General features: G+C 68.0%; 84 protein-coding genes and 2 tRNA genes. 42 read left to right on the top strand and 44 right to left on the bottom strand.

Going from position 1 to position 97597, the window contains the following annotated elements; genetic code table 11:
• The 12 genes from ACJH6I_RS25365 to ACJH6I_RS25310 form a co-directional block, all read left to right on the top strand.
• The coding region (locus ACJH6I_RS25365; protein ID WP_406784733.1) for an ATP-binding protein at positions 1-1366 on the top strand (1366 nt) is incomplete at its 5' end.
• Positions 1363-1542, top strand: a complete 180-nt coding sequence (locus ACJH6I_RS25360) for a hypothetical protein (protein ID WP_346414325.1) — start codon at positions 1363-1365, stop codon at positions 1540-1542. The genes ACJH6I_RS25365 and ACJH6I_RS25360, both read left to right, overlap by 4 nt.
• 8 nt (positions 1543-1550) lie before the next feature.
• Entirely contained in the window at positions 1551-2174 is a 624-nt protein-coding gene (locus tag ACJH6I_RS25355; protein ID WP_406784732.1) for a hypothetical protein, read from the top strand.
• Positions 2171-2437 carry a hypothetical protein gene (locus ACJH6I_RS25350; RefSeq protein WP_346414323.1) on the top strand — a complete coding sequence of 89 codons (267 nt, stop codon included), beginning with the start codon at positions 2171-2173 and terminating at the stop codon, positions 2435-2437. The genes ACJH6I_RS25355 and ACJH6I_RS25350 overlap by 4 nt, the downstream gene beginning before the upstream one ends.
• Positions 2430-3527 (top strand): hypothetical protein, encoded by a 1098-nt coding sequence (locus ACJH6I_RS25345; RefSeq protein ID WP_346414322.1) that lies wholly within the window; start codon positions 2430-2432, stop codon positions 3525-3527. The genes ACJH6I_RS25350 and ACJH6I_RS25345 overlap by 8 nt, the downstream gene beginning before the upstream one ends.
• Before the next feature lie 27 nt (positions 3528-3554).
• Positions 3555-4040 (top strand): phage baseplate assembly protein V, encoded by a 486-nt coding sequence (locus ACJH6I_RS25340; protein WP_346414321.1) that lies wholly within the window; start codon positions 3555-3557, stop codon positions 4038-4040.
• A 19-nt stretch (positions 4041-4059) separates the two neighbouring features.
• Positions 4060-4389, top strand: a complete 330-nt coding sequence (locus ACJH6I_RS25335; protein ID WP_346414320.1) for a hypothetical protein — start codon at positions 4060-4062, stop codon at positions 4387-4389.
• Entirely contained in the window at positions 4386-4754 is a 369-nt protein-coding gene (locus tag ACJH6I_RS25330) for a hypothetical protein (RefSeq protein ID WP_346414319.1), read from the top strand. The genes ACJH6I_RS25335 and ACJH6I_RS25330 overlap by 4 nt, the downstream gene beginning before the upstream one ends.
• Positions 4751-7282 carry a hypothetical protein gene (locus ACJH6I_RS25325; RefSeq protein WP_346414318.1) on the top strand — a complete coding sequence of 844 codons (2532 nt, stop codon included), beginning with the start codon at positions 4751-4753 and terminating at the stop codon, positions 7280-7282. Before ACJH6I_RS25330 ends, ACJH6I_RS25325 begins: the two co-directional genes overlap by 4 nt.
• A 1-nt stretch (position 7283) precedes the next feature.
• Positions 7284-9776 (top strand): hypothetical protein, encoded by a 2493-nt coding sequence (locus tag ACJH6I_RS25320; protein WP_406775563.1) that lies wholly within the window; start codon positions 7284-7286, stop codon positions 9774-9776.
• Positions 9773-11881 (top strand): hypothetical protein, encoded by a 2109-nt coding sequence (locus ACJH6I_RS25315; RefSeq protein WP_406775564.1) that lies wholly within the window; start codon positions 9773-9775, stop codon positions 11879-11881. The genes ACJH6I_RS25320 and ACJH6I_RS25315 overlap by 4 nt, the downstream gene beginning before the upstream one ends.
• A 1-nt stretch (position 11882) precedes the next feature.
• Entirely contained in the window at positions 11883-14531 is a 2649-nt protein-coding gene (locus ACJH6I_RS25310; RefSeq protein WP_406775565.1) for a hypothetical protein, read from the top strand.
• On the opposite strand, the gene ACJH6I_RS25305 is transcribed toward ACJH6I_RS25310, so the two are convergent.
• The 3 genes from ACJH6I_RS25305 to ACJH6I_RS25295 form a co-directional block, all read right to left on the bottom strand.
• On the bottom strand, positions 14528-14974 hold the full coding sequence (locus ACJH6I_RS25305; RefSeq protein WP_406775566.1) for a hypothetical protein: 447 nt from the start codon (positions 14972-14974) through the stop codon (positions 14528-14530). The genes ACJH6I_RS25310 and ACJH6I_RS25305 overlap by 4 nt on opposite strands.
• A gap of 28 nt (positions 14975-15002) precedes the next feature.
• Positions 15003-19436: a DUF4157 domain-containing protein gene (locus tag ACJH6I_RS25300; protein ID WP_346414313.1), complete on the bottom strand. Its 4434-nt coding sequence runs from the start codon at positions 19434-19436 to the stop codon at positions 15003-15005.
• A 190-nt stretch (positions 19437-19626) separates the two neighbouring features.
• Positions 19627-20292 carry an MspA family porin gene (locus ACJH6I_RS25295; RefSeq protein WP_212812362.1) on the bottom strand — a complete coding sequence of 222 codons (666 nt, stop codon included), beginning with the start codon at positions 20290-20292 and terminating at the stop codon, positions 19627-19629.
• 119 nt (positions 20293-20411) lie between these two features.
• Here ACJH6I_RS25295 and ACJH6I_RS25290 point away from each other — a divergent pair, with 119 nt between their 5' ends.
• Complete coding sequence (locus tag ACJH6I_RS25290; protein ID WP_212812363.1) at positions 20412-21164, top strand: enoyl-CoA hydratase; 753 nt, start codon at positions 20412-20414, stop codon at positions 21162-21164.
• Positions 21165-21170: 6 nt separating this feature from the next.
• On the opposite strand, the gene ACJH6I_RS25285 is transcribed toward ACJH6I_RS25290, so the two are convergent.
• From ACJH6I_RS25285 to pdhA, 3 genes are read right to left on the bottom strand one after another with little or no spacing between them, the layout of a single operon-like run.
• On the bottom strand, positions 21171-22388 hold the full coding sequence (locus ACJH6I_RS25285; protein WP_406784731.1) for a dihydrolipoamide acetyltransferase family protein: 1218 nt from the start codon (positions 22386-22388) through the stop codon (positions 21171-21173).
• Positions 22385-23440 carry an alpha-ketoacid dehydrogenase subunit beta gene (locus ACJH6I_RS25280; protein ID WP_406784730.1) on the bottom strand — a complete coding sequence of 352 codons (1056 nt, stop codon included), beginning with the start codon at positions 23438-23440 and terminating at the stop codon, positions 22385-22387. Before ACJH6I_RS25280 ends, ACJH6I_RS25285 begins: the two co-directional genes overlap by 4 nt.
• A gap of 1 nt (position 23441) precedes the next feature.
• Positions 23442-24539, bottom strand: coding sequence for a pyruvate dehydrogenase (acetyl-transferring) E1 component subunit alpha (gene pdhA / locus ACJH6I_RS25275; protein WP_406784729.1), 1098 nt, complete (start codon positions 24537-24539; stop codon positions 23442-23444).
• A 486-nt stretch (positions 24540-25025) separates the two neighbouring features.
• On the opposite strand from pdhA, the gene ACJH6I_RS25270 reads away from it, so the two are divergent.
• Positions 25026-27272: a sensor histidine kinase gene (locus ACJH6I_RS25270; RefSeq protein WP_406784728.1), complete on the top strand. Its 2247-nt coding sequence runs from the start codon at positions 25026-25028 to the stop codon at positions 27270-27272.
• On the top strand, positions 27247-27924 hold the full coding sequence (locus ACJH6I_RS25265; RefSeq protein ID WP_212812369.1) for a LuxR C-terminal-related transcriptional regulator: 678 nt from the start codon (positions 27247-27249) through the stop codon (positions 27922-27924). Before ACJH6I_RS25270 ends, ACJH6I_RS25265 begins: the two co-directional genes overlap by 26 nt.
• A 3-nt stretch (positions 27925-27927) precedes the next feature.
• Here the strand turns inward: ACJH6I_RS25265 and ACJH6I_RS25260 are convergent, their stop codons facing one another.
• The 5 genes from ACJH6I_RS25260 to ACJH6I_RS25240 are packed head-to-tail and all read right to left on the bottom strand — an operon-like array spanning position 27928 to position 33922.
• Complete coding sequence (locus ACJH6I_RS25260) at positions 27928-28734, bottom strand: CoA ester lyase (protein WP_073696759.1); 807 nt, start codon at positions 28732-28734, stop codon at positions 27928-27930.
• On the bottom strand, positions 28731-29222 hold the full coding sequence (locus ACJH6I_RS25255; RefSeq protein WP_073696760.1) for a MaoC family dehydratase: 492 nt from the start codon (positions 29220-29222) through the stop codon (positions 28731-28733). Before ACJH6I_RS25255 ends, ACJH6I_RS25260 begins: the two co-directional genes overlap by 4 nt.
• The gene (locus tag ACJH6I_RS25250) at positions 29219-30382 is read right to left on the bottom strand and encodes an acyl-CoA dehydrogenase family protein (protein ID WP_073696761.1); all 1164 of its coding nucleotides are present in this window, start codon (positions 30380-30382) and stop codon (positions 29219-29221) included. The genes ACJH6I_RS25255 and ACJH6I_RS25250 overlap by 4 nt, the downstream gene beginning before the upstream one ends.
• Positions 30379-32358: a biotin carboxylase N-terminal domain-containing protein gene (locus ACJH6I_RS25245; protein WP_406784727.1), complete on the bottom strand. Its 1980-nt coding sequence runs from the start codon at positions 32356-32358 to the stop codon at positions 30379-30381. Before ACJH6I_RS25245 ends, ACJH6I_RS25250 begins: the two co-directional genes overlap by 4 nt.
• Position 32359: 1 nt before the next feature.
• Entirely contained in the window at positions 32360-33922 is a 1563-nt protein-coding gene (locus ACJH6I_RS25240) for a carboxyl transferase domain-containing protein (RefSeq protein WP_346414306.1), read from the bottom strand.
• A 92-nt stretch (positions 33923-34014) separates the two neighbouring features.
• Between ACJH6I_RS25240 and ACJH6I_RS25235 the strand changes: the two genes are divergently transcribed.
• On the top strand, positions 34015-34629 hold the full coding sequence (locus ACJH6I_RS25235) for a TetR/AcrR family transcriptional regulator (RefSeq protein ID WP_346414305.1): 615 nt from the start codon (positions 34015-34017) through the stop codon (positions 34627-34629).
• 67 nt (positions 34630-34696) lie between these two features.
• Positions 34697-35359 (top strand): MmpS family transport accessory protein, encoded by a 663-nt coding sequence (locus tag ACJH6I_RS25230; protein ID WP_212812374.1) that lies wholly within the window; start codon positions 34697-34699, stop codon positions 35357-35359.
• Here ACJH6I_RS25230 and ACJH6I_RS25225 read toward each other — a convergent pair.
• The gene (locus ACJH6I_RS25225; RefSeq protein ID WP_346414304.1) at positions 35356-36681 is read right to left on the bottom strand and encodes an MFS transporter; all 1326 of its coding nucleotides are present in this window, start codon (positions 36679-36681) and stop codon (positions 35356-35358) included. The two genes, ACJH6I_RS25230 and ACJH6I_RS25225, sit on opposite strands and share 4 nt — an antisense overlap.
• Positions 36682-36714: 33 nt before the next feature.
• Between ACJH6I_RS25225 and cmrA the strand changes: the two genes are divergently transcribed.
• Positions 36715-37521, top strand: a complete 807-nt coding sequence (gene cmrA / locus ACJH6I_RS25220; protein ID WP_346414303.1) for a mycolate reductase — start codon at positions 36715-36717, stop codon at positions 37519-37521.
• An 84-nt stretch (positions 37522-37605) separates the two neighbouring features.
• Here cmrA and ACJH6I_RS25215 read toward each other — a convergent pair whose 3' ends face one another.
• A complete protein-coding gene (locus ACJH6I_RS25215; protein ID WP_346414302.1) occupies positions 37606-39189 on the bottom strand; it encodes a helicase HerA-like domain-containing protein in 1584 nt (527 codons plus the stop codon).
• Between the two features lie 80 nt (positions 39190-39269).
• On the opposite strand from ACJH6I_RS25215, the gene orn reads away from it, so the two are divergent.
• The 3 genes from orn (at position 39270) to ACJH6I_RS25200 (ending at position 40697) form a co-directional block, all read left to right on the top strand.
• On the top strand, positions 39270-39899 hold the full coding sequence (gene orn / locus ACJH6I_RS25210) for an oligoribonuclease (RefSeq protein WP_020102265.1): 630 nt from the start codon (positions 39270-39272) through the stop codon (positions 39897-39899).
• A 50-nt stretch (positions 39900-39949) separates the two neighbouring features.
• Positions 39950-40022, top strand: a tRNA-His gene (locus ACJH6I_RS25205).
• A 102-nt stretch (positions 40023-40124) separates the two neighbouring features.
• Positions 40125-40697, top strand: a complete 573-nt coding sequence (locus ACJH6I_RS25200; protein WP_318985674.1) for a GNAT family N-acetyltransferase — start codon at positions 40125-40127, stop codon at positions 40695-40697.
• Positions 40698-40699: 2 nt separating this feature from the next.
• On the opposite strand, the gene ACJH6I_RS25195 is transcribed toward ACJH6I_RS25200, so the two are convergent.
• Together ACJH6I_RS25195 and ACJH6I_RS25190 are read right to left on the bottom strand one after the other, a co-directional pair.
• Positions 40700-41053, bottom strand: a complete 354-nt coding sequence (locus ACJH6I_RS25195; protein WP_318985579.1) for a nuclear transport factor 2 family protein — start codon at positions 41051-41053, stop codon at positions 40700-40702.
• A gap of 217 nt (positions 41054-41270) precedes the next feature.
• Positions 41271-41343, bottom strand: a tRNA-Lys gene (locus ACJH6I_RS25190).
• Between the two features lie 408 nt (positions 41344-41751).
• On the opposite strand from ACJH6I_RS25190, the gene ACJH6I_RS25185 reads away from it, so the two are divergent.
• Positions 41752-41916, top strand: a complete 165-nt coding sequence (locus ACJH6I_RS25185; protein ID WP_406784726.1) for a hypothetical protein — start codon at positions 41752-41754, stop codon at positions 41914-41916.
• A gap of 9 nt (positions 41917-41925) precedes the next feature.
• Here the strand turns inward: ACJH6I_RS25185 and ACJH6I_RS25180 are convergent, their stop codons facing one another.
• Positions 41926-42150: a DUF3618 domain-containing protein gene (locus ACJH6I_RS25180; protein WP_020102269.1), complete on the bottom strand. Its 225-nt coding sequence runs from the start codon at positions 42148-42150 to the stop codon at positions 41926-41928.
• Positions 42151-42241: 91 nt separating this feature from the next.
• On the opposite strand from ACJH6I_RS25180, the gene bcp reads away from it, so the two are divergent.
• The 6 genes from bcp (at position 42242) to ACJH6I_RS25150 (ending at position 47697) form a co-directional block, all read left to right on the top strand.
• Complete coding sequence (bcp, locus tag ACJH6I_RS25175) at positions 42242-42715, top strand: thioredoxin-dependent thiol peroxidase (protein WP_029119327.1); 474 nt, start codon at positions 42242-42244, stop codon at positions 42713-42715.
• Positions 42716-42876: 161 nt separating this feature from the next.
• Entirely contained in the window at positions 42877-43116 is a 240-nt protein-coding gene (locus ACJH6I_RS25170) for a hypothetical protein (RefSeq protein WP_318985581.1), read from the top strand.
• 102 nt (positions 43117-43218) lie between these two features.
• On the top strand, positions 43219-43989 hold the full coding sequence (locus ACJH6I_RS25165; protein ID WP_318985582.1) for an FCD domain-containing protein: 771 nt from the start codon (positions 43219-43221) through the stop codon (positions 43987-43989).
• Between the two features lie 41 nt (positions 43990-44030).
• On the top strand, positions 44031-45650 hold the full coding sequence (locus ACJH6I_RS25160; RefSeq protein WP_318985583.1) for a class I adenylate-forming enzyme family protein: 1620 nt from the start codon (positions 44031-44033) through the stop codon (positions 45648-45650).
• Positions 45637-46413, top strand: a complete 777-nt coding sequence (locus ACJH6I_RS25155) for a class II aldolase/adducin family protein (RefSeq protein WP_318985584.1) — start codon at positions 45637-45639, stop codon at positions 46411-46413. Before ACJH6I_RS25160 ends, ACJH6I_RS25155 begins: the two co-directional genes overlap by 14 nt.
• Positions 46414-46428: 15 nt before the next feature.
• Positions 46429-47697 (top strand): amidohydrolase family protein, encoded by a 1269-nt coding sequence (locus tag ACJH6I_RS25150; protein ID WP_406775569.1) that lies wholly within the window; start codon positions 46429-46431, stop codon positions 47695-47697.
• A 72-nt stretch (positions 47698-47769) separates the two neighbouring features.
• On the opposite strand, the gene ACJH6I_RS25145 is transcribed toward ACJH6I_RS25150, so the two are convergent.
• Entirely contained in the window at positions 47770-49098 is a 1329-nt protein-coding gene (locus ACJH6I_RS25145) for a dipeptidase (protein ID WP_318985586.1), read from the bottom strand.
• A gap of 48 nt (positions 49099-49146) precedes the next feature.
• Here ACJH6I_RS25145 and ACJH6I_RS25140 point away from each other — a divergent pair, with 48 nt between their 5' ends.
• Positions 49147-49785 carry a LysE family translocator gene (locus ACJH6I_RS25140; protein WP_064986693.1) on the top strand — a complete coding sequence of 213 codons (639 nt, stop codon included), beginning with the start codon at positions 49147-49149 and terminating at the stop codon, positions 49783-49785.
• 54 nt (positions 49786-49839) lie between these two features.
• Here ACJH6I_RS25140 and ACJH6I_RS25135 read toward each other — a convergent pair whose 3' ends face one another.
• The 4 genes from ACJH6I_RS25135 to ACJH6I_RS25120 form a co-directional block, all read right to left on the bottom strand.
• Complete coding sequence (locus ACJH6I_RS25135) at positions 49840-50232, bottom strand: holo-ACP synthase (protein ID WP_020102278.1); 393 nt, start codon at positions 50230-50232, stop codon at positions 49840-49842.
• 43 nt (positions 50233-50275) lie between these two features.
• Positions 50276-59494, bottom strand: coding sequence for a fatty acid synthase subunit beta domain-containing protein (locus ACJH6I_RS25130; protein WP_406784725.1), 9219 nt, complete (start codon positions 59492-59494; stop codon positions 50276-50278).
• A 535-nt stretch (positions 59495-60029) separates the two neighbouring features.
• A complete protein-coding gene (locus ACJH6I_RS25125) occupies positions 60030-60755 on the bottom strand; it encodes a DUF1906 domain-containing protein (RefSeq protein WP_318985588.1) in 726 nt (241 codons plus the stop codon).
• Positions 60756-60881: 126 nt separating this feature from the next.
• A complete protein-coding gene (locus ACJH6I_RS25120; protein WP_318985675.1) occupies positions 60882-62084 on the bottom strand; it encodes a low temperature requirement protein A in 1203 nt (400 codons plus the stop codon).
• Positions 62085-62241: 157 nt separating this feature from the next.
• On the opposite strand from ACJH6I_RS25120, the gene ACJH6I_RS25115 reads away from it, so the two are divergent.
• Entirely contained in the window at positions 62242-62943 is a 702-nt protein-coding gene (locus ACJH6I_RS25115) for a 2-C-methyl-D-erythritol 4-phosphate cytidylyltransferase (protein WP_346415352.1), read from the top strand.
• Here the strand turns inward: ACJH6I_RS25115 and ACJH6I_RS25110 are convergent.
• From ACJH6I_RS25110 to ACJH6I_RS25085, 6 genes are read right to left on the bottom strand one after another with little or no spacing between them, the layout of a single operon-like run.
• Positions 62930-63523 (bottom strand): 2-C-methyl-D-erythritol 4-phosphate cytidylyltransferase, encoded by a 594-nt coding sequence (locus ACJH6I_RS25110; protein ID WP_346415353.1) that lies wholly within the window; start codon positions 63521-63523, stop codon positions 62930-62932. The genes ACJH6I_RS25115 and ACJH6I_RS25110 overlap by 14 nt on opposite strands.
• 18 nt (positions 63524-63541) lie before the next feature.
• Positions 63542-64342 carry an ABC transporter permease gene (locus ACJH6I_RS25105; protein ID WP_346415354.1) on the bottom strand — a complete coding sequence of 267 codons (801 nt, stop codon included), beginning with the start codon at positions 64340-64342 and terminating at the stop codon, positions 63542-63544.
• On the bottom strand, positions 64339-65493 hold the full coding sequence (locus tag ACJH6I_RS25100) for an ABC transporter substrate-binding protein (RefSeq protein ID WP_346415355.1): 1155 nt from the start codon (positions 65491-65493) through the stop codon (positions 64339-64341). The genes ACJH6I_RS25105 and ACJH6I_RS25100 overlap by 4 nt, the downstream gene beginning before the upstream one ends.
• The gene (locus tag ACJH6I_RS25095; protein ID WP_406775571.1) at positions 65490-66209 is read right to left on the bottom strand and encodes an ABC transporter ATP-binding protein; all 720 of its coding nucleotides are present in this window, start codon (positions 66207-66209) and stop codon (positions 65490-65492) included. Before ACJH6I_RS25095 ends, ACJH6I_RS25100 begins: the two co-directional genes overlap by 4 nt.
• Positions 66185-67207: an acyl-CoA dehydrogenase gene (locus ACJH6I_RS25090; RefSeq protein ID WP_406775572.1), complete on the bottom strand. Its 1023-nt coding sequence runs from the start codon at positions 67205-67207 to the stop codon at positions 66185-66187. Before ACJH6I_RS25090 ends, ACJH6I_RS25095 begins: the two co-directional genes overlap by 25 nt.
• The gene (locus ACJH6I_RS25085; RefSeq protein ID WP_318985676.1) at positions 67204-67728 is read right to left on the bottom strand and encodes a DUF4242 domain-containing protein; all 525 of its coding nucleotides are present in this window, start codon (positions 67726-67728) and stop codon (positions 67204-67206) included. The genes ACJH6I_RS25090 and ACJH6I_RS25085 overlap by 4 nt, the downstream gene beginning before the upstream one ends.
• A 93-nt stretch (positions 67729-67821) precedes the next feature.
• On the opposite strand from ACJH6I_RS25085, the gene ACJH6I_RS25080 reads away from it, so the two are divergent.
• Positions 67822-68433 carry a TetR family transcriptional regulator gene (locus tag ACJH6I_RS25080; RefSeq protein WP_318985594.1) on the top strand — a complete coding sequence of 204 codons (612 nt, stop codon included), beginning with the start codon at positions 67822-67824 and terminating at the stop codon, positions 68431-68433.
• Here the strand turns inward: ACJH6I_RS25080 and ACJH6I_RS25075 are convergent.
• Positions 68409-71261 (bottom strand): MMPL family transporter, encoded by a 2853-nt coding sequence (locus ACJH6I_RS25075; RefSeq protein WP_318985595.1) that lies wholly within the window; start codon positions 71259-71261, stop codon positions 68409-68411. The two genes, ACJH6I_RS25080 and ACJH6I_RS25075, sit on opposite strands and share 25 nt — an antisense overlap.
• A 195-nt stretch (positions 71262-71456) precedes the next feature.
• Here ACJH6I_RS25075 and ACJH6I_RS25070 point away from each other — a divergent pair, with 195 nt between their 5' ends.
• Together ACJH6I_RS25070 and ACJH6I_RS25065 are read left to right on the top strand one after the other, a co-directional pair.
• Entirely contained in the window at positions 71457-72074 is a 618-nt protein-coding gene (locus ACJH6I_RS25070; RefSeq protein WP_318985596.1) for a hypothetical protein, read from the top strand.
• Between the two features lie 86 nt (positions 72075-72160).
• Positions 72161-73462, top strand: a complete 1302-nt coding sequence (locus tag ACJH6I_RS25065; protein ID WP_318985597.1) for an acyl-CoA dehydrogenase family protein — start codon at positions 72161-72163, stop codon at positions 73460-73462.
• Positions 73463-73465: 3 nt separating this feature from the next.
• On the opposite strand, the gene ACJH6I_RS25060 is transcribed toward ACJH6I_RS25065, so the two are convergent.
• From ACJH6I_RS25060 to ACJH6I_RS25045, 4 genes are all read right to left on the bottom strand, one after another.
• Positions 73466-74494 carry an amidohydrolase family protein gene (locus tag ACJH6I_RS25060; RefSeq protein WP_318985598.1) on the bottom strand — a complete coding sequence of 343 codons (1029 nt, stop codon included), beginning with the start codon at positions 74492-74494 and terminating at the stop codon, positions 73466-73468.
• A gap of 73 nt (positions 74495-74567) precedes the next feature.
• Positions 74568-75551, bottom strand: a complete 984-nt coding sequence (locus ACJH6I_RS25055) for a VOC family protein (RefSeq protein WP_318985599.1) — start codon at positions 75549-75551, stop codon at positions 74568-74570.
• Positions 75548-76417 carry an alpha/beta fold hydrolase gene (locus ACJH6I_RS25050; RefSeq protein ID WP_138248325.1) on the bottom strand — a complete coding sequence of 290 codons (870 nt, stop codon included), beginning with the start codon at positions 76415-76417 and terminating at the stop codon, positions 75548-75550. The genes ACJH6I_RS25055 and ACJH6I_RS25050 overlap by 4 nt, the downstream gene beginning before the upstream one ends.
• Entirely contained in the window at positions 76414-77928 is a 1515-nt protein-coding gene (locus ACJH6I_RS25045; protein ID WP_318985600.1) for a bifunctional 3-(3-hydroxy-phenyl)propionate/3-hydroxycinnamic acid hydroxylase, read from the bottom strand. Before ACJH6I_RS25045 ends, ACJH6I_RS25050 begins: the two co-directional genes overlap by 4 nt.
• 77 nt (positions 77929-78005) lie before the next feature.
• On the opposite strand from ACJH6I_RS25045, the gene ACJH6I_RS25040 reads away from it, so the two are divergent.
• Genes ACJH6I_RS25040 through dmpG form a run of 3 tightly spaced genes read left to right on the top strand, consistent with a single transcriptional unit; the run spans position 78006 to position 80091 of the window.
• Complete coding sequence (locus tag ACJH6I_RS25040; protein WP_406775573.1) at positions 78006-78632, top strand: TetR/AcrR family transcriptional regulator; 627 nt, start codon at positions 78006-78008, stop codon at positions 78630-78632.
• Positions 78629-79084, top strand: coding sequence for a hypothetical protein (locus tag ACJH6I_RS25035; RefSeq protein ID WP_318985602.1), 456 nt, complete (start codon positions 78629-78631; stop codon positions 79082-79084). Before ACJH6I_RS25040 ends, ACJH6I_RS25035 begins: the two co-directional genes overlap by 4 nt.
• Positions 79081-80091, top strand: a complete 1011-nt coding sequence (gene dmpG, locus ACJH6I_RS25030) for a 4-hydroxy-2-oxovalerate aldolase (RefSeq protein ID WP_318985603.1) — start codon at positions 79081-79083, stop codon at positions 80089-80091. The genes ACJH6I_RS25035 and dmpG overlap by 4 nt, the downstream gene beginning before the upstream one ends.
• A gap of 134 nt (positions 80092-80225) precedes the next feature.
• Here the strand turns inward: dmpG and ACJH6I_RS25025 are convergent, their stop codons facing one another.
• From ACJH6I_RS25025 to ACJH6I_RS25015, 3 genes are read right to left on the bottom strand one after another with little or no spacing between them, the layout of a single operon-like run.
• The gene (locus tag ACJH6I_RS25025; RefSeq protein WP_318985604.1) at positions 80226-81374 is read right to left on the bottom strand and encodes a thiolase family protein; all 1149 of its coding nucleotides are present in this window, start codon (positions 81372-81374) and stop codon (positions 80226-80228) included.
• Positions 81367-82602, bottom strand: coding sequence for a CaiB/BaiF CoA-transferase family protein (locus ACJH6I_RS25020; RefSeq protein WP_318985605.1), 1236 nt, complete (start codon positions 82600-82602; stop codon positions 81367-81369). Before ACJH6I_RS25020 ends, ACJH6I_RS25025 begins: the two co-directional genes overlap by 8 nt.
• 48 nt (positions 82603-82650) lie before the next feature.
• Positions 82651-82950 carry a hypothetical protein gene (locus ACJH6I_RS25015; RefSeq protein WP_318985606.1) on the bottom strand — a complete coding sequence of 100 codons (300 nt, stop codon included), beginning with the start codon at positions 82948-82950 and terminating at the stop codon, positions 82651-82653.
• A gap of 137 nt (positions 82951-83087) precedes the next feature.
• Here ACJH6I_RS25015 and ACJH6I_RS25010 point away from each other — a divergent pair, with 137 nt between their 5' ends.
• Positions 83088-83822 carry a response regulator transcription factor gene (locus ACJH6I_RS25010; protein ID WP_061003466.1) on the top strand — a complete coding sequence of 245 codons (735 nt, stop codon included), beginning with the start codon at positions 83088-83090 and terminating at the stop codon, positions 83820-83822.
• Positions 83822-84961, top strand: a complete 1140-nt coding sequence (locus ACJH6I_RS25005) for an ATP-binding protein (RefSeq protein ID WP_318985607.1) — start codon at positions 83822-83824, stop codon at positions 84959-84961. Before ACJH6I_RS25010 ends, ACJH6I_RS25005 begins: the two co-directional genes overlap by 1 nt.
• A gap of 22 nt (positions 84962-84983) precedes the next feature.
• On the opposite strand, the gene ACJH6I_RS25000 is transcribed toward ACJH6I_RS25005, so the two are convergent.
• From ACJH6I_RS25000 to ACJH6I_RS24965, 8 genes are all read right to left on the bottom strand, one after another.
• Positions 84984-85613 (bottom strand): hypothetical protein, encoded by a 630-nt coding sequence (locus ACJH6I_RS25000; RefSeq protein ID WP_318985608.1) that lies wholly within the window; start codon positions 85611-85613, stop codon positions 84984-84986.
• A gap of 10 nt (positions 85614-85623) precedes the next feature.
• Positions 85624-86127 carry an SRPBCC family protein gene (locus tag ACJH6I_RS24995; protein ID WP_318985609.1) on the bottom strand — a complete coding sequence of 168 codons (504 nt, stop codon included), beginning with the start codon at positions 86125-86127 and terminating at the stop codon, positions 85624-85626.
• A 68-nt stretch (positions 86128-86195) separates the two neighbouring features.
• Positions 86196-86414, bottom strand: a complete 219-nt coding sequence (locus tag ACJH6I_RS24990) for a hypothetical protein (protein ID WP_318985610.1) — start codon at positions 86412-86414, stop codon at positions 86196-86198.
• Between the two features lie 112 nt (positions 86415-86526).
• Positions 86527-87195, bottom strand: coding sequence for an IF2 family translation initiation factor (locus ACJH6I_RS24985; protein ID WP_318985611.1), 669 nt, complete (start codon positions 87193-87195; stop codon positions 86527-86529).
• A gap of 26 nt (positions 87196-87221) precedes the next feature.
• Positions 87222-87791 carry a CsbD family protein gene (locus tag ACJH6I_RS24980; RefSeq protein WP_318985612.1) on the bottom strand — a complete coding sequence of 190 codons (570 nt, stop codon included), beginning with the start codon at positions 87789-87791 and terminating at the stop codon, positions 87222-87224.
• A 160-nt stretch (positions 87792-87951) separates the two neighbouring features.
• Positions 87952-90033, bottom strand: coding sequence for a catalase (locus tag ACJH6I_RS24975; RefSeq protein WP_406775574.1), 2082 nt, complete (start codon positions 90031-90033; stop codon positions 87952-87954).
• A gap of 115 nt (positions 90034-90148) precedes the next feature.
• Positions 90149-90421 (bottom strand): DUF4235 domain-containing protein, encoded by a 273-nt coding sequence (locus ACJH6I_RS24970; RefSeq protein ID WP_318985614.1) that lies wholly within the window; start codon positions 90419-90421, stop codon positions 90149-90151.
• 124 nt (positions 90422-90545) lie between these two features.
• The gene (locus ACJH6I_RS24965; RefSeq protein WP_406784724.1) at positions 90546-92150 is read right to left on the bottom strand and encodes an FMN-binding glutamate synthase family protein; all 1605 of its coding nucleotides are present in this window, start codon (positions 92148-92150) and stop codon (positions 90546-90548) included.
• Positions 92151-92538: 388 nt separating this feature from the next.
• Here ACJH6I_RS24965 and ACJH6I_RS24960 point away from each other — a divergent pair, with 388 nt between their 5' ends.
• Positions 92539-92841 carry a hypothetical protein gene (locus ACJH6I_RS24960; protein WP_346415380.1) on the top strand — a complete coding sequence of 101 codons (303 nt, stop codon included), beginning with the start codon at positions 92539-92541 and terminating at the stop codon, positions 92839-92841.
• A 210-nt stretch (positions 92842-93051) separates the two neighbouring features.
• Here ACJH6I_RS24960 and ACJH6I_RS24955 read toward each other — a convergent pair whose 3' ends face one another.
• Complete coding sequence (locus tag ACJH6I_RS24955; RefSeq protein WP_318985616.1) at positions 93052-93639, bottom strand: TetR/AcrR family transcriptional regulator; 588 nt, start codon at positions 93637-93639, stop codon at positions 93052-93054.
• A gap of 194 nt (positions 93640-93833) precedes the next feature.
• Between ACJH6I_RS24955 and ACJH6I_RS24950 the strand changes: the two genes are divergently transcribed.
• The 3 genes from ACJH6I_RS24950 (at position 93834) to ACJH6I_RS24940 (ending at position 97524) form a co-directional block, all read left to right on the top strand.
• Positions 93834-95429 carry an FAD-dependent oxidoreductase gene (locus tag ACJH6I_RS24950; protein WP_318985617.1) on the top strand — a complete coding sequence of 532 codons (1596 nt, stop codon included), beginning with the start codon at positions 93834-93836 and terminating at the stop codon, positions 95427-95429.
• A gap of 164 nt (positions 95430-95593) precedes the next feature.
• Entirely contained in the window at positions 95594-96814 is a 1221-nt protein-coding gene (locus tag ACJH6I_RS24945) for a glycosyltransferase family 4 protein (RefSeq protein WP_318985678.1), read from the top strand.
• A complete protein-coding gene (locus tag ACJH6I_RS24940) occupies positions 96808-97524 on the top strand; it encodes a class I SAM-dependent methyltransferase (RefSeq protein WP_318985618.1) in 717 nt (238 codons plus the stop codon). The genes ACJH6I_RS24945 and ACJH6I_RS24940 overlap by 7 nt, the downstream gene beginning before the upstream one ends.
• Positions 97525-97597 lie beyond the last annotated feature (73 nt).

Here is a 97597-nt window from a genome sequence, read left to right as displayed (position 1 = left end):
CCCCGGAACCATCGCCCGACACCCCAGTGTCCGAGGTCGCCTGACGACCCTCGATCCACAGGATTTGACTATTTCTCCGCGCGCCGCCGCGCTGCTACAAGCGGGACACCGGGTCTGCGTCCGCTGCGGTGACAGCGAAGACGGCGCCGTTGTGGCCACCGCTGTGGCCGCCGCCACCGGCCGGCACGTCGAGTTCGTCGACACCGCACCGGCAGCGGAGCGGCCGGTGGCCGAGACCGAACTCCTGGCGCGGCTCGGCCATGTGCTGGCGGTCGGCGCCGGCAGCCACCCCGCGACCGCGCTGCGGCTCGCGGACGCGGGCGCCGCCGTCTCCCCCGGCTGGCAGACCGTCGACGTAGCACCCATCGACAACGACGGTGTGCACCGCGCGTGGCGACGCGTACTCGGGCACTGCGGGCTGGACACGTCGGCGGCCGGCGAACTCGCGGCCCGTATGCGCCTGCCCGAAGCCACCATCGATTCCCTTCACCACAGCGCCCGCGCAGCGGCCGAGGTGGCCGGGCGACACGTCACCATCGCCGACCTGCACAACGCCGTACGGGCACACCCGCAACACCGCATCGAAGGGCTGGCACGCCTCCTGCCGCCGTCGGTACGGCTGCGCGATCTCGTGTTCACCGACGAGACCCGGACCGGCCTGCACGACATCCTGGCGCACGCCCGGCACAGCGCTGCCGTCACCAGCGCGTGGCCCGGCGGAGCCGTCCGCGGCCGCGCGGTCATCGGCCTGTTCCACGGGCCGTCCGGCACCGGGAAGACGGCCGCCGCCGAAGCCCTCGCCGCTGAACTCGATCGCGACCTGTGGATCGTCGACCTGGCTCGCGTGGTCAGCAAATGGCTCGGCGAGACCTCCCACAACATCGACCGGTTGCTCACCGAATCGGCGCGCGGTGGCGCCGTCCTGCTGTTCGACGAAGCCGAAGGGGTGTTCGGCCGCCGCGGTGAGATCACCGACGCCCGCGACCGCTACGCCAACCTCGAAATCGATCACCTCCTGCAGCGCGTCGAACTCCACGACGGCCTGGTGCTGCTCGCGACGAACCGACCCGCCGCGCTCGACGACGGATTTCAGCGCCGTATCCGCGTCTCCGTGCGCTTCGACCTACCCGACGTCCAGGCCCGCCTGGAGATCTGGAAGACGTTGTTGCCCGCGCCGACCTGTGCCGACGACGTCGACCTGAGCGCCGTCGCCGACGCCGAACTGTCCGGAGCCTGCATCCGCGCCGCCGCACTCGCAGCCCTGGTCTTCGCGGCCGACGACGCGACGCCCGTCACCAATGCGCATCTCCTGCACGCCATCCGACACGAGATGGCCAAGAACGGCCGCACCTGGAGGCAACGATGACCCATCTGGACCGCCTCGACGTCTCCGTGGACAGCACGCCCGATCCCGGGTTGCTCCGGCCCACGATGGAAGCCGCCCTGTCCGGCCGCGCGCTGCCGCACGGTCCTGAGGCGACCATCGCGTCCAGCGTCGCCGCCGCGGTGCGCGCCGCGACCAGAGCGGAGTCCCGCCCGTGATGCGGGGCATGCTCATCTCGTTCTCCGACCCTGACATCGGGCTGGTGCCCACCTTCGTGCCGTTCCAATACAACCCGGCAGAGGTGACGCGCGTGCTCACCGTAAGTGGCGGTGCTCAGGGCGGGCCGGCGCTGCGAGTCGCCCAGGCGCCGGTCGAGAAATACACCATGAAGATCGAACTCGACGGTATCGACGCGGTGGACAAGCCGATCACAGGGGCGATGGGACTACAGCCCCTGCTGGCGACGCTGGAAGCGATGATGGAGCCGGCCGGGGCCGCCGGCGTCCTCGGTGCGCTGGTCGGCGCGGTCAGCGGCGCGGTGAGCTCGCTGACCGGAGGAGGCGCGTCCGCGGCACCGATCCCGGCGCCGTCGCTACCGCTGGTGGTGCTCGCCTGGAGCCCGGCCCGCATCGTGCCGGTGCGCATCGACAGCTTCAGCGCACACGAAACGGGCTTCAACTCACTGCTGTTGCCGGTGCAGGCCAACGTGGACCTCAGTCTGACCGTGCTGCGCCCCGCCGATCTGCCGAGCGACGTCAAGATGGCCAACTTCCTGGCCAACGCCTATCAAGCCGCACGCAGCGCCCTGGCCATCGCCGGCGTTGCCCAAGGCGTGGAGCTGATGCTGTGACCACCTCGCGCTACGCCGGCCAGGCGACCATCTCCGCACCCCAGGACGACGGCAGCACCCGTGCGCTCGGAGTTCCGCGGATCGCGCCCGCCCTGCCCGAAGCCCTGCGCTACACCGCACGCGCCGGCGACCGGCTGGACCTGCTGGCCGCAACCGTCCTGGGCGACAGCACCGGCTGGTGGCGCATCGCCGACACCAACCCCTGGCAGGACGCGCTCACCGACACCGAACCCGGCACGTCGATCGGCATGCCCAATGGCTGACACCAGCGTGAGCGTCACCGTCAACGGAGCGCCCATTCCCGACGCCGACCTGGCCCGGGTGCTATCGGTCGACGTGTCCGAAGCCATCGGCAGCCAAACCCAAGTGACCATCGTGGTCAGTGCCCTGGCCGACAGCACCAGCCATTGGACCAGCCCCCTCGACTCCCTGGTGGCACCGTTCGCCCCGTTCCAGATTTCGCTGAGCCGTGGCCCTGACTCGCTGGTCGTGCCCGCCCGTGCCACCACCGCCTCGTGGAACCTCTCCGCGGGCGGCTCCTCCACCCTGACCATCGCCGGCCTGGATTCCAGTGCCGACCTGGACCGAGAAGACCACGACCACGACTGGGGCGGAGTCAGTGACGCCGACATCGCCCGCACCCTGCTCGGCCCCGTCGCGACCCCACAGGTCGGCACCACCCCCGCACCCGACGGCACCGACCGATTCACGCCACACCAGCGTGGGACCGATTGGTCCTACCTCAAGGCACTGGCCGCCCGGAACGACTTCGATGTCTACCTCGAACAGCGCGACGGTCAACTCGTCGGCGTCTTCGACCACATCGATCCGCTGGCGACGCCGGCCACCACTCTCAACCTCGGTTACGGCGAACACGGCGGCACCGCCAACGTGTCGGTACAACTCGTCGCCGGGCAGAAGGTCAAATTCACCCACGGCGTCGACGGCTCGGGCAGCCAGCAGATCGCCGACAACGACGGCACCGGCAACGCGATGGGCACCCAATCGCTGGGCGGGGCGGTGACGGTGCTGCGCGACCCGGCCGATCTGGCGGGCACCCAACCGCCCGACGTTGCCGCGCGCGTCCTGGCCGAGCACAGCGCGTTCGCCGCGTCCCTGTCGGTGTCCCTGTCGACGCCCAACATGCCGCTGGTGCGGGCTCGGCGCACCGTGCAGGTTCGGGGTCTCGGTGACCTCGTGTCGGGTCCGTGGCTGGTCAAGTCCGTGCGCCACACCGTCACACCCGGCGGGCACACCCAAAACGTGTCGCTGACGCGCAACGCGCTCGGCGACCCGACGGCGTCAACTGGCGGCGGCCTGGGTGCTGCCCTGTCCGCGGCGGTGTCATTGTGATCGCCTCGGCCGGGAAGACGGTTCGACATGAGTGACCGCTATCTCGGGAAGTTCGCCGGGGTCGTCCTGGACAACGACGACCCCGCGGGAATCGGCCGCCTCAATGTCCAGGTGCCCGATGTGCTTTCGGGCTCCACCGGCTGGTGCTTGCCCGCGCTGCCGTACGCCGGGGACGGTGTCGGCCTGGCGATGGTGCCGCCGGTCGGGGCCCCGGTATGGGTCGAATGGCCGGCCGGGGACCTGGGAAAGCCTCCCGTGTGGTCCGGTGCGTACTGGACCAACGGCAACGGCGTCGCGGGCGCGGGCCCGGGCACCATCGTGCTCGTCACGCCTGGTGGCCACCGGGTCGAAGTGTCCGACGACAGCACCTCGATCACCCTGTCCGCGTCCGGCGGAGCCAGTCTGACGCTCGACGACAACGGCATCACCCTCGACAACGGGCAGGGTGCCACCCTGACGCTGCAGGGCAGCATCATCAGCCTCAACGGCGAATCCTTCAAGGTGACACAGTGACGCGCCCGGGAGCCCGCCGATGAGCGCGCCGCTGCTGACCACCAACGCGACCATCACCTGCCCGCACGGCGGACAGGGCACCATCGTGCCCTCACAGATCGCCGTCACCGCCGGCGCCGAGGTGTGCACCGAAGCCGACACAGTGCTCATCACCGGCTGCCCCTTCACGGTCGGTTCCAACCCCAGTCCCTGTCTCTCGGTGAGCTGGAGCAGCACCTCGACCGCATGCACCGCCGGCGGCGCCGCCGTACTCACCACCGCCAGCGTCGGCATGTGCATGAACGGAGCCAATGCCCCGCAGGGGCCCGTCGTCCTCGCGCCCGCCCAGACCGCAGCGACAGGAACATGATGATCACGCGCGCGCCGTGGCGCATCGTCGGACGCCGGCTGGTCCCGGCCGACTATCTGCAGCACCTGGACGACCTCGTCCGCGCCGTCGTGCTGACCGGCCCGAACGAGCGTCTGCATCACCCCGGCTTCGGCGCGGGCCTGGGCGCCTCGGCCCTGTTCGAACCACTGTCGCTGAGCCTCGAACCCACCGTCATCGCCCGCGTTCGCGGCAGTCTGATGGACGCTCTCGGCGACCGCATCCAGGTCCAGGACGTACAGGTCGACATCAATGACAGCACCCTGGCCGCACACATCACCTACCGGCCGCTGCCCGCCGGTGAACCGCGGACGGTGACCGCCGAACTCCCCAAGGTCGGGCCATGACGACGCCCGCCCCCGACCAGTACACACTGCCCCAGCAGCCCACTGCCACGGCAGTGGAACGCCCCAAGGAACTGTTCGACAGCGTCGACAACGTCGTCGGGCTGCGCGCCGGTACCGCGCGGCTCACCGCCGCCGGCCGGGTGATCGACGTGTGGCTCTACGGTGACCCGCCGGCCGCGTTGATCGACCCGGCCCTGTGGTCGTTGCGCCCGGCGCCGGGAGCACCTCGACCCGGCATCACCGCGGTCGCGACGGTTCCCGCGACGACCGATGCCGACGGCACCCCGATCCCGGCGCACCTGACCCTGTCGCTCGACACCGTGCGGCCCGGGCGCGGGGTGTACCAGCTGCGATTGGACCCCGCGGCAACCACAGCGCTCGGCGTGCCGGTCGACCCGCTGCGCGTGTACCTGCCCCTGGGTCTGCGCCCCGAATGCGGTGACCGCGGTGACTGCACCGAGGTACCGCCGCCACCGGCCAGAAACATCGCTCCCGATTACGACACCCTGGCTCGCGACTACCCCGCGTTGCGCGCGATGCTGATGGAACGCCTGACATTCGAAGATCCCACGGCCGATACCTCGGTGGCCGACTTCACGGTGACCCTCGTCGAGCTGTTTGCGCACCTCGGGGACCTCTTGCACTACCGGCTGGACCGTGTCGCCACCGAGATGTGGCTGGCTACGGCGCGCCGGCGCGCCAACGTGACGCGCCTGGCCCGCACTGTCGATTACCCGGTGTACCCGGCGATCAGCGCTGCCACCACGGTCCAGGTGGTCGTTGCCGACTCGGCCGGCAGCGATCCGCACGTCGACGTGCTCGCCGGCGACGTGGCCACCGACGCCGCAGCCGACGAGCCGGTCACCGCGGCAGCGACGTGCTTCACGCTGGAAACCCCGGCCAGGGTCTACCACAGCCACGCCGAGGTCGCGCTGTACGACTGGGCCGAAGACGACGCCGTGCTCTCCGCAGGCGCGACCAGCGCGGTACTTGTCCGGCCGGCGCAGTCCGCCGGCATACCGCTCGCCGACTGGCTGCCGGCCGGCGCGCTGCTCGGCTTCGAGGTCGTCGCCATCGACAACCTCCAAGCGCAGCGCGACTGGGCCCGCGCTGCCACGCCGACAGCAGCGCCGCAGTGGCCACGCCCGCCGCTGGCCAGCCGGCCCGCACAGGTCGTGCGCGTCACGTCGGCCGTCGCGTTCACCGATCCCCTGCGGCCGGCACTGCCGCTGGTGCGCGTCTTCTGGGACGGCGCCGAGGCGCTGCGCACGGCGGTGCCGGCCAGCGTCGAGATGCGCGGCGGCATGCGGGTCGGAGTCGCGCGACTCGGCCTCTTCAGCGCTCACCACGGTCTGCCGGTCGACGGCCCGGCCACGCTGGTGCCGGTCGACCGCCTCACCGGCCGGATCGCCGACCCGGCGACCGAGCAGGTCAGCGACTACCTCATGGTCAGCGCCGGGCCCGAAGCCTCGCCCGGGCTGTCCCACAGACCGGGGGGCCGGCCGTGGCTGCTCGAGGTCAGCGTGACGCTGCCCAACAAGATGACGGTGCCGGCCACCCGGGTGACCAGCCTGCTGCGTGCCCCCGCGGGAGGATTCTCGGTCGTCGTCGACGCGGACGACGAGCTGCCCGCCCGGCTCCGCTTCCGCACCGGCGCACTCGGGCTGACCCCGCCTTCGGGCAGCGTGGTGACAGCCCGCTACCAGGTCGGCGCGGGTCCGGCCGGCAATGCCGCTGCCAACGCCACCCATCGGCTGATCCGCAGCACCACCCCGGTCGGCGCACCGTGCGTCTGGCTCGACGTCGAAGACTCCACCACTGCCGTCGTGACGGCCCGCAACATCACCCCCGGCCGCGGTGGAGTCGCGGCGACGTCGCTGGACGACGTCCGCCGCGATGCCCCGCAGGCGTACGCGGTGGTCCCCCGCCGCGCTGTGCTGGTCAGCGACCTGCCCACATTCGCCATCGAGATACCCGGCATCGAACGAGCCACCGCCACCCGGTCGTGGTCAGGCTCCTGGCCGGTCGGCTCCGTCGCGTACGAGTCCCACGAAACCGATCTCGGTGATACCGCCGACCCGGTGGCGGCCGCCGCACTGGCATCGACCGTGCAGTCGACTCTCGACGGTGTGCGGATGTGTGGAACGGAAGTCATCACCACACCCGCTACCCCGGTCGGCATCCTGATCGCGTTGACGGTCTGCCTCTATCCCGGCAGCGACCCCGACTCCGCGCGGGCCGCGATCCTCGCCAGCCTCCGCCCCGGAACTCCCTCGGCCCCAGGACTTTTCGCTCCCGGAGCGCACTTGATGGGCGCCAGCGTGTACCTGTCGACCGTCACTGCCACCGTCGCCGCCCTGCCCCAGGTCGACGCCGTATCGGTGAACGAGGCGCGGCGCCTGACCGACCCATCTGGGACGGTCAGCACCGTGCTGGTGATGAGCCGCACCGAGGTGGCCGTCTGCGACGACGACATGAATCGCCCCGACCGAGGCCGCATCGTGCTGAGCATCGAGGGAGGCCGCTGACATGACCATGCCCACCCCGGAGTCCGTGGTCACCCCCGAACTGCTGCCCACCCCGCCCGATCCGCTGCCCGGCTTGTCCCGGCTGCGCCGCCGCCTCGGCGACCGGCTGGCGTTGCGCGACGACCTGCTGGCCCGACTGGCCGATATGCCGGACCCGAGCCGCCCTGCGGGCACGTTCGGCGACATTCTCGACGTCGCCGGCGACCGTACCCTGCTGCAGGTCGCCGGCCTGTGGGCCCGGGTCGCGGACTCGGTGTGCGCGTACGCCGAAATGACCGCAGGCGAGGCGTATCTGGGGACCGCCCAGGACTGGACGGACCTTCGCCGCGTCGTCGAACTGGTCGGCTACCGACCAGGCCAGCGCACAGCCGCCCACGGCTGGATCCGCACCGAGACGGCGCCGGGCGCCGCCCCACTGATGCCGGCCGGTACCCCGGTGCAGGCGCCGGGCACGTCGACGCACGCCGCGCAGATGTACGAGGTCGCCGCCGATACGCAGCTGCGCGCCGAATGGGCGCAACTGACCATCACCGGCGTGCCGGTACCCAGCGCCCCAGCGGGAAAGCAACTGCGGTTCCTCGCCGATCCCGGCTTCATCGCGTCCGACCGGGTGGTGTTCGTCAGCGAAGGCGGCGCGCCGGTGTTCCCCACTATTTGGGATCTGTGGCTGGCGTGGTGGCTGATGCTGAACGGCAGCAGCTATGTCGGGCTCACCGGCCAGGCCGTCCGCGGTCTGGCGCGGGTGACCAAACGTGCCGACGACCTCGGCGCGGTGCTGCTCACCTTCGACCGGCGCCTGGACAAGCTGCTGCCCCTGACCAGCGGGATCAGCTACGCCGCCTACCGCGTGCGCACTGAGCTGCGGCTGCCCACCCGGCTCGACAAGATCAGCTACGTCGACAGCTCCGGCGCCCCCAAGACCGCCGACGCGCCCTATCCCAGCGGCGAACCCACCGCGCCCTACAACCAGAACTGGATATTCGTCGACGACGCCCGCGAGGCCAGCGTCGGGCAGTACATCCTGCTGTACGCCGGCTCGTCGGGCCAGTGCCACGTCACGACCATCAAATCCATCACCGCCACCGACTGGCATGTCGCGCCCGGCACCATCCGGAGGGTCGCCAAGATCGAACTCGCCGATCCGCTGCCGAATGCCCTCGTCAAGTCCGGGCTTTCGGTGCTACTGACCGATTCCCGCCAGGTCGCCCAACACTACGAGCTGCCGCCGCTCGCAGGTACGACGTCCACCGCACGAATTCACCCGCGCCTGGATCAGTTGCCGGCACGGCTGGCGATCCAAACCACCGCCGCCGACGGAAGTACCGGCTGGGAACTGTCGGGATGCACGGCCAGCGCGTCCGACACTCCGTCAGACCCCGGTGGCCAGCTGATCAGCCTCGCCAACGCCCGCCACGGCAAAGCTGACCGCGGTAAGGGCAGTGGTCGGGCCACCGGCAACCTCGCTCCCATCCAGCACGGTGCCACCCACACGAGCCAGCTGACGCCGGTGGGCGCCACCGCGGTGATCAGCGGTCCGGTCACCGGCGACGTGAGCATCGACGGCACGGTGACCGACAGCCTGGTCGTCAGCGTCTCCGGTGAGCGCTTCGACGAGGTGCCGAGTTTGTATCGTCGCGGCCCGGGCGAGCCCGTCTACACCACCCGCCTGGCGGCCGACGGTCGGCTCGCGGTCACATTCGGCGACGGCGTCAACGGCGCTCTGCCCCGCGGGACCATCACCGCCCGCTGGCGAGTCGGCGGCGGGTTGTCGGGTGAACTCGACGGCACCGACATCACGACGCTGTCCACCAGCATCAATGGCGTGCGCAAGATCGCCGGCGTCGGGCCGACCAGCGGCGCCGCCGACCAGGAGGATCCGTTGCGGATGCGCCGGGCCGCCGCCGCGCGTATCCGTGCTCTGGACCGAGTTGTCGCGCTGCAGGATCTGGCCGATCTGTCGCTCACTGTCCCCGGCACCAGCCACAGCACCGCCTGGCGTGGCGCAGGCCCACCCGGCTGCCCATGCGGGCGTTCCGGCCTCCACGTCGCCGTGCTCCGCAGCGCCGCCACCGGCGTCCGGGCCCCGGTTCCCGCTGAGCTGCACTCGCTGAGCAGCTACCTCGACGCACGCCGCGACACGCGAGTTCCGCTGTGCGTCTGCGCGGCCCGTCCCAGTCCGATCACCGTGACCGCCAGCGTCGCCGTCGACCCCCGAAGGGACCCGGCCGCGGTCTGCGCCGCGGTCGGCGCGGCACTGCTCGACCCGGTCGGGCCACTGGCCCCGATGCCGCGCGACCTTGCCGTCCCGCTTGACGGCAGCGACGTCATCGAGGTGGCACAGCCCGTCACCGGCGTCATCGGCATCGCCGCACTGGAAATGACCGGCAGCGCCACCGCGGCAAGCTCGGGCGACCTGTCGCTGGGACGCCTGCCGGCCTTGCCCTACGAATTGCTGTACGTGGCCACCGCGCAACTCTCGGGGAGCTCGGCGTGACCGCCGGCGGCGGTGTGCCGTCCCGCCGCTTCCTGGCCATGCTGCCGCCGGCGCTGCTGGAATCACCGGACGGCGATCAACCTCCTGTGTCGCTGGCCTTGCTGGCAGCTCTCGAAGAGCAGTGGCTCGAGCTGGCCGCGGACGTCGATCGCGTCCTCGATGACACGTTCCCCGACAGCGCCGCCGACTGGGCACTGCCGTACCTCGGCCAGTTGCTCGGTCTGCCGCCCGACGCGGGGCGCACCGAGATCGGCTCGGCAACGGCGCTGCGGCGCCGCCGCGGGACGCCCGGCGCGCTGGAGGACTTCGCCGAGGTGGTGACCGGCTGGCCGACCCGGGTGACCGAAGGCTGGCAAACCACGTTGTGGTGCCAGCAGCTCAGCCACCCGGTGCGGCACACCGCGTCGATTTCGCTGCGCGCCGGCGAACACCTCCTGGTCGGCAGCGAGCTCGATCAGGCACGGCGCAGCGTCACCCCGGGCGGCTCCTTCCATCCGGCCGCCGCGACGGCAACGGTGTTCCCGTGGCAGGTCAGGCGATACGACGGTGTTCAGGTGTGTCCGTTGTCGGCACCGCGACGGTTCGCCCTGCACCCCCTCGGCATCCCCGCGCCGCTCTACTTGCGGCCCCAGCCACTGCTGATCGCCAGTGACGCCGAGGACGAGAACCCACCCGGTATGCCTCCCACGGCACGGCCTCCGCGCGCACCCGGCGAGCTGCCGCTGCGCGCGACGTGGCGCCTGATCGCAGCGTTGGGCCCCGACGCCATCACCTACGGCGCGGTATGGCGCCTAGCCGCGAACCACCCGTTGGCCGCGAACACGCCGGACGATCCACCGCTGCTGACCCTTACCGTCGACGGAACCCCACTGCCCTGGTCTTCGATCGGGCTGACCGGCCTACCCGACGCGGGAGCACCCACACCCGACCCGATGCAGGTGCTGGTCGACCCGGCGCGCGGCACCCTGTCGGTGGGATCCGGGTTGACCGGCACCATCCGAGCGACGTTCTACCGACCGCTCCCCGGCTCGATCGGCGCACTGGCGAGCACTGCCGAACCCGACGAGGGCGCCGGTACCGTCATCGTCGTCGACCCGAGCGGGACGCCGGCTGCGGGCGGTGAGGTCGTCGTGCCCGATCTGACCGCGGCCATGACCGCCGCGCTGGCGCTGCCCCAGCCCGTCGCGCGCCCGCCCGACGCGGCTGAGGCGCCGGATGTGGAAATCCGATTGGCGACCAACGACCGCATTGTCTCGCCCGGGATGGTCACCGGAAGCCCAGCAGCCACCCGCTGGCGCATCGTGGCTCCGGCCGGCCTCACGCCGGTGATCGTCGGCGACCTCGGATTCGGCCTTGACGGCGCGCAGATCGAGCTCGCCGGGTGCTACCTCGAGGGCAATCTGAACGTCGACGCCAACCTCGCCGGGCTCACGCTGACGTCGGTGACCATGAATGTCGCGGCGCGGCGCGTGCTGTCCGTCAGCCCCGACGCGTGGACCGTGCGGCTGCACGCCGGCCGGTCCCACCTCGGCGCCATCCGCGCGGACCTGTCCGCCTTCCCCATCAACCTCACCGACTGCACCATCGACGGGGCGGGTGTTCCGCTCTCGCCCTGCGGCACACCGGGCGCAGGTCCGGCCCCCACGCCGGCACTGGCCGCCGCGAACCGGTTCCCACCGCAGCTGCGGACCCGTGGCTGTACTTTCGCCGGTGTCGTCGCCGTCGACGTGATCGATGCCACCGACTGTCTGTTCATCGACGGCCTGCGGGCCGTCGTGACGGCAGCAGGTTGCCTGCGCTACTGCCACCTCGGCCCTCACGACCAGCCTCAGGCTCACCCCACCGCCCATCAATGCCTGGCGGGACCGCTGCCTCCGCTGGGGTCGTTCGGTGCCGAAGCGGCCGGATATCTCGCGCCGCTGGTGACCTCGCCGTCTCGACACCGGGCCGATCCGGTGTTCCTCGGCGCCAGCGACGGCGGAGAGATCGGCGCGTATCACCATGCCCGGCGTGGGCCGCTGGCCCTGCGGCTGGCACAGCGCCTGCCCGAGATGACTGTTCTGACGGTGCATCCACACCTGACCATCGCGTCCCCGGAGGAATAACGTGAGCGGCGACTACACCTCGGTGCCCCTGCGTCCCAACGGACCACAGTGGCTTGCGACGAAAATGCAGCAGGGCCGGGTACTCCTGGACGGCGACTGGAATCTCAACATCGACGCCGCCGAACGGGAACGCGCCGACCTGGCCGCCGCCGTCATCGGTGAAGCCGGTGTCGCCGAGGGCAGCACCGCCTTCGAGATCACATTCGACGCGGGCGGCGGCCTGCAGATCGGCACCGGGTCGATGTGGATCGGCGGGCTGCGCGCCGTGAACCCGGCACCCATCGCCTACACCGCGCAGGAAGCGATCCCCGCCCTGCCTCAAGCCGGCGTCGCGGCGGTGTATCTGGATGCCGTCGTGCAGGAACTGCAGCCTGCCGAGGATCCGGGCGAACTCGTCGACCCGGCGATGGACGGGGTCGACACGACGACGCGCACCAGGGTCGCGTGGCGGGTGCGCGTCACACCCTCACCCGCGTCCACGTGTGCCGGCGCAACAGCGGTGCTCCCGGCGGCGCTCAGCACCGGCCGCCTCGATGTCGTGCGCACCGCGCCCGCAGTGCCGGCCGATCCGTGTGCACCGCCCGACGATCCGCGCGGCAAATTGCCCGACGGTCTGTTGCGCGTCGAAGTGCTCGACTCGGGCTCAGAGTCCACGGCGCGCTTCGCATGGTCCTACGAGAACGGTTCGGCCGCCGTCTCTGCCGTTGTCGCGGGCACAACGGCGACGCTGATGCCGTCGCCGTCGATCACCTTTGTGCCCAATGATCTGGTCGAGGTCAGCACGCTGGTCAGGCGTCTGGACCGCAAAGACAACGGGCCGCTGTTCACCGCCGTCGCGGTCAACCCGGGCACCGCAGGGGACGTGGTGACGCTGTCGGCCCCCACCACTGTCGTCGGCGCCCCCTCGGGGTTGTGCCTGCGCAGGTGGGACGGCCAGGTTGTCGGCGCAGCCGGCCAGGTATCGGCCACATGGCACGGTGGCGACGTGGGCGTCGCGTTCACCGCCCGGCGGGGCCAGTATCTGGCCGGCGACTGGTGGGCGGCGCGGATCCGGGGCAGCGCTGCTGACGCAGTGGAAACGCTGACTGACGCGGCGCCCGATGGCACCGTGCACCACATCACGCCACTGGCGGTCGTCGATCTGTCGACCAAAACGGTGATCTCCGACTGCCGGCCGACCTTCAACCCGCTCACCGTCACCCAGGCGTGCACCTGCACGGTGACCGCCTTTCCTGGCGACGACCTGCAAGCCGCTGCCGACACGCTGCCCGATGACGGCGGTGAATTGTGCCTGGCCGCCGGCCGCTACGTGCTGGACGAGCCGGTGACCATCAGCGACAAACATCGCATCGTGGTGACGGGCGTCGGCCCTGCCACCGTTATCTCCATCCGCGGACACGAATCGGTGCTCCAGTTCATGGACTGCACGGACGTCACCGTCGAGCGCATCCGCGCCGAGGCCGGCACCGGCGCCAATACCGCCGGGCGGATCGGCGGGCCGCGATTATTCGGCACGTTGGCCTTCCTCGGGTGCACCGATGTCACCGTGCGCGACTGCGAACTGGTCTGTCCGGACAACGTGCGTCGGACCCAGTCCGCGATCTATACCGCCCCTTCGGACAAGCGGGACAATCGCCGGAACCATTTCACCGACAACCGACTGCATGTGGGCGACCAGCAGATCGGCATTCTCGTCGTCTCCAGCGACGAGACCACCGTCGACGGCAATGAGCTTCGGATCGCGCCCGCCCCCGACCGCCGCACCGACGTACTGCTCCCGCTGTTGGCCCGCGAACTCGGCCGGTACATCAGCGCGAAGGTCCAAATGCCGGCCGCGGAAGCCGAGCGGCCGCCCGCGGCCGCGGGTCCCGCGGGTGCCGACGTCCGAGCCGCTCGGATCGTTCGGCTGCCCAACGGAGCGAGCTTCTCGATGTCCGGCCCGCCGCAGCTCCATCACATCGCCGAGCAGTTCAGTACCCTGATCGGCGCGAAAGCCCTGAACAGGCTCACCCCGAGTCAGGGCCTGAACAAATTCGTCCGCCGGGCGATCCAGGCTCCCGACTCGTTGGCACTGTCGGTGGCCAACAGCCGGTTCTTCGCCGGCATCTCCCGACAGTCTCGGGCCATGGCCCAGGGCATCGTCGTGGCGGGTGCCACCGCTGACCTGGTGCGCGTCCATGACAATCTGGTCGCAGGCGCGATCGAGGGCATCCACATCGGACTCGGCTCCGCCGACGGCGGCACCATCAACGCCGGTGAGGTGACCATCAGCCGCAATGTCGTCCGATGCGTCATTCCGTTCTACTGGAACCGGTCCCGGCACGCGATCTACGTCGGCAGCGTCAACCGGCTCACCCTCCACGACAACAGCGCGTCACTGGTGCGGATCGGTGGCAGCACCGACGTCGCGCAGTTCGCCGCCACCCCGGTCGACGCGGTACGCATCTTCGGCCAGGTCGGTCCGTGGCTCAGTGTGCGGGGGCTCAGTCTCACCGGTGGCTTTCGCTGCGGTGTCCGGGTCACCGAGACGGGAGCCTCGACCGGCGGGACGCGGCTGCGCTACGTCAGTGACGTCCTCAATTCCGGTGGGATCGGACCGGCACTGCAGCCGTACCCTTTCCCGTACCAGCATGAGCGGTGCGTGCCCTAGTCACCGTCGACGTTGTAGTCCTCCTGGTAGTTCTCGACCACGAGGCGCAGCTCTTCGCCGGTGCGCCGTTGCAGGCACGCCAACACCATGAGCAACGGGCATTCCTGTTCGCCGCCGCGGAAGACGATGATGGGCAGCCGGTAATAGACGTTGTCGGGATGGTCGAGATCGATGTCCCAGACCGCGTCGTCGACGTTAAGCAACAGCACCAGGCCGACGTGACGGGCCGCCGCGTCGGCGACAGGGCGCTGATCGAGCGTCATGATCGCGTCGGCTGACGGATAGCGCTGCAGCAGGAAGGCTTCCAGCCGGTCCAGCGACGGGACGTCCACGTCGAGTTCTTCGCCCACCATCGCGTAGAGCTCGTCGCGCACCTCCAGATCCATGGCCAGCCAGGTCTGGAATTCATCACGCGAATGCATGCGGAACGGCGCCAGGTTCACACCAACGATTGTCGCACCGCCCTGTCGGTCAGCGGGTGACCGGCGGCGGGATGCGATTCAGCAGTTTCGCCCCCGAAGAGTGCGGGCCGCGCAGTTCGATCGTGATCCCGGCGTCGCCGAGCATCTTCTTCAGCGGACCGCTCGGCTCGCAATCGATGAAAATCCACGTCATCGACCACCGCCGGCGTTTGACCAGGTGCCGGTCCGCGGCGACTTCGGCGATGATGTCCTCACTCGCGTAGACGGTTCCGCCTTCGTAGGCCTTGACCTCGGCGCCCTCCTTTGGCGGGTTGAACAGATCAACCCGCCGGGTACCCAGGTCATCCGGTAGGTCGTTGATCGTTTTCTCGCTTTCGGCCCACTTCCCCCGAACCCGCTCGGCTTCCACGATCTTGTTGGCTTTATTGGCCTTGTCGACGTTGCTGTAGTAGATGGCCTCCCACACTGCAAGTGGCTTGGTTCCGCCGGTGAGCTCGTACATCTCCCGACGGATTCGCTTGTGTTCGTCGCTGCCCGCCTCGTGTTTGCGCAGTTCCGTCAGCAGCTCGTTGTACTTCTTGCGGTTGCGCGGGGCCACATCGCGCTGCGCCACGCCGCTGCTTGGCGTCAGGTCGCCGATGTCCAGCGCGCCCTGGTGCTCGGCCAGCTGTTGCTCCAGGCTGTCGAGTTTGGCCTCCGCGTCGGTGCGCGCGTGGGGCTCCATCGCCTTCATCGCGTTCATGTGGTCGGCGATCAGCTTGTTCAGCTTCTGCACTTCCAGCTGGGCGTCGAACAGCGGCTTGTTGGTCGGGTCCAACGTCTTCTTACCGATCAGATCGGCAATCCACTTGAGCGCCAACCGAACCCGTCCGGAGAACCCCTGGTACTTCTGCATCGTGCGCAGGGTGTCGGCGTGCATCCGCACCGTCGACGGCAACGCATCCGGGCTCACCCGCAGCCGGATGTTGGTGACCAGCCCCGTGTCCGGATCGGGATCCCAGTCGGCCTGCACGAAATCGCCCTCGAGGGTCGGGTCGATGACCATCAGGTCGCGTAGGTCGTGCGGCAGCGCCTCCCGCAGCTCCTGGGTGGTAGCTCGCCGCTCGCCGATCGGCTTGGTGGTGGCGGCCGGGTCGGTGGGTTTGGTGTCGGATTTGTCCTTCTCGTCGGGACCGGCCCGCTTCTCGGGCTCCGACGGTTTGGGCGCTTCGTGGCCGGCGTTCGGGTCGGATTCCGGCACCGGCGGTTTGATGTCGAGGACGCCCGCGCCGCGGTCGGGGGTGCCGGTGGACCGGCTCTCGCCCGGCTTCGGGGCGCCACCCGATTCGGTTTCGGAGTGTGCGGGTGCGGGCGTGCCGCTTTTGGCCGCCGCCGCGTCGTTGGCCTTGGCTTTGGCCCGGGCCCCGATCGCCTCGCCGGCAATGAACATGCCGTTGTTCTGTACCGCCGACGAGATCGCGGACGCGCGCTGCCGCCGCGCTTCGGCGTGCGTCATCGCGCCGGATTCCTCCTGCGCGCTGATGGTCATCATCTGGTCGATGAAGGTCACGTCGCCCCAGATGACGCCCGCGCCGCCGATGACCTTGTTGGCCAACTCGGCGCCCTTGACCAGCGACTCGGCGCCCTCGACCGCCTTGGCAGCTTCTGCCAGCTTTGACTCGGTCGCGCCGGCTTCCTCCAAGATGGTGAAGGCACGACCGAACTTGGCCACCCGGAATCCAGCCACCAGCTGCCCCGCAGCACCCATACCGCCCAGCAGCCCGAGGACGTCGCTGACGGTCGAGGCGTCCAAATACAGCTTGCCGGCTTCCCATTTCTGAATGAGCCGTGCTGCCGCGGCGGCCGCGCCGATCAACGCTGCCGCGGTGCCGGCCGAAGCCACGACGAGCCCGATCGCGGCCAGCACTGTCACCAGGTCGTCGATGCGCTTCTCTGCCACCGCCCAGTCCACCGGTGCGCTCTCGGCGTTCATCGTGGGCGGCGCGTCAGCTTCCAAGCCGAGGCCGGCAGTGCGAACCGCGATGCTGCCGCGTCCGTAGGACGCCTTCCCCCCGAATTTGTCCAGCGCGGCCTGGAAGGCCTTGCTGGGGGTGGCGCCGCGACCTTCGTACGCGCCCGCGCCGTCGATGTTGGTCACGTCGTTGATCAGCCAGCGGTAGTCGTCGCCGTCCTTGGGCATCGGTCCGGCGGCCAGCAGGAGTGGGTACTGCTGGCCGCTGACCTCGGAGATCAGTGCGGCGTTGACCCGGACCGACGGCGGCAGGGCGGTGCTGGCCCCGGCGGTGCGCTTGTCCTCGTAGCGGTTGTACAAGCTGATCAGCCGGTCGAGCGTCTCGACGTCGTGGCTCAACGTGTAATCCGACAGCGAGGGGTAGTCGTGACGGAACTTCTCCAGTTCGTCGTTCTTGGCCTTGCGCCGAGCGGTCAGCACGTCCAGCGGCGAACCGGTCAGGTTCATCTTCGCCTTCTGCATGAGGCTTTCGAGGTATTCGAGCTTCGACTGGTTGCCCTCTTTCCGGGCGATGTCGATCTGGGCCTGCAGTTCGGCAAGTTGCGCCGCGGGTTCGTCCAGCGCCTCGTTGAGCGCGGTGGTCATGTCGGTGACCTCGACGACGTGCCCGGCGACGGCCGGCGGCCTGATGACTTCCTTGCCCTCGCTGTCCTCGCGGATCGCCGGCGTCGCGATGGTTCTGATGAGGAAGATGCCTTTTTCCTTCAGCGGCACCTCTTGTTGTTCGGTGGGTTGACCGAACAATTCGGCCAGCCATTTCAGCGATGCGCCCAGCGCCGTGACCAGCAGGGACACCGGAGCCAATGAGATGGTGGTCAGGTTGGCGACGTCGCTGTTGAGCCGCTCAGCGACCGTCGAGCCGCCGGAAGCGCCCAGTCGCTTGTTGGCCCGCTTGGTGTCCTTCCACCAGTCCTCGAACTCGCGGCTGAATTCCCGGTTGGCACCGCCCATCCCGGTGACGTCGGTGCCGGCGCCGGCCTTGGCATGGGTGAATTCATCGATGCGCTCGTTGAGGGTCTTCTCCGGCGCGGCATTGGCGTCGGCGGCGGCGTGCGACGGATCTTTCTTGATTTGCGCCTTGGCGTACTCGGTGATGTCGAACTTCTCCCACCGGTACCGAATATCGTTGCCGACCTGTGTGATGACCTGGGAGGCGAAGCTGTAATTGCCGTTGGCGGACCACTGCACCTTGGCAGTGAAGGTCGGGTCCGAGTCGACGGTCACCAACTTCGGTCCTTCGACGGTGACCGGCCACGGCGGCGCGTTCGGCGCCTTGCCGTCGCCGCGACCTTCGATCGGGCTGCGGTACACCGACGGCACCGTACCGGTGCCCTTGCCGCTACCACCCGTGACCAGATACTTCGGCACGAAATAGATCACGCGCGCCCCGGGCACCTTCGCGATCATGTCGCGCACCTGGTCCGGCGCAGACAGCATCCCCAACAGGTCGACGTTCTCCACTTTGGCGGGGGGTGCGGGCGCGGCGGGGGCGCTCTTCGGATCGGTCTGGTCGGCGGCCTTCTGCCGTTCCTCGAGCGCCTTCTTCTGTTCCTCCGCAGTCAGCTGCCGCTGCCCGATGACGCTTCGGACCTCATGGCCCTCTGCATCCATCTCATGCCGAATATGGTCGTAGTCGTCGCCGCGAACCTGCAGCGCCGTCAGCGAACCGTCAGCCGCGAGCTCGTACACGCCCGGGTAGAAGGTGACCTTGACGTCAGGCTTCACCGGCACCTTCGGCCCCAAAGACGAGCCGTTGGTCCCGTAGACCTTCACGAACTTCGGATGCAGACCGACGTAGACCCACGGAGTCTTGGTCCCGGCAAACGCCGCCAACGCCTTCGCGGCGTCGTCCATCCCGGTCGCGATCACCTGGAGCCGCTCCCACGGCAGGTCCTCCGGTTTCGTGGCGGCATTGGGGTCGGGTTGACCGACGATCGTCGGCTCGCCGATATCGACGATGACGTCACGGAACACCCGGGCCGGTCCTGGCATGGCGTCCGCGACGTGTGCCAGCTCGTGATTGAGCAACCGCGCGCCGGACACGGTGTCGGGCCGGTACTCGCCGCTGCCGAAAAAGATGTGACTGCCGATGGTGAACGCGTGTGCCCGCACCGACGATGCCAACTCCGCGGCGTGGTCGTCGGTGTGGATACGGACATGGCGAAAGTCGGCATCGAGGACCTGACCAAGGTGGGTCGCCTGTTCCGCCGCCAGCGGCCGGCCGTAACCCGCGCGAGCAGCGATCGCGGTCGGGGTGCCCGCCGGTAGGTACGGATGCAACCGGGGCCGCGGAACGCCCGAACCAGGCGCGCCGGCACGATCAGACGCACATCCCTGTGCATCGGCTGCCCGCGCTGTGGCGCGGCGTTCGGCGGGGTCACCTGGTTCGGACAGCAGCCGCCGCGGGATCGCTGGCGCCTTTGATTGATGCTGGTGCGCCGGCGCCGGCGCGGCCATCGTCAGCTCACCCATACGGGCCCCCAGCTCTGGTCCGTCCCAGACGGTACCTCGGGAAAATTATCCCCGAATTCGCTGCTCTACGAGCCGATATCGGGCCAATTGTTCGCCGCGGACGCACATCGTCGGCACCCAGACGCCGAAACGGCATTCCTGCAGGGCAATTTCGAGAACCCCATTGCTCGAATGCCGTTTAGGCGGTGGCTCAGACGGACTTCGTGACGCCGTAGTAGGCGACGATGTCGTCGGTGTCCGAGGTGGAGCTGGTCAGCACCGCGTACGACCGCAGGAACGACTGACCGACGCAACCGTCGACCTTGACGTGGGTGTCCTTGAGCGTGATGCGCACCGGCGCCGACTTGAAGGACTTCTTGTCGACCGGCACCTGGGTCACGGTGCCCGGCTTCGGGTGGATCTCCACGGTGCCCGACATCGGGACGCTCACGCCGGTGGGCAGCAGGCCGGCCAGCGTCGACCCGGAGGTGGCGATACCGATCGACCCGACCAGACGCACCTGGCCCAGCTCGATACCGCAACCGATCTGGTAGCCGGCCTCCAGCGTGCCACCGTTGAGGGTGGTCTTGCCCTTGCCGGTCACGGTCCCGGTGAATGTGCCGCCCACCAGGTATTCACGCGAGCTGACCGCGGTGGTGAGCGGTGCGACGGGCAGTTCGGTCTCGTTCTTGGCAACGACGGTGAGCACCCAGCCGTCGGGCGTCGTGACCGTCGCCGGTTCTTCCGACGCCACCACACCGGTGTCCGGCGGCGGGCCCTCGTCACCGACAGGCGCAGGGTCGGCGTACGCAGCGGTCGCTGCCCCGAACGGGAGCACCATGCCCACAGCAGCAACCACAGCAAAACGCTTCAACATGAACTCCGTACGCCTCTCAACCTGCATAGCCAAAGGAATCACACAGTTGTTTCGCAGATACAGCCGTGGGTAAAGGTTTTGACTCACGTGAGTCGAAACACAAGCCATAGGCTGAGGCGGTGTCCGATCTCGTACTGACGCAGGTCATCGACCGCGTCGCGCTCATCACGGTCAACGATCCCGACCGCCGCAATGCGGTGACCGCGGAGATGTCCGCCGGCCTGCGGGCCGCGATCAACGCCGCTGAGGCCGACCATGGCGTGCACGCCGTGGTCGTGACCGGCGCCGGGAAGGCGTTCTGCGCCGGCGCCGACCTGACCGCGCTCGGCGCCGCGACGGTCAACGGCCTGCGGGTCATCTACGACGGCTTCCTCGCGGTGGCCGACTGCACGCTGCCGACCATCGCCGCGGTGAACGGCCCGGCCGTCGGTGCCGGGCTCAACCTCGCGCTCGCCGCCGATGTCCGGATCGCCGGGCCCGGGGCGGTCTTCGACCCACGGTTCCAGAAGCTCGGGATTCACCCGGGCGGCGGCGCGACCTGGATGCTGCAGCGGGCCATCGGTCCGCAGGCGGCGCGGGCGGCGCTGTTGTTCGGCATGAAGTTCGACGCCGACGCCGCATTGCGGCACGGCCTGGCGCTCGAGGTCGCCGACGATCCCGTCGCCGCGGCGTTGGCGTTGGCCGCCGGTCCGGCGGCGGCGCCGCGTGAGGTGGTGCTGGCGACCAAGGCCTCGATGCGCGCGACGGACCATCCCGGCGTCCTGGACCACGAGCAGCACGCGAAGGCGGTCGACATCGAGATCGTCCCGCAGGCGGCGTCGATCGAGTCACCGGAATTCGCCGCCCGCCTGGCTGCCGCCAAGCAGCGCTGATCAGCTCTAGGCGTCGAGGAGCGCGAGTTCGGGCGCCTCGATGAGCGCCCGCAATTCGCCGAGCAAGGCGGCCGCCCCGGCGCCGTCGGCGATCCGATGGTCGAAGGCGCACGTGAGCGTCATGGTCGGTCGCGCCACCACCTCGCCGTCGCGCACGACGGCCCGCGGTTTGAGTGTCCCCATGCCGAGGATCGCCGCCTCCGGATAGTTGATGACGGGGACGCCTTCGTCCAGACCCAGCGCGCCGAAGTTCGACACGGTGAACGTCGAGCCATGCAGTTCAACGGGTTTCAGCGTGCCGTCGCGAGCGGAACGGATCAGTCCGTCCACCGCCCAGGCCAGGTCGCGGGTGGAGAGTCGCTCGGCGTCCCGGACCACCGGCACCAGCAGCCCACGCGATGTCGCAACACCGATGCCGAGGTGCACCGACTCGTGAAGGTGCACGCTCGCGCCGTGTTCGGCCGGCACCCAGGTGGCGTTGAACTCGCGGTGGTGCCGCAGCGCGATGGTCAGCAGCCGCAGCGTCAGCACGAACGGTGTGACGGTGGCATCGGCACCGGCCAGGGTGTCGCGAACCCGCAGCAACTCGGTGCAGTCGACCTGAACCGATGCGTGCGCGTCCGGTATCTCCTTGCGTGACATCGCCATCCGGCGCGCCATCTCGGCCTGCACGCCGCTGACGGGAACGAAGTCGGTGTCGCCGGTCTGGTGCGCCGAGGCCAGCACGTCCTGGCGCGTGACGATGCCGTTCGGGCCCGACGGCGCCACCCCGGTCAGGTCGACGTTCAGGTCGGCCGCCAGCTTGCGCACCCGCGGCTTGGCCCGGGGCCGGCGGCGGGTGGTATCGAGATCGGCGTCCGCGCCGTAGCCCACGAGCACGGGTTTGCGTTGTGGCGAAGTAGCTTTCGGCTCCTCGGCCTTCGGCACTTCGGTTTTCGGCTGCTCGGCTTTCGGCTCGGCGGGCTCTGCGGCCGCCGGCGCGTCGGTGGCGATGCGGACCAGCACGGCGCCCACCGCGAGCGTCTGCCCTTCGGCCCCACCGAGTTCGGTCACCACGCCGGCGTACGGGCTGGGGATCTCCACCGCCGCCTTGTTGGTCTCGACGGTGCACAACACCTGATTGAGTTCGACGGTGTCCCCCACCGCCACGGCCCACGACGTGATGGTGGCGTCTTCCAATCCCTCACCCAGGTCGGGGACCAGGAAGTCGTGTGTCGCGGTCATGGCTGGCTCATCGCCTTGTGCACGCAGTCCAGCAGCCGGTCGACACCGGGCAGCCACAGTTTCTCCAGCCGGGCCGGCGGATACGGCGTGTCGAATCCGGTGGCGCGCAACACGGGTGCCTCCAGGTCATAGAAGAGTTCTTCGGAGATCCGGGCAGCCAGTTCGGCGCCGAACCCCAGGGTGCGCGGCCCCTCGTGCATGATCACCGCGCGTCCGGTCTTGCGGATCGATGCCGCGATGGTGTCGAAGTCGAGCGGGTTCAGCGACCGCAGGTCGATGACCTCCAGGTCATGGCCGTCGGCGAGATCCGCTGCGGCCAATGCGGTGTCGACGAGCGAACCGTAGGTGATGACGGTGACGTCGCGCCCGGTGCGCCGCACCGCGGCCTGCCCGATGGGTGGCGCCGGCCGACTGGTGTCCAGCTCACCCTTGGTCCAGTACCGGCGTTTGGGCTCCAGGAAGATCACCGGGTCGCGGGACGAGATGGCCTCGCGCAGCAGCCAGTAGGCGTCCGACGGCGTCGACGGGATGACGACCTTCAGCCCGGCGGTGTGCAGCCAGTACGACTCGGTCGACTCCGAATGGTGTTCCACCGCACCGATACCGCCGAACGACGGGATGCGGATGGTCACCGGCATGTCGACATCGCCATGGGTACGCATCCGGTACTTCGCAAGGTGGCTGACGATCTGGTCGAACGCCGGGGCCGCGAACCCGTCGAACTGGATCTCCGGTACCGGCACCAGGCCCCGGATCGCCATGCCGATCGCGATGCCGACGATGGCGGACTCCGCCAGCGGCGTGTCGAAACACCTTGTTTCGCCGAAGGTTTCGTGCAGCCCGTCGGTGACGCGGAACACCCCACCCAACTGTGCAACGTCCTCACCGAACACCAGCACGCGATCGTCAGCGGCCATGGCGTCACGGAGCGCGCGGTTGATGGCCTGCACCATCGACAATGTGGTGATCGTGGCGATTTCCCCCGCCGGCCGCCCCGGCTCGTCGGGCTCGGCGTCACCGGACCACGACGGCCGCTCGATGAGCTGCGTCATGTCAACCCTCCCAATCCAATTCGGCCAGCAACGCGTCGCGCTGCCGGGCCAGCTCGGGTGTGATGTCGGCGTAGACGTTGTCGAACAGGTCCGCGACGTCGAAGTCCGGTGCCGTCAGCACCGCCTCGCGCAGTTCGGCGCGCAGCCGCCGGGAGCGGTTCTCGACGTGCTGGTGCAGCCGGGGCGTCCACACCCCGACCCGCTCCAGGTACGTCCGGTAGCGCGTGATGGGATCGCGTGCCTCCCAGTGCTTCAGCTCGTCGGGGTCGCGGTAGCGGGTCGGATCATCGGAGGTGGTGTGCGGCCCCATCCGGTACGTGACGGCCTCGATCAGCGTCGGCCCGTCGCCCGCGCGGGCACGCTGCGCCGCCTCGGACATCACCGCGTAGCAGGCCAGCACGTCGTTGCCGTCGACCCGGATGCCGGGCATGCCGTAGCCGATGGCGCGGTGCGCGATCGACGGTCCCGCCTGCTGCCGGTGCACCGGCACCGAGATGGCCCACTGGTTGTTCTGCACGAAGAACACGCAGGGCGCCGACGTGACGGCCGCGAAGTTGAGTGCTTCGTGCATGTCGCCTTCGGAGGTGCCGCCGTCGCCGATGAACGCCACCGTCACCGAGTCCTCACCGAGCCGCTGCGCCGCCATCGCCGCGCCGACCGCGTGCAGACCGTGCGAGCCGATGTCGATCGACAGTGGCGCGCAGTGTTTTTCGGTGAAGCCCAGGCCGCCGTGCCAGCGGCCCCGCCACACCGCGCTGATCTGGGCCGGGGTGATGCCGCGGACCAGCAGGGCTCCGAGTTCCCGGTACTGCGGGAACAGCCAGTCGGTCTTGCGCAGACACGCCGCCGCACCCACCTGCGCGGCTTCCTGACCGCGGCACGAGGCGAACAGCGCCAGTTCGCCCTGGCGCTGCAAGTTGACGAATTCGACGTCGAGGTCGCGGGTGACGACCATCTCTTCGTACAGCCAGCCCAGCGTCTCGGGCGGCAGGTCGCGGCGATATCGCGCGTCGGAGGTGGGCGCGCCGTCGGGCGCGACGAGTTGCACGGGCTCGAGGTCCACTCGGTTGTCCAGGCCAGGGACCGTCACGTCAGCCATACCGCCTCCTTTCGGTGACGGCATGTTCGGCCGTCAGTCCGCGAGAAGCTCAGCGCGGTGGCGACCAGGGCAACCCCTCAGGTGGTGAGGGTCGCCGGCCGATGCCGGGGTGTGGCACCAGTCGGATGATCCGCTCTGCTCGCCGCAGTGCTGGGGCATCACCGCCATTATGCGCCCGAAGGCCATCCGGCCGCGGTTATCGCAGGTAACAGACTGAAGACGTGTCGCAGTGGCCGGTCGGGCCGGTGCGGGCCGGCGGCAATACGGCCAACTTGTAGCCCGAACGTATGAATTCGTTGTTATTTGCGCTGGTGACACGCGAATCGGCCCGGAGTCTGTCGTTGCCGCGTGCTACAACCATCGCATCATCAACGTGGCAGTGCCAGAAGCGAGAAACCGATGAGACGTCCGAACCGCGCCGGCCCCAACGTCGCCCGAGCGTCGGCCGCGCCCGCACCCTGACCGCACACGTGCGGCAGTCCCATCATGTTTGACACCGGCACAGGCGCGGCACGCCGCAACTTCCTCCAGCACGCGATGCGGGTCAGCCTGTTCATGCGGCACGGCGGGGCGTTGGTGGTCTACGTCGTGGTGCTGGTCTCGGCGCCGCGCATCAGCCTGGCCGGCGTCGCGTTCGCCGGTCTGGCCGGCGCCTGGTCGCTGTACCGGTTGCTGACCCGCTCCGCAACGCCCCGCATTCTCGCGATCGACTACGCCGTCACGCTCGCCGCCTGCCTGGTCCTGCCTGTCGCGGCTGCCGACGACCTGGCGTGCCCGTCGACCTGCGCGCCGATCGCGATCGCCGGCACGGCCATCGCGAGCTTCACGGTGTTCGAACCGCTGCTGAACACGGCGATGACCGCAGGCGTCGTTGCCGCGCTCGCCGCCGGCGCGGCGTCGGCCGGCGGTATCCACGACAGCGACCAATGGGTCAACGTCTACTACTTCGCATTGTTGTGGGTGGCATCGACGCTGATCCGCTTCTTGACGGTGCACGTGGCCGAAAGGGTCGACGTCGCCCGCGCCGAGCGGCTGGCCGTCGAGCTCCGCCAGAAGGTCAACGCCGCCGTGCGCGACTACGACCGCGAGCAGATGCGGCTGCTCCATGACACCGTCGCCTCGACCCTGCTGATGGTGGGTACCGGCACCGCCTTGTCACCCGAGCGCGTCGCCGCCCAGGCACAGCGCGACCTCCGCGTGTTCACCGAGACATCGCACACGCCCGCGCCGCCGGCCGATCTCGTTGCCGCCCTGCGTGATCACGCTACCCACACCACGACGCCCGTGAGTTATGCCGGGGTGACCGCGATGTGGGTGGACGGCGCGACGGCGGCGACCATCGCGGCCGCCGCGCGCGAAGCTCTGACCAACATCGACCGGCATTCCGGCGCCACGGCGGTCACCATCACCGTGCATCTCGGCCGGATCCAGATCGCCGACGACGGGCATGGATTCGATCTGACCCGGCCGACGCGGGGGCACGGCATCGCAGACTCGATCATCGCCCGCATGCAGCAGCTCGGCGGTGTCGCGGAGATCATCACGCAGCCCGGGCAGGGCACCACGGTCGAATTGCGTTGGCCCACATCAATACCGGCCAGTGCCGACCCAGCGCCGGACCCGGAGCGGCTCATCGAGCGGGCACACATGGGCTACGGACTGGCACTGGTTGCCTACGGCCTGGCCAACCTGCTGGTGACCGTGCCCTCATCCCTGAAGTTCGCGGCATACCCGTATCTGCAGTGGTCCCTCATCGTCGTGACGACGGCGGCGACGCTGTCCGCGATCCCCCGGGTCATGGGCCGGGCCTATCCGCGGGCACGTTTCGGCATCATGATCCTCGTCGTTGTTGCGCTGGTGCAGTCGATCTCGATGCCGATCAAAGACCTCGACCCCCGGCTGCAGTGGGCACAAGGCGCGATCGGCTGGTGTGTGCTGCCGCTGCTGCTCAGTGTCCAGCTGCGCTACGCCGTTGGTGTCCTGGTGTGGTGCTGGGTCGTCCCCGCCGTCTACGCGATCATTCGGAATCCGTCGGTCCACACCGTCGTCGACCTCGGATACGACACGGCGAGTGTCCTCGTCGCCCAACTGTGTGCTCTGGTCGTCGCCGACATGATCCGGCGTTCTGCCGCAGCCGCTTCCGCCGAGACCGAAAGTCACATGCGCCTGACTGCGGCAGCACACATCGCCGACGCCGTGCAGGAGGAATACGACCGCCGCTACGCGGACCTCGCCGCCACCATCCAGCCGCTGCTGTCGACCCTTGCCGACGGAGAACCGGTCGATGCCGAGACACGGCGCCGCGCACAACTCGAATACCAGCGGCTGCGTACCCTTTTCGACCAGTCCTCGAGCTTCGAGCACGTACTGCTTCGCGAACTGCGCCCACGCATCGACGCCGCCCAGAATCGCGGCCTGGCCGTTTCCGTGGACGTCCAGGGCACACCGCCGGCCATGGATGTCCCCACTGCCCGGCGGTTGGCCCGGCTCATCGACCAAATTCTCCACGCAGCCGCCTCGCCGGCCCGCATCACCGTCGCCGCCGAAACGGCGGCAGTCGAACTCAGCGTCATGTGTCAGCGGGCTGAGCACGCCGATTTGCCGACGAAATCCAGTGTCGACGACGAAGATGAATTCGACCTGACCACCCTCGATGACACGGTGTGGATCACCGTGCGCCACCCACTCCCAGAAAGACCGACCGATCATGTCCGCGCCGGCCAACCCATCTGAGCCTCTGGCCATCGCCGTTGTCGATGACCACGACGTCATCCACACCGGCGTCTCGGCATGGTGCGCCCAGGCCGACCCACCCATCCGCGTCGCATCCGACCATCTCGACGCCGAGTCGTTCCTGGCGGTCTACCCCAAGGCCGACCACCAGCTGGCCGCGGTCATCCTGGATCTCGAACTGCGCAGTCGCCAGCCCGATTTCGATGCGGTCGCCGCCATCGTGGACGCGGGACACGCGGTGATCGTCTACTCGCACCTCGAGAACTCCGAGGTGATCCTGCGTTGCCTGGCCATCGGGGTGGTCACCTATCTGGCCAAGAGCGAAGGCCAGGGCCACCTCATCGAGGCCATCCGCGCGGCCAGCACCCACGAGCCGTACGTCGGTCCCCGCATGGCCGCGGCCATCTGCTCGGACACCGACTCCGGCCGGCCCGGGCTCACCAAGCGCGAACGTGAAGTGCTCAAGGCCTGGTTTCAGACCGAGAGCAAGGACATCGTCGCCAAGCGCCTGCACCTCGCGCCGACCACCGTCCGGACCCACCTGCAACGCGTTCGCGCCAAGTACGCCGCCGCGGGGCGCCCGGCGGCCACCAAGGCCCAACTGGTCGCCCGTGCCGTGCAAGACGGCATCCTCAGCGTCGAGGACCTGTAGCTCCTACGGCGCCAGGGCGACGATGCGTTCGGCGCGGCGGAGCACCGGCATGTCGACCATCAGACCGTCGTACTGGAACACGCCGCGCTCGCGCGTCGCGGCATCGAGTACCGCACGCGCCCAGGCGATCTCCTTCTCGGTCGGCGCGTAGCCGTTCCGGATGACCGCGACCTGTGTCGGGTGGATGGCCACCTTGGCGTCGAAACCGACGGCCACGGCGTCGTCGACCTCGGCCCGCAGGCCGTCCAGGTTCTTGATGTCGAGGTACACCGAGTCCAGCGCGAGCTTGCCGAAAGCCTTGGCGGCCAACAGCGATTGCGACCGGACGTGCTTGGCCACATCGCGGTAGCTGTCGTCGGGCCGGCGGTTCGCGGTGCCGCCCAGCACCGCGAACAGGTCCTCGGCGCCCCACATGACGGCGTAGGTGTTCTCGACGCGGGCGGTCTCGGTGACGGCGAGCGCACCGCGCGGCGTCTCCACCAGCACCACGACGTCGAGCGGCGCGAGCGCCCGAACCTGTTCGGCCGACTCGGTTTTGGCGAGCATCACCGTGGTGTACGGCGTCTTGGCCAAAGCCTCCAGATCGAGCGGGTGATCGGCGGTGTCCGACGGATTCAAACGCACCACCGTCCGCGCCGGGTCCAGCGGGGTGTCGATGAGCGCCTGGCGAGCCGCCGGCCGGTCCTTCGCGGCGCAGCCGTCTTCCAGGTCGAGGATCACCACATCTGCTGCGGCGGCGGCCTTTTGGAACCGCTCAGGACGGTCCGCGGGGCAGAACAGCCAGCCGGGTCCCGGCGCGGTCAAGCTCATGACGGCTGCTCCGCGGGGCGCTTACGGACCATGGTCTTGCGTGTCGCCGTGGCGACGATGTCGCCGTGCTGGTTGCGACCGGTATGGGCGAACGTGACGATGCCCTCCCCCGGCCGGCTCTTGGACTCGCGCTTCTCGATCACCTCGGACTCGGCGTACAGCGTGTCACCGTGGAAGAGCGGCCTGGGGAACGCGATGTCGGAGAAACCGAGGTTGCCGACGATCGTGCCCTGGGTCAGCTGGGCGACCGACAGGCCGACGAGCGTCGACAGCGTGAACATCGAATTCACCAGCCGTGCATGGAACGGCGGCAGCGCATCGGAGAACGCGGCGTCCAGGTGCAGCGCCTGCGTGTTCATGGTCAGCGTGGTGAACAGGACGTTGTCGGCCTCGGTGATGGTGCGGCCGGGCCGGTGCTGGTAGATGACGCCCGGCTGGAACTCCTCGTACCAGAGCCCGCGCTGCTCGATGACCCGCTTCTCGGTCACAGCCCGGCCTCACGCGCGATCAGCATGAGCTGAACCTCAGTTGTGCCCTCACCGATTTCGAGGATCTTCGAATCGCGGTAGTGCCGGGCGACCGGGTACTCGTTCATGAAGCCGTAGCCACCGAACACCTGGGTGGCGTCGCGGGCGTTGTCCATCGCGGCCTCGCTGGCGATCATCTTGGCGATGCAGGCTGCCTTCTTGAACGGCTTGCCCGCCAGCATCAGCGCCGCGGCGTCGTAGTAGGCGGTGCGGGCCACGTGGGCGCGGGCCTCCATCCGGGCGATCTTGAAGGCGATGGCCTGGTAGCCACCGATCTTGCGGCCGAACGCTTCCCGCTCCTTCGAGTACTTGACGCACTCGTCGACGCAGCCCTGCGCCACACCGACGGACAGCGCGGCGATCGCGATGCGGCCCTCGTCGAGGATGCGCAGGAAGTTGGCGTAGCCGCGGCCGCGCTCGCCGAGCAGGTTCTCGACCGGCACCCGCACGTCGTCGAAGCTCAGCGGATGGGTGTCCGAGGCGTTCCAGCCGACCTTGTCGTAGGCGGGCTCGGCGGTGAAGCCCGGCGTCGGCACCGGCACCAGGATCGACGAAATCTCCTTGTGCCCACCGGGCAGTTCGCCGGTCACGGCCGTGACGGTCACCAGCTTCGTGATGTCGGTGCCGGAGTTGGTGATGAACTGCTTGGAGCCGTTGATCACCCAGCTGTCGCCGTCCAGCTTGGCGGTGGTCTTGGTGGCACCGGCGTCACTGCCGCCACCGGCCTCGGTCAAACCGAAGGCGCCCAGGGCCTTTCCGCTGGCCAGCTGCGGCAGCCATTCCTGCTTCTGCGCCTCGGTGCCGAAGCGGTACACCGGCATCGCGCCCAGGCCGACACCGGCCTCCAGCGTGATGGCGACGCTCTGGTCCACCTTGCCGAGTTCTTCCAGCGCCAGGCAGAGGGCGAAGTAGTCGCCGCCCATGCCGCCGTACTCCTCGGGGAACGGCAGGCCGAACAGGCCCATCTCGGCCATCCCGTCGATGACCTTGTACGGGAAGGTGTGGTCCTTGTCGTGCTGCGCGGCCACCGGCGCGACGACCGTCTGCGCGAATTCCCGGACCGTCTTGGCCAGTTCGGCATAGTGGTCCGGCAGGGTGCCGGTCGAAATGAAGTCGCTCATTTGGTCTCCTCGGTTGCTGCGGTAATCCGGGCCAGCGGCTGGCCCACTTTGACCTGATCGCCCACGGCGACAAGTAATTCCACGGTGCCGTCGACCGGCGACGACAGCGCGTGTTCCATCTTCATGGCCTCGACGGTGACGACGACGTCACCGCTACTCACCGTCGACCCGTCCGTTATGCCCACGGCCACGACGGATCCGGGCATGGGACTGACGATCTCGGCGTCGCCGATGTGTTCGTCGTCGGCCCGGACGGGCGCCTCACGCACGTCCTCGATGACGGTCGTGCGGCCGGCTCCGGCCAGCCACAGCCGGTGGTCCTCGACGGCGGTCAGGTATTCGGTGCGTAGGCCGTCGACGGTGACGATCAGCCGGTCACCGTCCAACGATGCTGTGACGCTGCGGGGTTCGCCGTCTTCGATGCGTGCCGTGGCGGCTGCGGGAGTACCGGTGAGGTGGACGTGGTCGGTCCGGTCGCCGGCCCGCAGCCGGATGGTGGTCGGTGCGTGCTCGCCGACCCGCCAGCCCGTCGGGGTGGCCCACAGCTCGCCGGCGTCGGCCCAGCTGTGTAGCCAGCGGTACGCGGCTGCGGCGATGAACTCGTCGTCGCAGGCCTGCGCGGCGACGTAGTCGCCCGTGCGGCGGTCCAGCAGTCCGGTGTCGAGGCGCCCGGCGATGACGTCCTCGTCGGCCAGCAGGAAGCGCAGGAAGTCGATGTTGGTACCGACACCCAGCACGGCGGTATCGGCCAGCACCCGGTCCAGGCCACGCCGCGCCGACTCCCGATCCGGCCCGTAGGCAATGATTTTCGACAGCATCGGGTCGTAGTCGCTGCCGATCACCGAACCGGCCCGGATACCGGAATCCACCCGCGCTTCGGCGGGCTCGGCCAGTGCCAACACGGTGCCACCCGTGGGCAGGAAGTCGTGCGCCGGGTCTTCGGCGTACACGCGGGCCTCGATGGCGTGGCCTGTCAGCGTGATGTCGTCCTGCGCCATCGGCAGGGCCTCTCCGGCCGCCACCCGCACCTGCAGTTCGACGAGGTCGATGCCCGTGACCAGTTCTGTCACCGGGTGTTCCACCTGAAGACGGGTGTTCATCTCCATGAAGAAGAACTCGTCGGGACGGTCGGCGGAGACGATGAACTCGACGGTGCCGGCGCCGCGGTAGTCGACGCTGCGGGCGGTGTCGCACGCGGCCGCACCGATGCGGGCCCTCGTCGCCTCATCCAGTACGGGCGACGGCGCCTCTTCGATGACCTTCTGGTGCCGGCGCTGCAGACTGCACTCACGCTCACCGAGATGCACGACATTGCCGTGGCTGTCCGCGACGACCTGCACCTCGATGTGCCTGGGGTTCAACACGAATCGTTCGATGAACAGGGTGTCGTCGCCGAATGCCGAGGCGGCCTCGCGACGGGCCGAGGCCAGCGCGGCCGGCAACTCGGCCGCCGCATGCACGACGCGCATGCCCTTGCCGCCACCACCGGCGGACGGCTTCACCAGAACCGGGAACCCCACCTCGGGGGCGCCGGCGATGAGCTCCTCGTCGGTGAGACCCGGACGCGAGATGCCCGGAACCACCGGCACTCCGAACGCCGACACCGCTGCCTTGGCGGTGATCTTGTCGCCCATGGTGCCGATGGCTTTGGCCGGCGGCCCGATGAAGACGATGCCCGCGTCGTGCAGGGCGGCGGCGAATTCGGCGTTCTCGGAAAGGAATCCGTAGCCCGGGTGCACGGCCTGTGCGCCGGTGCGCCGCGCCGCGTTCACGATGGCCTCGATGCTGAGGTAGCTCTGCCGGGCCGGGGCCGGCCCGATGTTCACCGCGACGTCGGCCTCGAGGACATGCCGGGCCCCGGCGTCGGCGTCGCTGAACACCGCGACCGAACGGATCCCCATGGCCCGCAACGTCCGGATGACGCGGACCGCGATCTCGCCACGATTGGCGACCAGGACCGTATTGAAGGTTTTCATGTCACATCCTGAATACGCCGTAGGACACAGGCTCGAGCGGAGCCTGCGCGACAACTGAAAGAGCCAGTCCCACCACGGTTCTGGTGTCAGCCGGGTCGATGACGCCGTCGTCCCAGAGCCGGGCCGTCGAGTAGTAGGGGTTGCCCTGATCTTCGTACTGCTGGCGGATCGGGGCCTTGATGGCCTCTTCCTCCTCCGGCGTCAGTTCACCGCGCACGGTGGCCAGCACCGAGGCGGCCTGCTCGCCGCCCATCACCGAGATGCGGGCGTTGGGCCACATCCACAGGAACCGCGGCGAGTACGCGCGGCCGCACATCGAGTAGTTGCCTGCGCCGTACGAGCCGCCGATGACGACGGTCAGCTTCGGCACCCGGGCACACGCCACCGCGGTGACCATCTTGGCGCCGTGCTTGGCGATGCCGCCGGCCTCGTAGTCGCGGCCCACCATGAAGCCGGAGATGTTCTGCAGGAACAGCAGCGGCACCGACCGCTTGTCACACAGTTCGATGAAATGCGCGCCCTTCTGGGCGGATTCACCGAACAGCACGCCGTTGTTGGCGATGATGCCCACCGGGTGGCCGTGGATGCGCGCGAAGCCGGTGACCAGCGTGGTGCCGTATTCGGCTTTGAATTCGGTGAATTCGCCGCCATCGACGATACGGGTGATCACCTCGTGCACGTCGTACGGCACCTTGGAGTCGATCGGTACGACGTCGTAGAGCTCGGTCTGGTCGCACACCGCGTCCACCGTCGGGGCGACGTCCCACGGCGCCTGCGCGCGCGGCCCGAACGTCGACGCGATGCGGCGCACGATGCGCAGCGCGTCGCGGTCGTCGTGTGCCAGGTGGTCGGTGACGCCGGAGACCTTGGAGTGCAGGTCGCCGCCACCGAGGTCCTCGGCCGAAACCACCTCTCCGGTAGCAGCTTTCACCAGCGGTGGGCCGCCCAGGAAGATGGTGCCCTGGTTGCGGACGATGACGGCCTCGTCACTCATCGCGGGGACGTACGCGCCGCCGGCGGTGCAGGAGCCGAGCACCGCGGCGATCTGCGGGATACCGCGCGCCGACATGTTGGCCTGGTTGAAGAAGATGCGGCCGAAGTGTTCGCGGTCGGGGAACACCTCGTCCTGGCGCGGCAGGAACGCGCCGCCGGAGTCGACCAGGTAGATGCACGGCAGCTGGTTCTGGCTGGCGATCTCCTGCGCCCGCAGGTGCTTCTTGACCGTGATCGGGTAGTACGTGCCACCTTTCACCGTCGCGTCGTTGGCGACGATCATGCATTCGCGGCCCGACACCCGGCCGATGCCGGCGATCATGCCCGCTCCCGGGCATTCGTCGTCGTACATGCCGCCCGCGGCCAGCGGTGCGATCTCCAGGAACGGACTGCCCGGGTCGAGGAGTCCGTTGACACGGTCGCGCGGCAGCAGCTTGCCGCGACCGACGTGACGCTCGCGGGAGCGCTCCGATCCCCCGAGGGCAGCGGTGGCCAGCTTGTCCTTGAGCTCGGCCACCAGCGCCAGGTGCTGCTCGCGATGCGATACCCGTTGGGAAACGCTCGGCGACATCGTCGCTCCATTTCACTTGAGTTAATGGCGAATAACCGAACGCGATGTTAGTCTTCATTAACTGAGATGTCCAGACCGGGTTGGAGGTGTCGATGACGGCATCAGCGTCAGACGCCGAAACACCGCGTAGCCGAGCCAAATCCGACCGGCGCGGCCAACTCGTCGCCGCCGCCGAACGACTCTTCGCCGAACGCGGCTTCCTGGCCGTCCGCCTCGAGGACATCGGCGCCGCGGCCGGCATCAGCGGGCCCGCGATCTACCGGCACTTCCCCAACAAGGAAGCGCTACTGGTCGAGCTACTGGTCAGCGTCAGCGCCCGGCTGCACGCCGGCGGACGTGCCGTGGTCGCCGAATGCGACGACCCCGCCGACGCCCTCAACAGCCTCATCGAGTTCCACCTCGACTTCGCGCTCGGCGAATCCGACCTGATCCGGATCCAGGACCGCGACCTCAACAACCTCCCCGACGCCGCCAAACGGCAGGTGCGCCGCTCACAGCGCCAGTACGTCGAAATCTGGGTGGACGTCCTGCGCCGGCTCGACCCGTCACGCAGCGAAGCCGACGCCCGCACCATGGCGCACGCCGCATTCGGGCTCCTGAACTCGACGCCGCACAGCGTCACCGCGGGCGGCGCCCGCAAGCAGGAGGAATCCTCGCGCGCCGTGCTGCGCGCCATGACCGTCGCGGCACTGGCCCCGCACCGCTGAACGCACCCGCCGCAACGTCACCGCGTCCCCTCACCCGCCGCAGGTACCCTGCAAACATGAGGTGGGCATGACCGGATCGCGCGACGACGGGCTGGACGCCACCAAGAAACTCCCGGCCATGCCGACGGCCGGGTACCAGACCGACGCCTTCACCGATCCCTACGGTGTCACCGCACCGCCGAAGGCCCGCCGCCACAAGTGGCTGTTCCCGCTGGCCGGCGCGGTGCTGATCCTGGCCCTCTGCACCGTGATCGCACTGGTCATCGTCAACAGCTCCGAACAACAGACCCTGGTCGCACCGCCGCCGCTGCCGGTCCCGACGCAGGACCCGATGACGTCGTCGACGACCGTGACGACCACCACGACGCCCGAGAGCAGCGAGCCCAGCGAAGCCGTCAGCCCGCCCGCCGCGGCAGCGCCCCCGGACGACGAGAGCGGTGACACCGAAGCCGTGCTGTACGCCGTGATCGGCAACGGCCGGGCCGTGAGCATCACGTATGTCGACACCGGCGGGGTGCTCCAGACGGAGTTCAACGTGCCGCTGCCGTGGACCAAGGAAGTCCAGCTGAACCGGCCCGCCGCACGGTCGGCCAGCGTCAGCATCGTCAACGCCGGACGCGGCATCGCCTGCACCATCTCGGTCGACGGCACCCAGATTCAGCAGCGAGAAGGCGCCGGCCTCACGGTGTGCCGGCAGTCCGGCAAACGCGGCCGCACGCACGGGCACTAACGCCGGGCCGGCACCTTCACCAACAGCATCCCGACCAGCCCGATCCCCAGGACCGTGCAGAGGCCGCCCAGGCCCGCCCGCGTCGTCGCGAAGATGTCGATGAACATCGAGAACAACCACGGCGACAGCACGTGCGCCGCCCGGCCCGTGGTGGTGTAGAGCCCGAAGGCCACGCCCTCCTTGCCGTCCGCCGAGATGCGCAGCATCAGGTTGCGCGACGCCGACTGGGTGGGGCCGACGAACAGGCACAGTGTCAGGCCGCAGATCCAGAACGCCAGCGGGCCGGACAGGAACATCAGCGTGATGCCCACGGCGACCATCGCGGTCAATGAGCCGACGATGACGCGCTTGGAACCGATCCGGTCATCCAGCATGCCGCCGAGCGCCGCGCCCAGAGCCGCGATGGTGAACGCACCGGCCCCGAACAGCGGCACGCTCGTCGGCGCCAGCCCGTAGACGCTGACCCCGACCACCGGACCGAAGATCGAGATACCCGTCAGGCCGTCGCGGAAGACGGCGCTGGAGAGCAAGTAGTAGACGACGTTGCGGTCGCGTCGCCACTCGCCGACGACCTCCGTCCACAACCTGCGGTAGGCGCCGAAGAAGCCGACGGCCGGGGTGCCGTCGTGCGGCGGCGACTTCACGGTCAGCAGCAACGGCAGCGCGAAGATGACGAACCACGCCGCGGCCGCCAGGACCGCGTACCGGTCCGGTTTGCCGTCCGAGTTCGGCACACCGAGTAGGCCCAAGGTGTCGCCACTACCGGACTTGAGCCCCACGAAGACCAGGAGCAGCAGCACGACGCTGCCGAAAAACCCTGCCGCCAAGCCGAATCCGGAGACGCGACCCGACGTCAGCGGCGTCGACAACTGGCGCAGCATCGCGTTGTACGGGACGGTCGCCAGATCCATGCACGCCGCGGTGCAGGCCAACAACGCCAGGCCGATCCACAGATAGTGGTGGTCGGGCCTGATGAACGTCATCGATGCCGTCAGCACCACCACGGCGCCCGTGAGCGCCGCGAGCGCCCGCCGTCGCCGGTACGCGGCGTCGACCATCACGCCCGTCACCGGGGCCAACAGCGCCACCGCGATGCCCGCCACCAGCACCGCGCGCCCCAGCCAGCTCTCCGGCGTCGTCGGGCCCGGCAGGCCTCTGCCGACCTCGGAGATGAGGTAGATGTTGAAACCGAATGTCGTCACGATGGCGTTCACGCCCGTGGCGCCGCTGTCCCACAGCGCCCAGGCGGCGACGCGGCCCCGGTCGACGGGCGGGACGTGGCTGCTCAAGGCCCGTCGATTCGCTCGGCAAGCCTCGCTCATGCCGCCACTCTATTGGTCCCTACGATTGCACCCATGCCTGTACCCGCTCCCAGTCCCGACGCCCGCGCCGTCGTCACCGGCGCCTCGCAGAACATCGGTGAAGCGCTGGCCACCGAACTCGCCGCCCGCGGCCACCACCTGATCATCACGGCGCGCCGCGGCGAGGTGCTGGCCGAGGTCGCCCAGCGCATCACCGACAAGTACGGCGTCACCGTCGAGGTCCGGGCCTGCGACCTGACCGACCCCGCCGACCGCGACAAGCTCTGTGCGGAACTCGCGGAGCGCAACATCTCGATCCTGTGCGCCAACGCCGGCACCGCGACGTTCGGCGCCGTCGCCGACCTGCCCGCGGCGGGTGAGAAGGCCCAGGTGCAGCTCAACGTGCAGGGCGTGCACGACCTGGTGCTCGCCGTGCTGCCCGGCATGATCGCGCGCAAGGGCGGCGGCATCCTGATCTCCGGTTCGGCCGCGGGCAACTCGCCCATCCCGAACAACGCGACCTACGCCGCGTCCAAAGCGTTCGCCAACACCTTCAGTGAGTCGCTGCGCGGTGAGCTCAAGCCGCACGGTATCAACGTCACGCTGCTGGCACCCGGACCCGTGCGCACCGAGCTGCCCGACCCGTCCGAGCAGTCACTGGTCGAGCGCCTGATCCCCGACTTCCTGTGGATCGACACCGAGTACACCGCCCGGATTTCGCTGGACGGCCTCGAGAAGAACAAGATGCGCGTCGTCCCGGGCCTGACCTCGAAGGCCATGTCGGCCGCCAGCGGCTACGCCCCGCGCGCGATCGTCGCGCCGATCGTCGGCGCCGTCTACAAGAAGCTCGGCGGGTCGTAAAGCCGGCGGCCGCGCCGAGAGGGACCAAATGGCTGCTTTCGGCGGCCGCCAACGACCGTTTGGTCCTTCTCGCCGCGCCCCGACTTACCTGCGGCGGGTCGTGCCGAACAGGCTGCGGGTGATCTCGCGGCCTGCCACGGTCGCCGCCGAGCGCAGGAAGCTCTTGAACGCCGAGCTCTGCAGGACCTCCGACACCATGCCGGGTCCTTCGGCCTCCACCTCGACGCGGCCGGATGCGGTGAGGTCGGGCTCTTCGGCAGGCACGGGCGCGGGCGCCGCGTCGGGGGCCGCAGGCGGCGCACCGGCCGGCGCCGGCTGCGCAGACAGCCGCTCGTGGGCCGAGTCGCGGTCGACTGTCGCCCCGTAAGTCGCTTGCAACGGGCTGGCCTTGGCGGCGGCAGCAATGGCGTCGGGGCCGATGGTGCCCATCAGCGACCGCGGCGCGCGCAGCCGGGTCCACGCCACCGGGGTCGGCGCACCCACCTCGGACAGCACCGTGACGACGGCCTCACCGATCCCGAGCGACGTCAGCGCCGACTCCAGGTCGTAGACGGTTGTCTTCGGGTAGGTCCGGACCGTCTTCGTCAGGGCCTTCTGGTCGTCCGGAGTGAAGGCGCGGATCGCGTGCTGCACGCGCGCACCCAGCTGGCTGAGGACGTCGTTGGGAATGTCGGTAGGCAGCTGGGTGCAGAAGAAGACGCCGACGCCCTTGGAGCGGATCAGCTTGACGGTCTGTTCGACCTGGTCCAGGAATGCCTTGGACGCGTCGGCGAACAGCAGATGCGCTTCGTCGAAGAAGAAGACCAGCTTCGGCTTGTCCGCGTCACCGATCTCCGGCAGCGTCGAGAACAGGTCGGCCAGCACCCACATCAGGAACGTCGAGAACAACACCGGACGCGCGGCCTGGCTGCCCAGCTCCAGCAGCGTGATGATGCCGCGGCCCTGGGGGTCCACGCGCATCAGGTCCTCGGGCTTGAGCTCGGGCAAACCGAAGAACGTGTCGCCGCCCTCGGCCTCCAGGTTGATCAGCGCACGCAGGATCACGCCCGCGGTGGCCGGCGAGACCGCGCCGAGCGCCTTGAGCTCCTCTTTGCCCTCATCACTGGTCAGGAACTGGATGACGCCGCGCAGATCCTTGAGATCGTCGAGGAGCAGGCCCTTCTGGTCGGCCCAGTGGAAGATCAGCCCGAGTGTCGACTCCTGAGTCTGGTTGAGCCCCAACACCTTCGACAGCAGGATGGGCCCGAAGCTGGTGACGGTGGCACGCACCGGGACGCCGGTTCCCGTCGTCCCCAGCGACAGGAACTCGACCGGGAAGGCCGTGGGCGTCCAGTCGTCGCCGGTGTCCTTGGCACGCTGGGTGGTCTTGTCATTGGCGGCGCCCGGCTGCGCGAGCCCCGACAGGTCGCCCTTCACGTCGGCCATCACGACCGGGACCCCGGCCGTCGACAACTGCTCGGCGATGACCTGCAGCGTCTTGGTCTTACCGGTACCGGTCGCACCGGCGATGAGGCCGTGCCGGTTGATGGTGGCCAGCGGAATCTTGACCTGAGCACCGGCATCGACGGTCCCGTCGACGACGACCGCGCCCAGGTTCAGCGCTTGGCCGGTGACGGCGTAACCAGCGGCGATCTGCTGCGCGGGGGATGCACTCGAGTCAGTCGTCATGCGCCTGACCCTACTTCGTCAGGTCACAGGTGGCCGGGTATGGACACCCCGTTGAGCGCCTGGGAATAGTCTGGAACACCGTGCGTGACGAACTGGTATGGATCGACTGCGAGATGACGGGGCTGGATCTCAAGTCCGACCGACTCATCGAGATCGCGGCATTGGTCACCGACAGCGACCTGAACGTGCTCGGCGAGGGCGTCGACGTGGTGATCCACACCGACGACGCCGCACTCGACGGCATGGCCGATGTGGTGATGAAGATGCACACCCGCTCGGGCCTGATCAACGAGGTGCGGACCTCCACGGTCACCCTCGAAGAGGCCGAGCAGATGGTGCTGGACTACATCCGCGGCCACATCGGGCAGGCGAAAACCGCTCCCCTGGCCGGTAATTCGATCGCCACCGACCGCGGCTTCATCGCCCGCGACATGCCTCGCCTCGACGACTTCCTGCACTACCGGATGATCGACGTCAGCTCGATCAAGGAGCTGTGCCGCCGCTGGTACCCGCGCATCTATTTCGGGCAGCCCGACAAGGGGCTGGCGCACCGCGCCCTCGCCGACATCCACGAATCCATCCGCGAGTTGAAGTACTACCGCGGCACCGCGTTCGTACCCGCTCCCGGCCCGTCTACCAGCGAAATCGCGGCTGTCGCCGGCGAGCTGGGCCCGCCGACGAACGACGCCGTGGAGACCGATTCGGCTTAGCGGGCCTAAGCGGTTAGTATCTACGACGCTGCTTCTGAGAAGCGGCGATGGTGGCTGTAGTTCAGCTGGTAGAGCACCAGGTTGTGATCCTGGGTGTCGCGGGTTCGAGTCCCGTCAGCCACCCCGAGGTAGAACATCGCCTCACCTGCACGTAGCGGGTGAGGCGATGTTTGTTTTCCGGGGGTTGCGCGCCCGGCTGGCACAGTGGTGCACGTGGGTGATGCGATCGAGTTGCGAGCGTCCTGCCTCGAAGGGCCTCGAGTTCGCCTTCGCAAGGCGCGCGACGAGGACGCCGAGGGCCTGATCGAAACGCAGACCGACAAGCGGGTGCGCCGGTACCTGGGCGGACCGCGACCTGTCGGCGAAGTGCGCGCCGTGCTCGAAGGGGTCGGCGCGGCAACGCTATTGGCAGCCCCCGGCTGCTACATCGCGACCGCCAGGGATTCCGACGACATGCTGGGCACGGTGACATTGAGCCGCCGTCGCAACGACGTTCCCGGCCATCTGGACCCCGATGGCGACGAACTCGAGCTGAGCTACGTCTTCCGGCCGCATGCGTGGGGTCAGGGCTATGCGAGCGAAGCTACGCGGCTACTGCTGGAGTACGCGGCCGGCGAGCTGGACGATCAACCTGTCCTGGTCATCACCCAGACCGCCAACCGCGCCTCGCTCCGTCTGGCCGAGCGCCTCGGGTTCAATGTCGTCGCGACGTTCGAGCAGTACGACGCCGAACAGGCGCTGGCGACAGCTCAGCTGGCCGCGTTCCTTCGCACCGACGCCCTTCGCGCCGACTCCTAGGGTCAGCCGGGCACCTGATCCAGGAAGCCGTGCACCGACTGGATGCGGCCGTCGGCGTCCGTCGCCAGCACGTCGAACCCGATGATCGGCGGCTGCTCCCCCGCCGGCCCCAGGCCCCACTGGAAGCGGGCCTGATTGTGGTGGCTGTCCGGGCCGCTGACGAGCGAGAAGACGAAACCGGGGAATTGGGTGTGGACCGCGCCGATCACCTCGGAGATGGCGTCGTGACCCGTGACGTCCGCCATCGGATCGGTGTACGACGCCTCGGATGCCCAGTGGTCGTCGAGCAGCGCCTTCCGTTCGATCGGATCGGTGGCGTTCCACGTCTTCAGGTAGGCGGTGACGATGTCGTTCATGCTGACCTCTTTCGTGTCGGGGTGGTCAGCTCAAAGCTTGGCCGCCAAATCGAGGCAAGTCGATTACTTGGCAGGTAATGATGTTGTGCCGCTTGGGTTTTCGGCGACACCGCCACCATTGGCGTCGCCAAGCCGGCGTTGACGCTGCGGCGATGGCGTAGAGCCGGCCCCGCAAACGACGAAAGCCCCCTCCCGAAGGAGGGGGCTTTCGCATCTGTGCGCCGTCAGGGTTTCGAACCCCGGACCCGCTGATTAAGAGTCAGCTGCTCTACCAACTGAGCTAACGGCGCGCGAGAGAGACCTTAACAGCCCGATGGCCGCAGGGTGAAATCGTATGGTCAGCGGGGTTTCCGGGCCCCGATCGCGGGTATCCCCACGGGGTCGGACGGCCCGATGGACCCTCCACGCAGCCCTGGAGGTGTCCAACATCACACGCGATGGACTCGCCGCCCACCTGCGCACCACCAGAGCCGGCCGAAACCCGCACCACCACAGCGAATCCCGGCCGAACAGTAGCCACTGCACACCTGTCAAGGTCCTGTATCCACACACGATCGTCAATAGCGGCTCGATGCCAAAATCCGTCAGAAATCACATAGACCTGCAATTTTGTGACGAGCCGCCGAAAAACAAAGTTAGCTGAAACCACGTATGATGGTGTAGAAATGTAAGTGACGATGACTGAAGGGAGTTAGCTGATGACACCCATCGCCGGTGCGACCTACGCGGCGCCGAGCGCCGACGTGGCGGCAGCAGCCGACGGCACCCCGGTCATCGCCCATAACTGCACCCGGCTGGGCCGGGTCGCGAATCCCCCGCGCAGCTGGCTGCCAGGCTGGCTGACGCCGCGGCGCGGGAACTAGAAAGTCGCGTTATCCGCGAATCTTGCGGATAACCACCACCAGCACCACAACGCCGAGTCCGGCGAACGTTGCGATGACCGCGGGCTTGGACGCGATCGCGATGGCCTTGGCCTTGGCGTCGTCGGCCAGTCGCTGGGGGTTCGCCCGCTCCGCGAGGGCGTCCACCGTCAACGCCAACTGATCGCGTGCACGATCGATTTCCTGCTTGATCTCGTCAGGATTCCGGTCAGCCACTTCAGCCCTCCAGCTCGCGTTGCTCCTTGGCGCTCTACCCTAGAGCAGCTTGCCGCAACAGCAACGCCTGGCCGACAGAAGGGACCTCCCGGTGGCACCGACCCCGCGACTCGAAGTGGGCGACAAAGCCCCCGCATTCAGCCTGCCCGACGCCGACGGCAACACCGTGAAGCTGTCGGACTACAAGGGCCGCAAGGTCATCGTGTACTTCTACCCCGCGGCCTCGACGCCGGGCTGCACCAAGCAGGCCTGCGATTTCCGCGACAGCCTGGCCGAACTCAACGAGGCCGGGCTCGACGTCATCGGCATCTCGCCCGACAAGCCCGAGAAGCTCGCCAAGTTCCGCGACAACGAGGGCCTGACGTTCCCGCTGCTATCGGACCCCGACCGCAAGGTGCTCACCGCCTACGGCGCCTTCGGTGAGAAGACGATGTACGGCAAGACCGTGCAGGGCGTCATCCGCTCGACGTTCCTCGTGGACGAGAAGGGCAACATCGAGGTCGCGCAGTACAACGTCAAGGCCACGGGCCACGTGGCCAAGCTGCGACGGGACCTGTCGGTCTGACAGCCGCGCCGTCGACGGTGCCCGGCTGAACGAGCCGAGCCGGGCACCGCATGGCGGCCCGCCCAACCACGCGTGACAGCTGCGTGGCCATTCGGCCAATCGTTGTCTCCACCGGCGCTCTGCAATCAGCCGCAGATACGTTCAGGTGCAAGACTTTTGGCGTGACGCACAACATCCACATCCGCACCGTCGACAGCAGCATTCGCTACCCGCACGCGCTGAGCTATGGCGAAAAGGACCAGATTCTCTGGGTCCAGATCGGCGAAGACGCCGACCATTCGGACACCATCTACTTCAGCCCGTCCTACTGGCAGCAGTACTCCGTCGACCCCCACAGTGAAGACCCGCTCGATCTGGAATTCGACGAGGACGACGAGGAAGACGACGAGGACGACGAGTAGAACCCCGGCGCCGGGGTACGGCGTTTCGTACCCCGGCCACACCGGATAGACCGGGGCGCCGGCTTCGACCACCCCGGCGTCGCGCTCTGGCACACTCGACCCGTGGCCGCGCCCGACGTCCGTTTCCGCCGCCTCGCCGAGCAGGTGGCCGACGAGTTGCGCCGGCGCATCCTCAGCGGTGACCTCCCCGACGGCAGCGTGCTGCCCACGGAGGACGAGCTGCTCACCGAGTTTCCGATCAGCAAGCCCTCACTGCGCGAGGCCATCCGAATCCTGGACGCCGAAGGGCTGCTCAGCGTGCGACGCGGCAAGCTCGGCGGCTCGGTGGTGCACCGGCCGAGCGCGAGCAACGTGGCCTACACCATGGGTTTGGTGCTCGGCGCGAACCAGGTGAGCCTCGGCGACGTCGGCTCCGCGCTGCAGCAGGTGGAGCCGGCCTGCGCGGCGTTGTGCGCGCAGCGTTCCGACCGCAAGACCGCGGTGGTGCCGGTCCTTCGGCAGATCCACGCCGAGTCGGTCGAGTCGGTCGAGGATCTGGTGGCAGTGACCTCCGCGAGCCGGCGCTTCCACGAGGCGCTGGTGCAGCACTGCGGCAACGAGACCATGATCATCCTCGCCGGTGCCCTGGAGAAGCTGTGGTCGTCGCACGAGCTGAACTGGTCACGGCAGTTCACCGACCATGCCGGCATTCCGGTCGACGAGCGCCGGGCCGCGCTGGAGGATCACCGCACCCTTATCGACGCTATCGAAGCCGGCGACGCCGAACGCGCGCGGGAATTGGCCGCGACGCATCTGCTCGACGCCCAGCACTACCCGGGTTCGGCCGGTGTGGTCGACCCGGCGATGGTGCGCACCCGCACGCGATCTTCGTGAATCCTTGACAATGTGCGCGCTTATTTTCATATGATTTGAAGATGCGGCCTGCGGAGGCGACCACGATGGACATGGCGGTCACGAGTTCGCCGGCATTCACCGCCAAGGACGTCGCGCGCTTCCATGCCAATGGCTGGTGGACCGACTCCACGATCTCGGATGCCGTACGCGCCAACGCCGCTCGCACCCCGGATCGCGTCGCATATGTTGATCACCCGGACCGGTCGCTGACCTGGCGTGAATTTGATACCGCGGCAACCACTTTGGCCGGTCAGCTGGCCGGCGCGGGCGTGCGCCCCGGGGACCGGATCGCGGTGTGGCATGGCGACACCACGGCGATCCACGTGCTGTTCGTCGCCATCGAGCGCTGTGGTGCGGTGGTCGTCGGCGTCGGAGCACGCGCCGGAATCCGCGAAGTGACAGCCATCCTGCAGAGCGCCGAACCCCGACTGCTGGTCACCGACCCCCCGCGGCAGGCGCAGGCGAACACCGTGGCCGGCGCCATCGGATGTCCGCTACTGACGCTCGATGAACTGTCCGTCGGTACGGACTCCACGGACCTGAGCCCCGAGGCCCAACTGGGCGCCGACGACGTCTTCCTCATCAACTCGACGTCGGGCACCACCGGGCTACCGAAATGCGTCGTGCACACCCAGAACCGTTGGTATTACTTCCATCAGCAAGCGGTCGCCAACGGCCTGCTGACGTCCGACGACGTGTTCCTACCCGTCATCCCGACCCCGTTCGGCTTCGGGCTGTGGACCACCCACATCACCCCGATTCTGTTGGGCACCACCAACGTCCTGCTGGACCGGTTCACCGTCGCCGCGGCGTGCGCGGCCATCGAACAGCACAAGGTCACCGTGTTGTGTTGTGTCAGCACACAATTGACCATGATCATGGCCGACCCGGTGGCCCGCGAGTACGACCTGAGCTCGCTGCGGGTGGTGTTCACCGGCGGCGAGGCCCTGCCGTACCGGCCCGCACACGAGTTCGAAAAGCTGACCGGCGCAACGATTCTGCAGTTCTACGGCTCCAACGAGACGGGCCTACTCAGCGGCACCACGGTGCACGACTCGCTCGAGCACCGGCTGCGCACCGGCGGCCGGATAGTCGCCGATATGGCCGTCCGCCTCTTCGACGGGGACACCGACGTCACCGACACCGGCCGGGGCCAGCCCGCCTGCCGCGGCCCGGCCACCAGTCTCGGCTACCTGGGCGGCACCGACCACGACAAACTCTTCACCGCCGACGGCTGGATGCGGATGGGAGACATCTGCGAAATCGACGCCGACGGCTACCTGCGGGTGACGGGCCGCACGTCCGACTTCATCGTGCGCGGCGGCAAGAACATCAGCGCGGCCCAGGTCGAGGACGTCGTGATGACGCACCCCGCGGTCGGTCTGGCCGCCGCGGTCGCCATGCCTGATCCGGTGTTCGGCGAAAAGGTCTGCGTCTACGTCGAACTGATCGGCGCGGCGGCACTGGAGCTCGCCGAGCTGTGCACGCACCTGCTCGCGCAGGACGTTTCGAAGGAACTGCTGCCCGAGCGGCTGATCGTGGTCGACGAACTCCCCCGATCCTCGGGCGGCAAGGTCGCCAAAGGCCAACTCCGCGAAGATATCCGCGCCCGGATGGGAGACGGTCATGACCGCAGCTGAAAAGCCCCGCCGCGGCGGACTTGAAGTCTGGGCGCCGGCGGTGACACCACCGATCGGCGTCGACCTCACCGACGAACGGGCCATGGCCATCGCGTTCCGGCACCTCGCGACCATCGGCTTCGCCGAGAATCTGGCGGGGCACATCACCTGGCAGCCCGACGGCCGGACCGACATGTACGTCAACCCGTGGGGCCTGTGGTGGCAGGAGGTCACCGCCTCCGACATCTGCGTCGTCGACGAGGACGCCCGCGTACAGCGGGGCCGCTGGGACGTCACCCCGGCCATCCACATCCACACCGAGCTGCACCGCGCCCGCCCCGACGCCCGCGTCGTCATCCACAACCACCCCTACTACGTGTGCGTGCTGGCGGCATTGGGCCGGCTGCCGGAGCTGGTACATCAGACCGGATCGCTGTTCCTGGACGACCTCTGCCTCGTCGACGAATACGACGGCGAGGTCGACAGCCCTTCCCGCGCAGCCGAATTGGCGGCCCGGATCGGCTCGGCGAACACGACCATCCTGGCCAACCACGGCGTCATCGCCACGGGCCGCAACCTCGCCGAGGCGGTGTACCGCGCGGCCTCGATCGAGCGGGTCTGCAAGCTGGCCTACGACGTACTGCTGACGGGCCTGAAGCCGAGTGAGATGAAGTGGTCCGACATGGTCGGCATGAAGTCCTCCCTGATCGAGCGCGCGGCCGACGTGTACTGGGCCGGCGCTGCCCGCCTGACCATCAAATCCGATCCGTCCGTTCTCCAGTAAAGGCGTTGGTACGACATGAAATCCATCGACGATCTGGCCGCCAACCTCGATTTCACCGTCGCGAAGACGGGCGCGGACCGTACCGTCACCCTGCTGCCCGACCCGCCGCGTGCTCCGCGCCGCTACACCGTGATCTCGGTCGACGACCACATCGTCGAGCCGCCCGACACCTTCACCGGGCGACTGCCGAGCAAGTTCGCCGACCGGGCTCCGCGGGTCGTCGACAACGCGGGCGGCGGCCAGACCTGGGTGTACGACGGCCAGGAACTACCCAACGTCGGGTTCAATGCCGTGGTCGGCCGTCCGGTGTCCGAGTACGGCTTCGAGCCGGTCCGATTTGACGAGATGCGCCGGGGCGCATGGGATATCCACGAACGCGTGCGGGACATGGACCTCAACGGTGTGTACGCGTCGCTGAACTTCCCGTCGTTCCTGCCGGGATTCGCCGGCCAGCGCCTGCAGCAGGTCACCACCGACCGCGACCTGGCGATGGCCTCGGTGCGGGCCTGGAACGACTGGCACTTCGACGTGTGGGCCGGCTCGTACCCGGACCGGATCATCCCCTGTCAGCTGCCGTGGCTACTGGACCCTGAAGTGGGCGCCAAGATGATCTACGAGAACGCCGAACGTGGTTTCCACGCCATGACTTTCAGCGAGAACCCGGCGATGCTGGGCCTGCCGACGATCCACTCGGGCTACTGGGACCCGATGATGGCGGCCTGCGCCGACACCGGCACGGTCGTCAACCTGCACATCGGGTCGTCGGGCTCCTCCCCCTCCACCACGCCGGACGCGCCGCCGGACGTGCAGGGCGTGCTGTTCTTCGCCTACGCCATCTCGGCGGCCGTCGACTGGCTGTATTCCGGTCTGCCCAGCCGGTTTCCCGATCTCAAGATCTGCCTGTCCGAGGGCGGTATCGGCTGGGTCGCCGGGTTACTGGACCGGCTCGACCACATGCTCAGCTACCACTCCATGTACGGCACCTGGGAACGGATCGGTGAAAAGCTCACCCCCGCCGAGGTTTTCACCCGCAACTTCTGGTTCTGCGCGGTGGAGGACCAATCGTCGTTCGTGCAGCGCGACCGCATCGGCGTCGACAACATCATGCTGGAAGCCGACTACCCGCATTGCGACTCGACCTGGCCGCACACACAGGCGACCATCCACGAGGAGATCGGTGACCTGCCCGCAGACGTCATTCGAAAGATCACCTGGGAGAACGCCTCTCGGCTCTACCAGCACCCGGTGCCCGAGTCGGTTCAGCGAGATCCCGAGTCGTTCTAGCGCCGATGCCGAGCGTGGGGGTTTACGCGGAGATCTGACGGATTTTCCACGTAAACCCCCACGCTCGATGCACTAACGCCCGAGGGCGCCCAACAGCAGCGCCTCGGAGATCGCCGCTTTCTCGAGCACGCCCAGGTGCAGGCTCTCGTTGATGCTGTGCGCCTGCGTGCCGGGGTCCTCGACGCCCGTCACCAGAATCGTTGCGTCGGGGAAGGTCTCGGCGAACTCGGCGATGAACGGGATCGACCCGCCCATCCCCATGTCCACCGGGGCAACACCCCACGCCTGTGTGAAGGCCGACCGCGCCGCGTCGTACACCGGGCCGCTGGCGTCGATGGCATACGGCTGGCCGACGTCACCCGGCGTCACGGTGACCTTGGCGCCCCAGGGCGCGTGGCTCTCCAGGTGCCGGGTCAGCGCGGCCAGATGCGCCAGCGCGTCCCCACCTGGAGCGACGCGCATGCTGACCTTGGCCCGCGCCCGCGGTATCAGTGTGTTCGACGCTTTGGCGATCGACGTGGTGTCGATGCCGATGACGGTGATGGCCGGCTTGGCCCAAAGTCGTTGCACCACAGAGCCGGAACCGATCTGCTGCACGCCGTCGAGCATGCCGGTCTCGGTGGCGACCCAGTCCGGGCCCCGGTCGACGTCGGCGGCGGTGCCCTCGTACAACCCTTCGACCGCGACGTTGCCGTCGTCGTCATGCAAGGTGGCCAACAACCGCACCAGGGCACTCAGCGCATCGGGCACCACGCCGCCCCAGATGCCCGAGTGCAGCCCATGATCCAGCGTCGCCACCTCGACCACGCAGTCGACCAGCCCGCGCAGTGACACCGTCAACGCCGGCATCTCGGTGCTCCAGTTGTCCGAGTCGGCGATGACGATGACGTCGGCGGCCAGCAGGTCGCGATGCGCGGCCAGTAGGGCGCCGAGCGACGGCGAGCCCGATTCCTCTTCGCCCTCAACGAAAACCGTCACGCCGACGGGCGGGGTGCCGCCGTGGGCCCGCATGGCAGCCAGGTGGACGGCGATACCGGCCTTGTCGTCGGCACTGCCCCGGCCATAGAGCCGGCCGTCGCGCTCGGTGGGTTCGAACGGCTCGGAGTCCCACTGTGCCGCGTCGCCCTCGGGCTGCACGTCGTGGTGCGCGTAGAGCAGCACGGTCGGGGCTCCTTCTGGCGCCGGATGACGTGCGATGACGGCCGGCGCCCCGCCCTCGTGGACGATGTGCACCTCACCGAAGCCCGCCTCGGACAACAGCTTTGCGGTCAGCGCGGCGCTGCGGTGCACCTCGGCGTGCCGGGCCGGGTCGGCCCAGACGGACTGGATACGGACCAGCTCCTCGAGGTCGGCACGCACCGACGGCAGGACGTCCCGCACACGTTCGACAAGATCAGCCATGCCGTCGAGCGTAGTGCGCCGGTCGTCTGCCCGGCGTATCGTCACCGCATGCCGTCGATGGGACATCTGCTGGCGTTCGGGTTGATCTCGCTGCTGGTCATCGTGATCCCCGGGCCGAGTGTTCTGTTCACCGTCGGCCGGGCGCTGACCGTCGGCCGTCGCCAGGCGTTGTTGACGGTGGCGGGTAACGCGATGGGCGCCTACGTCCAGATCCTTGCGGTGGCCCTGGGTGCCGGTGCCCTCATCCTGGCCTCGTCGCTCGCGTTCAGCGTCATCAAGTTCGTCGGCGCGGCGTACCTGATCTACCTTGGCGTCCAAGCCATCCGGCATCGACATGGCCTCGGCGAGGTGCTCACCGGCGGCGCATCCGCCAAGCGGCCGAGCCGCGTCCTGGCCGACGGTTTCGTCGTCGGGATGACCAATCCCAAGACCATCGTGTTCTTCGTCGCGGCGCTGCCGCAGGTGGTCGACACCGCCGCGGGCAACGTGGCGGCCCAGATGCTCATGTTGGGTGTCGTGTTCCTGGCCATTGCCGTGGTCTCGGACAGCGTGTGGGCGCTGGCGGCCGGACTGGCCCGGGACTGGTTCGCGCAGTCCCCGCGCCGCTTCGCCGCCATCGGTGGCGCCGGCGGGCTGGCCATGGTCGGCCTGGGCGTCAGCCTTGCCGTCACCGGCCGCAAAGACTGAACAGACGTTGATGCCCCCGACACCGAAGTGTCGGGGGCATCAATGTCTGAAAAACTAGTCCTGCTCGAGGACCGCGACCGCCGCCGCGGTGTCGCCTTCGTGGGTCAGCGACACGTGGATGGCCACGCCCTTGAGGTGCTCGGCGATCTCGCCGGACAGCCGCACCTTGGGCCGGCCCCACATGTCGGTGACGACCTCGATGTCGCGGTGGATGCCCTCGGGCAGCACCGGGCGCTTCGAGAACCGCGAGCCCGACCACGCCTTGATCACGGCCTCCTTGGCCGCCCAGCGGGCCGCCAGGTGCCGTGCCGCCGACGAACTCTTGTCGGCGGCGTCACGGCGCTCCCCTGGGGTGAACGTCTCCGCGAAGACGGTGCCCGGCTGGTCGACCTGCTCGGCGAAATCCGGAATCGAGACCAGGTCGATGCCCACACCCAGGATGCTCATGGGCAACAACCTAGCGGACCCAATCCCGATACCTCAGAAGGCCTCACGAGCGGGCGTACCACCCGTCCTCGCCCAGGCGCGCATCGGCGTCGAGCAGCATGTCGGCTTCCTGACGCTTCTCCGGCGCATCGTGGTTGAAGCGACGGTCGGCCGGCTTCTCGTACAGCGGGCGCCCACCGGCGATCGCCGACGCCAACCGGTGCTGACCGGCCAGGACCCGCTCACCGGCACGGCGGAGGTAGTCCTCGCGCTCGGCCGGATCGAGAGCCGCCACCAGCGCCTGCGGGTGCACCAGGGCGATGAGGCCCGACACGTGACCGAAGCCGAGGCTGGTCACCAGACCGGCCTTGATCGGCAGGCGGTCGCCGAACTTCAGCGTCTCGCGGACCCACACGAAGTGCTGTGCGTTGGACAGCTCGTCGTCGACGCAGTCCAGGCTGCGGTTCGGCGGGATGACGCCGTCGCGCAGAATCTGGCACAGACCCAGCATCTGGAACGCCGCAGCGCCACCCTTGCTGTGTCCGGTCAGGCTCTTCTGGCTGACGATGAACAGCGGGTTGCCCGGGGACCGGCCCATCGAGGCGGCGAGCCGCTCGTGCAGCTCGGTCTCGTTGGGGTCGTTGGCCAGCGTCGAGGTGTCGTGCTTGGAGATCACCGCGATGTCGTCCGGGGTGACGCCCAGCTTGGCCAGGTCGCGCACCAGCTGCGACTGACGTCCACCACGGCCGGCACCCAGCGCACCCAGGCCCGGAGCCGGGATCGAGGTGTGCACACCGTCACCGAACGACGACACGTAGGCGACGACGGCCTGGATGGGCAGGCCCATCTTCACCGCGAGGTCACCACGGGCCAGCAGGACGGTGCCACCGCCCTGGCCTTCGACGAAGCCGAGGCGACGACGGTCGTTGGCACGCGAGAACTTCGAGTCGCTGATGCCGCGGGCCCGCATCATCGCGGTCTCGGCGGTGGCCGACATGTCGCCGAAGCCGATGATGGCTTCCAGCGTCAGGTCGTCGTAACCACCGGCGACCACGAATTCGGCCTTGCCCAAACGGATCTTGTCGACGCCCTCTTCGACCGACACCGCCGCGGTGGCGCACGCGCCCACCGGGTGGATCATCGCGCCGTAGCTACCGATGTACGACTGCACGACGTGACCGGCGAAGACGTTCGGCAGGACTTCCTGCAGGATGTCGTTCGGCTTGTTCCGGCCCAGCAGGTTGCCGTGGTACATGGTCTGCATCGAGGTCATGCCGCCCATACCGGTGCCCTGCGTGGAGGCCACGAGGCTCGGGTGCACCCAGCGCATCAGCTCTTCCGGCGAGAAGCCGGCCGACAGGAACGCGTCCACGGTGGTGACCAGGTTCCACAGCGCCAGGCGGTCGATCGAGCTGGCCATGTCCGGCGTGACGCCGTAGACCTGCGGGTCGAAGCCGGTCGGCACCTGGGCGCCGACGGTCCGCGACAGCTTGACCTTGCGCGGCACGCGGATCTCGGTACCGGCCTTGCGGGTGACCTGCCAGTCGCTGCTGTCCGGCACCGGCGCGATGACGGTGTGCTCCGGATCGAACTGGTGGAACGCCCGGGCGTCGGCCTCGGCGGACACGACGAAGGAGAAGTCCTTGTCGAGGAACACCGAAACCAGCAGCGGCGCAGCGTGATCGGGGTCGATAGCGCCGTCGTCCACCCACTCGCGGATGCCGACGCGCTCCAGCACGATGTCGTGGTAGCGCTCGACCAGCTCGGACTCGTCGACCAGCTCACCGGTGTTGGTGTCGTACCAGCCCGGCTTCGGGTCGTCTTCCCACTTGACCAGACCGGTGGTCCAGGCCAGCTCCAGGACGCCCGCGGCCGACAGCTCGCCGGAGACCTCCATCTCGAAGCGGGTGCGCGACGAGCCGTACGGGCCGAGTTCGGCACCGGACACCAGCACGACCATGTCGGCCGGGTCGATGTCGAGGTCGGCCCACTCCGGAGCCGGCGCGGCCTGGTAGCCCCGCGGCGGCGAGGGCAGCGCCGAGATGGTGCCTTCGAGGTCCTCCTCGTCGACAGCAGCTTCGGCCACCATCTCCTCGCGGGCCTTGGCGGCCAGCTCGGCCATGTCGAGCTCGATGTCGCCGAGGCCACCGGTCAGGTCGACCTGGATGGGCTCACGGGCGGCCGACACCTTGGCGTCGATGCTGCACAGGTTCAGCAGCATGGAAGCCATCTCGTCGGTGGTGTACGTGATGACACCGGCTTCCTCGACAGCACCGACGATGGCGTCGTTGTGGCCCATCAGGCCGGTGCCCTTGGTCCAGCCGATCAGCGCGTGCGCCAGCGAAACTCGCTGCGACCACGAGGTTTCCGCCTTCCAGCGGGCGACGACCGCGTCGAGCGCAGCCTTCGACTCGCCGTAGGCGCCGTCGCCACCGAACATGCCGCGGTTTGGCGAACCCGGCAGCACCACGTGCAGACGCGACGCGATGTCACGCTCGGAGCCGATGTGCGAGAGCCCACCGATGAGCCGCTGCACGGCCCACAGCAGGACCTTCATCTCCATCTCGGCACGGGAGCCGGCCTCCGACAGGTCCCCGGCGACGCGCGGTGCGGCGAACGGGAACAGCAGCGTCGGGGTCTGCGCGTCCTTGAGGTGGATGGCCTTGGGGCCGAGGTTCTCGACCTGCTCGTTGCCGACCCACTCGACCAGCGCGTCAATGTCGCTGTAGGAGGCCATGTTTGCGGGCACGACCCACAACTGGGCACCGAAGCGGGCGTTGTCGCGGTACAGCGTCCGGTAGAACGCCAACCGGTCGTCGTCCAGCTTGGACGTGGTCGCGATGACCGAGGCGCCACCGGCGAGCAGCTGGCCCACCACGGACGACGCGATCGAGCCCTTGGAGGCACCGGTGACGACCGCGACCTCGTTGGCGTAGCGGCCCTTCTCCGGGTTCTCCGCACCGGCGGCCGCGCGGCCGTACAGCGCGGCGTGGAGGGTGCGGCCGGCGGCGAGCGCCTTGCCCTGCCACCAGCTGGCCTGCGTGGCCACCACGTGCCCGGCACCTTCGAAGCTCTCGGAGAGCTTGGCCCAGTCGCGGTTGACGTCGTCCTCTTCGAGCAGCCAGATGCGTGCCAGGTCCTCACGGGCGCTGGCCCAGCGGTCGTCGAACAGCACGGCCTTGCGGGCGTCGAACGACGGAGCCACCAAACGCGGCCAGTCCGAACCCAATTCGGCGGTCACGAGGTCGATCAGCTCGGAGTCGGTGGCGTCCGGCGCGGACACCGGCGTCTGCAGACCCAGCTCGCCCAGGATCAACCGGGCGGCGCCGGCCAGCACACCGTTGGGGCCGGTGACCTTCTCGGCGAACTCGTTGAGCGCGGCCGAGTCGACCACACCGCCACCGGCACCGCCGGCGGACGGCAGTGACACGGCGATGCCCTTGCGCGCAGCCACGGCGGCGACGGCCGCGTCGATGACCTTGTCGACGGCGCCGGCGTCGGCCAGTGCACCGGAGTGCAGGCCGCCCATCTCGCCGCCCCGGACGCTGCTGCCCTCACGGGTGCCCAGCGCGACCTCGGCGGTGACGTGCTTGGCCCAGCCGGGGCCCAGCTCCCAGGCCTTGCTGACGCGCTCGGCGATGTACGCCGGACGCTTGCCCGAGGGGCCGAGCACCGTGCGCAGCTGGTCGTTGATCGCGTCGGAGAGAACGGGACCGAACGGCTTGTAGGTACGGGCCAGCTTGGTGACCTGTCCCTTCAGACCGGCCAGGTCGGCTTCCGCGGCACCGTCGATGGCGCCGAGGTTCAGCTCCGAACCCAGGTCGACGAGCAGCTGGTTGCGTCGCGACGAGGCACCGTCGGTGATCGACTCGATGGAGTCCAGCGGCTCGATCTGGTCGATGCGCATCTTCGCCGACAGCGCGATGAGCGCCATGGTGGCGTCGGCGGCGTCGTAGGTGATGTCGTCCGGACGCGGGCCACCGGCGGGCGCCGCGGGGGCGGCGGCCGGAACCGGTGCTGCGGCAACGGCTTCCGCCGGGGCTGCCTCAGCTGCGGGCGCGGCGGGGGCATCGTCCTCGGGCTCCGGGTCGGTGTCGGTCGCGAACAGCACCGCGGCGTCGCGCTCGACGTTGAGCACCTCGGTGGTGTTGTGCGAGTACTCCGGGAGCTTCAGCGTGTTGGTGGCCAGGCCGGCAACCGTCGGCATGGTCTTCACACCGACCTCGACGAACCGCTCGACACCGAGGCCGCCGGCGGCTTCCTCGATGAACAGCAGGTCCTGCGTCTCGATCCAGCGGACCGGGCTGGCGAACTGCCAGGCCAGCAGCTCGATGACGGTCTTGCGCATCAGCTCTGACGGCTTCTCGTTACGCCACGTGTCGTAGTCGGCGAGGATCTCGTCGAGCGGCTCGGCCGGCACCAGGTCGCGGATCTCCTGGATGAAGTCCTTGTCCAGGGTGAAGGGCCGCGGCACCAGGTTCGGGATGTACTTGCCGACCAGCAGCTCGGGGTCCTGCCCGTGCGGCATGACGCGGTCCAGCGCGCGGCGGAAGTCGGCGACGCCGACCCGCAGCACCTCGGAGTGGAACGGCACGTCGATACCGGGGACAAGGATGAACGAGCGCTTGCCACCGGTGATTTCGCGACGACGCTCGATCTCGGCCTCCAGGGCCTCGAGGCCGCGGACGGTACCGGCGATCGCGTACTGCGAACCACGCAGGTTGAAGTTCACGATCTGCAGGAACTCACCGGTCTCCTCGGCGATACCCGCGACGAAGTCGGTGACGTCGTTGTCGTCGAGGTCGATCTGCGACGGCCGGATGGCGGCCAGGCGGTAGTCCGAGCGGCCCTTGGCGTCACGCGGGACGATGTCGTGCATCTTGCTGCCGCGGTGGAACACGACCTCGAGCAGCGCCTCGAGCTCGTACACGCCGGACACGCACGCCAGCGCCGTGTACTCACCGACGGAGTGGCCGCAGGCGATGGCGCCCTCGACGAACGCACCCTGCTCGCGCATCTCGGCCACCTGGGCGGCCGCGACGGTGGCCATGGCCACCTGGGTGAACTGCGTCAGGAACAGCACGCCGTCCGGGTGGTGGTAGTGCACGCCGCTGGCGATGATGCTGGTCGGGTTGTCCCGGACCACGTGCAGCACCGAGAAGCCCAGGGTCTCGCGGGTGAACTTGTCCGCGGAGTCCCAGATCTTGCGGGCGGCCTTGGAGCGGGCGCGGACCTCCATGCCCATGCCCTTGTGCTGGATGCCCTGGCCCGGGAAGGCGTAGACGGTCTTGGGCGCGGCCAGCTGAGCCGACGCGGCCATCACCAGTTCGCCACCGACTTTCGCGGTGACCTCGATGATCTCGGCGCCGCGGTCGATGCCGACGCGGTCGACGCGGAACTCGATCTCGTCGCCCGGCAGCACCATGCCCAGGAAGCGCGAGGTCCAGCCGACCAGGCGGGCCGGCGGGGTGGCGCGGCCGTCGGTGGCGGTGACCACGTGCTGCGCGGCGGCGGACAGCCACATGCCGTGCACGATCGGCGATTTCAGGCCGGCCAGCAGTGCGGCGGCACGGTCGGTGTGGATCGGGTTGTGGTCACCCGACACCACGGCGAAGGCGCTCATGTCGACCGGCGCGGTGACGGTGACGTCGCGGCGCCGACGGCGCGGCGTCTCGGTGGCGTTGTCGGTGATCGCACCGCCGGCGCGGACCGGGTCGGTCAGCTCCGCGGCACCGCTGCGGCCACGGATGGCGAAGCGCTCTTCGAGGCGCGCGAGCTCGGTGCCCTCGGCGTCGGTGATGCTGACCGAGACCGGGACCACGCGGCCGACCTCGGTGTCGACCGCGGCGGAAGCCGTTGCGGTGACGGTCAATTCGGCCTTCTCGGCCGGCATCGGGGCCAGCAGGTGCGCGGCGTGGTCCAGGTGGACCAGGCTCAGCAGACCTTCGACGACCGGGATGCCGTCGGCGGTGACGGCCGCGCCGATGACCGAGAACACGGCCGGCCAGCAGCGGCCGACGAGGGCGTCGGGCACCAGGGTCAGGCCCGGCGCCAGCGGGGCGCCGAAGGTGGCGGTGACGCCGGTGTGGTCGGCGACCTCTTCGGGGTCCCAGTCGGCGGTGACGGTGGCGACGTTGTCGGTGACGGTCGGCAGCGCGTCGACGCCGTCGGCACCCGCGGCGATGGCGAGCACGGCGCGCATGGCGGCCGAGGCGTCCTCGGTGGTGACGACGGGCATGCCGCCGTTGACGGTGGCGGCCGGCAGCGTGAAGCGGATCGCGATCCAGATGTCCGACAGCGGGACGTTCAGGACGACACCGTCACCGTCGAGCTCCAGCCGGGAGCCGGTGGAAGGGTGTGTCGCCGAACGGTTTTCGTTGACCTGCCACTCGCTCGGGGCGCCGATGCGGTGCACCGGGTTGATGGCGGTGCGGCCTGCCCACAGCACGTCGGGCGAGTCGAGGACGACGGCCAGCGGGCCGGTGACGTCGGCACGCGCCTGGCGGCGCGAGACGACCGGAACGGGCTTGACGCCGGCGGCCAGCACCTCGTCGATGGCGGCCTGCTCGAAGCGGTCCAGCAGCTCACCGACGGGCTCGTCGACGCGCGTGATGCCGGCGACGGCTGCGGTGCCGGGGATGACGCAGACCTGGTCGGCGTCGTAGCGGGCGTCGTGGGCCTGCCACAGCGAGTCGCTGCGCCACCAGCGGCGCACGTCCTTGTCGATGACCGGGACGAAGTTGACGGGCTTGCCCAGCGTCTTGCACAGCGTGACGAAGAACGGGACGTCCGCCGGGTGCAGGCGCAGGGTCTCGGCCTCGGGGTACCGGGCCAGCAGCTCGGCGATGGCGCGCTGCGGATCCTCCAGCAGCGCTTCACCTTCCGCGGTGGCCGGGAACAGCGTCTCGATGCGACCGGCGTCGGCCGGGTTCAGGCGGGCCTCGGCGCGCTGCAGCATCTCCTCGAAGCGGTCGCGCCAGGTGATGTCGAGCCACGGCGAGTGGTCGCGCTTGGTGTCGGCGGTGCTGCTGCCGTCGCCGATCGCGAGCTCGACGTAGCGCTGCAGCCACTGCTGGTAGGTCATGTCCGCGACGTCACCGAAGTACGGCTTGGCGGTGTTGGCCATGGCGGCGATGATCTCGTCGCGGCGCTCGGCGACGGCGTCGGCGTCACCGGCGACCTCGTCGAGCAGGCGGCCGCACCGCGACGCGGTGTTGTCGATCTCGTGGATGTCCGCACCCAGCTGGCTGCGGCCGGAAGCCATGCCGCCCTGGGCCTTACCGGCGCCGACCCACTGATCGGTGCCCTTGGTGTCGACCAGGAGCTGCTTGACCTGAGGCGAGGTGGTGGCCTCGAGGGTGGCCATGGCGGCGGTGCCGACCAGGATGCCGTCGACCGGCATCAGCGGGAAGCCGTAGGTCTCGGCCCAGCGGCCGGACAGGTACTCGGCGGCGCGCTCGGGCGTGCCGATGCCACCACCGACGCAGATGGTCAGGTTGGCCTGCTTGCGCAGGTCCGAGTAGGTGCTGACGAGCAGGTCGTCGAGGTCCTCCCACGAGTGGTGGCCACCGGCGCGGCCGCCCTCGACGTGGACGATGATCTCCTTGTCCGGGACCTCTTCGGCGATCTTGATGACCGACTTGATCTGGTCCACGGTGCCCGGCTTGAACACCACGTTGGTGATGCCGATCTCGTGCAGCTCATCGATCAGCGCAACGGCCTCGTCGAGCTCGGGGATGCCGGCGGTGACGACGACGCCGTCGATCGGGGCGCCCGACTGGCGCGCCTTCTGCACGATGCGCTTGCCGCCCAGCTGCAGCTTCCACAGGTACGGGTCGAGGAACAGCGAGTTGAACTGGATGGCGCGGCCCGGCTCGAGGAGCTGGGTCAGCTCGGCGACGCGGTTCTCGAAGATCTCCTCGGTGACCTGACCGCCACCGGCCAGCTCGGCCCAGTGGCCGGCGTTGGCGGCCGCGGCGACGATCTTGGCGTCGACGGTCGTCGGGGTCATACCGGCCAGCAGGATCGGCGAACGGCCGGTGAGGCGGGTGAACTTGGTGGACAGCTTGACGTCGCCGTTGGGCAGCTCGACGGCGGTCGGCGCGAAGCTGGACCATGCGGGCTGCACGACCGGGGCGGCGCCCACGGTGAACAGCGAACGCTGGCCGGCGCGGGTGGCGGCGGGCACGATGCCGATGCCGAGGCCGCGGATGATCGGCGAGGTCAGGCGGGTGACGGTGTCGCTCGGGCCGAGGTCGATGATCCAGCGGGCACCGGCGTCGTGCATGCGCTCGACTTCGGCGACCCAGTCGATGGGCTTGACGAAGATGGCCTCGGTCATCGCGTGGGCCAGCTCGGTGTCGATACCACACTTGGCGGCCCAGCGGTCGACGACCTCGATGCCGTCGGCCAGGCGCGGGGTGTGGAAGCCGACCTCGACCTGCACGCCCTGGAAGACCGGGCTGAAGACGGCGCCGCCGCGCAGCTTGTTCTTGCGCTCGGCCTCGTCCTTCTCGGTGATCTTGCTGCAGTACAGCTCGAAGCGGGCCAGCTGCTCCGGGGTGCCGGTGATGACGACGCTGCGGCGGCCGTTGCGGATCGACAGGACGGGCGGCAGGACGGTGCGGACGTCCTTGGAGAAGTCTTCGAGCAGTTCGGCGATGCGCTCGGGGTCGACGTTGGTGACCGACACCATCGGCGACTTGTCACCGCGACCGACCATGCCGCGACGGCGCGAGACGAGCGAACCGGCGGCACCGATGAGCTGGAGGAGCGCGAGGAGTTCGGCGTCGCGGGTGCCGTTGGCCTTGAGCGCCTCGGCGGCGATGATGCCCTGCGAGTGACCGGCGACGGCGACCGGCGGGGTGCCGGCCAGGTCGAGGCCCTGACGCTGGACGGCGCGGATGGCGGCCATCTGGGCCAGCAGGATGCCGGGCCCGGAGATGGCGGCGGTGGTCAGCTGCTTGGCCGACGGCAGCGGCTCGTCGGCGGCGAGGGCGCGCACCCACTGCATGGGCTCGAAGCCGATGGGTCGCACGACGACGAGCTCGCGCGCGACGGGCTCCAGCAGCAGGGCCGCTTCGCCGACGATCTCGCTGAGCTCGGATTCGATGCCGGCCGAGCTGACGAGCTCTTCGAGGTTCTCCAGCCACGAGGCACCCTGACCACCGAACGCGACGGCATACGGCTCGCCGGCGTTCAGCAGGTCCACGAGAGCATGGGCGCTCGCCGCCACCGCCTCGGTGTTGCCACTGGTCACATTGCGGTGCTCGTTGATCGTCATGCGTCCCTCTCGTCTTTGCCGCGCGAACCGGTCAGGTGCTTGGTCTTGGTAGTCGGCCCTGGGGCAACGCGATGCGACGTCGGATCACGTGAGGCCCGTGCTACGTCTGGCGCCCGTTTTTCGGGTGCCTGAGAGCCGGGCCGACTGCACTAAGAGTGTCATAAGATTCGCGGCGTTTTTCTGCCGGAAATGGTTACCAACGAGTTCTACGGATCGGTAACCACCTACGCGGGTAACACCGCGTCGTGGGACTGCCCGTACCCAACAGGACAAACGTCCTGTTGGCGGCTGGTTACGGTCGAGTAGTAACAACATCGCTGATCAAAGCGGTATTGTTATCAAATCGTGACCATGCTTGTGACGGTGCCGGACCTTACTAATGAGTAGGAAAAGACCCGTTCCAGAAAACACTCGACAATGACGGTCTGTGTGTCTATATAGGCGGTAAGTTACCGCGCCGCCATTTGCTGCGGTTTCATCTCGTTTTCTTAGAGCTGGCCGCCAGCTAACTACTGAGCGGTAATCTGCGCGCCCGTCAGTCCCACTGCCCGAAGCGCGGCTTGAGGATGTGGTTGATGTCGACGCCGACTCCCCCGACATGGCGTTTGTCGATCTCGACCTGATGCAGTGCGGCCGCCGGATGCGCGGTCCCACCGGGCGAGCCCCAGTTGTGCTGCCAGAAGTACGACCCCAAGCCGTCCTGCACGGCCCACTCGATGGTCTTGGAGTTGGCATACACGCCGACCCGCCGGTGCCCCAGCACTGATTCCCAGCCGCGCAGGTAGGGCGCAACTTGTGCTTTGTACTGCTCCGGAGTCGGATCGTCGTCGATCGACGCGTAGATCGGCGCCCCGACCGGGCCGCCCGCCGCGGTGTGCAATGCGAACCCGCGCTGGGCATGCTGCACGCCGGCGGCGTGCCCGCCCAGCCAGTCGGCCGTCGACTCCTTGCCGTACTGGTAACAGGAGACGATCTTCAGGCCGCCCTTGTAGAGATCGCGCGCCTCCGGCAGCTCGATGGGCTTGCCGAGCATCCACGCCCCGCCCGGCCGGCGGTCCGACACATACCGGATGGCGCCCAGCGCCCCGGCCGACCGGATGTCGGACGCGCTGATCACCCCTGCCGCGTAGTCCAGCAACACTCCGTAGGGGGCTGCCGAGGCGGTGGTCGCGCCCAGTACCGATTGCAATCCGGCGCCGAGGCCGACCGCGGCCGGCGCAGCTGCAGCGTATTTCAGCAGGTCACGACGCGAAATTGCCACGCGTCTCAGGATATGACAGCTACCACTTCCGGCCCGTTAGCCACACCAGTGCAATCCTGACCCACCCGACGTGAAGAAGATCGTCAAAATTTCGCGATTGCTCGCCATCGTCTTCACGCTCGGCGCTCACGTTTGGCGCGCGACCGCCTCGGCGACGTGCCGGTGCCCGATGATCTCGAACCCAGCCACGCTCACCGCCGGCGCCAGGCTGGCCACCAGGAGGCAGAGCGCCATCGGCACCCCGACGGCCGCGAGGACCACCGTTGCGATCAGGACCACCGCGGTCAGCACCACCAGCAGCAGGTGCAGGGCATCCACCGAGCGCAGCATCAGCGCGTACAGCACGTAGACCAACGCGATGTAGACGCCGACCGGGATCACCACGCTGAGCACCGTGGCCACCGATCCCAGCGCCGAGTGGTGCTGGATGTAGTACGCGGCGGTGTGCAGGCCGGCACCGGTCGCGACGATGGCGCCGTACACCGGCATGTGCAAATACCCGAACCAGAAGCCCCGCTCGCGGTGCGCGTGCAGGGCGTCGGCCGACGGCACCATGAAGTACACCCACCACATGCCGAAGGTCAGGGCCGTGCCCGCGATCGCCAGCAGCACCGCGTCCCACGACCAGCCGTGCTCGCCGACGACAGCCGACAGCGAGGCGACCGTCCCGACGACACCCTCGCCGAGGGCGATGATCGCCAGCAGTCCGTAGCGCTCGGCGATGTGGTGCGCGTGCCACGGGGTGCCGCCGCACTTGGTCTCGGCGATCATCGGACCGCCCAGCTCGATGAGCGCCAGCAGCACCCAGCAACCCAGTGTCACCGGCACACTCGTCGGCAGGAACACGGTGCCGACCCAGCCCACCTGGACCACCGCCACGATCCAGACGTACGTCATCGCCGCCGCACGCCGCGACGGGTCCTGCTTCGCGGCCCGTAACCACTGGCCCACCAACGCAATTCGCATCACGACGTAACCGGCGACCAGCACCGCGTTGTCGACGTGGTGGCCGTGCTCGATCGAGGCGTAGAACGCGGGCAGGCCGAGTGCCAGGACCAGTACGCCGACCATCTCGATCATGGTCATCAACCGGAACACCCAGTCGTCGGTGTCGTACGCCGAGGCGAACCAGGTGAAGTTGATCCACGCCAGGCAGATCGCGAAGGTGGAGAACACGAAGCCCGTGATGCCGGCGCCGACGTGGCCCGCGGCCAGCATGTGCGACAGTTCCGACGCCGCGACCCCGAACGCGACGACGAAGGTCAGGTCGAACAGCAGCTCCAGCGGAGTGGCGACGCGGTGCCTTTCGTGCGGATCGCGGCCCCGCATCGGGGTCAGTCGATGCGCGCGCACCTTGTTGTGTGGGTCGGGCGCGTCCTGGTGCGTCCCATCCATGCCGTGTCCCTTCAACGATCCTGGCCCCGTCCGGGCCGCATCACGGTAAGCCTGCCGCAGATCCCCGCCGGCGTCCCACTACCGTGAAGACGTGTCCGCTCCCCCGATCGCCGTCGGCGTCGTCCTTGCCGCCGGCATCGGATCGCGCGTCGGGGCCGACGGCAACAAGGCCTACCTGCAACTGTCGGGCCGCAGCATGGTGGCGTGGTCGGTGGCCGCCGTGGCTGCCAGCCCCGAGGTCGCCCGCACCATCCTGGTGTTCCGGCGGGGTGAACGCGACCAGGTGGTGCGGCTCATGGCCGACGAACTCCCCGACACCCCAGTCGAATTCGTCGAGGGCGGCGACACCCGGCACGGCTCCGAACACAACGTGCTGAGCTACCTCGCGGCGGACATCGATGCCGGCGCCGTCGACGTGGTGCTGATCCACGACGCCGCCCGCCCGCTGGCCGGTGCCGCGCTGATGGACACCGCCGTCACCACGGCACGGGAGCGGGGCGGGGCCATTCCGGTGCTGCCGGCGGGTGACGTGTTGCGCCTGACCGAGGATGGCCTCGGCGCCATCGAGCAGTCGCTGGTCCGGGTGCAGACGCCGCAGGCCTTCCGCGCCGCGCCGCTGTGGCAGGCGTATCAGGACGCGGCCGCCGCCGGTTTCGAGGGCACCGACACCTCGTCGTGTGTGGAGCGCTTCACCGACCTCGAGGTCCACGCGATCGCCGGATCGGCCCAGAACTTCAAGGTGACCTTCGCGCACGATGTGCAGGTCGCCGAGCGCCTGCTCAGCCGGCGCTGACGATCGCATCAAGCAGTTCCCGATCGTGCGTGAGGTCGGCGACGAAGGCGTTGGGATCGCCGTCGACCGTGCCGACCTTCAGGCCGGCGCCCGTCAGCGCCGCGAGGTCCTCGGGATCTGCGCCCAGAGCCAGGGCCGCCGCCGAGAACGCCCGCGGGTACTGCGCGGTGACGAGCTCCGACCGGTCCACATTGCCCAGCACGATGCCCTCTGCGGCAACGCTTTTCACACTGTCGGTCATCGGCAGGACTGGTAGGACGACGTCGTGTTCGGTCAGCCCCGCCGCCACACGTGCGGCCAGATCGGCGGGAGCGAGCGGGTAACGGACGTCGTGCAGCAGCACCGCATGCGCCTCGGCGAAGGGCTCGGGTCCGGTACGCACGGACACATCGCCGAGGCCATGAGCCGCAAGGCATTCCGTTGCGGCGGCGGCCAATCCATCGGCGGCCACCACCGTTACCGGCGCCACGTCACGCACTGCCCGCACGGCCCGCACCAGTGCCGGTGCACCGGCGATCGGCGCGGTGAAGTCGGCCGGTGCCAGGGCCGCGGGCACCGTCACGATCGCCGAGAGAGTCACCGCGCCACCTTAGCGCCGTCAGCGCGCGCCCCCTGGCCGCTCCGGGGAAGTCAGCCGCCGGGCGACGACATCCAGCAGGAAACCCAGCGCACCGATCACCACGATCACTGCCACGACCTGGTCGTAGGCCAGCTGGTCGCGGGCGTTGAGCACCTGGTAGCCCAGACCCGAACGCACGCCGAGCATTTCCGCCGGGACCAGCACCACCCAGGCGATGCCCAGCGCCACCCGCACGCCGGTCTGCAGCTGCCCCCGGATCGCCGGCAGCACCACAGCGGTGATCAGTTCCCACCGGGTGGCGTGGAACGACCGCGCCACGTCCAGGAAGCCCGGGTCGACAGCGCGCACGCCGGCCACGGTGTTGATCAGCACGGGCCACACGGCCGCCACCGCGATCAGGAAGATCACCGGCTCGTTGCCGATGCCGAACACCGCGACGGCGATCGGAGCCCACGACAGCGGCGAGATCATCCGGACGAACTGGACGAGCGGCGCCGCCGCTCGCTCGGCCGTGCCGCTGAGTCCGAGCAGCAGGCCGGCGGGAATGCCGATGACGACCGCCACCGCCAGGCCGATCACCAAGCGCCACAGGCTGATCCCGATGTCGGGCAGCAGCACGCCGCGGGAGAACAGGTCGACGACGGCGGGCGCGACGCGCTGCGGTGCGGCCTGCCGCAGCAGGGAATGCGGAGCGGACAGAACGGTGGTCGTCAGCCACCAGAGGCCGACCGCGACGACGACGGCGCCGACCGGCGGGGCCCAACGGCGCACTGCCGCCGGCGGATCGATCACCGAGCGGGCGGGTGTGGTGGTGGTCATGACAGCTCCAATTGCTCGGTTCGGGTGTAATCGCCGCTGAGGCCGAAGGCGGCCGGACCGCCATGGGCCTGAATGGCATTACGGACGAAGGTGTCGTCGACCAGGTCGCTGTGCACGGTGGCGGGGTCCAGCCGCTCCAGGAATCGCCGGTCGCCGTCGATGACGGTGTCGCGCATGGCCGTCACGAGTTCATCGGTGAAGCTCGGGAACGGGAACGGCTGGAAGCCGAGCCGCTGGGGCTGCCACTCCGGGTGCCGCAGCGGGTAGGGCGCTGTGGGATACGTCATCGCGAGCGTGATCGCCGGTACCGGCTGAGGCAGGTACCGCCCGCCGCCGAGTTTCGCCGCGGCCGCCTTCCGATCGTTCGACAGCGCGAGTTGCGCCGTCACCACCGCGTCCGTGAGCTGTTGCACGGCGGCAGGTCGACTGGCGATGACGTCGTCGCGGGTCACCAGGGCGCAGCAGGCATGGTCGCGCCACACGTCGCCGAGGAAGGTGTGGATGCGCCCGATCTTCTTGGTCTGGGCCATCGCGTTGAACGGGTCGGCCACCACGTAGCCGGCGATGGTGCCGGTGGCCAGTGCCGGCACCATGTCCGACGGGCTCATCACGACGAGTTCGACGGTGCGGTCGGCCCGTGACGCCGAGCGGCGGATCACCGGTTGCAATCCGTTGGCCCGCAACAGCTTCTGCAGCACGATGTTGTGGATCGACCACCAGAACGGGATTGCCAGCTGCGAACCCGCAAGGTCCGGCAGCTCCCGGATGTGCGGTGCGACCGTCAGTGCCGAGCCGTTGGTGTGGTTCCACCCGAGTACCCGAACACCGCCGCCGAGCGCGTAGCGCAGCTGCACCGCCATCGGCATCAGCAGGTGCACGACGTCGAGTTGACGGTTCAGGAATGCCTCGCCCAGCGCCGCCCAACTCCGGAACAGCACCGGCTTGCCGACACCGGCCGGATACAGACCCGCGGAGTGCGCCATCAACAGCGGTGCGGCGTCCGTGATCGGCAGATAGCCCACGCGCAGCGGCCCGCCGGCGGCCGAATCGGTCGTGGCACTGTGCGCCAGGTCGGCCAGGCCGAAGGCGCCACCGGCAGCCGCTGCCGCGGCGATCAGTGCGTGCCGCCGGGAGATCAGCAGCCGGCTCATGCCACCCACAGTTCGGAAACCCGGTAATGGCTGAGGATCTCGTCACGCAGACCCGACTGGTCCGCCTCCCCCAGGCGCCATTGACGCTGAATCCGTCCGCCGTCGGCCAGCAGCACGACGCGCTGCGCCAGGCTCAGCGCTTCTTCGACGTCATGCGTTACCAGCAGCACCGTCACACCCAATTCGGTGGTGAGCGTGGTCAGCCACTGCTGCAGGTCGGCACGTGTCGCGGGGTCCAGCGCGCTGAACGGTTCGTCGAGCAGGAGCAACTGCGGCCTGGTCGCCACGGCGCGCAGGATGGCCACCCGCTGGGCCTGACCGCCGGACAGCTGGTCGGGATAGCGGTCGGCCAGCCCGTCGACGCCGAAACGCCGCATCAGCTCTGCCGCATAGTCCGCGTCGAATCCCTTGCGCCGGTGTGCGAATCGCCGCGCGTAGGACACGTTGCCCTGCACCGAGAGCCACGGCAACAGCAGCGCGTCCTGGAAAACGACTCCGATGTGCGGACGCTCGCCGCCGGCGGGCCAGCTGACGGTTCCCGAGCTCAGCGATTCCAGCCCCGCCAGCACCCGCAGCAGCGTCGATTTCCCGCTGCCGCTACGCCCGAGCACCGCGACGAACTCCCCTGACTCGATGGCGAGATCGATTGCGTCGAGGACGACGCTGTCGCCAAATCTCTTGGTGCCCGCGGTTATCCGAACTGCTTCAGTTCCCACCTGAGTTGTCCTTCCGATGGTGATTGCACGGGCAGAAAGGCTGCTTCGCGGAACCGGCGGTTGGCGGCCGTCCCCGCGCGATAGCCCTGACCACCGGCCAGGGCCGATTCCAGGCGGGTCGCTCCCACCGCGACATTGGCGGCGTCCAGTCGTAGCCGGATCACGTCGGCCAAGTTGGCTTCCCCTGGCGCCGAGGCGAATTCGTAGAGCCGCCGGCGGTTGTCCTCGGCGCGCGCCACCAGGTCGGCGAGGTCGCCGTCGAATTGGGCGGCCAGTGCATCGGTCGCCCGGCCGGCCGCGGTCAGCGCCGCCCCGGTGACGCCGACGCAGAACGCGGTTTGCAGCAGCAGGAACGTCGGCTTGATCCCGCGGACGAACGCGGTGAGGTCGGCGCTGATGATGCGGTCCGCGTTCACCTCGACCTCTTCCAGGCGCAGCGACGTCGACCGGGTACTCCCCAGGGCCATCAGCGTGGGCGCCGGGTCGACCACCACGCCGACCGCGCGCACGTCGACGGCCACGACGTACAGGCGGCCCGTGACGGTCCGTGCCGGCAGGACGATCAACGCATCGTCAAAGACGTTGGATGCCCAGCGGATTGGTCCGTTGAGCCGCAGACCACGACGCGTCTCGCCGGCGAAGATCGGGAGCTGCCCGAGGCCAGCGACGTGCTTCAGACCGGCCGCCATGGCCGTCACACCCGGGCGGTGTGCGGTGAGCAACGTCTCCGACAGGTCCGGCCGGTCGGCGAGGTAGTGAATCGCCATCTGGTGTGCCCAGGCGGAGAACCCGGCGGCGAGGCTCACCGCCGACACCTGCTCGATCACCCGCACGGTGTCGGGCAGGTCTGGCAGCCCGAACAATCCGGCAGCGCCGAGGGCGCGCAGATCGTCACGGACGTCGGTGCGTCCGGCGTCCAGGTCACCGGCCCGGGCGTCCACCCCGGCCGTGACTTCCGCCAGTCTGGTCGCGACGTCGTCGGACACCAGAGTCGTCATTGCCCACCACTTTCCAGTCCGTACAACCGATCAATCGGGGTCTGCACCGCCACGCGCGCCCGCCGTACCGCGTCCTCGTCCGGCGCGTCGTAGAAACACAGGCACTTGTCCATGTCGACGCGCACGTAGGTGCGCAGGAAGCTGACCTCGGGCACCTCCGCGTATTTCGGCGCGTTGGCCTTCTTGCGGCTCAGGTAGCTCTCCATGTCCAGGTCGGCGGGCAGGTCCCACTCGACCAGGTACCCGGCCGTCGGACGGACGGCTTTCAGCTGGTCCAGTTCCGCACCGACCAGTCGCACTTCATGCGGACCGGTCAGTTCGGTGGCCCCGACCGACGACGCGTCGATCTGCAGCGGACCGCCGGCGAGCTCCGCCACCACGAACAGCCGGTGCTGAGCGGTGACCTGTGCCTCGATGAGTTCGCCGCCGGCCCGGTGCACTTCGGCGTCGAGCGTCTTGATGGCCTGGTCGACCTCGGCCCGGCCGGGCAGTCCTGCGATTTCGTAGAGGTACAGCGTCACGGTGTGTTCCTGTTCGTCGGGCGTCGATGACATCACGACGCTCGCATGAACAGACCGGTCTGTCTATCGACGGTTCTCCGCTATGGTGCAGACATGAGCGCGACCCGCACCCGCCGCCCGGACCGGCCGGCGCCCCGCACCGACACCGCCGGGCCAGCCCAGCGGCTGCTCGACACCGCATCGAATCTCTTTGCCGCACAAGGAATTCGCGCCGTCGGCATCGACACGATCCTGCGTGAGGCGGGGGTCGCCAAGGCCAGCCTCTACAGCTCGTACGGGTCGAAGGACGCGTTGGTGATCGCGTACCTGAACCGATTGGATCAGGCTGATCGCAACCGCTGGGAATCGAAGACTTCCGGCATCGCCGGCCCGGTGGACAAGCTGCTGGCGTTCTTCGACCTCGCGGCCGCCGCGGCACGCAAGCGCCAGTTCCGGGGCTGTCTCTACACCAACGCGGCCACCGAATTCCCCGGCGACACCCTGGAACCGGTACGGGCACACCGGTTGTGGATGCGCGGGCTGCTGAGCGAGCTGCTACAGGACGCCGAGGTGACCGACGCCTCGGCGGTCGCCCAGCGCATCCAGCTGATCTACGACGGCGCCCTCACCGCGTCGAAACTCGAGCGGTCGGCGGCGCCCATCGTGCTGGCCCGTCAGATGGCCGCGGAGCTCATCACGAGCTACTTACCCGCAGCCGCCGGCTGAATCCCGATGGCCGCCAGTCGCCGCTCGGAGGCCTCGTGGCGGACGCGCTTGGGCCACCAGAACCACTTGCCCAGCAGCGCCGCGATGGCCGGTGTCATGAACGACCGGACGATCAGGGTGTCGAACAGCAGGCCCAGCGCGATGGTGGTACCGACCTGTGCCATGACCTTCAGGTCGCTGAAGGCGAAGGACGCCATGGTGGCCGCGAAGACCAGACCCGCCGAAGTGACGACCGATCCGGTGCCCGCCATCGAACGGATGATGCCTGTCTTCAAGCCGCCCGGCAGCTCTTCCTTGAACCGGGACACCAGCAGCAGGTTGTAGTCGGAGCCCACGGCGAGCAACAGGATCACCGACATCGGCAGCACCATCCAGTGCAGCTCGAGGCCGACGAGGTGCTGCCACAACAGAACTGACATGCCGAACGACGCACCCAGCGACAGCAGCACGGTGCCGACGATCACGCCCGCCGCCACCATGCTCCGGGTGATGAGCAGCATGATGACGAAAATCAGTGACACCGCGGCAATTCCGGCGATCATCAGGTCGTACTGCGCGCCGTCGTGCATGTCCTTGTACGTGGCGGCGGTACCGGCCAGGTAGATCTTGGAGCCCTCCAGCGGCGTGCCTTTGATGGCTTCCTTGGCGGCCTGCTTGATCGGGTCGACATGGGCGATGCCCTCCGGCGTCGCCGGGTCACCCTCGTGCTGGATGATGAAGCGCACCGACTTGCCGTCCGGCGAGATGAAGTTCTTCATGCCGCGCTTGAAGTCCTTGTTGTCGAAGGCTTCCGGCGGCAGATAGAAGGAATCGTCGTTGAGCGAGTTGTCGAATGCCTCGCCCATCGCCGCCGCGTTGTCCGACGACGCCGCACGCTGATCCACCTGACCCTTCTGGGTCTGATACATGGACAGCATGTACTGCTTCATGTCCTTCATGACCTCGATCTGAGGCGGCATCACCGTGACCATCTCGGCCGTCAGCTTGTCCATCTTCATCAGATCCGGGACGAGCGTCTGGATGTCGTCGGTCATGACGTCGATGCCGTCGAGGGTGTCGAACAGCGCCCGCGTGGACCAGCACATCGGGATGTCGTAGCAGTGCGGTTCCCAGTACAGGTAGTTCCGGATGGGCCGCAGGAAGTCGTCGAAATCGGAGATGTGGTCACGCAGGTCAGCGACGTCGAGCGCCATGTTGGCGGTCTTCATCGACATGTCGTGCGTCGTGGCGGCCATCTGCGTGGTGATGGCCTGCATCTTGGTCATCGTGTCGATGCTGACCTGCATGTCGTTGGCCTGCTGCAGCATGTTGGCCATCGAGTCCAGCTGGTACTTCTCCGTCATCTTCGAGGTGACGGCCTGCATGCCCATGATGAACGGAATCGTGGTGTGCTTGATGGGTTTTCCGTCGGGGCGGGTGATCGTCTGCACCCGCGCGACACCCGGGGTGTGCACGATGGCCCGGGCGATCTTGTTGATCACCAGGAAGTCGGCCGAGTTCCGCAGATCGTGGTCGCTCTGCACCATCAGCAGCTCGGGGTTCATCCGCGAGGCGCTGAAATGCCTTTCCGCGGCGGCGTATCCGACGTTGGCGGTCAGATCGGCCGGGACGTAGCGGCGCGCGTCGTAGTTGGTCTTGTAGCCGGGCAGCGTCACCAGTCCGACGAGCGCGAGCGCCAGCGTCGCGACGAGCACGGGTCCCGGCCAGCGCACCACCAGAACACCGACACGACGCCAGCCGCGGGAGTGGATGGCGCGCTTGGGTTCGAAGCGCCCGAAGCGGCTACCGATCTTGATGACGGCGGGCCCGAGCGTCAGTGCCGCGAGGACGGCGACGAGGGTGCCGATCGCGCAGGGCACGCCCATGGTCTGGAAGTACGGCAGCCGCGTGAAGCTCAGACACAGCATGGCGCCGGCGATGGTCAGGCCGGAGCCCAGCACCACATGCGCGGTCCCGCGGAACATGGTGTCGTAGGCCTGCACCCGGTCTTCTCCGTCGCCGCGCGCTTCCTGGTAGCGGCCGATGGCGAAGATGGCGTAGTCGGTGCCGGCGGCGATCACCATCAGCGTCAGCAGGTTCACCGCGAACGTCGAGAGGCCGATGACATTGGTATCGGCCAGGAACGCGACGACGCCGCGGGCGGCGCCGAGCTCGAGGAACACCATCAGCAGGGTCAGGATCATCGTCATGATCGACCGGTAGACGAACAGCAGCATCACGGCGATCACCACCAGGGTGATGAGCGTGACCTTGGTGACGCTCTTGTCGCCGGCGTGGTGCTGGTCCGACACCAGCGGCGCGCCGCCGGTGACGTAGACATGGAGCCCGGCCGGCGGTTTCGAGTCGGCGACGATCTGCCGGACCGAGGCGACGGAGTCGTTGGCTTTCGTCTCGCCCTGATTGCCACGCAGGTAGACCTGAACGTACGCGGCCTTGCCGTCGGCGCTCTGCGAGCCGACGGCCGTCAGGGGGTCACTCCAGAAGTCCGCGACGTGCTCGACGTGCGCGGTGTTGGCGGTCAGCTTCGCGACGAGACCGTCGTAGTAGTGGTGTGCCTCGGCGCCGAGCGGCTGGTCGCCTTCGAGGACGATCATGGCGTTGCTGTCGGAGTCGAACTCCTGGAAGTTCGCGCCGATCTGCTTCATCGCGATCATCGCCGGGCCGTCCTGGGCGCTCAGCCCGACGGTGTGCTCCTCACCGACCTTCTCCAGCGGCGGGACCAGCGTGTTGGTGGCGACGTTGAGCAGGAACCAGCCGATCACGATCGGCACCGCGAGCACCCAGATCAGGTGGCCGATCTTGGATCGCTCGGTGTTGGTGGCACTCACTCGGGGCACCCTTCCGTCAGGCCCGCCAGGTCCACGGAAATGGAGCTCGTCGGCGTTACAAAATCACTGTCGCGCGAAATATACCTAGCTAACCAAACTTCTATCCATAGCGGTGGCCAAAAAAGGCCTCCGACCTCCCACAAAATGGGACGAATCGGGCACTTTCCGCCCGATTTCGGCCGTAGCGTTGACGGTGTGGAAAATTCTTCGGCCGACACCTTCGGCAAGCGCTACGGCGAGGTGCTGCTGGTCTCCCAGACGCCGACGGGGCCGCAGGTCGCGGTGTTCAACACCTTCCCGCTGAACGACTGCCCGCACGACGCGTGGTCCGCGCTCGATCCGCGGGCCCTCGCCGAGGAGAGCGGCGTCGCCGCCGCTTTGCTCAACGGCCCGCGCTACTGGCTGATGAGCGAGATCGTCAAAACCCGCGACGACGTCGGCGAGAAGAGGACGTTCGGCGGCATCGAGATGCTGCAGCAGGCGACGGTCGAACTGTCGTCGATGAACCCGGCGCCCTTCAGCGTGAACAAGGTCAGCCGCCGCACGGTGTTCGTGTTCGGCGCCGGGCGGCCGGTCTTCGAGCTGCTCGACCCGCACGGGCAGCGCTGGGTCATGCAGTCGTGGAGCCAGACGGTCGACCCGGCGCTGTCGCTGGCGGACCTGCCCGGATTGGGCACGCGGCTGCAGCTGCCCGACGGCTGGAGCTACCGGACCTCGACGCTGACCAGCCCGCTGCGCATCGACACCACGACCGAGGCCGCGCACGTCACGCAGGACAACCTCGCCAACACCTATTCGTTGGCGAGCGCATAATCCTCGCGGCCGTTCCCAAACCTGTCCCTGTGCGTTAAACAGAGACGGGTGCGTTTCTGCCGCGTGGCTGAACTGAAGGAGGCCGGATGGCTTGGGATTTCGAAACCGATCCGGAGTTCCAGGAACTCCTCGACTGGGCCGACGCCTTCGTGCGCGACGAAGTCGAGCCACTCGACCTCATCTGGCCGCACCTGCAGTACACCGCGCTCGACGAGACCCGGCGCCGGGTCGTCGATCCGCTCAAGGAACAGGTGCGCCGAAAAGGCTTGTGGGCCACGCACCTTGGCCCCGAACTCGGCGGGCAGGGCTACGGGCAGCTGAAACTGGCGCTGCTCAACGAGATTCTGGGCCGGTCGCAGTGGGCGCCCATCATCTTCGGCTGTCAGGCGCCCGACACCGGCAACGCCGAGATCATCGCGCACTACGGCACCCCGGAGCAGAAGGAGCAGTACCTACGGCCGTTGCTGAACGGCGAGGTCTTCTCCTGCTACTCGATGACCGAACCGCAGGGCGGCGCCGACCCCACGCAGTTCACGACCTCCGCGGTCCGCGACGGCGACGACTGGGTCATCAACGGGTACAAGTTCTTCTCGTCCAACGCCTCGACGTCCACGTTCCTGATCGTCATGGTGGTGACCAACCCCGACGTCAGTCCCTACCAGGGCATGTCGATGTTCCTCGTGCCGACCGACACGCCGGGCGTCAACATCATCCGCAACTCGGCCATCTATGGGGAATCCGACGGCCACGGCTCGCACGCGCTGATCCATTACGACAATGTGCGCGTACCGAATTCGGCCGTCCTCGGCGGCGAGGGCCAGGCCTTCGTCATCGCGCAGACCCGCCTCGGCGGCGGACGGATCCACCACGCGATGCGCACCATCGGGCTGGCGCAGAAGGCCCTCGACATGATGTGTGAGCGCGCGCTGTCGCGACACACCGCCGGCAGCCTACTGGCCGACAAGCAGGCCGTGCAGGGCTACATCGCCGACTCGTGGGCGCAGCTGCAACAGTTCCGGCTGTTCGTGCTGCACACGGCGTGGAAGATCGACAAGTACAACGACTACAAGAAGGTCCGCAAGGACATCGCCGCCGTCAAGGTCGTGATGCCGACGGTGCTGCACGACATCGCCTGGCGCGCAATGCAAATTCACGGCGCACTCGGGGTCACCAACGAGGTGCCGTTCCTCGGTATGGTTGCCGGCGCCGCCGTGATGGGGCTCGCCGACGGACCGACCGAGGTCCACAAGGTCACCGTCGCCAAGCAGGTGCTCCGGGACTACACCGGCACCGACGAGCTGTGGCCGACGGAATGGCTGCCGGGCAAACGCGAAGCGGCACAGGCGAAATACGCGGAGCACCTCGAACTGGAAGTCGGGAATCTCTAGGCGCTACCGCGTCAGCAACCGGGTCACTCCCCGCATCACCACCCGACTCGCGGCATGCTGCGCCTGCTCGACCACCGACGGGGCAGCCGGCGGGGCAACGGAGCCCAGCCGCGGGAACAGCGCCAGCGCATTGGTGCGGTCGATCTCGCGACGCCCGGCGTCGTCCAGTCCCCCGTATGTCTCGAGCCCGGCCGCGTACAGCTGACTGACCTCGACCGGCGCGAACGGGAAGTCCGAACCGAATGTCACGTGGCCAGGCTTGGCGAACGCCAGCAGCGACGGCAGCGCGGCCGCCGTGGACGACAGCGCGGTGTCGAAATAGAAGCTCGCGAAGTCATCGAGGTGGTCAGCCGGGCTGCCGCCGACGTCACTCGTGATGCCCATCGCCATCCGGTAGGACGCGTATGGGACGAAGCCACCGGCATGGCTCAGGATGAAGCGGATGTTGGGGTAGCGACGGCGAATGCCGTTGCGTACCAGCAGATACGCCGCGCGGCTGGTGTCCAGTAGGAAGTCGGCGGCGAACGGCAGCACGCCGTCGATGACGGGGCCGGGCAACTCGGCCGGGTGGATGAACACCACGGCCGATCGCTTGTCGAGCTCCGCGAACAACGCGTCCTGACCCTGCGCGCCGACATAGGTACCCGCGCTGTTGGCCAGCAGGAACACCCCGTCTGCAGTCAATTCGTCGAGTGCGCGCACGGCTTCGTTGACGGAGGCATCCAGGTGTGGCATCGGCAGTGTGGCGAAGAACCCGAACCGATCCGGCTGGGCGGCAATCAGTTCGGCGCTGTAGTCGTTCACATCACGGGCCAGCGCGGCCGCGTCGGCGGCGGCCGGCAGCATCGTCGTGCCCGGCGCGGACACCGACAGGATGGCGGTGGCGACGCCCAGTCGGCCCATCGCGTCCAGGGACGCGTCCGGAGTCCAGTCCGGCATCGCCCTCCCGCCGGCGTCGGCAATGCCCGCCTTGTCCAATGCCTTTCGATAGTCCGGCGGGACCATGTGGTGGTGCGTGTCAATGCGGTCCATGATGTTTCCTCCTCCGGTGATTCGTGCACGATATTCCGCGCCCACCGCGGAATATCGTGCACAAATCGCGTTATTAGTCGGCGATTCCGGCCCCGGCGAGCGCCGGGACGGTGTCTTCGCGGTGTAGCAATGACTTGACAGCGGTCGTGAACTGCCCGAGCTTGTCGACGCTGGACTGCATCTCGTGGCCCCAGATGCTGATGCCCTGGTGAGTCGTCGGTTTCCAGGTCGATTCGTCAACGATCAGCGGGTTCCATCCGACCTCCCACTCGAAACCCGAGGGGGTGACGGCGTAGTACGACAGTTCGCGGTCGTTGGTGTGCTGCCCGACTCCCAGGGCCATGTCGAACCCCAGTGCTCGCACGCGTTGGTAGCTGTCCGTCAGGTCGTCCAACTCGGCGACCTGAATGTTGAGGTGCTGCACGCGGGTCCGAATCGGGTTGATCGACAGCCGATTCACCGCGGCGATCGCCACGGAGTGGTGGCGCCGGTTGACCCGCAGGAACCGGATCTTGACCTTGACACCGCTCATGGTTTCATCGATGAAGTCGCTGAGTCGGGCGTCGAGCAGCGTGTTGTAGTAGCCGCGGACCTGATGCGGCTTGGTGCTGGTGACGGCGACGTGACCCAGCCCGAATTCGCCGGTGACGAAACCCTTTCCGGCCACCGACAATTGCCCGTCGATGTGCGCTCGGGTGTACAGCTCCTGCGCCAGCCCGTTGGGGCCGGGTATCCGCACCAGACGCTCGACGCCGCGCAGCGCGGCCTCCTCGTCGGTCCCGACGGTGACGGGCACGCCGCACCGGTGCACGCGGCCGAGGATCTCCTCGAAGGTCTCGTGGTCGTAGACCTGCCAGCCCAGCGTGGTGACATCCTCGGCCGGCCCGCGCCGCAGCAGGAACCGGCATTGCTGTTCGTCGAGCCGGAATCGGATCGCGTCGGTGTCGAGGTCGTCGAGGTGCATGCCGATCGCGTCGCGACCGAACCGCCGCCAATCGGCGAACCGCTCCGTCTCGACCACCAGATAGCCGAGTGACACATTGCCGAAGACGCTCATGGCCGGAATACCGCACTGTCCGAGAGGAATTCGTCGACCATCTGGTTGAACAGCTCGGCACGCTCCCACTGCATCCAGTGCCCGGTGCGGCTGGTCATGACCAGTTCGGCGTTGGGCATGATGTTCTGCAGCATGGGCCCGCCCGATGGCCGGTTCACCTTGTCGTCGCGGCCCCACAGGATCAGCGTCGGCGTCTGCAGCGAGGACAGCCGCGCGTCACGTGTCAGGTCCATGCGCCAGAGCGTTCGCAGCGCGAACGGTCCCGACGGCCGGCTCAGCGGCGGATTGGCCACCACCTCCGGGTCGATGGACGCCGTGTAGCGCAGGTCGATCAGCTCGTCGGGTACCGAGTCACCGTCGTAGACCAGGTAATTACGGATGAACGTGGCCAGCTTCTCACGGCTGGGGCCCGAGCCGCCGTAGTACGCCAGCAGGCTGTTGAGACCAGCTGTCGGCAACCCGCGCGTGGTGCCGATACCGCCGGGGCCCATGAGCACCAGCTTGCCGACGCGACCGGGGGTGTCCAGCGCCAGGCGCAGTGCCGCGGCGCCGCCGTAGGAGTTGCCGATCAGATGTGCTGTGCTGATGCTCAATTCGTCGAGCAGCCCCCGCATCGCATCGGCCAGGGAGCCGAACGGATCGGACTTGTCGATGCCCTTCGACGAGCGTCCGTAGCCGGGCATGTCGGGGACGAGGACGCGGTAGCGCTTGGCGAGGGCGTCGATGTTGCGGGAGTAGTTGGAGACGCCGGAGGCGCCCGGGCCGCCGCCGTGCAGCAGCATCACCGCAGGACCCGACCCCGCTTCGGCGACAAAGATCTTCTGGCTGCCGACGGTGACGGTGTGTTCGGTGAGGGTGGTGGTCATGCGCATGCTCCTGTCAGGGTGGTGAGGTTCAGTCCGGCCGGCGGAGCCGGGAGTGGTTGTCCGGAAGAGGTTGCGGCGTAGACGAATCCGTCCGGTCGAAGTACGACGGCGTCGGCCTTGCGGTCACGCAGCCACCGCACCAGACTCGGTTCGGTGATCTGCAGGGCCGACGCCCCGGCAGCCGTCCAGGCCACCGCCCCGGTCGGGACGGCGTTGGTGTGCAGCACCGTCCAGCGCCCGCCGAGCAACTCGTCGAGCAGCAAGCCGCCCACCGTGGGTTGCGGGATCTGCCAGCCCACCGCGGGGTGCGTCGCCGCGAAGAAGCCGTCCTCGTAGTGGGCGTCAGGTATCCACCAGAACTTCTGGCCCGCGGCATTGGCACCGGGAATCCGGGTCAGCGCCCGCACGACGTGATTGCGGATCGCGGCCAGCCAGGGCCGCCGCTCGGTGATGATCCGACCAACCAGCACCGCGCGCCGGGTGACCTCTGTGACGTGCGGTTTGCGTTCTGCGGCATACGAATCCAGCAGTGAGTCGGGCGCCTGACCGCGCAGCACCGCGGCGATTTTCCAGCACAGGTTGGCGGCGTCGCGGACGCCGGCGGACATCCCCTGGCCGATCCACGGCGGCATGGCGTGCGCGGCATCGCCGGCCAGGAACACCCGTCCGACGCGCCAGCGGTCCGCCACCCGGACGTGATGGCTGTAGACGACAGCGCGCATGATCTCGACGTGCTCGGGCGTGACGCCCTGCTCCCGCAACACTTTCCACACCGCTTCGTCGCTGGTGAGCTCCTTCTCGTCCTCGCATCCCCGAGCGGGGTACTCCCACCGGTGATGCCCGAGCGGCGTCGGGCAGTCGACGGTCGGGCGTGCGGGGTTGCAGTGAAACCGCAAGCGGTCGTGGGCATCCCACTCTTTGATCACCTTGGTGTCGATGACGACCCAGCGCTCGCCGTAGGTGCGTCCGCTGTACCCGATGCCGAGCACACCGCGCGTCGCCGACGAGCCGCCGTCCGAGGCAATGACATAACGGGCCGTCACCCGCTTGAAGGCGTCGGCACGCAGGTCGGCGAGAAGCAGCTCGACGTCGTCGGCCCGGTTGGTCACCCGCAGGCATTCATGCTCCAGGAGCACCTCGACGTTGGCGAACCGGGCCACCCCCTCGCGGAGCACGGAGTCGACCGCCGGCTGGTACAGGAACTGCTGCGACGGATGGCCGCAGCCGCGTCCGTAGATCACGGTTTCGATGAAGGGGCGCCCGTCGGCGTCGACGAATGCGACCGGACGGTCGGGCAGCATGTCGCGCTGCAGCCGTTCAGCGAGCCCGACCGACTGCCAGACCCGCAGCACCTCCTCGTCGGTCGAGATCGCCCGCGCCCGACTGTAGATGTCCGGGTCTCGTTCGATCACAACCACCTTGAGGCCGAGTTGGCCCAACAGGTTGGCCGCGGTGGCACCCGTGGGGCCATACCCGACGACCGCGACGTCGTAGGTCTCTGCACTGCTCATTAGGGCCTCCCACTTGTTCTGTAGTGATCGCTACGGTAATGTAGTGATCACTACAGAGTCAAGAGTCGGGAGTGAAAATGACCGAAGCGCCCAAGACCCGCCGCAAGCGGGCGGACGGCGAACAGTCCCGCGAGCGAATCCTGGACGCCGCCAACGAGATTGCTTCCGAGCGTGGCTACGAGGGCACCAGCATCGGCCTGGTCAGCAAGAAGTGCGGCCTGCCCGCCAGCTCCATCTACTGGCACTTCAAGGACAAGGACGACCTGCTGGCCGCCGTGATCGACCGCAGTTTCGAGACATGGCTGAAGGTCTGGGAACTCCCCTCCGACGGCGAGCCACGCGAACGCGTCATCGGCCTCGCCAAGCAGCTCGCAAAAGGCCTGCTCGACAATCCCGATTTCCTGCGCCTCGGCCTGATGCTCGCACTGGAGCGCCGGCCCATCGAACCGAGTGCCCGCGCGCGGTTCCTGCAGGCGCGCGCGCAGGCCACCGAGTCACTCACCGATGCGCTCAGCGAGCTCGCGCCGGGTCTCACCGACGCCCAGGTCCGGCTGCTGGTGAACTACTCCATCGCCGGCGCCGACGGACTCTTCATCGCCAAGGAACTCGGCGGCGATTCGGTGGACCTGCTCGAGTTGTTCGAGATGCACGCCAACGCCATCTATGACACGGCGATGCGGATGCTCGCCGAGAACGCGCAATGACCGCGATCGCCGGGGCCACCGCGCCAATCGTCGCCGCCGTCGCAAGATCAGGGAGCGTGGCCTACGCCGAGGTCGTGTCGTCGATTCCGGCGTACTCCGCCGGCCCGGACATCCGGGCCGGCGTCGACGATCTCATCGAAACCACCTGTACCGCAATGCAGAACGCCGGCGCCCGGCATGCGAAGGTCATCTCACTGCTCAGCCCCTCCGCGTCGACGCGGAACACCGTCTACTGTCTGGTCGACGGTGCCGCCGATCACGGGGCCATCGAACGAGACATCCGCGCCGCGGTCGCACGGATCAGCGCCTACGTGCCCGGTTTCCAGCTCAAACAGGCTGTGCAGTTCGAAAGCATCGGCCCGATCCGAATCCCGGAAATCGGCGCCTTCGCGGGCACCAAGGTGACCGCACTCGTCGAGGTCACCACTGAAAATCTCGGAGCCCCAACATGATCTACATCAGCGACGTCACCCTGCGTGACGGCATGCACGCCGTCCGGCACCAGTACACCATCGCGCAGGCCGTCGCCATCGCGACGGCGCTCGACGCCGGGGGCGTCGCCTCCATCGAGGTCGCGCACGGCGACGGACTGGGTGGGTCCAGTTGTGTCTACGGCTTCGGCGCCCACACCGACCTGGAGTGGATCTCCGCCGTCGCCGCCGCGGTGTCCCGGGCGCGGATCGCGACGCTGATCCTCCCCGGCATCGGTACCGTGCGCCGGTTGCGCGACGCGCATCGCGCCGGCGTCACCGTCGTCCGTGTCGGTACCCACTGCACCGAGGCCGAGCTCTCCGCCCGCCATCTCGCCGCCGCCCGCGAGCTCGGCATGGACCCCGTCGGCTTCCTGATGATGAGCCACCTCGCCACGCCGGCGGTCCTCGCCACGCAGGCGAAGCTGTTGGAGAGTTACGGCGCCACCTGCGTCTACGTCGTCGACTCCGGCGGGGCGATGACGATGCGCGACGTCGCCGACCGCGTTGACGCACTGCGCCAAACCTTGGACCCTGCAACAGAAATCGGCATCCACGCCCACCACAATCTGTCTCTGGGAGTGGCCAATTCGATCGCCGCGGTCGAGCACGGCGCCAACCGGGTCGACGCGTCGTTGACCGGGATGGGCGCCGGAGCCGGCAACGCACCGCTGGAAGTCTTCATCGCCGCGGCCACCAAGCTGGGCTGGGAGCACGGCTGCGATCTGCATGCGTTGCAGGATGCCGCCGACGATCTGGTGCGGCCGCTACAGGACCGCCCGGTGCGCGTCGACCGGGAGACCCTGACGCTCGGCTACGCGGGCGTGTACTCGAGCTTCCTGCGGCACGCGGAGATTGCCGCCGAACGCTTCGACGTCGACACGCGAACGCTGCTGGAAGAAGCGGGGCGACGCGGACTCGTCGGTGGGCAAGAGGACATGCTGGTGGATATCGCGCTGGACCTCACCGGTGGTCGCCGGCGTTGCTGAGACCAGGTAGCCCCCCGGCCTAGGCGTCCATCCGGTCCGCGAGACCAACTGCACGGCGATATTCCGCGGCAATCTCCGCCATCCAGTTGGTCTCGGAAACACCGTCAGGTCAACGAACGCCGCCCTCCCCCGTGCTACGCCACCAGTTCCACCAGCGTCGCGTTGGCGGTGCCGCCGCCCTCGCACATGGTCTGCAGGCCGTAGCGAATTCCGTTGTCCCGCATGTGGTTGATCATGCGAGTCATCAGCACCGCGCCGGACGCGCCGAGCGGGTGCCCCAGCGCGATCGCGCCACCGAGGGGATTGAGCGCCGCCTCGTCGGCGCCGGTGTCGGCGAGCCAGGCCAGCGGTACCGGGGCGAACGCCTCGTTCACCTCGAAGACACCGATGTCGCCGATCTTCACACCGGTCTTGCGCAGCACCTTTTCGGTGGCCGGGATCGGGCCCGTCAGCATCAGGACCGGGTCGGCGCCCGTCACCGCACCGCCGACATACCGCACCAGCGGGGTGAGGCCGAGCTGCAGCGCGTTCTCCAGCGTCATCACCAAAAGTGCTGCCGCACCATCGGAAATCTGCGAGGAGTTGCCGGCGTGGATCACGCCGTCCTCCTGGAATGCCGGCTTGAGGCCACCCAGCTTCTCGACCGTCGTCCCGCGCCGGATGCCCTCGTCCTCGTGCACCACACCACCGTCCTCGGTGAACACCGGAACGATCTGCGTGACGAACGCGCCCGAATCCTGTGCAGCCGCGGCGAGTTCGTGCGACCGCGCCGAGTACTCGTCCAGCCGGGCCCTCGACAGACCCCACTTCTGCGCGATCATCTCCGCCGAGATGCCCTGGTTGAAACCGAAACCGTCATACCGGGCAAGCGCTTTCGGCCCGTACGGCTCGCCGGTCTGGCGGGCCGCACCGAGCGGCACCCGGCTCATCACCTCGACACCGCCGGCCACCACGACGTCCTGCTGACCGGACATCACCGCCTGGACCGCGAAATCCAGTGCCTGCTGCGACGATCCGCAGGCCCGGTTGACCGTCGTGCCCGGGATCGACTCGGGCCAGCCGGCCGCGAGCACCGACCAGCGGGCGATATTGCTCGACTGGTCGCCGACCTGCGAGACACAGCCCCACACCACGTCGTCGACGAGTTCGGGGGCCACTCCGGACCGCTCCATCAGTTCGTTCAACACCACGGCCGACAGGTCGGCGGCATGCTGGCCGGCCAGTCCCCCGTTGCGCTTGCCGACGGCGGTCCGCACGGCCTCGACAATGACGACTTCACGCATGGTCGCTCCCTGATCCATAGACATCGCCGATGGCACCGGCGGCCCGCAGGCCGGCGATATCTTCAGCGCGGTAACCCAATTCGCCGAGTATCACATCTGTGTGCTCGCCCAGTCCGGGGATTGCCCCCATGTTCAGCTCCAGGCCGCTGATCACCGGCGGCGGCAACAACGCCTCGATGGGGCCATTCGGGGTGCTGACCTGACGCCACCGGTCGCGGGACTTGAGGTGCGGATGTGCGATCACCTCACTGGGCAGGTTGTACCGCGAATTGCCGATGCCGGCGGCGTCGGCGATCCGCTGGATATCCTCGAGATCGCGCTCAGCGCACCAGGATCCGATGGCGGCGTGAAGCTCGTCGCGGTGCGCGCAGCGGTCCGAATTACTCGCGAATCGAGGGTCCGAGGCGAGGTCGGGCCGCTCGATGATCTCCCGGGCCAGGCGCTGCCATTCCCTGTCGTTGGTCGTCCCGAGAACGACGGTCTGTCCGTCGCGCGTAGCGAACGCGCCATATGGTGCCACGGCAGGCGATGCCATCCCGAGTGGCTGCTGGTTCACGCCCGAGTGCTGGGTGTAGGTCAGCGGGTAACCCATGATGTCGGTCATCGTGTCGAACAGGCTCACCGCGACCGACGGCGCCGCACCGACAGAGACACCACGGGCGCGGCCCAACAGCAGCGCCATGATGGACAGCGCCGAGTACAGGCCGGTGGAGATATCGGCGACGGGCGGACCCGGCTTGGCCGGCATGCCCGGGAAGCCGGTGGCCGCACATGACCCGGATTCCGCCTGCACCAACAGGTCGTACGCACGTTTCTGGGAAAGGGGTCCGCCCGGCCCGTAGCCATCGATCTCGACGGGAATCACCTGCGGGTGCCGCCTGCCGAGGTCCTCCGGTGACAACCCCAGTCGCGCGGTGGCGCCCGGCGCCAGGTTGGAGACGAACGCGTCGGCCCGGTCGAGCAACTGGTGCAGCACCGCAATGCCCTTGTCGGACTTGAGGTTCAGGCTGATCGACTGCTTGCCCCGGTTGGCCCACACGAAATGCGCCGCCTGGCCGAGCACCACGTCGTCGTAGTCGCGGGCGAAGTCGCCGCCTCGGGGATTCTCGACCTTGATCACGCGGGCGCCGAAGTCGGCCAGCACGCGCGTACACATCGGCGCGGACACCGCCTGCTCCATCGCGACGACGGTGATCCCGGCCAGCGGCAGCGACTGCGCTTCGGTCACGCCCCTCACATAACCATGTCGCCGCCGGTCGGCGCGCTGCGACCCCGTTCAGGAGTCCGACGCACAGGTCACGTCGACGTAGACGTTGTTGATCATGCGGGTGTCCGCGCGCTGGGTCGGGTCCGCGAGATTCGGCAACCCGTGCACGCCCGTCACCGTGCAGGCGGACAGCGGAGCGCTCGGGGCCCCGTCGACCTGCACGTTGTAACCCTCGCTGCGCAGCGTGGAGACGACGTCGGCGCCGTTGTTGCCGGACGCACTGGCGGCCTGCGCCGGGCCGGCGGCGGTCAAGGTGGCAGCGGCCAGCGCCGCGGCGGCGGTGGCGAAGAAAGCGATCTTGCTGATCATGTCGATGTCCCTTCACGGTGGTTTCTGACGTCGTCCAGACTCGAATCGGCCGACAAGGGTTCCCCGGAGGAACGATGAAGATTCGTTAAAGAACGCGGCGCTGACCTGGTCATCCGGTCGACCGCACCACCGCGCGGGTGCACTATGAGCAGGTGAACGGCACTGAACCGACGCCGAGCCTGCGCGCGCTGGTCGTCGACGACGAGGCGGCGCTGGCCGATGTCGTGGCCAGCTACCTCAAGCGCGAACAGTTCGAGGTACGAGTCGCGGCCGACGGCCCGTCGGCTCTTGTCGCCGCCCGCGAACTCGACCCCGACGTCGTGGTCCTCGACATCGGACTGCCGGGCCTCGACGGCATCGAGGTATGCCGACAGCTTCGGGTGTTCTCCGACGCGTACGTCGTGATGCTGACGGCCCGCGACACTGAGATCGACACCATCGTGGGGCTGTCGGTCGGCGCCGATGACTACGTCACCAAACCGTTCAGTCCCCGCGAGGTCGTGGCCCGGATTCGGGCCATGTTGCGGCGGCCCCGCCGTGCCCCCGAATCCGTCCCCGAGACGGGGACACCGCCACGCGTGTTCGGGGAGCTGCACATCGACACCGACAGCCGACAGACTCTGCTCGGCGGCGCCCCGATCATGCTGACCCGCACCGAGTTCGACGTACTGGCCGCGCTGTCGTCGCGCCCGCGGCAGGTATGGACGCGACATCAACTGCTGGAAGCCGTGTGGGGCGAATCGTGGTTCGGCAACGACAACGTCGTCGACGTCCACGTCGGCCATCTGCGTCGCAAGCTCGGCGACAACTCGGCCGAGCCGCGCTACGTCACGACGGTCCGCGGCGTCGGGTACCGGATGGGAGAAGGCTGATGGCCCAGAACCATCCGCGCAGCAAGCACGGCATTCGGAGTCGCCTGCTGGTCACCAACGCGGTCGTCGTCATCGCGGCCATCGCCACCACGACGACCGTCGCCCTCATCATCGGCCCGCCGATGTTCCGCAAGGTGATGCAGGACGTCCTCGTCCCGGGGCGCACCGGTCCGCATCCCTATGAGCACGCCTTCCGGCAGGCGACCGCCGTCTCGGTGGGAATGTCGCTCGCGGTGGCCGCCACGACCGCGCTGGCACTGAGCTGGTACCTGAGTCGGCGGATGCACCGGTCGACGGCCGAACTCGCCGCCGCCGCCACCGCGGTCGCCGACGGGAACTACGACATCCGCGTCTCACCACCCCACCTGGGCACCGAATTCGACGCCATCGCAGACGCTTTCAACACCATGGCCGAGCAGCTCGGCTCCGTCGAAACCACCCGGCGTCAGCTGCTGGCCGACCTGGCGCACGAGCTTCGCACACCCGTCTCCGTCATCAACGCGTATCTCGAGTCGATCGAAGACGGCATCCATCCCCTCGACGCGACCACGATCGGCGTGCTGCGCGACCAGACGCGTCGTCTCGCCAGGCTCAGCTCCGACGTACGGGCGCTGTCCGACGCCGAACGCGACATGGCGCTCGTAGACAGGCAATCCGTCGCACCCGCAACGCTGATCGGTGCGGCCGTCGACGCCTTCGCCGCGCCGTACCGCGCGAAAGGCGTTGCGCTGACATCGGATATCGATCCCGGACTGCCCGATCTGTGGGCCGACCCGCAACGCCTCGACCAGGTGCTGGCCAACCTGCTGACGAACGCACTGCGGCACACCGATACCGGCGGCACGGTGCAGGTGACGGCCACGCACGCCGGCGGTTCGGTGCAGATCCGGGTATCGGACGACGGTGACGGCATCGCCGCCGAACATCTGCCGCGGTTGTTCGAGCGGTTCTACCGCGCCGACTCGGCACGCGACCGCGCACACGGCGGTTCCGGCATCGGGCTGGCGATCGCGAAGGCCCTCGTCGACGCCCACCACGGCCGGATCACCGCGACCAGTGCCGGTCTCGGCACGGGCGCGACGTTCACCGTGGAATTACCCAGCCGCGCAACGGCGCTCGCGGGGTCACGCGAGTCCTGACCAATCGCGCCTGCGTGAACGTCTAGCGCGGCCAGTTCGGGTTCGGCGGATAGCCCGGATCGGGATTGCCGGACGGCGGGTAGCCCGGATACCCCGGCGGTGGGTAGCCGGGATAACCCTGTTGCGGCGGCGCGGGATACGACGGTCCGCCGCTCTGCCCGCCCCGGCGGCGCAGCATCACAACAATGAACACGACGAGGCACGCCACCCCGAGCGCGACGAAGACGACGATGGGCCACGACCAGCCGCTGGGCGGCGCGCTCACCCAGATCCGGCTCGCTCCGGGACACCGCACGGTCACCGGCCCGCGGTCGAGCGGCAACTCCCCGACGGCCCGGTAGTACTTGCCCCGGGGGATCAGGAAAATCCGCTTGCCACCGAATCGCTTCTCGTCGTGCGCCCCGGTGAACGGCTCCAACGGCTCGGTCTGGCCGCGAGATGTCGTTGCCGTGCAACGAATGTTCGACTGCGATCGGTCGAGATACACGACGTGGACACGCTCGGTGGGCGTCACCACGTCGCCCGATCGGATCAGTTCGGCCGGGTCGTCCTTGGCACCAAGGAAGATCACGACCGCCAGCGCCAACATCCCGAACCCGAACAGCGTCCCGATCACTCTGCCGATCGGGCTCTTTCCCCCGCTACGCCCCATGGCCCGATTCTCACACGGACTCGCCCACCGATCGCACCGCATCGTCGCTGGTTGTGGTTCGGCGTTCGGCGATGGCGGCGAGCCGCAGCGTGCACTCCCGGTTGCGCGGCATGACCGCCGCCAGGGCCACCTTGTCCGGTATCCAACGCATCGGTAGTCCAACCGGCACCTCGGCCATCTCGATGAGGCAGCCGCCGGTCGGCGTATCGGACAACCGAAGGAAGATGCGCGCCCGGCCGAAGACGCCGGCACTGGCGAGCAACACCAGCTCCTCCAGTGGGCGGCAGTCCTCTACTTCAGTGACGTCGTTGACGAGGAACGGCCACACCCCGATCGAGTGCTGGATGCGGCTGCCGACGGCGGGCCAGCCGGCGTCGACGGCGCGCATCCGACTGTTGCCCACCACCCACTGGGAGTACGTCCAGCCGTCGGCGATGACGTTCCAGACCTCCTGGCGGGTCGCGGTGCTGTGCCGCCGCACGGCCAGGCCGCTGTCAAGCACGTTGTCAGCCATGCGATTTCCTTTCAGAGCCTGAAGACCCGTTTCGCTGTGCCGCCGACGAAGCCACTGTCGTTATGGCCCTACGAACGGACGGCGAAGTAGGCGAGGAAGACGATCAGTGCCGTTGCCAGTAGAAGCCAGACGACCACGCCGACCTTGATGGTGTGCTCCGTCTCGTCGTCGGGTTGAGGCGATCCTTGGGGCGCGACGCCCCATTCACCCACCGCAGACGGGTTCGACGGGACGACGGCATTCGGGGTCCGGGCGTCGTCGGGTGCGGAAAATGGATCGTGGCTCATGGGGCGGATTTACCCGTGGGACCCCGTTGACAAACAGGAGTGCACGACCGGGCGCCGGACAGCGGCGTAGTCGCCCATGTCCGGCGCCCGGAACCAGTGTCGGGATTCCGCGTCAGACCCGACCCGCCCGCCGGTTCTGCTTCTCGGCGTCGGCAAGCACCTCGACCTGCTCAGCCTGCTCGCGCTTGGCTGCCGCGGCAGCGCGCTTGTCGCGGACATCCTCGAGTGCGGCTTCGGCCGCAGCCGCCGCCTTCTCTTCGGCTTTGTTGATCCGTTGCAGCCGTTGCCGTTCAGCGGCTTCGACGGCTTCCTTCTTCCGATCGGCCTCGGCCCGGCTAGCCTTGGCGGCCTCGGCAATGCGCTTGTCGGCCGCTTCCGCCGCCTGCCGCTTACGCTGCTGCGCGCGCTCCCGGGCATCGGACACCGCGTCCTGCTTGGCGGCCACGGCTTCGTCGCGGTCGTCCGCGACCTCTGCCAGCGAGTCCTCCAGCTGTGCGCCCGCCTCTTTACGCCGTTGGGCCGCATCCATGCTCCGCACCACCGCTTCGGCACGGACCTCGCTTCGCCGGGCCAGGGCCGCACCCCGCCTGCGCAACGTGGAATCGCCGAGCACTCCGCCGACGGCAGCATCGAGCCCGCCAAGTGACCGCTCATAGATCAGCCGAGCGGGTGCTTCGGCGTCCAAGCGGGTGATCCATCGATCCTCGATGAACTGCAGCGGAAACCGGGCCAGGCGGTATTGCATTCGCAAAACCTGTAACGGCAATTCGGTGATGCTCACGATATCTCCTTGTTTGTCAATGTCTTTCAGGGCAGGTTGGTTCGGTCGGTGAGGGTCTCGGCGCGTTCGCGAAGGCGACGGGCCTCGGCTTGCTCTTCGTCCGCCGCTTTCTGCGCGGCGCGGTGTTCGGCGAGCGCGTCACCCGCCTCCCGGCCGGCTGCCGCGGTCTCGACCGTTTCCCGGATCTCCGCCTGCCGTTCCTCGCGCTGCTCCTCGACGCTCGCGCGAACCTGCTCTTCGGCAGCGCGATGACGCGCCGTCTGCGCTGTCTGCTGAACCTGGGACACCTGCTGATCCCGTGCTGCCTGCTCTGCGGCCTCGGTGCCGGACCGCACCACCCCTCGGGCACCAGCTGCCTGATGGTGCGCCGAAGACAACAGACCGGTGGCGGAGTCGGCCTCGGCGTCCGCGACGGCCTCGATGGCGTTGGCCTCTTTGCGGGCCCGCGCCTGGGCCTGCTCCAGTTGCCCTTCCGCGGTCAATGAATCGTTGCCGGTCACTGCGCCGGCGATCTCTTTTGCTTTGCCTTTGATCGAATCGATCAGGCCTTTACGTGCCTCATCAGCTTTCTCATGTTCGCCCATGACCTGTGCCATGCTCGTTTTGTGCGTTCTTCAAACACCGTTCCGGCGAGTCAGGGTCGCCTCTGGCGCGCGAACAGCGCGCTGAACAGGCACGGACCATCGATCGAGGCTCGCGATCGGGCACGTGTGATTTGAATCAACCCGGGCATTCCGGCGAGCGGCGGCGACGGCATCACCGGAGAGCGTTACTCGTGTCCCGGTCCCATGCCCGGTGCAGCCCGAGTGCCGCTGTCAGGCGCGCGATGAAGTCCTTGTCGACATCCTCGCCGAGCTCGACTCCCGGAGCCTTCAGCGGGAGCTTCGCCGCTTTGAGTACCGCGTCGCCATCACCCCACGCCGCGAGAACTTTGAAGTGCCGGAAGGTTTCCTGCAACAGAACGACCAGCCTGGCGTCGCGCAGTGGTTTTGTCCCCGCGGCGACGACGAGGGCGTCGACTTCGATCGAACGGACCGTGGCCAGAGTTCGGTCCACGGTCACCTGGCGACGGCCGGCCTTCAACACCCCGCCGGTCGGGGCGATGACCAAGGCGGCCGCGCCCGCGGCGGTCGCGGCCTTCACGAGTTTGGCCACGCCCGCGAGGTCTGAACCCGCATCGGCGAGAATGCCGATCTTCCGGCCGACGATCGGTCCTGGTTCCGTTGTCACCTGCGCCAACGCCGGTGACAACGGAACATCCTCGGCGGGACGGCCTTTCGGTGCCGGCAGCCCGAGCGCAGCCGCGACCTTTTCGCAGAGCGCGGAATCGACGTTGGCGAGCACCTGCAGTTCGCGTTCTTTGATGCCTTGTTCGTAGACCTTGCCCAATTCGAAAATGAAGGCGTCGGCGAGGTGTGACTGTTCCACCGCACTCAAACTGCGATAGAAGAGGGTCGCCTGGCTGAAGTGGTCGTCGAAGGAGGCCGGCTGTGCACGGACCGCTTCTCCCTCGATCCGTCGCGGAAAGTGGACGTAGGCACCATCTTTCGCTTCTGCTGGGCGAGGCTCGTCACCGTCGATGCTGTTCGGGCGATACGGCGCCAGGCCGGTGTGGATCGCCGTCTGATGCATCCCGTCGCGCAACATGTCGTTGACCGGGCAATGGGGCCGGTTGATGGGCAGCTGGGTGAAGTTCGGGCCACCCAGGCGCGTGAGCTGGGTGTCGACGTAGGAGAACAGGCGGGCCTGCAGCAGTGGGTCATTGGTGGGCTCGATGCCGGGCACCAGATTACCGACGTGAAAAGCGACCTGTTCGGTCTCTGCGAAGTAGTTCGTGGGGTTGCGGTTGAGCGTGAGCTTGCCGACCAGTTGGACCGGCGCCAGTTCTTCCGGCACGAGTTTGGTCGGATCCAGCAGGTCGATGCTCTCGAACGTGTCGGTGCCGTCATCGGGCAGAATCTGCAGTCCCAGTTCGTATTCGAAGAAGGCGCCCGCTTCGATCCCGTCGGCCAGATCACGGCGGTGGAAGTCCGGGTCCACACCGGCGGCGATCTGCGCTTCCTCCCACACCAGGGAATGCACGCCGGCGGCCGGCTTCCAGTGAAACTTGGCCAGGCTGGTCTTGCCGGCCGCGTTCGTCAGCCGGAAGGTATGTACGCCAAAGCCTTCCATGGTGCGGAACGAGCGCGGAATGCCGCGATCGCTCATGTTCCAGAAGACGTGGTGGGTGGTCTCGGTGTGCAGGGAGACGAAGTCCCAGAACGTATCGTGTGCCGACTGTGCTTGGGGGATTTCGCGATCCGGGTGCGGTTTGGCCGCGTGCACGACATCGGGAAACTTGATGCCGTCCTGGATGAAGAAGACCGGGATGTTGTTGCCCACCAGATCGAATGTGCCTTCGTCGGTGTAGAACTTGACCGCAAAGCCGCGGGTATCACGCACCGTGTCGGCAGAACCGCGCGATCCCAGCACAGTGGAGAAGCGCACGAAGACGTCGGTGGTCGTCCCCTTGCGTCCCAGGAACGCTGCTCTCGTGAACGACGAAGCGGTGCCGTACGACTCGAAGACCCCGTGCGCCGCAGCGCCGCGGGCATGCACCACGCGCTCGGGTATGCGCTCGTGGTCGAAGTGGGTGATCTTCTCGCGAAGATGGAAGTCCTCCAACAGCGACGGGCCGCGGGGACCTGCCTTCAAGGAATGGTCGGTGTCGGTCAGGCGCAGTCCCTGACTCGTCGTCAGGAACTGCCCCGACTGGGCGCGCGCCGGTTCGTCGCCCTGCGTTCCCGCAGGGCCGACACCGGCGGGGGCGGACTGGTCACGCTTGCGGCGAGGGGGCATGGGTGTCTCCTGACGGAACGAGAAACGCTACAACCAAGCGCACGGGACTGCCCCGAGCCTCAGAACCCCATACCCAAACCCGCTGCGATGCAAACTTCTTCGTTGCGCGTCGCCCTTACACCGGATTCTCGTGCGCCACAGCGCGGTAGCTGCGTGCCCCTGCTCGATCCACGGCCGCTCTGACAAGGCCGAAGACCAGGCCCTGCACACCCGCGGCCAACAACGCCTGGCTGCCCGAGCGGTTCAGATCCTTGGGGTCTGGAGGTCCCTCGCCCGAGTCGTCGATCCGCTCCCACAGCACACTGAAGACCTTGCCGGCCACCAGGCCGCCCACCACGCTGAACGCAGCCGACAGCGGCAGATACAGCGACTTCGATAACTTGCTCATCGTTCTCCTTGGCATATCTGACGGCCCCCGACTGATCCGAGCCGTGGCTGAGAGTTACCCCGAGTGCGGCCACGTCAATCGCCACACGTCTCGGCGGCAGCCCAACGCCAAAGGCGTGGAGGCGTCAGGACACTCGCCGAGATCGCACGATGGGCCGGAACGAATCGGCATCGGCGGCCGCCCAGTCGAAGGCCCAGCTTTCCGGCGCCTGCTCGATGAGTTCACCGGGCGCCAACCATTCGTAGAGTTCCGCGTACGAGACCTGCTGGGTGGCCGAGACTTTCTTGCGCAGCAGATGCGGCGACAGCATTGCCGGATCGGCGATCCCCATCGAGCCCATGATTTTCATTGCCTGCTCGACAGTGGCCTTCTGGTAGCGATACACGCGGGCGCTCTTGTCGTCGACGTCCAGAGCTCGCGCCCGTCGCGGGTCCTGAGTGGCGACCCCGACCGGGCAGTGATTGGTGTGACAACGCTGCGATTGGATACATCCGATCGCCATCATCATGGCGCGCGCAGCGTTGGTGTAGTCGGCGCCCTGAATGAGCCGTTTGATGATGTCATTGCCCGCGGCTACCTTGCCGCTGGCGCCGATGCGGATGACGTCGCGCAGACCGGTACCGACCAGTGCGTTGTGCACCGTCATCAATCCATCGGTGAGCGGAAGCCCGACGTGGTCCTCGTATTCCAGTGGCGCAGCGGCCGTTCCGCCCTCGGCACCGTCGACGATGATGAAGTCGGGAGTCACCCCCTCGGCGCGCATCGCTTTGCAGATCGCCAAGAAGTCCACTCGAGAACCCACGCACAGTTTGAATCCCACCGGCTTGCCGCCGCACAGTTCGCGGAGCCGACCCACGAACTGCACCAGCTCGCGTGGCGTCGAAAACGCCGAGTGCGCAGCGGGACTCACACACTTCTCCCCCGCGGGCACCCCACGATATTCGGCGATCTCCTTGCTCACCTTCGACGCGGGCAGCACACCGCCCACGCCCGGTTTGGCACCCTGGCTCAGCTTGAGCGAGACGCATTTGACCGCATCGTGTGCGGCCTTGTCGGCGAACTGGTCAGGGTCGAAGTGTCCGTCGGCGGTGCGCGCGCCGAAATACCCGGACCCGATCTCCCACACCACATCCGCGCCCCCGAGATGGTAGGGCGTCAAACCGCCTTCGCCCGTATCGTGCGCGAAGCCGCCCCGTTGCGCCCCGGCATTCAGGGCCTTCAACGCGTTGGCCGAGAGCGCCCCAAAACTCATCGACGACACGTTCAGCAGTGCCATGTCATAGGGCTGGGTGCAGTCCGGGCCTCCGATACGAACCCGGTAGGGCTGCGGCGGGGGCTCGACCGGCGCGGTCGAGTGCACCAGGTACTCGTACCCGGCCTCGTCGACATCGCGTTCCGAGCCGTACGACAGTTCGGCCGCGGTCCCCTTGGCCCGCTCGTAGATCAGTGAGCGGATGTCGCGGTCGAACGGTCGGCCGTCAAAGTTGCGTTCGATGAAGTACTGCTGCAGTTCCGGACGCACCGCCTCCAGCAGGTACCGGATGTGCCCGATCACCGGGTAGTTGCGCAGCACCGAATGACGTCGCTGGGTCACATCGAAAACGCCGACGGCGGCCAGCCCACCTACTGCCACCGCGGCAATCCACCACACCCAACCACCGAACAGCCCAGTCACGGCAAGGCCTGCCGCAACGGCGACCAACGCCGCGACGATTCCGAACCGAATCACATCAACCTTCTTCTTCACTTGGCGATCCACTGTCGGCCTCATACCCCAGAATCAGCCGTTTCAGGCGCCGCTTGCCTGTGGATCCGGTGCGACAAGCCGCGCGGTGTGCCGACGGCATCGCCGGCAGAGGCGTTCGTCCGGGTGGACGGGACATTCCTGACCGCGTCGGCCGTCGAGGTGCAAGACAGTCGGCCGACCCCTATGCGGCCGCCATGACCTGGCAATGTCGGAAATGGTTGTGAATCAAATATGAATTTGACAAGGCGCTCTTTATGCGTCACGTATGAGCATCTCGACACGCATTCGATCCTGGCTAGAATCGAATTCTAAGATAAAAGCAGATAATCCGTCGTGAATTCTGGAAGGGAATTGAATTGTGGGCGTCGGTATGACCAAGAGCCTCGTGGTTGCATCTGTGGCGATCGCATTGAGTTTGGGCTCGTCGGCGTCGGCGCTGGCCGCGCCCGAGGTACGGGCATCGGCCCAGGCCACGATCGCCGATCTGGAAGCGCGAGGACTTCGACCGATACTCAACAAGATCGGCAACGCACCTATCGAGCAATGCACCGTTATCGCGGTGCGCAAGGGCACCGCTGTCAAGCACTCCTGGATACAGCGAGGCCCAACCGGGAACGTCGGCAATCTCGTTCGGTACAAGACTGCGTACGTGGATCTCGACTGCAAACAATGAAAGATGGCGGCAGAGTATTTGAACCGCAATTTGCAGGTTGATAGTTGAATCAACGGTCAATTATTCGGCGTGAGGCCCGGGTGCGATCTCCTGTCCGCCAACACTGGATGTTTTCAGAGCCGTGGCCGATGCCCCAGAGACCGGTGGACAAACAGCTATTGCGCCATTCCGACGACCAGGTGACACAACCAACGAGAGTTTTCGGATCGCTCAGTCGTCGGCGAGTATGAGCGAGACCATGGTGTCGAGTCGGGCGAGCAGCGACTGGCAGGTCAACCGCGTCGTTTGGACTTGAAGCAGCGCTCCCCAGAACATCGTTTGGAGGGCCGCAACGACTTCCGGCCAGGCCCCACTGCCCGCCGTGGCGGCTATCCGCCGGTGCAACTCTTCACCGATCCGGATCCGAATATCGAGTACCGTACCGTCGTCGCTCAGTAGGGACCTGTTGCACGCCAACGCAAGGTCAGGCTGGTCCGCGCAGAGCAGAGTGATCATCCGCAACTGTTCACCAACACGGCGGCGTGGGGGCATCGTCGGATCAACCGTCAGCGGCAGGCGCCTCATTCGATCGAGGTAGAGCCCCGCGAACACTGCATCGACCGATGGGAAGTGGGCACACAGCGTTGACTGAGTTATCCCGGCCCGGCGGGCAAGTTCGGGCGCTGTGGGCAACTTCCTCGCGTGGGGCACCTCATCGAGCAATGCTGTGGCCGCACCGAACACCCGTCGCTGCATCATCGCATGTCGGCGATCCGGATCATGCCAGTATCCGTCATGCAGCATCGATGTGCTGGACATATGTCCAGTTTATCCGAGAGACGCATGCGGCGCAATCCTGCGGTTAATTTCGCTGATAGACAGGCAATACCCCCACGTCTCGATAGACAACGCACGGCGCCCACGGCCAAAAGCCGCCCACCTAGTCTGGCGATACTGGACACTTGTCCAGTATATTTCCACGGGTCAATGACAGGTCGGCGGAAGGTGCAACCGTGGCGTACGTGATCACGCAGAACTGCTGCAAGGATGCGAGCTGCGTCGCCGCGTGCCCGGTGGACTGCATCCGCCCGGTCCACCGATCGGGCGGCGCCGACACGGCAGAGATGCTCTACATCGACCCAGAAAGCTGCATCGACTGCGGCGCCTGCTTCGACGAATGTCCCGTCGATGCCATCTATTACGAGGAGGACCTGCCGCCACACTTGGCCCGGTTCAAAGAGCTGAACGCCGAATACTTCGAACGCAATCCGTTGCGGGCCGAGAACAGTCCCGAGGTTGCGCGTCGGATGCCGGTGCCGGCCGGCTCGTTGCGTGTGGCGGTGGTTGGTTCTGGCCCGGCGGCTTGCTACGCGGCCGCAGAGCTGATCGCCACCGACGGCGTGGAAGTTGATCTGTTCGAGCGGCTTCCGACGCCGTTCGGGTTGATTCGCGCCGGGGTGGCACCGGATCACCAGCGAACCAAATCGGTGGTTCGGATGTTCAACGCGACCTTCGGCCGCCAGCAATTGCGCTGTCATTTCAATGTCGAAGTCGGCCGCGATATTTCACACGATGAGCTGGTGGCCGCTCACCACGCCGTCATCTATGCGGTGGGAGCGTCCGACAGCCGTGCACTCGGGCTGCCCCAGGAGGCACTACCAGGTAGCTACCCGGCTGCAGATTTCGTCGGCTGGTACAACGGCCATCCCGATCACACGGCTCATGACTTCGATCTGACCGGTGGTCGCGCAGTAATCGTCGGCAACGGGAATGTCGCGCTGGATGTCGCGCGGGTGCTCCTGATGGATCAGACCGCACTGACCAACACCGACATTGCCGAGCATGCTTTGAAAGCCCTGCGAGACAGCGGTATTGAAGAAGTCGTGATCCTGGGTCGGCGTGGGCTCGCCAATGCCGCCTTCTCAGTCAGCGAGTTTCTGGCGCTCGGGCATCTGCCGGGTGTGGACGTGGTCATCGAAGGTGACGCCATGGAGGACAGTGCGGCGAGCGACTTTGAGTCGTCGTACAAGATTGCGGTCGCACGCGAGTACGCAGGACGTGCCCGTACTCCAGGACATAAGCGCATCATATTCCGGTTCGGCGCAACTCCACTGGAAGTAACTGGCTCCGAACGCGTTACCGCACTGCGACTCGAAGACGGAGACGTTCTGGAGACGTCACTGTTGTTGAGGTCCATCGGGTATCGGGGTAAGCCCATCGCAGGCTTGCCGTTCGATGCGGAACGCGGCATCGTGCCCAACAAAGCGGGCAGAGTACACGACGACGCGCAGTCACCGGTTCCGGGAGTGTATGTCGCGGGGTGGATCAAGCGCGGCCCGCGTGGCGTCATCGGCAGCAACCGGACGTGCGCTGCGGAGACAGTAGCGGCGCTTTGGGAGGATTTCAACGCGGGCAAGCTGAAACAGGAAGTGCCCCAGCGGGATGCGTTGCTGGACCTGCTGATGGAACGTGGTGTCGACCGGCTGAGTTGGGCCGGCTGGCAGTCCATTGACGCCACCGAACTCGAGCGGGGACAGGCCGCAGGACGACCTCGATCGAAACTCGTCTCGCTGCATGAGATGGTCGCCGCAGCACAGTCCTGCGAGTGACCGCCGACTGATGCCGACGATGCGGTACGACGCGGGTGAAGTCCAGAACACACAGTCGAGCTTCGGTTGCCGTCGTTGCAGAATCTAGACGATCAAACTATAGTCTGGACAGGTGTCCAGATTCTGTCGCCCGACGGCGCGGATCAAATCGATGGTGGACTGATATGCGCATCGCCCTGCTGTCCTACCGCAGCAAGACCCACTGTGGTGGCCAAGGCGTCTACGTCCGCCACCTCAGCCGCGGCTTGGTCGAAGCCGGCCACGAAGTCGAGGTGTTTTCAGGCCAGCCTTACCCCGAAGGACTGGACCCGCGAGTACGGCTCACCAAGGTCCCGAGCCTTGACCTGTATCGCGAGCCTGATCCTTTCCGCGTGCCACACATCCGAGAAATCCGTGACCTCGTCGACGTGCTCGAGGTGCTGACCATGTGGACTGCGGGGTTCCCGGAGCCACGCACGTTTTGTATGCGCGTTGCGCGCCTGCTTCGCGCTCGCCGTGACGAGTTCGACGTGGTGCACGACAACCAGAGCCTGGGTTCGGCGCTGCTCGCTGTGCAGGCAGTCGGTTTACCAGTGGTCGCGACAGTCCACCATCCGATCACCCGGGATCGGATGGTCGACGTAGCTGCTGCCCAATGGTGGCGAAAGCCACTGGTGCGCAGGTGGTATGGCTTCGTCCAGATGCAGAAGCGGGTGGCCTGCAAGATTCCTGAACTGCTGACGGTGTCGACGGCGTCCGCAGCTGACATCGCGGCCGATTTCGGGGTGCAGCCCAGCCGGATACACGTCGTGCCGCTCGGTGTGGACACAGAACTGTTCCGCCCGCGGACGACCAGGCTGCGCGGGCGGATCATCGCCATTGCCAGTGCAGACGTGCCGCTCAAGGGAGTCAGCCATTTGTTGCACGCCGTGGCTCGGTTGCGCGCGGATCACGAACTCGACGTGCAGTTGGTGTCCAAGCTCGACCCCAACGGGCCCACCGAGAAACTGATCGCCGAACTCGGCATCTCGGACATCGTGACGATCTCCAGCGGGCTCGCCGATGAGGAACTCGCCACGTTGCTGGCATCTGCGGAAATCGCCTGCATTCCTTCGCTTTACGAAGGTTTCTCCCTGCCTGCGGTGGAGGCCATGGCCAGCGGAACGCCCATCGTGGCAAGCCGCGCCGGAGCGCTGCCCGAGGTGTTGGGCGCCGATGATGACTGCGCCCGGTTGGTGACGCCCGGCGACGTCGGCGAGCTGACCGCAGTGCTCGGCGAACTGCTCGGTTCGCCCGCGGAACTGGCCCGGCTCGGTACGAACGGACGACGTCGGGCCGAGGCTGTCTTCAGTTGGGAATCGGTTGCCGAGCAGACTGTTTCGGTATACGAGAGGGCAATATGCTGACCGTAGATTTTGACCGCCTGAAGATCGGCGCTGGGACAACCGTCATCGATGTCGGTTGCGGCGCAGGCCGGCACTCATTCGAGGCGTACCGTCGAGGCGCCGACGTGGTGGCGTTCGACCAGGACGGCGAGGAGCTCAACAACGTCGACGCCATCCTGCAGGCGATGGCCGACCAAGGAGAGGCCCCGCCCGGAGCAAAAGCCGAAGTCGTAAAGGGTGACGCCCTCGAATTGCCCTACCGAGACGGCGAATTCGACTGCGTTATCGCCTCGGAGATCCTCGAGCACGTACCCGAGGACGATCGAGCCATCGGTGAGTTGGTTCGAGTGCTCAAACCCGGCGGCCTGCTCGCCATCACAGTGCCGCGCTGGATGCCCGAAAAGATCTGCTGGCTGCTGTCCGACGCGTATCACGCCAATGAAGGTGGACACATCCGGATCTACCGGGCCGACGAGCTGTTGAAAAAAGTCGAGGTCCATGGCATGCGGTTTCAGCATCAGCACCATGCACACGCCCTACACTCACCATTCTGGTGGCTCAAATGTGCTGTGGGAGTCGATAAACCGGATCATCCGGCTGTAGCGGCGTATCACAAGTTGCTGGTATGGGACATGATGTCCAAGCCGTGGCTGACTCGCGTGGCGGAGGATGCGCTGAACCCGCTGATCGGCAAGAGCATCGCACTGTATTTTCAGAAGCCGGCGGCCTAGTGTCCTGCGCCGGGAATTCGTTGAAGATATGAACCGAGTCGTTCGAAGATCTCGTCGGCGGTCTTGGTCCAGT

This window comes from Mycobacterium sp. SMC-13 (genome assembly GCF_045311035.1).
Classification (GTDB): Bacteria; Actinomycetota; Actinomycetes; order Mycobacteriales; family Mycobacteriaceae; genus Mycobacterium.
Note: the sequence above shows the minus strand (reverse complement) of the source record. Positions and strands in the feature narration are given on the sequence as shown.

Excerpts from the sequence above, each read along its gene's own strand:
- ACJH6I_RS25360 (WP_346414325.1), top strand. The coding sequence starts at position 1,363 with ATGACCCATCTGGACCGCCTCGACGTCTCCGTGGACAGCACGCCCGAT.
- ACJH6I_RS25355 (WP_406784732.1), top strand. The coding sequence starts at position 1,551 with ATGCTCATCTCGTTCTCCGACCCTGACATCGGGCTGGTGCCCACCTTC.
- ACJH6I_RS25345 (WP_346414322.1), top strand. The coding sequence starts at position 2,430 with ATGGCTGACACCAGCGTGAGCGTCACCGTCAACGGAGCGCCCATTCCC.
- ACJH6I_RS25340 (WP_346414321.1), top strand. The coding sequence starts at position 3,555 with ATGAGTGACCGCTATCTCGGGAAGTTCGCCGGGGTCGTCCTGGACAAC.
- ACJH6I_RS25335 (WP_346414320.1), top strand. The coding sequence starts at position 4,060 with ATGAGCGCGCCGCTGCTGACCACCAACGCGACCATCACCTGCCCGCAC.
- ACJH6I_RS25330 (WP_346414319.1), top strand. The coding sequence starts at position 4,386 with ATGATGATCACGCGCGCGCCGTGGCGCATCGTCGGACGCCGGCTGGTC.
- ACJH6I_RS25325 (WP_346414318.1), top strand. The coding sequence starts at position 4,751 with ATGACGACGCCCGCCCCCGACCAGTACACACTGCCCCAGCAGCCCACT.
- ACJH6I_RS25320 (WP_406775563.1), top strand. The coding sequence starts at position 7,284 with ATGACCATGCCCACCCCGGAGTCCGTGGTCACCCCCGAACTGCTGCCC.
- ACJH6I_RS25300 (WP_346414313.1), bottom strand. The coding sequence starts at position 19,436 with ATGGGTGAGCTGACGATGGCCGCGCCGGCGCCGGCGCACCAGCATCAA.
- ACJH6I_RS25295 (WP_212812362.1), bottom strand. The coding sequence starts at position 20,292 with ATGTTGAAGCGTTTTGCTGTGGTTGCTGCTGTGGGCATGGTGCTCCCG.
- ACJH6I_RS25285 (WP_406784731.1), bottom strand. The coding sequence starts at position 22,388 with ATGACCGCGACACACGACTTCCTGGTCCCCGACCTGGGTGAGGGATTG.
- ACJH6I_RS25280 (WP_406784730.1), bottom strand. The coding sequence starts at position 23,440 with ATGACGCAGCTCATCGAGCGGCCGTCGTGGTCCGGTGACGCCGAGCCC.
- pdhA (WP_406784729.1), bottom strand. The coding sequence starts at position 24,539 with ATGGCTGACGTGACGGTCCCTGGCCTGGACAACCGAGTGGACCTCGAG.
- ACJH6I_RS25270 (WP_406784728.1), top strand. The coding sequence starts at position 25,026 with ATGTTTGACACCGGCACAGGCGCGGCACGCCGCAACTTCCTCCAGCAC.
- ACJH6I_RS25265 (WP_212812369.1), top strand. The coding sequence starts at position 27,247 with ATGTCCGCGCCGGCCAACCCATCTGAGCCTCTGGCCATCGCCGTTGTC.
- ACJH6I_RS25260 (WP_073696759.1), bottom strand. The coding sequence starts at position 28,734 with ATGAGCTTGACCGCGCCGGGACCCGGCTGGCTGTTCTGCCCCGCGGAC.
- ACJH6I_RS25250 (WP_073696761.1), bottom strand. The coding sequence starts at position 30,382 with ATGAGCGACTTCATTTCGACCGGCACCCTGCCGGACCACTATGCCGAA.
- ACJH6I_RS25245 (WP_406784727.1), bottom strand. The coding sequence starts at position 32,358 with ATGAAAACCTTCAATACGGTCCTGGTCGCCAATCGTGGCGAGATCGCG.
- ACJH6I_RS25240 (WP_346414306.1), bottom strand. The coding sequence starts at position 33,922 with ATGTCGCCGAGCGTTTCCCAACGGGTATCGCATCGCGAGCAGCACCTG.
- ACJH6I_RS25235 (WP_346414305.1), top strand. The coding sequence starts at position 34,015 with ATGACGGCATCAGCGTCAGACGCCGAAACACCGCGTAGCCGAGCCAAA.
- ACJH6I_RS25230 (WP_212812374.1), top strand. The coding sequence starts at position 34,697 with ATGACCGGATCGCGCGACGACGGGCTGGACGCCACCAAGAAACTCCCG.
- ACJH6I_RS25225 (WP_346414304.1), bottom strand. The coding sequence starts at position 36,681 with ATGAGCGAGGCTTGCCGAGCGAATCGACGGGCCTTGAGCAGCCACGTC.
- cmrA (WP_346414303.1), top strand. The coding sequence starts at position 36,715 with ATGCCTGTACCCGCTCCCAGTCCCGACGCCCGCGCCGTCGTCACCGGC.
- ACJH6I_RS25215 (WP_346414302.1), bottom strand. The coding sequence starts at position 39,189 with ATGACGACTGACTCGAGTGCATCCCCCGCGCAGCAGATCGCCGCTGGT.
- ACJH6I_RS25195 (WP_318985579.1), bottom strand. The coding sequence starts at position 41,053 with ATGAACGACATCGTCACCGCCTACCTGAAGACGTGGAACGCCACCGAT.
- ACJH6I_RS25185 (WP_406784726.1), top strand. The coding sequence starts at position 41,752 with ATGACACCCATCGCCGGTGCGACCTACGCGGCGCCGAGCGCCGACGTG.
- ACJH6I_RS25160 (WP_318985583.1), top strand. The coding sequence starts at position 44,031 with ATGCGGCCTGCGGAGGCGACCACGATGGACATGGCGGTCACGAGTTCG.
- ACJH6I_RS25155 (WP_318985584.1), top strand. The coding sequence starts at position 45,637 with ATGACCGCAGCTGAAAAGCCCCGCCGCGGCGGACTTGAAGTCTGGGCG.
- ACJH6I_RS25150 (WP_406775569.1), top strand. The coding sequence starts at position 46,429 with ATGAAATCCATCGACGATCTGGCCGCCAACCTCGATTTCACCGTCGCG.
- ACJH6I_RS25145 (WP_318985586.1), bottom strand. The coding sequence starts at position 49,098 with ATGGCTGATCTTGTCGAACGTGTGCGGGACGTCCTGCCGTCGGTGCGT.
- ACJH6I_RS25140 (WP_064986693.1), top strand. The coding sequence starts at position 49,147 with ATGCCGTCGATGGGACATCTGCTGGCGTTCGGGTTGATCTCGCTGCTG.
- ACJH6I_RS25135 (WP_020102278.1), bottom strand. The coding sequence starts at position 50,232 with ATGAGCATCCTGGGTGTGGGCATCGACCTGGTCTCGATTCCGGATTTC.
- ACJH6I_RS25130 (WP_406784725.1), bottom strand. The coding sequence starts at position 59,494 with ATGACGATCAACGAGCACCGCAATGTGACCAGTGGCAACACCGAGGCG.
- ACJH6I_RS25120 (WP_318985675.1), bottom strand. The coding sequence starts at position 62,084 with ATGCGGGGCCGCGATCCGCACGAAAGGCACCGCGTCGCCACTCCGCTG.
- ACJH6I_RS25105 (WP_346415354.1), bottom strand. The coding sequence starts at position 64,342 with ATGACCACCACCACACCCGCCCGCTCGGTGATCGATCCGCCGGCGGCA.
- ACJH6I_RS25100 (WP_346415355.1), bottom strand. The coding sequence starts at position 65,493 with ATGAGCCGGCTGCTGATCTCCCGGCGGCACGCACTGATCGCCGCGGCA.
- ACJH6I_RS25090 (WP_406775572.1), bottom strand. The coding sequence starts at position 67,207 with ATGACGACTCTGGTGTCCGACGACGTCGCGACCAGACTGGCGGAAGTC.
- ACJH6I_RS25080 (WP_318985594.1), top strand. The coding sequence starts at position 67,822 with ATGAGCGCGACCCGCACCCGCCGCCCGGACCGGCCGGCGCCCCGCACC.
- ACJH6I_RS25065 (WP_318985597.1), top strand. The coding sequence starts at position 72,161 with ATGGCTTGGGATTTCGAAACCGATCCGGAGTTCCAGGAACTCCTCGAC.
- ACJH6I_RS25060 (WP_318985598.1), bottom strand. The coding sequence starts at position 74,494 with ATGGACCGCATTGACACGCACCACCACATGGTCCCGCCGGACTATCGA.
- ACJH6I_RS25055 (WP_318985599.1), bottom strand. The coding sequence starts at position 75,551 with ATGAGCGTCTTCGGCAATGTGTCACTCGGCTATCTGGTGGTCGAGACG.
- ACJH6I_RS25050 (WP_138248325.1), bottom strand. The coding sequence starts at position 76,417 with ATGACCACCACCCTCACCGAACACACCGTCACCGTCGGCAGCCAGAAG.
- ACJH6I_RS25045 (WP_318985600.1), bottom strand. The coding sequence starts at position 77,928 with ATGAGCAGTGCAGAGACCTACGACGTCGCGGTCGTCGGGTATGGCCCC.
- ACJH6I_RS25040 (WP_406775573.1), top strand. The coding sequence starts at position 78,006 with ATGACCGAAGCGCCCAAGACCCGCCGCAAGCGGGCGGACGGCGAACAG.
- ACJH6I_RS25035 (WP_318985602.1), top strand. The coding sequence starts at position 78,629 with ATGACCGCGATCGCCGGGGCCACCGCGCCAATCGTCGCCGCCGTCGCA.
- dmpG (WP_318985603.1), top strand. The coding sequence starts at position 79,081 with ATGATCTACATCAGCGACGTCACCCTGCGTGACGGCATGCACGCCGTC.
- ACJH6I_RS25025 (WP_318985604.1), bottom strand. The coding sequence starts at position 81,374 with ATGCGTGAAGTCGTCATTGTCGAGGCCGTGCGGACCGCCGTCGGCAAG.
- ACJH6I_RS25015 (WP_318985606.1), bottom strand. The coding sequence starts at position 82,950 with ATGATCAGCAAGATCGCTTTCTTCGCCACCGCCGCCGCGGCGCTGGCC.
- ACJH6I_RS25005 (WP_318985607.1), top strand. The coding sequence starts at position 83,822 with ATGGCCCAGAACCATCCGCGCAGCAAGCACGGCATTCGGAGTCGCCTG.
- ACJH6I_RS25000 (WP_318985608.1), bottom strand. The coding sequence starts at position 85,613 with ATGGGGCGTAGCGGGGGAAAGAGCCCGATCGGCAGAGTGATCGGGACG.
- ACJH6I_RS24995 (WP_318985609.1), bottom strand. The coding sequence starts at position 86,127 with ATGGCTGACAACGTGCTTGACAGCGGCCTGGCCGTGCGGCGGCACAGC.
- ACJH6I_RS24990 (WP_318985610.1), bottom strand. The coding sequence starts at position 86,414 with ATGAGCCACGATCCATTTTCCGCACCCGACGACGCCCGGACCCCGAAT.
- ACJH6I_RS24980 (WP_318985612.1), bottom strand. The coding sequence starts at position 87,791 with ATGGCACAGGTCATGGGCGAACATGAGAAAGCTGATGAGGCACGTAAA.
- ACJH6I_RS24975 (WP_406775574.1), bottom strand. The coding sequence starts at position 90,033 with ATGCCCCCTCGCCGCAAGCGTGACCAGTCCGCCCCCGCCGGTGTCGGC.
- ACJH6I_RS24970 (WP_318985614.1), bottom strand. The coding sequence starts at position 90,421 with ATGAGCAAGTTATCGAAGTCGCTGTATCTGCCGCTGTCGGCTGCGTTC.
- ACJH6I_RS24960 (WP_346415380.1), top strand. The coding sequence starts at position 92,539 with ATGACCAAGAGCCTCGTGGTTGCATCTGTGGCGATCGCATTGAGTTTG.
- ACJH6I_RS24955 (WP_318985616.1), bottom strand. The coding sequence starts at position 93,639 with ATGTCCAGCACATCGATGCTGCATGACGGATACTGGCATGATCCGGAT.
- ACJH6I_RS24945 (WP_318985678.1), top strand. The coding sequence starts at position 95,594 with ATGCGCATCGCCCTGCTGTCCTACCGCAGCAAGACCCACTGTGGTGGC.
- ACJH6I_RS24940 (WP_318985618.1), top strand. The coding sequence starts at position 96,808 with ATGCTGACCGTAGATTTTGACCGCCTGAAGATCGGCGCTGGGACAACC.